At 66.8% G+C, this 113,738-nt stretch carries 105 protein-coding genes, 4 tRNA genes and 1 pseudogene (2 of these 110 cut by a window edge); 36 read left to right on the forward strand and 74 right to left on the reverse strand.

Features of this window, described 5'->3' with window-relative positions; translation table 11 throughout:
• On the reverse strand, positions 1–971 hold the 5' portion of the coding sequence (locus SROT_RS13165) for a DHA2 family efflux MFS transporter permease subunit (protein ID WP_013139513.1). It extends 502 nt beyond the left edge of the window; the window shows 971 of its 1,473 coding nt (coding positions 1–971); its start codon is at positions 969–971; its stop codon lies beyond the left edge, outside the window.
• A 53-nt stretch (positions 972–1,024) separates the two neighbouring features.
• Complete coding sequence (locus SROT_RS13170; protein WP_013139514.1) at positions 1,025–1,978, reverse strand: 2-hydroxyacid dehydrogenase; 954 nt, start codon at positions 1,976–1,978, stop codon at positions 1,025–1,027.
• A gap of 30 nt (positions 1,979–2,008) precedes the next feature.
• Here SROT_RS13170 and SROT_RS13175 point away from each other — a divergent pair, with 30 nt between their 5' ends.
• The gene (locus SROT_RS13175; RefSeq protein WP_013139515.1) at positions 2,009–2,776 is read left to right on the forward strand and encodes a hypothetical protein; all 768 of its coding nucleotides are present in this window, start codon (positions 2,009–2,011) and stop codon (positions 2,774–2,776) included.
• Here the strand turns inward: SROT_RS13175 and SROT_RS13180 are convergent.
• Positions 2,755–4,617 (reverse strand): ABC transporter ATP-binding protein/permease, encoded by a 1,863-nt coding sequence (locus SROT_RS13180; RefSeq protein WP_041408056.1) that lies wholly within the window; start codon positions 4,615–4,617, stop codon positions 2,755–2,757. The two genes, SROT_RS13175 and SROT_RS13180, sit on opposite strands and share 22 nt — an antisense overlap.
• Here SROT_RS13180 and SROT_RS13185 point away from each other — a divergent pair.
• The 5 genes from SROT_RS13185 to SROT_RS13205 all read left to right on the forward strand — a co-directional run bounded on the left by SROT_RS13185 (position 4,616) and on the right by SROT_RS13205 (position 9,950).
• On the forward strand, positions 4,616–4,927 hold the full coding sequence (locus SROT_RS13185) for a chorismate mutase (RefSeq protein WP_049773370.1): 312 nt from the start codon (positions 4,616–4,618) through the stop codon (positions 4,925–4,927). The genes SROT_RS13180 and SROT_RS13185 overlap by 2 nt on opposite strands.
• A 41-nt stretch (positions 4,928–4,968) precedes the next feature.
• The gene (gene pgi / locus SROT_RS13190) at positions 4,969–6,621 is read left to right on the forward strand and encodes a glucose-6-phosphate isomerase (protein WP_013139518.1); all 1,653 of its coding nucleotides are present in this window, start codon (positions 4,969–4,971) and stop codon (positions 6,619–6,621) included.
• Positions 6,618–8,153, forward strand: a complete 1,536-nt coding sequence (locus SROT_RS13195) for a carboxylesterase/lipase family protein (RefSeq protein WP_013139519.1) — start codon at positions 6,618–6,620, stop codon at positions 8,151–8,153. Before pgi ends, SROT_RS13195 begins: the two co-directional genes overlap by 4 nt.
• 112 nt (positions 8,154–8,265) lie before the next feature.
• Complete coding sequence (locus SROT_RS13200) at positions 8,266–9,000, forward strand: 3'(2'),5'-bisphosphate nucleotidase CysQ (protein ID WP_013139520.1); 735 nt, start codon at positions 8,266–8,268, stop codon at positions 8,998–9,000.
• Positions 9,001–9,032: 32 nt separating this feature from the next.
• Positions 9,033–9,950, forward strand: a complete 918-nt coding sequence (locus tag SROT_RS13205) for a cytochrome c oxidase assembly protein (RefSeq protein WP_013139521.1) — start codon at positions 9,033–9,035, stop codon at positions 9,948–9,950.
• On the opposite strand, the gene SROT_RS13210 is transcribed toward SROT_RS13205, so the two are convergent.
• From SROT_RS13210 to leuA, 5 genes are all read right to left on the reverse strand, one after another.
• Positions 9,947–10,849, reverse strand: a complete 903-nt coding sequence (locus SROT_RS13210) for a universal stress protein (protein ID WP_013139522.1) — start codon at positions 10,847–10,849, stop codon at positions 9,947–9,949. The two genes, SROT_RS13205 and SROT_RS13210, sit on opposite strands and share 4 nt — an antisense overlap.
• 223 nt (positions 10,850–11,072) lie before the next feature.
• A complete protein-coding gene (locus tag SROT_RS13215) occupies positions 11,073–11,819 on the reverse strand; it encodes a type 1 glutamine amidotransferase (RefSeq protein WP_013139523.1) in 747 nt (248 codons plus the stop codon).
• Between the two features lie 87 nt (positions 11,820–11,906).
• Positions 11,907–13,190, reverse strand: coding sequence for a Mur ligase family protein (locus tag SROT_RS13220; RefSeq protein ID WP_013139524.1), 1,284 nt, complete (start codon positions 13,188–13,190; stop codon positions 11,907–11,909).
• A 119-nt stretch (positions 13,191–13,309) separates the two neighbouring features.
• Positions 13,310–13,723 carry a PLD nuclease N-terminal domain-containing protein gene (locus tag SROT_RS13225; RefSeq protein ID WP_013139525.1) on the reverse strand — a complete coding sequence of 138 codons (414 nt, stop codon included), beginning with the start codon at positions 13,721–13,723 and terminating at the stop codon, positions 13,310–13,312.
• A gap of 142 nt (positions 13,724–13,865) precedes the next feature.
• Positions 13,866–15,674, reverse strand: a complete 1,809-nt coding sequence (leuA, locus tag SROT_RS13230; protein WP_013139526.1) for a 2-isopropylmalate synthase — start codon at positions 15,672–15,674, stop codon at positions 13,866–13,868.
• Positions 15,675–16,024: 350 nt separating this feature from the next.
• Here leuA and SROT_RS13235 point away from each other — a divergent pair, with 350 nt between their 5' ends.
• From SROT_RS13235 to SROT_RS13245, 3 genes are all read left to right on the forward strand, one after another.
• Positions 16,025–17,056 (forward strand): alpha/beta hydrolase, encoded by a 1,032-nt coding sequence (locus SROT_RS13235; RefSeq protein WP_013139527.1) that lies wholly within the window; start codon positions 16,025–16,027, stop codon positions 17,054–17,056.
• Positions 17,049–18,044, forward strand: a complete 996-nt coding sequence (locus SROT_RS13240; RefSeq protein WP_013139528.1) for an alpha/beta hydrolase — start codon at positions 17,049–17,051, stop codon at positions 18,042–18,044. Before SROT_RS13235 ends, SROT_RS13240 begins: the two co-directional genes overlap by 8 nt.
• A 114-nt stretch (positions 18,045–18,158) precedes the next feature.
• Complete coding sequence (locus tag SROT_RS13245) at positions 18,159–18,308, forward strand: hypothetical protein (RefSeq protein ID WP_013139529.1); 150 nt, start codon at positions 18,159–18,161, stop codon at positions 18,306–18,308.
• 9 nt (positions 18,309–18,317) lie between these two features.
• On the opposite strand, the gene SROT_RS13250 is transcribed toward SROT_RS13245, so the two are convergent.
• From SROT_RS13250 to ribD, 6 genes are read right to left on the reverse strand one after another with little or no spacing between them, the layout of a single operon-like run.
• Positions 18,318–18,920, reverse strand: a complete 603-nt coding sequence (locus SROT_RS13250) for a nitroreductase family protein (protein WP_013139530.1) — start codon at positions 18,918–18,920, stop codon at positions 18,318–18,320.
• A 22-nt stretch (positions 18,921–18,942) separates the two neighbouring features.
• Positions 18,943–19,401 (reverse strand): PH domain-containing protein, encoded by a 459-nt coding sequence (locus tag SROT_RS13255; RefSeq protein WP_013139531.1) that lies wholly within the window; start codon positions 19,399–19,401, stop codon positions 18,943–18,945.
• Positions 19,398–19,877, reverse strand: a complete 480-nt coding sequence (gene ribH / locus SROT_RS13260; protein ID WP_013139532.1) for a 6,7-dimethyl-8-ribityllumazine synthase — start codon at positions 19,875–19,877, stop codon at positions 19,398–19,400. The genes SROT_RS13255 and ribH overlap by 4 nt, the downstream gene beginning before the upstream one ends.
• Positions 19,874–21,118, reverse strand: coding sequence for a bifunctional 3,4-dihydroxy-2-butanone-4-phosphate synthase/GTP cyclohydrolase II (locus tag SROT_RS13265; RefSeq protein ID WP_013139533.1), 1,245 nt, complete (start codon positions 21,116–21,118; stop codon positions 19,874–19,876). The genes ribH and SROT_RS13265 overlap by 4 nt, the downstream gene beginning before the upstream one ends.
• Positions 21,115–21,750 (reverse strand): riboflavin synthase, encoded by a 636-nt coding sequence (locus SROT_RS13270; RefSeq protein WP_013139534.1) that lies wholly within the window; start codon positions 21,748–21,750, stop codon positions 21,115–21,117. The genes SROT_RS13265 and SROT_RS13270 overlap by 4 nt, the downstream gene beginning before the upstream one ends.
• A gap of 3 nt (positions 21,751–21,753) precedes the next feature.
• Positions 21,754–22,785, reverse strand: a complete 1,032-nt coding sequence (gene ribD / locus SROT_RS13275) for a bifunctional diaminohydroxyphosphoribosylaminopyrimidine deaminase/5-amino-6-(5-phosphoribosylamino)uracil reductase RibD (RefSeq protein WP_013139535.1) — start codon at positions 22,783–22,785, stop codon at positions 21,754–21,756.
• Between the two features lie 89 nt (positions 22,786–22,874).
• Between ribD and SROT_RS13280 the strand changes: the two genes are divergently transcribed.
• Entirely contained in the window at positions 22,875–23,237 is a 363-nt protein-coding gene (locus SROT_RS13280; RefSeq protein WP_013139536.1) for a DUF952 domain-containing protein, read from the forward strand.
• Positions 23,238–23,259: 22 nt separating this feature from the next.
• On the opposite strand, the gene rpe is transcribed toward SROT_RS13280, so the two are convergent.
• The gene (gene rpe, locus SROT_RS13285) at positions 23,260–23,910 is read right to left on the reverse strand and encodes a ribulose-phosphate 3-epimerase (RefSeq protein ID WP_013139537.1); all 651 of its coding nucleotides are present in this window, start codon (positions 23,908–23,910) and stop codon (positions 23,260–23,262) included.
• A gap of 93 nt (positions 23,911–24,003) precedes the next feature.
• Here rpe and SROT_RS13290 point away from each other — a divergent pair, with 93 nt between their 5' ends.
• The 3 genes from SROT_RS13290 to SROT_RS13300 all read left to right on the forward strand — a co-directional run bounded on the left by SROT_RS13290 (position 24,004) and on the right by SROT_RS13300 (position 26,595).
• Entirely contained in the window at positions 24,004–24,495 is a 492-nt protein-coding gene (locus SROT_RS13290) for a hypothetical protein (RefSeq protein ID WP_013139538.1), read from the forward strand.
• A gap of 64 nt (positions 24,496–24,559) precedes the next feature.
• Positions 24,560–25,012, forward strand: coding sequence for a hypothetical protein (locus SROT_RS13295; RefSeq protein ID WP_013139539.1), 453 nt, complete (start codon positions 24,560–24,562; stop codon positions 25,010–25,012).
• A 113-nt stretch (positions 25,013–25,125) separates the two neighbouring features.
• On the forward strand, positions 25,126–26,595 hold the full coding sequence (locus tag SROT_RS13300; protein WP_013139540.1) for a cytochrome P450: 1,470 nt from the start codon (positions 25,126–25,128) through the stop codon (positions 26,593–26,595).
• A 2-nt stretch (positions 26,596–26,597) separates the two neighbouring features.
• Here the strand turns inward: SROT_RS13300 and SROT_RS13305 are convergent, their stop codons facing one another.
• Positions 26,598–27,248 (reverse strand): rhomboid family intramembrane serine protease, encoded by a 651-nt coding sequence (locus SROT_RS13305; protein ID WP_041407351.1) that lies wholly within the window; start codon positions 27,246–27,248, stop codon positions 26,598–26,600.
• Positions 27,249–27,395: 147 nt separating this feature from the next.
• On the opposite strand from SROT_RS13305, the gene SROT_RS13310 reads away from it, so the two are divergent.
• The 3 genes from SROT_RS13310 (at position 27,396) to SROT_RS13320 (ending at position 29,084) form a co-directional block, all read left to right on the forward strand.
• Positions 27,396–27,935, forward strand: coding sequence for a hypothetical protein (locus SROT_RS13310; protein WP_148223447.1), 540 nt, complete (start codon positions 27,396–27,398; stop codon positions 27,933–27,935).
• An 87-nt stretch (positions 27,936–28,022) separates the two neighbouring features.
• Positions 28,023–28,550 carry a hypothetical protein gene (locus SROT_RS13315; RefSeq protein ID WP_013139543.1) on the forward strand — a complete coding sequence of 176 codons (528 nt, stop codon included), beginning with the start codon at positions 28,023–28,025 and terminating at the stop codon, positions 28,548–28,550.
• 75 nt (positions 28,551–28,625) lie between these two features.
• Positions 28,626–29,084 (forward strand): hypothetical protein, encoded by a 459-nt coding sequence (locus SROT_RS13320; RefSeq protein WP_148223448.1) that lies wholly within the window; start codon positions 28,626–28,628, stop codon positions 29,082–29,084.
• 4 nt (positions 29,085–29,088) lie between these two features.
• Here the strand turns inward: SROT_RS13320 and SROT_RS13325 are convergent, their stop codons facing one another.
• The 7 genes from SROT_RS13325 to SROT_RS13355 form a co-directional block, all read right to left on the reverse strand.
• Entirely contained in the window at positions 29,089–29,976 is an 888-nt protein-coding gene (locus tag SROT_RS13325; RefSeq protein WP_013139545.1) for a phosphatidate cytidylyltransferase, read from the reverse strand.
• Positions 29,977–30,013: 37 nt separating this feature from the next.
• Positions 30,014–30,571 (reverse strand): ribosome recycling factor, encoded by a 558-nt coding sequence (gene frr, locus SROT_RS13330; RefSeq protein WP_013139546.1) that lies wholly within the window; start codon positions 30,569–30,571, stop codon positions 30,014–30,016.
• A 54-nt stretch (positions 30,572–30,625) separates the two neighbouring features.
• Positions 30,626–31,375 (reverse strand): UMP kinase, encoded by a 750-nt coding sequence (gene pyrH / locus SROT_RS13335; protein WP_013139547.1) that lies wholly within the window; start codon positions 31,373–31,375, stop codon positions 30,626–30,628.
• Between the two features lie 7 nt (positions 31,376–31,382).
• Entirely contained in the window at positions 31,383–32,207 is an 825-nt protein-coding gene (tsf, locus tag SROT_RS13340; protein WP_013139548.1) for a translation elongation factor Ts, read from the reverse strand.
• 54 nt (positions 32,208–32,261) lie between these two features.
• Positions 32,262–33,125, reverse strand: coding sequence for a 30S ribosomal protein S2 (gene rpsB / locus SROT_RS13345; RefSeq protein WP_013139549.1), 864 nt, complete (start codon positions 33,123–33,125; stop codon positions 32,262–32,264).
• 216 nt (positions 33,126–33,341) lie between these two features.
• The gene (locus tag SROT_RS13350) at positions 33,342–35,018 is read right to left on the reverse strand and encodes a phospho-sugar mutase (RefSeq protein WP_013139550.1); all 1,677 of its coding nucleotides are present in this window, start codon (positions 35,016–35,018) and stop codon (positions 33,342–33,344) included.
• Between the two features lie 17 nt (positions 35,019–35,035).
• Positions 35,036–35,854 carry a purine-nucleoside phosphorylase gene (locus SROT_RS13355; protein WP_013139551.1) on the reverse strand — a complete coding sequence of 273 codons (819 nt, stop codon included), beginning with the start codon at positions 35,852–35,854 and terminating at the stop codon, positions 35,036–35,038.
• 56 nt (positions 35,855–35,910) lie between these two features.
• Between SROT_RS13355 and SROT_RS13360 the strand changes: the two genes are divergently transcribed.
• From SROT_RS13360 to SROT_RS13370, 3 genes are read left to right on the forward strand one after another with little or no spacing between them, the layout of a single operon-like run.
• Positions 35,911–37,161, forward strand: a complete 1,251-nt coding sequence (locus SROT_RS13360) for an amidohydrolase (protein WP_013139552.1) — start codon at positions 35,911–35,913, stop codon at positions 37,159–37,161.
• Complete coding sequence (cofD, locus tag SROT_RS13365; RefSeq protein WP_013139553.1) at positions 37,158–38,132, forward strand: 2-phospho-L-lactate transferase; 975 nt, start codon at positions 37,158–37,160, stop codon at positions 38,130–38,132. The genes SROT_RS13360 and cofD overlap by 4 nt, the downstream gene beginning before the upstream one ends.
• Positions 38,129–39,466, forward strand: coding sequence for a coenzyme F420-0:L-glutamate ligase (locus SROT_RS13370; protein WP_013139554.1), 1,338 nt, complete (start codon positions 38,129–38,131; stop codon positions 39,464–39,466). Before cofD ends, SROT_RS13370 begins: the two co-directional genes overlap by 4 nt.
• 73 nt (positions 39,467–39,539) lie before the next feature.
• Here SROT_RS13370 and SROT_RS17305 read toward each other — a convergent pair whose 3' ends face one another.
• The 5 genes from SROT_RS17305 to rfbD form a co-directional block, all read right to left on the reverse strand.
• Positions 39,540–39,674 (reverse strand): hypothetical protein, encoded by a 135-nt coding sequence (locus SROT_RS17305; protein ID WP_281042096.1) that lies wholly within the window; start codon positions 39,672–39,674, stop codon positions 39,540–39,542.
• Positions 39,675–39,796: 122 nt separating this feature from the next.
• A complete protein-coding gene (locus SROT_RS13375) occupies positions 39,797–39,979 on the reverse strand; it encodes a hypothetical protein (protein ID WP_013139555.1) in 183 nt (60 codons plus the stop codon).
• Positions 39,980–40,239: 260 nt separating this feature from the next.
• Positions 40,240–41,340, reverse strand: a complete 1,101-nt coding sequence (gene manB, locus SROT_RS13380; protein ID WP_013139556.1) for a mannose-1-phosphate guanylyltransferase — start codon at positions 41,338–41,340, stop codon at positions 40,240–40,242.
• Between the two features lie 27 nt (positions 41,341–41,367).
• Entirely contained in the window at positions 41,368–42,291 is a 924-nt protein-coding gene (locus SROT_RS13385; protein ID WP_013139557.1) for a glycosyltransferase family 2 protein, read from the reverse strand.
• Positions 42,288–43,175 (reverse strand): dTDP-4-dehydrorhamnose reductase, encoded by an 888-nt coding sequence (gene rfbD, locus SROT_RS13390; protein WP_483475655.1) that lies wholly within the window; start codon positions 43,173–43,175, stop codon positions 42,288–42,290. Before rfbD ends, SROT_RS13385 begins: the two co-directional genes overlap by 4 nt.
• Before the next feature lie 40 nt (positions 43,176–43,215).
• Between rfbD and SROT_RS13395 the strand changes: the two genes are divergently transcribed.
• Together SROT_RS13395 and SROT_RS13400 are read left to right on the forward strand one after the other, a co-directional pair.
• Entirely contained in the window at positions 43,216–44,748 is a 1,533-nt protein-coding gene (locus tag SROT_RS13395; RefSeq protein ID WP_245535306.1) for an LCP family protein, read from the forward strand.
• Between the two features lie 25 nt (positions 44,749–44,773).
• Positions 44,774–45,547 (forward strand): hypothetical protein, encoded by a 774-nt coding sequence (locus SROT_RS13400; protein WP_013139560.1) that lies wholly within the window; start codon positions 44,774–44,776, stop codon positions 45,545–45,547.
• A gap of 9 nt (positions 45,548–45,556) precedes the next feature.
• On the opposite strand, the gene SROT_RS13405 is transcribed toward SROT_RS13400, so the two are convergent.
• Positions 45,557–46,453 (reverse strand): TIGR01777 family oxidoreductase, encoded by an 897-nt coding sequence (locus SROT_RS13405; RefSeq protein ID WP_013139561.1) that lies wholly within the window; start codon positions 46,451–46,453, stop codon positions 45,557–45,559.
• Positions 46,454–46,672: 219 nt separating this feature from the next.
• Between SROT_RS13405 and SROT_RS13410 the strand changes: the two genes are divergently transcribed.
• Genes SROT_RS13410 through SROT_RS13420 form a run of 3 tightly spaced genes read left to right on the forward strand, consistent with a single transcriptional unit; the run spans position 46,673 to position 54,703 of the window.
• The gene (locus SROT_RS13410; protein WP_013139562.1) at positions 46,673–52,144 is read left to right on the forward strand and encodes a glutamate synthase-related protein; all 5,472 of its coding nucleotides are present in this window, start codon (positions 46,673–46,675) and stop codon (positions 52,142–52,144) included.
• Positions 52,141–53,874: a diflavin oxidoreductase gene (locus SROT_RS13415; RefSeq protein WP_013139563.1), complete on the forward strand. Its 1,734-nt coding sequence runs from the start codon at positions 52,141–52,143 to the stop codon at positions 53,872–53,874. The genes SROT_RS13410 and SROT_RS13415 overlap by 4 nt, the downstream gene beginning before the upstream one ends.
• Entirely contained in the window at positions 53,864–54,703 is an 840-nt protein-coding gene (locus SROT_RS13420) for a ChuX/HutX family heme-like substrate-binding protein (RefSeq protein WP_013139564.1), read from the forward strand. The genes SROT_RS13415 and SROT_RS13420 overlap by 11 nt, the downstream gene beginning before the upstream one ends.
• A gap of 81 nt (positions 54,704–54,784) precedes the next feature.
• Here SROT_RS13420 and ykgO read toward each other — a convergent pair whose 3' ends face one another.
• Positions 54,785–54,907, reverse strand: coding sequence for a type B 50S ribosomal protein L36 (gene ykgO / locus SROT_RS13425; protein WP_013139565.1), 123 nt, complete (start codon positions 54,905–54,907; stop codon positions 54,785–54,787).
• A gap of 119 nt (positions 54,908–55,026) precedes the next feature.
• Between ykgO and SROT_RS13430 the strand changes: the two genes are divergently transcribed.
• Positions 55,027–56,055 (forward strand): GTP-binding protein, encoded by a 1,029-nt coding sequence (locus tag SROT_RS13430; protein ID WP_013139566.1) that lies wholly within the window; start codon positions 55,027–55,029, stop codon positions 56,053–56,055.
• A gap of 21 nt (positions 56,056–56,076) precedes the next feature.
• Here the strand turns inward: SROT_RS13430 and SROT_RS13435 are convergent, their stop codons facing one another.
• The 6 genes and pseudogenes from SROT_RS13435 to SROT_RS17200 form a co-directional block, all read right to left on the reverse strand.
• Positions 56,077–57,714, reverse strand: a complete 1,638-nt coding sequence (locus SROT_RS13435) for a GTP-binding protein (RefSeq protein ID WP_013139567.1) — start codon at positions 57,712–57,714, stop codon at positions 56,077–56,079.
• 92 nt (positions 57,715–57,806) lie between these two features.
• Positions 57,807–58,703: a sulfate adenylyltransferase subunit CysD gene (gene cysD, locus SROT_RS13440; protein WP_013139568.1), complete on the reverse strand. Its 897-nt coding sequence runs from the start codon at positions 58,701–58,703 to the stop codon at positions 57,807–57,809.
• Position 58,704: 1 nt separating this feature from the next.
• The gene (locus SROT_RS13445) at positions 58,705–59,685 is read right to left on the reverse strand and encodes a ribose-phosphate diphosphokinase (protein ID WP_013139569.1); all 981 of its coding nucleotides are present in this window, start codon (positions 59,683–59,685) and stop codon (positions 58,705–58,707) included.
• Complete coding sequence (gene glmU / locus SROT_RS13450; RefSeq protein WP_013139570.1) at positions 59,682–61,160, reverse strand: bifunctional UDP-N-acetylglucosamine diphosphorylase/glucosamine-1-phosphate N-acetyltransferase GlmU; 1,479 nt, start codon at positions 61,158–61,160, stop codon at positions 59,682–59,684. The genes SROT_RS13445 and glmU overlap by 4 nt, the downstream gene beginning before the upstream one ends.
• 31 nt (positions 61,161–61,191) lie before the next feature.
• Positions 61,192–62,553 (reverse strand): phthiocerol/phthiodiolone dimycocerosyl transferase family protein, encoded by a 1,362-nt coding sequence (locus tag SROT_RS13455; protein ID WP_245535308.1) that lies wholly within the window; start codon positions 62,551–62,553, stop codon positions 61,192–61,194.
• 93 nt (positions 62,554–62,646) lie between these two features.
• A pseudogene (locus tag SROT_RS17200) lies at positions 62,647–62,727 on the reverse strand (hypothetical protein); the annotation flags it as partial.
• 225 nt (positions 62,728–62,952) lie between these two features.
• Here SROT_RS17200 and SROT_RS13460 point away from each other — a divergent pair.
• The 4 genes from SROT_RS13460 to SROT_RS13475 all read left to right on the forward strand — a co-directional run bounded on the left by SROT_RS13460 (position 62,953) and on the right by SROT_RS13475 (position 69,516).
• Positions 62,953–63,963 carry an enoyl-CoA hydratase/isomerase family protein gene (locus SROT_RS13460; protein WP_013139572.1) on the forward strand — a complete coding sequence of 337 codons (1,011 nt, stop codon included), beginning with the start codon at positions 62,953–62,955 and terminating at the stop codon, positions 63,961–63,963.
• A 108-nt stretch (positions 63,964–64,071) separates the two neighbouring features.
• Entirely contained in the window at positions 64,072–65,712 is a 1,641-nt protein-coding gene (locus SROT_RS13465) for a fatty acyl-AMP ligase (protein ID WP_013139573.1), read from the forward strand.
• A 362-nt stretch (positions 65,713–66,074) separates the two neighbouring features.
• Complete coding sequence (locus SROT_RS13470; RefSeq protein ID WP_049773457.1) at positions 66,075–66,488, forward strand: MmpS family transport accessory protein; 414 nt, start codon at positions 66,075–66,077, stop codon at positions 66,486–66,488.
• A 106-nt stretch (positions 66,489–66,594) separates the two neighbouring features.
• Positions 66,595–69,516 (forward strand): MMPL/RND family transporter, encoded by a 2,922-nt coding sequence (locus tag SROT_RS13475; protein ID WP_013139575.1) that lies wholly within the window; start codon positions 66,595–66,597, stop codon positions 69,514–69,516.
• 182 nt (positions 69,517–69,698) lie between these two features.
• Here the strand turns inward: SROT_RS13475 and SROT_RS13480 are convergent, their stop codons facing one another.
• A complete protein-coding gene (locus SROT_RS13480) occupies positions 69,699–70,889 on the reverse strand; it encodes an aminotransferase class V-fold PLP-dependent enzyme (protein WP_013139576.1) in 1,191 nt (396 codons plus the stop codon).
• A 131-nt stretch (positions 70,890–71,020) separates the two neighbouring features.
• On the reverse strand, positions 71,021–72,490 hold the full coding sequence (locus tag SROT_RS13485) for an MFS transporter (RefSeq protein ID WP_013139577.1): 1,470 nt from the start codon (positions 72,488–72,490) through the stop codon (positions 71,021–71,023).
• Between the two features lie 193 nt (positions 72,491–72,683).
• Between SROT_RS13485 and SROT_RS13490 the strand changes: the two genes are divergently transcribed.
• Complete coding sequence (locus SROT_RS13490; RefSeq protein WP_148223451.1) at positions 72,684–74,168, forward strand: AlkA N-terminal domain-containing protein; 1,485 nt, start codon at positions 72,684–72,686, stop codon at positions 74,166–74,168.
• Positions 74,169–74,235: 67 nt separating this feature from the next.
• Positions 74,236–74,652 carry a hypothetical protein gene (locus SROT_RS13495; RefSeq protein WP_041407355.1) on the forward strand — a complete coding sequence of 139 codons (417 nt, stop codon included), beginning with the start codon at positions 74,236–74,238 and terminating at the stop codon, positions 74,650–74,652.
• On the opposite strand, the gene SROT_RS13500 is transcribed toward SROT_RS13495, so the two are convergent.
• The 3 genes from SROT_RS13500 to SROT_RS13510 form a co-directional block, all read right to left on the reverse strand.
• On the reverse strand, positions 74,639–75,655 hold the full coding sequence (locus SROT_RS13500; RefSeq protein ID WP_013139580.1) for an alpha/beta hydrolase: 1,017 nt from the start codon (positions 75,653–75,655) through the stop codon (positions 74,639–74,641). The genes SROT_RS13495 and SROT_RS13500 overlap by 14 nt on opposite strands.
• Before the next feature lie 350 nt (positions 75,656–76,005).
• A complete protein-coding gene (locus SROT_RS13505) occupies positions 76,006–77,013 on the reverse strand; it encodes an alpha/beta hydrolase (RefSeq protein ID WP_013139581.1) in 1,008 nt (335 codons plus the stop codon).
• 252 nt (positions 77,014–77,265) lie between these two features.
• On the reverse strand, positions 77,266–78,246 hold the full coding sequence (locus tag SROT_RS13510; RefSeq protein ID WP_013139582.1) for an alpha/beta hydrolase: 981 nt from the start codon (positions 78,244–78,246) through the stop codon (positions 77,266–77,268).
• Between the two features lie 115 nt (positions 78,247–78,361).
• Between SROT_RS13510 and SROT_RS13515 the strand changes: the two genes are divergently transcribed.
• The gene (locus tag SROT_RS13515) at positions 78,362–79,138 is read left to right on the forward strand and encodes an acyl-[acyl-carrier-protein] thioesterase (protein WP_013139583.1); all 777 of its coding nucleotides are present in this window, start codon (positions 78,362–78,364) and stop codon (positions 79,136–79,138) included.
• 50 nt (positions 79,139–79,188) lie between these two features.
• On the opposite strand, the gene SROT_RS13520 is transcribed toward SROT_RS13515, so the two are convergent.
• From SROT_RS13520 to SROT_RS13580, 13 genes are all read right to left on the reverse strand, one after another.
• Complete coding sequence (locus SROT_RS13520) at positions 79,189–79,719, reverse strand: DUF3558 domain-containing protein (RefSeq protein WP_013139584.1); 531 nt, start codon at positions 79,717–79,719, stop codon at positions 79,189–79,191.
• Positions 79,716–80,285 (reverse strand): DUF3558 domain-containing protein, encoded by a 570-nt coding sequence (locus tag SROT_RS13525; protein ID WP_148223452.1) that lies wholly within the window; start codon positions 80,283–80,285, stop codon positions 79,716–79,718. The genes SROT_RS13520 and SROT_RS13525 overlap by 4 nt, the downstream gene beginning before the upstream one ends.
• A gap of 41 nt (positions 80,286–80,326) precedes the next feature.
• Entirely contained in the window at positions 80,327–80,851 is a 525-nt protein-coding gene (locus SROT_RS13530; protein WP_013139586.1) for a hypothetical protein, read from the reverse strand.
• 118 nt (positions 80,852–80,969) lie between these two features.
• Positions 80,970–84,947: a DNA-directed RNA polymerase subunit beta' gene (locus tag SROT_RS13535; RefSeq protein ID WP_013139587.1), complete on the reverse strand. Its 3,978-nt coding sequence runs from the start codon at positions 84,945–84,947 to the stop codon at positions 80,970–80,972.
• Between the two features lie 85 nt (positions 84,948–85,032).
• Positions 85,033–88,560 carry a DNA-directed RNA polymerase subunit beta gene (gene rpoB, locus SROT_RS13540; RefSeq protein WP_013139588.1) on the reverse strand — a complete coding sequence of 1,176 codons (3,528 nt, stop codon included), beginning with the start codon at positions 88,558–88,560 and terminating at the stop codon, positions 85,033–85,035.
• A gap of 472 nt (positions 88,561–89,032) precedes the next feature.
• On the reverse strand, positions 89,033–90,259 hold the full coding sequence (locus SROT_RS13545) for a hypothetical protein (RefSeq protein WP_013139589.1): 1,227 nt from the start codon (positions 90,257–90,259) through the stop codon (positions 89,033–89,035).
• A gap of 9 nt (positions 90,260–90,268) precedes the next feature.
• Positions 90,269–91,639, reverse strand: a complete 1,371-nt coding sequence (locus SROT_RS13550) for a WXG100 family type VII secretion target (RefSeq protein WP_013139590.1) — start codon at positions 91,637–91,639, stop codon at positions 90,269–90,271.
• A 10-nt stretch (positions 91,640–91,649) separates the two neighbouring features.
• Entirely contained in the window at positions 91,650–91,955 is a 306-nt protein-coding gene (locus SROT_RS15810; protein WP_013139591.1) for a DUF6317 family protein, read from the reverse strand.
• 3 nt (positions 91,956–91,958) lie between these two features.
• The gene (locus SROT_RS13560) at positions 91,959–92,435 is read right to left on the reverse strand and encodes an SAV_915 family protein (RefSeq protein WP_013139592.1); all 477 of its coding nucleotides are present in this window, start codon (positions 92,433–92,435) and stop codon (positions 91,959–91,961) included.
• 165 nt (positions 92,436–92,600) lie between these two features.
• A complete protein-coding gene (locus SROT_RS13565) occupies positions 92,601–94,640 on the reverse strand; it encodes a hypothetical protein (RefSeq protein WP_013139593.1) in 2,040 nt (679 codons plus the stop codon).
• Between the two features lie 459 nt (positions 94,641–95,099).
• Complete coding sequence (locus SROT_RS13570) at positions 95,100–96,041, reverse strand: hypothetical protein (RefSeq protein ID WP_013139594.1); 942 nt, start codon at positions 96,039–96,041, stop codon at positions 95,100–95,102.
• A 68-nt stretch (positions 96,042–96,109) separates the two neighbouring features.
• Positions 96,110–96,871 carry a hypothetical protein gene (locus SROT_RS13575; protein ID WP_245535309.1) on the reverse strand — a complete coding sequence of 254 codons (762 nt, stop codon included), beginning with the start codon at positions 96,869–96,871 and terminating at the stop codon, positions 96,110–96,112.
• A 352-nt stretch (positions 96,872–97,223) separates the two neighbouring features.
• A complete protein-coding gene (locus tag SROT_RS13580; RefSeq protein WP_425358202.1) occupies positions 97,224–98,078 on the reverse strand; it encodes a hypothetical protein in 855 nt (284 codons plus the stop codon).
• A gap of 161 nt (positions 98,079–98,239) precedes the next feature.
• Here SROT_RS13580 and SROT_RS16615 point away from each other — a divergent pair, with 161 nt between their 5' ends.
• A complete protein-coding gene (locus SROT_RS16615; RefSeq protein ID WP_148223453.1) occupies positions 98,240–98,734 on the forward strand; it encodes a hypothetical protein in 495 nt (164 codons plus the stop codon).
• Between the two features lie 128 nt (positions 98,735–98,862).
• Here SROT_RS16615 and SROT_RS13590 read toward each other — a convergent pair whose 3' ends face one another.
• The 7 genes from SROT_RS13590 to rplJ form a co-directional block, all read right to left on the reverse strand.
• A complete protein-coding gene (locus tag SROT_RS13590; RefSeq protein WP_013139598.1) occupies positions 98,863–99,354 on the reverse strand; it encodes a hypothetical protein in 492 nt (163 codons plus the stop codon).
• A gap of 82 nt (positions 99,355–99,436) precedes the next feature.
• A complete protein-coding gene (locus tag SROT_RS13595) occupies positions 99,437–100,567 on the reverse strand; it encodes a hypothetical protein (protein WP_013139599.1) in 1,131 nt (376 codons plus the stop codon).
• Positions 100,568–100,596: 29 nt separating this feature from the next.
• Positions 100,597–100,929, reverse strand: coding sequence for a hypothetical protein (locus SROT_RS13600; RefSeq protein ID WP_013139600.1), 333 nt, complete (start codon positions 100,927–100,929; stop codon positions 100,597–100,599).
• Between the two features lie 108 nt (positions 100,930–101,037).
• Positions 101,038–101,376 carry a hypothetical protein gene (locus SROT_RS13605; protein ID WP_148223454.1) on the reverse strand — a complete coding sequence of 113 codons (339 nt, stop codon included), beginning with the start codon at positions 101,374–101,376 and terminating at the stop codon, positions 101,038–101,040.
• 369 nt (positions 101,377–101,745) lie between these two features.
• Positions 101,746–102,804 carry an ABC transporter ATP-binding protein gene (locus SROT_RS13610; protein ID WP_013139602.1) on the reverse strand — a complete coding sequence of 353 codons (1,059 nt, stop codon included), beginning with the start codon at positions 102,802–102,804 and terminating at the stop codon, positions 101,746–101,748.
• 235 nt (positions 102,805–103,039) lie between these two features.
• Positions 103,040–103,435, reverse strand: a complete 396-nt coding sequence (rplL, locus tag SROT_RS13615; protein WP_013139603.1) for a 50S ribosomal protein L7/L12 — start codon at positions 103,433–103,435, stop codon at positions 103,040–103,042.
• Between the two features lie 69 nt (positions 103,436–103,504).
• On the reverse strand, positions 103,505–104,029 hold the full coding sequence (gene rplJ / locus SROT_RS13620) for a 50S ribosomal protein L10 (protein ID WP_013139604.1): 525 nt from the start codon (positions 104,027–104,029) through the stop codon (positions 103,505–103,507).
• Positions 104,030–104,457: 428 nt separating this feature from the next.
• Here rplJ and SROT_RS13625 point away from each other — a divergent pair, with 428 nt between their 5' ends.
• Both SROT_RS13625 and SROT_RS13630 read left to right on the forward strand, forming a co-directional pair.
• A complete protein-coding gene (locus SROT_RS13625; RefSeq protein ID WP_041408069.1) occupies positions 104,458–105,417 on the forward strand; it encodes an alpha/beta fold hydrolase in 960 nt (319 codons plus the stop codon).
• A 49-nt stretch (positions 105,418–105,466) separates the two neighbouring features.
• Positions 105,467–106,951, forward strand: coding sequence for an amidase (locus tag SROT_RS13630; RefSeq protein ID WP_013139606.1), 1,485 nt, complete (start codon positions 105,467–105,469; stop codon positions 106,949–106,951).
• Positions 106,952–107,059: 108 nt separating this feature from the next.
• On the opposite strand, the gene rplA is transcribed toward SROT_RS13630, so the two are convergent.
• The 12 genes from rplA to SROT_RS13690 all read right to left on the reverse strand — a co-directional run bounded on the left by rplA (position 107,060) and on the right by SROT_RS13690 (position 112,887).
• Positions 107,060–107,767 carry a 50S ribosomal protein L1 gene (rplA, locus tag SROT_RS13635; RefSeq protein ID WP_013139607.1) on the reverse strand — a complete coding sequence of 236 codons (708 nt, stop codon included), beginning with the start codon at positions 107,765–107,767 and terminating at the stop codon, positions 107,060–107,062.
• Between the two features lie 151 nt (positions 107,768–107,918).
• On the reverse strand, positions 107,919–108,380 hold the full coding sequence (gene rplK / locus SROT_RS13640) for a 50S ribosomal protein L11 (RefSeq protein ID WP_013139608.1): 462 nt from the start codon (positions 108,378–108,380) through the stop codon (positions 107,919–107,921).
• Positions 108,381–108,476: 96 nt separating this feature from the next.
• Positions 108,477–109,253 (reverse strand): transcription termination/antitermination protein NusG, encoded by a 777-nt coding sequence (nusG, locus tag SROT_RS13645; RefSeq protein ID WP_013139609.1) that lies wholly within the window; start codon positions 109,251–109,253, stop codon positions 108,477–108,479.
• A 35-nt stretch (positions 109,254–109,288) separates the two neighbouring features.
• A complete protein-coding gene (gene secE, locus SROT_RS13650; protein WP_013139610.1) occupies positions 109,289–109,780 on the reverse strand; it encodes a preprotein translocase subunit SecE in 492 nt (163 codons plus the stop codon).
• 66 nt (positions 109,781–109,846) lie between these two features.
• Positions 109,847–109,919, reverse strand: a tRNA-Trp gene (locus SROT_RS13655).
• 157 nt (positions 109,920–110,076) lie between these two features.
• Positions 110,077–110,502, reverse strand: a complete 426-nt coding sequence (locus tag SROT_RS13660) for a MaoC/PaaZ C-terminal domain-containing protein (RefSeq protein WP_013139611.1) — start codon at positions 110,500–110,502, stop codon at positions 110,077–110,079.
• Positions 110,483–111,034, reverse strand: a complete 552-nt coding sequence (gene hadA / locus SROT_RS13665; protein WP_013139612.1) for a (3R)-hydroxyacyl-ACP dehydratase subunit HadA — start codon at positions 111,032–111,034, stop codon at positions 110,483–110,485. The genes SROT_RS13660 and hadA (SROT_RS13665) overlap by 20 nt, the downstream gene beginning before the upstream one ends.
• A 245-nt stretch (positions 111,035–111,279) precedes the next feature.
• On the reverse strand, positions 111,280–111,708 hold the full coding sequence (locus tag SROT_RS13670) for a MaoC/PaaZ C-terminal domain-containing protein (protein ID WP_013139613.1): 429 nt from the start codon (positions 111,706–111,708) through the stop codon (positions 111,280–111,282).
• Positions 111,692–112,228 (reverse strand): (3R)-hydroxyacyl-ACP dehydratase subunit HadA, encoded by a 537-nt coding sequence (gene hadA / locus SROT_RS13675; RefSeq protein ID WP_041408070.1) that lies wholly within the window; start codon positions 112,226–112,228, stop codon positions 111,692–111,694. The genes SROT_RS13670 and hadA (SROT_RS13675) overlap by 17 nt, the downstream gene beginning before the upstream one ends.
• A gap of 251 nt (positions 112,229–112,479) precedes the next feature.
• Positions 112,480–112,552 (reverse strand) — tRNA-Met (locus SROT_RS13680).
• A gap of 121 nt (positions 112,553–112,673) precedes the next feature.
• Positions 112,674–112,745, reverse strand: a tRNA-Thr gene (locus tag SROT_RS13685).
• 61 nt (positions 112,746–112,806) lie between these two features.
• Positions 112,807–112,887: transfer RNA gene (locus tag SROT_RS13690), tRNA-Tyr, on the reverse strand.
• A gap of 117 nt (positions 112,888–113,004) precedes the next feature.
• On the opposite strand from SROT_RS13690, the gene SROT_RS13695 reads away from it, so the two are divergent.
• Positions 113,005–113,496 (forward strand): YajQ family cyclic di-GMP-binding protein, encoded by a 492-nt coding sequence (locus SROT_RS13695; protein WP_013139615.1) that lies wholly within the window; start codon positions 113,005–113,007, stop codon positions 113,494–113,496.
• Positions 113,497–113,554: 58 nt separating this feature from the next.
• Here the strand turns inward: SROT_RS13695 and SROT_RS13700 are convergent, their stop codons facing one another.
• A protein-coding gene (locus SROT_RS13700) for a DUF3052 domain-containing protein (protein ID WP_013139616.1) crosses the window boundary here: on the reverse strand, positions 113,555–113,738 show its 3' end. It continues 239 nt past the right edge of the window; the window shows 184 of its 423 coding nt (coding positions 240–423); its start codon lies beyond the right edge, outside the window; its stop codon occupies positions 113,555–113,557.

The following is a 113,738-nucleotide window of genomic DNA, read 5'->3' on the forward strand; positions in this document are numbered from 1 at the left end:
CGGTCCGCGAGCCTGCCCAAGGGCGGGGCGAGAAGACCAGAGACCAGCGCCATCGGCGTGGTCGCCAGAGCGGCGTGGACAGCCGAGAACCCCAGGACGAGCTGGAGGTACAACATGACAGGCAGCATGAACCCGCTCATGGTGAACGAGACTGCCGCCACCACTGCCGAGGACACCGTGAAATTCCGGTCGCGGAACAGCTCCAACGGCATCAGCGGGGCTTGCGGGCGCGCGCCCTCCCACATCACGAACCCGGCCAACAGGACGAGGCCGAGGAGGATCAGCGACCAGGGCCGCGCGTCCCAGTCCCAGCGCTCGCCTTCCTGCAAGCCGAGGACGAGGGAGAAAAGCCCGAGCCCCGACAGCACCACGCCGGCGGCGTCGAGCGGGCGGCGGTGGGGCGGCAGACGCGGCAGCAGCCGCGCCGCCAACACAAAGCCGACCAAGCCGACCGGGACGTTGATGAAGAAGATCCACTGCCAGCCGAGCCGGTCCACGATCACACCGCCCGCCAACGGGCCGACGAGCGTGGCGACGCCCGCCGTGGCCCCCCACGCCCCCATCGCCGAGCCGACCTTCGCGCTCGGGAAGACCCTCGTGATCAACGCCATGGTCTGCGGAGTCATGAGCGCGCTGCCAGCGCCCTGCGCCGCGCGCGCCGCGATGAGCTCGCCCACCGTGTGCGAGCACCCGCACCACGCGGAAGCCGCCGTGAAGACCACCAGTCCCACGAGATAGACCGGTCTGGGCCCGAACCGGTCGCCCAGCCTGCCGGAGACCAACAGGGGCACCGCCCCGGCGAGCAGGTACGCGCTGGTGACCCACACGACGGAGTTCAGGTCGGCGCGCAAGTCGATCATGATCGCTTTCTGTGCGACGGACACAATCGTGACGTCCACCAAAATCATGAAAAAGCCGACGCACAACGCGGCCAAAGCGAACCACGGGCTGCGGTCGCGGTCTTCGGGCATGCTCTCAGCATCGCATGGGGCGCGCGAGGCCCAGGCAACGGCCGACCGTCCCGTCAGATGATCCGATGCTCGAACGGCTCTCCTTCGCGCAGCCGCCGGCAATTCTCGACCGCCGCCTCGAGCATGCGCGAGTTGGTCTGCTCGGTCAACCATGTCAGATGGGGGGTGACCACGACATTGCTCAGCCCGAGCAGGGGGTTCTGCGGATCGACGGGCTCCTGCTCGAAGACGTCGAGGCCCGCTGCCGCGAGATGGCCGGACTCAAGAGCGGCGAGCAGGGCCTGCTCGTCGACGATCGAGCCCCGCGCGGTGTTGACCAGCACAGCGCCGGCGCGCATTTTGGCGAAGGCCTCCGCGCCGAAGAGCTTGCGGGTGGCAGCATTGCCTGGAACATGCAGCGAGACCACATCGGAAGCCGCGAGCAGATCGTCGAAACTGCGCCATTGCGGCGAGCCGTCCGGCTTCGTCGAGGTGTGCAGCACGCACGCGCCCATGGCGAGCAGCACCCGCTCGATCCGTTTGGCGATATCGCCGTAGCCGACCAACCCCACCGTGAGCCCCGCGACCTCGCGAGAGCGCTCCAAGTAGGAGATATCGCGCATCCACAGCCCGGCGCGAGTGCGCCGGTCCTGCTCGGGCAGGGCCCGGATCGCGGCGAGGATCAGCATCACCGCGCCCTCCGCGACCGCCGGGGCGTTCACTCCGGGCATGTTCGCCACGGCGACGCCGCGCGCCCGCGCGGCGTCGAGGTCGACTGTGTCGAAGCCGACGCCGAATTTCTGCACCAAGCGCAAGTTCGGCGCCTGGTCGAAATCGGCCGCTCCGAGCGGGCGCAGCCCATGCCAGATCACGTCGCACCGCGACAACGCCGCCGCGCGGCCTGCTTCCTCACTGCCCGGGAAAGCCACGTCGAGCCAAGGCCGCACGACGCTCGCTTCGGCCTGCAGCACCGACGAAGCGGCAAAATCTCCGAGCACCCTGATCGTCGCGCCTGCAGTTTCAGCCATAGCATTGCAGCGTAGACTCTGGCGGCAATCATGGTTGAACAAACGTCGCCCACCCCGTGGACGCGGCGCGCGTGGGTGTGGGCCGTCGCCCTGGCGCTCATCGCGGCCGCGGTCCTGGGCTGCCTTCGTTGGGCCAGCATGCGGCAAGCAGCTCCCACCCGGCCGCAGCTGCACGTCGGAAGCCTCTCGAAGCTTCCCGACGCGGACTATATGAAATTTCTGCCGGTGCGCGAGGACTTCCCGAAGGGGATGCAAAGCTTCCTGACGCTGAGCGCCGAGGAATTGCGCGAGCGCCCGGACCCGCCGTTGCCCACCAATCCCCCCGAATGCGACCCGACGGCTCCGTTGCGCAGCCCCGACCTGCTGGGCGAAGTGCGGACCAGCAGCATCGCGACAGGCAGGAGGAGCCAGCCCGGCTACACCGTCGGAGTGACTCGCGAGCCGAGGGACCAAAATTTCGTCGAATCGCTCGACTCCTGGCTGCAGTCCTGCCCGCAAGCCGCGCTGCCGTCCGCCGCCAATGACCGGGAGATCCGGAGCCGGAAGATGGCCTTGGCCAAACTGCCCGAGCCGAGCATCGGCGCGGACCGCTCGATCTCCTACTCGATCACGATCACCGACGAGGGGCCGGGCGGCGCGGACGACGTGCTCTATCCGACGCAGACACATGTCATGACGCTCGCCGTGGTGCGAGGGGTCGCCATGTACTGCCTGGCGCGCAACTCAGCGCCGCAAACCGACGCGCAAGAACGCGAGCAGATGCTTTCGAAATGGGTTCAGAGAATACGGTCGTACTGAACGGTTGGCAGGTCTGTGATCTGCCAGCGCCCCCGGCCGAGCAGCTCCAACACGCTCGTGTGCCCGAGGGCGGGGGCGGCGCGATGGCCGACGCTCACCAGCACCGCGCCGGGAAGCTCGGCGCGCAGCAGCTCGTACATCTTGCGTTCGAATTCCTCGTCCAACGCTGAAGTCGCCTCGTCCAGGAAGACCGCCCGCGGCCCGGCGAGCAGCGCCCGCGCGAGAGAAAGCCGTTGCTGCTCGCCCGGCGAGAGCACCGCCGACCAGTCCTGCGTTTCGTCCAGACATTTGCCGAGACAGGCGAGCCCGACTTTGTCCAACACTTCGCGCAGGCGGGAATCCGGCTCCGCGCTGTCCTGCGGATAACACAGCGCCCCGCGCACATCGCCGAGCGGCACATAGGGCACCTGCGGCAGGAACAACGACCCGCTCGGCCTCGCGCACACGCCCCGCGCGTGCGGCCACAGCCCGGCCAGGCTGCGCAACAACGTCGTCTTGCCGCACCCAGAGGGGCCTTTCACCAGCAGCGCGCCGCCGCGCCCGAGCCGCAGGTCCAGCTGCTCGACCAGCACCGCTCCATCGGCGCCGCGCACAGTCAGCCCCTCCACGGCAAGGCCCGCTTCGAGCTCCCTCGCGGCGGCCCTCGGCAAGGCCCGCGCCTGCTCGTTCGAGGCGAGCATTTCGTCCACCCGCAGCAGCGCGGCGCTGAGCTGCGTGAACTCTTTGTAGTTCCCCCGGAAATACTCCAGCGCGCCGCACAACGAGCCGAACGCCGTGTGGGTCTGGAAGAGCTCCCCGGTTCCCAACTGACCGGCGAACACCCTGGGAGCCTGCACGATGAACGTCAGCGTGCCGCTCGTCGAACTCCCCAAGGCGCTGTTCCATCCGGTCAGGCGCACCTCGGAGGCGATGATCCGCCGCTGGTTCGCGACGATCTCGGCGAACGCCCCGTCGAACCGGGCGCGCTCAGAACGCCCGCCCCGCAAGAACGCCACCTGCTCGGCCGCCTCCCGAAAGCGGACCAAAGCGTATCTGTAGCGGGCGTTGAGCCCCTCGCTCGCGAAGTTCAACCGCACCAGCGGAGAACCGATCCAGAACGCCGCAGCGGACACTGCCAGCGCGAACAGGTAGGCGATGACCACCATGGACGGCACCGCCACGCCGAACACCGAAACTTTCGGGGAAAGCTGCCAGAGGATTTTGGAGAACGAGACCGCCAAGAGCAACGCCTTGGCCGCTCCGACGGACAGCACCGTCGTTTTGGTGGTGATCGCCTCGACGTCCATCTGGATCCGCTGGTCGGGGTTGCGGACCGGATTTTCCAGGAACCTGTCCCGGTAGAACGCCGCACCGCCAAGCCAGTCCTCGAGCAGCCGATCGTTCAGCCACATCCGCCAACGCAACGCGAACGCGCGCTGCGCCCACACATCCACGACCGCCACCAAGACGATCAACACCGCCAGGACGGCGCTGATGGCGAACGAGAACCAAAACATGTGCTGCGCCTGGGCGAGTTTGCCCCCGTCGCGCAACGCCAGCGCTTCGGCTCCGCCCTGCACCGCGTTCAAAAGGTCGCGGAACTGGTAGGAGAACACGACCGAGACCCGTACCCCGGCCACCGTCTCGAACAACAACAACGCCATCAGGCCCCACGCCCGCGCACGGCATCCCCGGGCGGTGAAGAACCCGCCGCCCACCCGGGCCAGCCGCTTGCCCCACGCGGTGAACGCCACGACTGGAGTCAGGAAAAGAGCCAGAAGCACTGCGCAGAGCGCGGCGGCGGCCACGACCCACATCGTCGAGGCCAACGCCTCGTGCGACCAGTCCATCGATTGCGCCATGGGTCGAATATGGCACAATACGAACACCGTGACCAGTTCCTCTTCGCCCTCCCCCGCTCAAGAGATCGCCGCGCTGCGGGCCGAAATCGACGAGCTCGACGCGCAAATACTCGCAGCGATCCAACGCCGCACCGCGCTCTCGCGCCGCATCGGGCAGCTGCGCATGTCGCAAGGGCAGCCCCGCACCGTGCACTCCCGTGAAATCGAAGTGCTCTCCCGGTTCAACGATCTCGGCCCGGAAGAGGGCCAGCAGCTCGGCATGCTGCTGCTGCGCCTGGGCCGGGGCAAACCGGGAGTGCCCGTCCAGTAAGGCGGCGCACACCGCCGCAGGATCTCCAATAAGGTGGCCTCATGAGCATCACGCACAGCGCCGAATGGTCCCGCCTCGCCGAGCACGCGCAGCAGCTCGGGGAAACCCATCTTCGGGAGATTTTCGCCCAAGACCCGAACCGGGGCGAGGACCTTGTGGTGACCGTCGGCGACCTGCGCGTCGACTACAGCAAGCACCGCGCGACACGGGAAACCTTCGCGCTGCTCAACCGGCTCGCCGCCGCCGCGGGCGTCGAGCAGCGCCGCGACGCGATGTTCGCCGGGGACACCATCAACACCACCGAAGGCCGCGCCGTGCTGCACACGGCCCTGCGCGCGCCGAAAGGCGCTTCGGTCACCCTGGACGGCGCAAATGTGGTCGCCCAGGTCCATGACGTGCTGGACAAAATGGGGGCGTTCACCGACTCGCTGCGCAACGGGACCTGGCGCGGCGCGACCGGCGAGCGCATCACCACAGTGGTCAACATCGGCATCGGCGGCTCGGACCTCGGGCCAGCGATGGCAGATGTGGCGTTGCGCCACTACGCGGACGGCGGGATAGCCGCCCGGTTCGTCTCGAACATCGACCCCGCCGACCTCGTCGCGAACCTCGCCGACCTCGACCCCGCGACAACGCTGTTCATCGTCGCCTCCAAGACCTTCACCACCTTGGAGACGCTCACCAACGCGCGCGCCGCCCGCGCGTGGCTCCTGGAAAAGCTCGGGGCAGGCGAGGAGGCCGTGGCGAAACACTTCGTCGCCCTGTCCACGAACACCGAGGGCGTGAGCGAATTCGGCATCGACCCGAACAACATGTTCGAGTTCTGGGACTGGGTCGGCGGGCGCTACTCGGTCTGGTCCGCCATCGGCCTCTCGGTCATGGCGGTCATCGGCAAAGAGCGCTTCGCCGAATTCCTCGCGGGCGCGCGGGTGGTGGACGAGCACTTCCTGAACACCCCTGCGCAGCGGAACGCGCCGATCATCCTCGGCCTGCTCGGCGTCTGGTACTCGAACTTCCACGGCGCGCAGTCCCGCGCCGTCCTCCCCTACGCGCAAGACCTGCGGCGCTTCCCCGCGTATCTGCAGCAGCTCACGATGGAGTCCAACGGCAAATCCACGACGCTCTCGGGCCTTGCTGTCAGCGCAGACACCGGCGAGATCTTCTGGGGCGAGCCGGGGACGAACGGGCAGCACGCCTTCTACCAGTTGCTGCACCAAGGCACCCGGTTGATCCCCGCCGATTTCATCGCGTTCGCCCATCCCGCCGAAGACCTGCCCAGCGAGGAGAAAGCGGCCGACGGCAGCGCCGCGAGCATGCACGACCTGCTCATCTCGAATTTCTTGGCCCAGTCCAAAGTGCTCGCGTTCGGCAAGACGCTGGAGGAAATCCTCGCCGAAGGCGTCCCGGCTGCAATCGCCCCCCACAAAGTGATGCCCGGCAACCGGCCGAGCACGTCGATCTTCGCGCCGAAGCTCACCCCAGCCGTCCTCGGCCAACTGATCGCCCTCTACGAGCACCAGGTCTTCGTGGAAGGCGCCGTCTGGGGAGTCAACTCCTTCGACCAATGGGGCGTGGAACTGGGCAAGGCCCAAGCCAAAGCGCTCGTGGGGCCGCTGGTCGCGCAGAACCCGGAGCCGGTGGACGACTCTTCGACCCAAGCCCTCCTCGACTGGTACCGGGCGCAGCGCCGATGAGCGCCGCGGAGCCGATCCGGCGCACGGTCGCGCAGGGAGTCCTCCGGGGGTCGCGGGACGGCGGCCTCGTGCGCTTCCGCGGCGTGCCGTACGCGCAGCCCCCTGTGGACGAGTTGCGCTTTCGGGACCCACAGCCGCCGAAGCCGTGGCAAGGGGAGCGCGACGCGACCGCGTTCGGCCCGCGCTGCCCCCAGCCCTCGTTCGGAATCCTCTCCCCGCCGTCGAAAACCCCCGCCGACGAGGATTGCTTGTACCTCAACGTCACCGCGCGCGACGATGGCTCCGCGCGCAGGCCCGTGCTCGTGTTCTTCCACGGCGGGCTGAACCTCATCGGCGACTCGTTCTACCCGGAACGCGGCGGCGGGCACCTGCTGGACGGCTCGGACGCGGTGCTGGTGACGGTCGGGTTCCGGCTCGGCCCGTTCGGCTATGTGCATTTCGACGAGTTCAGCACGGGGAAACGGCCGTTCGACTCGAACCTGGGGACCAAGGACCAACTGGCGGCATTGCGCTGGGTCCAGGAGAACATCGGGTCGTTCGGCGGCGACCCCGGCAATGTGACCGTCTGGGGGCAGTCCTCCGGGGCCAACGCGGTCGCCACGCTCCTCGCCGTGCCTGAGGCGCGCGGCCTGTTCGCCAAAGCGATCCTGCACAGCCCGCCGGCAGGCGCTGTGCTGGACAAAGCGGACGGCGAATTGTACGCGCGGATGTTCCTCGAAGCGCTCGGGGCGCAGCCGGGCGAGGCGCAGCTCGCCCTGACCCGCGCGAGGCAGGAGGAGCTTGTGGGCGCTGTGGCCAAACTCGGCAAACTCGTCCCCGCGCGCAGGCCAGGCGCCCGGCACATCGCGCCCATGGTGGACGGGGCTTTCCTGCCCGAACGCGTCCTCGAAGCCTTCAGCGCAGGCCGGACGCATCCCGTTCCGGTGATCGTCGGCACGAACAAAGACGATGTGATCGTCCAGCTGAAATGGGGCGGCCTCGCCGCCGAGGCGACGGATCTGCGCACGGCCTTGGCCCGTTGCGACCCGACGCGGGCGGCGGGGGCCGACGAGCTCTACCCAGGACTGCCGAAGCGACGCTCGTCCGCCATCTCGCTGGGCGGGGATTTGCGCTATTGGATCCCCTCTGTCGCGCTCGCCGAAGGGCAGTCCCGTCTCGCCCCGACGTACATGTACCGCTACGAGTGGTCGAGCAGACTGACCCGCCTGCTGGGGTTCGGGGCAACGCACGGGATCGAGCTGCTCGCCTGCTTCGGGCCCGCCGAGGGGCCCGCGCCCGCCGTGCTGGCGCTCAGCGGACGCGAGGAGCGCGCCGAGCTGGCGCACGCCTCCGCGAACCTGCGGCGGCGCTGGCTCGCGTTCGCCCAAACAGGCACGCCCGGCGACGCATGGCCCGCGTATCGGGCTGAGGACCGGCAGACCCTGCTGCTCGGACCCCGCGAGACGGCCCAGTCCGACCCGCGCGCACAGCACCGGCGCTTCTGGTCGGGATTCGACATGGCCGGACTGAACCACGCGGCGAGCGCCCGGTGAGCGAACGCGGCAGCGCCCGCAGCCCGTTCTGCCCAGCCCACTCGGTTTTCTCCCGCTCTGCCAGCGATTGCACTACTATGCCGGAACAGAGGAACACGAGAGGACGCACCTGGTGACAAGCGATGCGGAGTTCGCGGCGCAGCTTGCCCGCGACACAGGCCAGATCCTCCTCGGAGTCCAACGCTCGGCCCTGCTCGAGGGGCACGACCTCGGCGACGCGGGCGATCTGCTCGCCCAAGAGTTCATCGCCCGTGTGCTGGGCGTGCGCAAGCCGTTGGACGCGGTCCTGTCCGAAGAGGCCAGGGACAGCGCCGCCCGGCTGAAAGCGCGCCGCGTGTGGATCATCGACCCCTTGGACGGGACCAGCGAGTTCCGCCGCCGAGGACAGGATTGGGCCGTGCACATCGCGTTGGTGGAGCACGGCGAGCCCACGGCGGCCGCCGTGTCGTTGCCGCCGCGCGGGAAAGTTTTCCAATCCGACACAGTGCCGAAGGCGACAGGTTTGCTCACGGGGCGGCTCATCGCGAGCCGGGGCCGCACGCCGTTCGAGGCGCTGCTCGTCGCGAAACGGTTGCACTTGCAACTCGTGCAGGCGAACTCGGCAGGCGTGAAGGCGATGGCCGTGGTCGAAGGCGAAGCCGACGCGTATGTCCACGCTGGCGGCCAGCACCAATGGGACTCCGCCGCCCCTGTGGGGGTGGCGCTCGCCGCCGGGCTCTGGTGTTCGCGCCTCTCCGGCGCGCCGTTGCGCTACAACGGGCCGGACACCTACCTGCCGGACCTGTTGATCTGCCGCATGGAGCTCAAAGACGAGATCCTCTCGGTGTTGCACGCGCAGCGCAACTGATCGTCTGCGCGGCGCGTTCGTACAGTGGTGTGATGCTCCCCGCGCGGATCGTCACCGCACCGCTCACCTCGGCGACGGCGCTCTCGTCATGGCTGTTGGACGCGCCGACGCTGATCGTCGTCGCCGCCCTGGGCTTGGGCTACTGGCGCTGCGCTCGGGGCAGCGCCGTCCCGCCTGCGCGGCGCATGAGTTTCTTCGCCGGACTTGCGCTGTGGGCGCTGACCGCGGTCAGTTTCCTCGGTGTCGACGCGGACACGCTCTTCTGGGTCCGGGCCTTGCAGTTTGTGCTGCTCCTGCTCGTCGTGCCCTTCCTGCTCGCTCTGGCAATGCCGTTCACCGCATTGCGCTCGGCGCTCGGCGAGGCCGGCCAAGCCCGGTTCGACCAGGCGCTCGCCTCTGGGGCGGCGCGGCTGCTCACCCATCCCCTGTGCGCCGCAGCCTCGATCCTCGCCCTTCCGTGGCTGGTCTACACCACCGCCTGGTATCCCGCGTTGCTCGAGCACGCCGCCGTGGACCAGGCGACCCGGCTGCTCGTCGTCGCGACCGGCTTCGGCTACTTTGACAGCAGACTGCAAAACGATCCGACGCCGAAGAAATATCCGCAGCTCATCACATTGCTGCTCACAGCGGCCGAAGTCATCGGGGATGGCGTTCTCGGACTGGTGCTCTGGCTCGGCCCCGTCCTCGCTCCAGCCCATTACGCCGCGCGCGCATGGGGCCCCTCGATGCGGTTGGACCAAGTGGTCGGGGCCGGGATCATCTGGATCCTCGGCGACGTGGTCGGCGTGCCGTTCCTGTTCGCGGTGCTGCAGTCGTTGCGTGGCGAGGAGCGCCAGGTCGAAAAGCAGACCGACACCGACCTCGACAGCCTCGAAACGACCGAGCCGCGCGCCGCTTCTGGCCTGTGGTGGGAGAACGACCCGCAGTTGCGGGATAGGTTCCGGCGTTAGGAGACCTTTCGGTCTTCCCGCGCGATCAACAGCGGGCAGGGCGAGTGGTACACCATGGCTTGGCTTGTGGAGCCGAGGAAGGTGGACGCGAGCTCGCCCCGGCCTCTGGTCCCCACGACCACGAGCTGCGCGCCTTTGGCCAGTTCGAGCAGCCAGCGCTTGGGGCGCGCGAACGAGAAGACCTTGCGCACTTTCACTGCTGGGTACCGCTCCTGCCAGAAGCCGATCTTCTCGGCGAGCATCTGCTCCTCGCCCTCCCCTGCCCTGTCCCAATCCATCGGCAACGCACACGCGGAGGCGCCCGCGGACACGGCCAGATGCTCGGTGCGCGCGTGCGCGGCGAGCACATCGGCCCCGCGCCACGCGGCCTCGTCGAAGGCCAATTTGACGGCGAGGTCGCTGGCCGCGGAGCCGTCCACGCCGACGAGCACCGGGCCGGGAACGGACGAGTCCGGCTCCTCGCCCCGTATCACAGCGACCGGGCAACGCGCCCGGTGCAGCACGCCCACCGCGTTCGATCCGACCAGCGCGCCCCGCAGCGCGCCTTTCCCGCTGGACCCCAGCACAACCATCCGCGCGCCGCAGGAGACCTGCGCGAGCCCGGCGACTGGGCTCAAGTTTTCCAGTCGCAGTTCAACAGGCAGGTCTGGGTACCGCTCTCGGACCTTGTCGCGAGCTTGTCGCAAAAGCCGCTCGCCGTCGGCCTGCACGCTCCACACCAGAGACCCGTCCAGGTCCACGCCAGCGCTGGAGCTGGAGGCGGGGAAATCGACCGAATGCATGACCAGCAGTGGCAGTTGGAGCCGTGAAGCCTCGTCCGCCGCCCACATCAGGGCGCGGTTCGCCGACCATGAACCATCGACGCCGACGACGATGGGGGTTGCCAAGGTGTCGTTCATGGTTTCCACACTCCTTTGTGCCGATTTGGAAATCGCAGAACTGTGATCGCAGGCAATACGCGAGTTATATGATGTGCGTCACTTTTTCAGTGTAACGGGCTGGCTCCTGGCCCACAAGGACCCGCTGAGACGAAGCAGGAACGAAACCGGGGCGCAAAGAGCCGCAGCCGGCCATCAGCGGCGCGCGCGACGTCACCGCGCTCCGGTTTCGCGCGCAACAAGCTCACCCCCGCCTGGGGGCGGCGAATCTCTCTTCTCGCAAAAGCCGGACGCTGGGCAAGTCCAGCGGCGCGAGCTCTTGCATCGGGACGCCCAGCGCGCGGGCCAAGAGCAGGTCCGCGAGCTGAGGGTTTCGCGCGAGCACTGGGCCGTGCAGGTAGGTCGAGACGACTGATCCTTGGACTGCGCCCTCGACCGGCTCGCCCGCGGCGTTGCCGTCGCCCGCCTTGACCGCGCCCAGAGGCTGGCACGCGGGGCCGAGCGAGCTCGCGCCGCCGTGGTTCTCAAATCCAGTGATCGGTTCGGACAGGCCTGCAAGGCGAGGTTCGAGCACCACTTCACCGATGCTGCGCGCCCCGGACCGCCCGCGCGTGGTGACGTCGAGCAGCCCGACTCCAGCGATCTTCGTGCCCTCCGCCAGCTCGTACCATTCGCCCAGGACCTGGAGCGCCGCGCAGATGGCCAGCACCGGCGCCCCTTTGGCGGCGGCGCGTTGCAGCCCTTGGTGCGCGAGCAAATGCTCGGTGGCGAGGCGCTGGGCGGCGTCTTCCGCCCCGCCGATCGTGTAAATGTCCAGGCTGTCCGGCACCGGATCGTCCAGGGTGATGGTCACGACCTCGGCGGGGATGCCGCGCAACGTCGCCCGTTGCTCCAGCACTGTCGCGTTGCCGCTATCGCCATATGTGCCCATCACGTCGGGCAGGACCAACCCGATGCGCAAGACTTCCTGACGGGGTTCGGCGGGGCTCATCGAGAAGCACCGCTCCTGGCGCGGGGCAATCCGCCGCCCCGGCCAATGCCGCTCAGACGCGTTCGGCGAGGGTCGCCGCCCGGATGCTCACACATGCGCGAGCATCCGTGCGTCCGCTTCGCCCGACCATTTCTCGTAATAACGCTTCAACTCCATAAAGGCCGTGTAGTTGGCGACCACATCCACCCGTCCGACCGGGGACGAGGTGAGCGCGTCGAACGGATTGCGGCAGAACTCATGCGCCACCCCGGCGTAGTCGAGCCGCACCGAGAGGTCGGCGGCCCGCTCGCCCGAGGCCACGACTTTCTTGCCGCGCAGCTTCTCGAACGGGACGTCCCACAACCAGGACAAGTCGCCGCCGTCGGCGACCCTGCCGTTCACCGCGATGACCACCGAGTCGGCTTCGACCATGCTCAGCGCCTCTTGCCAACCGGCGGGATTCTTGGCGAGCAGCGTGCGCACCGCCCGTCCGGCGACGTCGTGCACTCCATAGCGGCCGCCGACTTCTTTGAGCTCGGAGATCTCACGCAAGGCACGCGCCGGGTCCGCGCCCAACGCCACAGCCGCCGCCACCGCTTGGGCGGCATTGCCCCGGTTCACCGCGCCGGGCAATTGCAGGCGCATCGGCAATCGCAGGCCCGAGGGGCCGCGCAGATCGTCGCCGCGCAACAACCACTGGGGTTCTGGCTTTGCGAACGTCCCGGTCGAGCAGGCCCACTTTTCCCCGGTCCTGGCGATCCGAGTCCCTGTCCGAGGGCAGCTCACCGAGTCGCCTTGCCAGGTGCCGCCCGCAGCGACCCACACCACGTTCGGAGCGTCGTAGGCGACCGAGGTCACCAGCACGTCGTCGCAGTTCGCGATCACGACCGTCTCGGGAAGGCCGGCCAGTCCGACGCGCAGGCTCCGCTCGACTTTGCCGATCTCCCCCACCCGGTCGAGCTGGTCGCGGCTCAGGTTCAACAGCACCACCACGGCAGGTTGGACGGCTTTGGCGACTGCGGCGAGATGCAGCTCGTCGACTTCGAGCACCGCGTAGGGGGCTTTTCGGCCAGCCGCGAGGGCCGCGATCAACCCGGCGTCCATGTTGGAGCCTTGGGAGTTCGTGGACACCTCGCCGAGTTCGGCGAGCGCGGAAACAATCATCCGGGTCGTGGTGGACTTGCCATTCGTGCCGGTCACCAGCACTGTGCGCTTGCCGGCCGCGAGCTGGGAGAGGATCGAAGGAGCGATGCGGCCGGTGATGCGGCCGCCGATCACGGAGCCCTCGCCGCGTCCAGCCGTGCGCGAAGCCCACGCGGCAGCCGCGCCGAGGGCGAGAGCGGCACGGCCCCGGACGGTGAGACCTTTGCAAAGCTGCTGACCGCCAGTCACAGCCGTGACTTTACCAGCATTCCGCCGGTCCTTCGGTCAGTTGCGCGCGATCGCCGAGCATGCCTTGTGCAACAGGGCCAGGAGCCTGCTTGTTCCCGGCTCCGACGTTCACGCGCCGCTCACGGCCTTGTGCTCGAGCCGTCGTCGTCGGGCTGCGGCGAGTCGGGCTCGCCCGGCTTCGACGCGGCCCGCTGCTGTTCGGCCCGCTGCGCCCGCAGAATCTCTTTGCCGATCCGCCGCTGCTGCTCGGCGCGCTCTCGGCATCGGCGCAGGAACTCCTCTTCCTCAGCGGGGTCGCTGGGCGCGAATCTGCCGGGCCGCTCGTCTTCGGCGCAGTGGGTGGCGCGGGGCCGCAGCGGGGGGCGGCCGATGGCGAGCCAGAGAACCGAGCCGACCAGCGGCATGAGGACGATGAGGAAGATCCAAAGCAGCTTCGGCAGGTGGCGCACCTGCGAGTCGTCTCGCGTGATGGCGTCCGCAAGACAGAAAATCAGCAGCCCCAACAGAAGGAGGCTGAACAACCCGTACGGCATAACACCCCTCGCTTGGCGATTGTCAAGAAATCCTTTGTGGAGAAAAATTCTAGCCGCGCCGCTGCGGGCTCCCACAGCAGCGCCCCCAAGGATCGGGGCGGCCACAATCAGAGACACTGGGCCGAGGCCCCGCCGGGCGCTTTCAGCGCACAGCGCGGTTCACGGCGCTCACCACCGCCCGCAGCGAGGCCGTGGTGATCGAAGTGGCGACTCCGACCCCCCACACCGTCGTGCCGTCCACCCGGCACTCGACGTACGCGACGGCCTGCGCGTCCGTGCCCGAAGTCAGCGCGTGCTCGGAGTAATCCAGCACTGCCACTTCGACGCCGAGCCCGGCCAACGCGCTCGCGAAGGCGTCGAGCGGCCCATTGCCCTCACCCTTGATTTCCCGTTCGACGTCGTGGAATTTCACCACCGCGGTGACCTGGTCGACGCCGTCGTCGGTGGCGGCGGCGCGAATGTCCTGGCTGATGCGCTCGAGCGGACTGCGGAATTGGAAGTACTCCTCCACGAACAGGTCCCACAGCTCCTTGGAGGTCAGCTCGCCGCCTTCCGAGTCGGCGACGGACTGCACGGCCCGGGAGAATTCGATCTGCAACCGCCTCGGCAGCGCCATGCCGTGGTCGTGCTTGAGGATGTACGCCACGCCGCCCTTGCCGGATTGGGAGTTCACCCGGATCACCGCTTCGTAGTTGCGCCCGACGTCCTTGGGGTCGATCGGCAGGTAGGGCACCTCCCACAGGGCGTCCGAGATCGCGATCCCCTGCGCCTGCGCGGCGGCGGCCAGCGCGTCCATGCCTTTGTTGATCGCGTCTTGGTGACTGCCCGAGAACGCGGTGTACACCAGGTCGCCGCCATAGGGATGGCGCTCAGAGACAGGCATCTGGTTGCAGTACTCCACCGTGCGGCGGATCGCGTCGATGTCCGAGAAGTCGATCTGCGGGTCCACGCCCTGCGTGAGCAGGTTCAGCCCCAAAGTCACCAAGCACACGTTGCCGGTGCGTTCGCCGTTGCCGAAAAGGCAGCCCTCGACGCGGTCGGCCCCGGCGAGGTAGCCCAGCTCGGCCGCCGCCACGCCCTCGCCCCGGTCGTTGTGCGGATGCAGGGACAGGATGATCGAGTCGCGCCGCGCGAGATTGCGGTGCATCCACTCGATGGAGTCCGCGTAGACGTTCGGGGTGGCCATCTCCACGGTCGCGGGGAGATTCAGGATGATCGGCCGCTCGGGGGTCGGGTCGACCACGTCGACGACCGCCTCGCAGATCTCCTTCGCGAAGGACAGCTCCGTGCCGGTGTACGACTCGGGCGAGTATTGGAAGCGCCAGTCCGTGTCGGGGTATTTCGCCGACTCCTCGATCACCAGCCGCGCCGCGTCGGTGGCGATCTTGACGATCGCGGCCTTGTCGGCGTTGAACACAACCCTGCGCTGCAGGATGGAAGTCGAGTTGTAGAAGTGCACGATCACGCTCTTCGCGCCGGCGCACGCCTGGAAAGTGCGGGGGATCAGGTCTGCCCGGCACTGGACGAGCACCTGGATCGTCACATCGTCGGGGACCGCCCCGTCCTCGACGAGCTCGCGCACAAAGGTGTAGTCGGTTTGGCTCGCAGCGGGGAAACCGACCTCGATCTCCTTGTACCCCATGGCGACGAGCAGGTCGAACATCCTGCGCTTGCGGGCGGGGCTCATCGGGTCGACCAGAGCCTGGTTCCCGTCGCGCAGGTCCACCGCGCACCACAGCGGCGCGCGCTCGAAACTCTTGTCCGGCCACGTGCGGTCGGGCAGACTGACCCGCTCGACCTCGTTCGCGAAGCTGCGGTACCGGTGGACGGGCATGCCCGACCCGCGCTGCGGGTTGAAGGCGGGCTGTCCGGGCGCGGGCGGCCCGTCCGGGGCGGCCGAAGGCCGAGCGGGACGAGGAGCGCCTGTTGTCGCAGCAGGGGTGGTCGTCATAGCGGGTTCTCCAAAAACAGTCGGGAAGCGTCAAATTGTCTGAACGTGATCGGTGATTCGATCATTCGCGGAAAAGTTCAACGACCAGCGCGGCATCCCCGTGCCAGGCAGCTGGTCAGCTAGAACCCGGCACGGCGGGGAAGGAGAAGCGTGCGCAACATCTCCCGAACTATATCGGACCCCGCGCGACGGCCACCATCCGGCCCGGCGTCGCCGCGGCCGAACAACCCCCAGGGCACGCCTGCCACGCACCACCGAATAACATGGATATCGACAGAGAACACGCATACCGGATGATGACGAGGCGCCGCCCGGAACGGCGGAGCGGCCGAGCCCGAAAGGCTTCACACGTGAGCAGCGAGCCCTTTGCGAACGAACGATTTGGCCTGCCGAGCTGGCAGGCGAAAGCCGAGAACATGATCGCGCGCCTTGTGGTGAAACCGGTCATCTGGGCTGCGGCTTTCATCGCCGAAGCCCTGCACGAGTGGGCTCCGGCCCCGTTCGAAAAAATTTCCCCGTACCCGCTCTGGCGACGGGGCCTGGACGTGCTGCTGCGGGCGGCGGTCCCCATCCCCGGCTCCGTCTCGTGCAGCCGGGTGAAGATCCGAGGCGTCACCGCCGAGCATTACACGCCACACGGCGCGGCGGCGGCCACCGTGCTCTACTTCCACGGCGGCGGTTTCGTCATCGGCAGCCCGTCCTCGCACCGCCTGCTGGCCACGGCGCTGGTCCGCGAGTCCGGCGCGGCCGTGCTCTCGCTCGACTACCGCATGCCGCCGCAGATCCCCTTCACCCAGATCGTCGACGACGGCCTTGCCGTGTACCGGCAGCTTTTGGCGGACGGCGCGGATCCGAAGAGCATTGTCTTCGCGGGCGACTCCGCAGGCGGCTACCTCACTGTCGCCACCGCGCAAGCGGTGAACGCGGCGGGGCTGCCGTCGCCCGCGGGCCTCGTCGCGCTCGCGCCGGCGCTGGACCTGCGCACAGGGCTCGCGCCCACGGAGTGGCCCTCCACAGAACACCTGATCCCCCGGTTGTGGATATACAACATCGTCAGCCGCATCGTCGCCCCCTTGGGACCCGCCGCGCTGACCAGCCCCACCGACCGCGACCTCGCCGGGCTGCCGCCGACGCTCGTCCAAGTGAGCGCCGACGAAGTGCTCTATCCGCACGCAGTCCGTCTGGCCGAAGCCCTCGCCGACGCAGGCGTCCCGGTGAAACTCCAGGTCTGGGATGGTGTGATGCACGTCTTCCAGCTCGCAGGAAGCTTGGTCCCAGAATCGCGGCAGGCGCTCGCCAACATCGCCGAGTTCATCTGGTCGGCGACCGGCGCCCCGCCCGTGGAAAAGTCTGCACAGGCGAAAACCCACAGCCATGCGTGACACCGGCTCCAGCGTCGAACGCTTCAGCCCGCCGAGCACATCCGCGCAGCGGATCAACTTCGTGCTGCGATACGCGGTGCGGCCCTTGCTGGCACAACTCTTGTCGGGCTTGGCCTTGCTTGAGGAATGGGCCCCCGTCGGGCATCGGGCGCAGCTGTGGCATAGCGGCGCCCGCCGCGTCCTGCAGCTCGCCTCTGCGTGGATCCCCTCACCCCGAGGCGTCGCACGGAGCGCGCTCACCATCCGGGGCGTGCCCGTGGAGCAGAGCGTCCCGACGCGGCCGAGCGGCACGACCGTGCTGTACCTGCACGGCGGCGCGTTCGTGATCTGCGGCCCGAGCACGCATCGGCGGCTCGTCGGACAGCTCGCGCAGGACTGCGGGGCGACAGTCCTGGCTCCCGACTACCGGATGCTGCCGCAGATCCCCTTCACCGAGATCCTGGACGATTGCGTCAACGTGTACCGCCAAATGCTCGACGACGGCTTCGATCCGAAGAAGGTCGTCATCGCGGGCGACTCCGCGGGCGGCTATCTCACGCTCGCCACCGCTCAGGCGCTGCGCGACGCAGGACTGCCCTTGCCCGCGGGCCTGGTCGCCATCGCCCCGTGGCTCGACTTGCGCCGGTCGCTGCGCGGGGAAGACCGCTCGAGCGAAGTGCTCATCCCGTGGCGCCAAGCGCAACTGGTCGTGCAGAAGCTGATCGCCCCGCTTGGTCCGCTCGCGCTGGCGAATCCGGCGGACGGGGACCTCGCCGGACTGCCGCCGACGCTCGTCCAAGTGAGCGCGGCAGAGCTTTTGTTCCGGGACTCGACCTATCTCGCCGACCGTCTGGCCGAGGCGGGGGTGCGGACCCGGCTTGAGATCTGGCACGGCCAAATACATGTTTTCCAGGCTCTGCCGGACCTGAACCCCGACGCCCGTCGGGCCATCGGCAACATCGCCGGTTTCATCCGGCAGGTGACGGCGCAGACGCAGCCCTCGGCCTGAAAAATCCCTCTCGCGTTCCTGGAAGAAGGATCTTGGTCTGCGATATCAGCAGATATATACATATGCTAATATATGCATTGTCAGTATAAAGAACCCCAAGGGAAGGATGCGAGTATGACTGCTCCGCACGATATCCACACTGAGCACGACCACGAGCACGGCCCGGACTGCGGCCATGAGGCCGTCCAGCACGGCGACCACGTCGACTACCTGCACGACGGCCATCGGCACGCCAAGCACGGCGACCACTACGACGAGCACTAAACCGAAAAACTACAAAGGACAACCCCATTGCCCGGCGAACGCCACCTCCGAAAGGGGGCGGCGTTCGCGCGGGGCATTTTCTTTTGCGACAAGACCAGGGTCCGCCCCGGCGGACTCTGTGGCTGCCACCCCGACGGCGACCACCACGAGCGGCTCGAACTCGACCGGAATCCCGAACGCAGTTCGAGCCGCTTCTTTGTCGAATCCCGCCATCGGATGCGCCACCAACCCATCTGCGACAGCCTGGAGCACGAGCTGCCCGAGCGCCAAGCCAAGGTCCACGGGGGCGTACGCCACTTCGTCCGGCGCGCCAGTCGCAGCCGAGGCAAGCAGCACCAACGCCCCTGCCGCTGGAGCCCACGACTGATTTCCTCTGCTCAAGATCGCCTGCAGCTTCCCGAACGTCTCATCCGCGCCTTCTGCGTCGCGTAATCCGACGAGAAAACGCACTGGCTGGCGCCTGCCCCACGTGGGGGCCCACCGAGCAGCTTCGAGCAAGACGTTCACCTGCTCGCGAGACACATGCCCGGCGGGGTCGAGCAGGCGCGCGGAGCGCCGTGCCGCGATGATCGGATGCAATGGCGGCGCTGCCGGTGGCGAATCTTCGGCCATATGACGAGTGTAGTGCGCGGGACTAACGCGGCGCCGATCCGGCGTGCTCGTCCACCGCGGCGCGCAGCGAGCGAATGGAGTCAAGGGCGCGTTGCCCGTCCATCGCCGAAAGAGCCATCATCGGCACGTACTCGTCGTCCGGGACGTCGACCCGTGCCCACGACGACGTCTCCGGGAACGAGATGGCGAGCACGTGGTCCCACGGCACGAGCGTCTCGGCGAAAAGGTTGCGGACCCCGAGCCCGGCGTCGAGCACGCGGACTCTCGGCCGGATGAACAGCAGGGCGAGCCCTGCGAAAATCAACCCGAGCACCACCAGAGCCACTTGGTCCGAGATTCGGAAGTACACGCCGGTCTCGGAGATCCGCAGGAGCACGCCGACAGCCACATGCACCACGAGCAGCGCCACGGCGGCAACCCAGGCCAGCAAGCGCATCTTCCTTGGCCGAATGACCAGGCGGGGGCGTTCGGCTCCGCTCATGAGGATCGGATCGTGCGCAACTCGAGCGCCGCGTTGACAGCCGCCGCCGCCGCCTCGCCGCCCTTGTCCTCGGCGGAGCCTGGCAGTCCGGCGCGGTTCAGCGCTTGCTCGCGGGTCTCCGTGGTGAGGACCCCGTGCGTGATCGGCGTGCGGGAATCGAGGCTGGCCCGCAACAACCCCTGCGCGACCGTCTGCCACACGTAGTCGAAATGCGCGGTCTCGCCGCGCACCACGACGCCGAGGGCGACCACGGCGTCGTTGTCCTCCGCGAGCGCTTGCGCGAGGACCGGCAGCTCCAACGCCCCTGGGGCGCGGACGACTTCGGTTTTGACCCCGGCCCGCTCGGCGACCCGCAACGCGCCCGCAAGCAGCGCGTCCACGATGTCCAAGTGCCAGTTCGCAGCGACAATCCCCAGGGAAAGCCCGGTCGCGTCAGCGGCCAACGCCAATCCAGGGGCGTGCTCGCCAGCGCTCACGCGAGTTCCTCCCCGAACACAGACTCCTCCAAACCTTCCAGCTCATGGCCCATCCGGTCGCGTTTGGTCTGCAAATAGCGAAGATTCTCCGCATTCGCCCGCATGGGCATGGGCACCCGGTCGTGGATGGTGAGCCCATAACCGTCCAAGCCGACCCGTTTGGCGGGGTTGTTCGTGAGCAGCCGCATCGACCGAATCCCCAAATCAACGAGGATCTGCGCGCCCACGCCGTAGTCCCGGGAGTCGGCGGGCAGCCCGAGCTGCAGGTTCGCGTCCACCGTGTCCGCGCCCCCGTCTTGCAGCTCGTACGCGCGGAGTTTGTGGAGCAGCCCGATGCCCCGGCCCTCATGCCCGCGCATATAGAGCACGACGCCCCTGCCTTCTGCGGCGATGATCTCCATGGCCGCGTCCAGCTGCGGGCCGCAGTCGCAGCGCAGGCTGCCGAACACGTCGCCGGTCAAGCATTCCGAGTGCACGCGCACCAACACGTCCTCGCCGTCCCCGATGTCGCCGAAGACCATGGCCACATGCTCCGCGTCCTCGTACGCGCAGGAGTACCCGATCGACTGGAACACGCCGTGGCGGGTCGGCAGCCGCGCCTGCGCCTCGCGGCGCACATGCTTCTCGTAGCGCCTGCGGTAGCGGATGAGGTCCGCGATCGAGACGCGGGCGAGGTTGTGCTCCTCGGCGAAGACTCGCAGCTCGTCGCCTTTGGCCATATGCTCTTCGTCTTTGGTGCTCACGATCTCGCAGATGACGCCGACAGGGCGCAGCCCGGCGAGGCGGGCCAAGTCCACGGCCGCCTCGGTGTGCCCCGGCCTGCGCATCACGCCGCCCGGTTTCGCGCGCAGCGGCACCATGTGCCCTGGCCGGGTGAGATCGGCGGACTTCGTCCGGGGGTCGGCGAGCAGTCGGATGGTGTGGGCTCGGTCCTTGGCGGAGATGCCGGTCCCCACGCCGTCCTTCGCGTCCACGGTCACCGTGTAGGCCGTGCCTCGGCGGTCCTGGTTCACCGTGTACATCGGCGGGAGGTCGAGCCGGTCGCAGTCCTCTTCCTCCATCGGCACGCACAGGTAGCCGGAGGTGTGCCGGATCATGAACGCCACCAGCTCGGAGGTCGCCTTCTCCGCGGCGAACGTGAGGTCGCCCTCGTTCTCCCGCTCCTCGTCGTCCACCACCACGACGGCCTTGCCGTCGGCGATGTCTTTGATCGCTCGCTCGATGGAGTCGAAACCGCTCATCGGCCCACCCCCAGGGTCAGTCTCTCGACGTATTTCGCGATCACATCAACCTCCAAGTTCACCACGTCGCCCGTGGCGTGACGGCCAAGCGTCGTGGCCCGGATGGTCTCCGGGATGAGCGACACCTCAAACCACGTTATGCCTTCGTTGTCGGCGGACCCGTCCTGCTCCGGGCCGCCGATGGCGCTCACGGTGAGAGAAACCCCGTCCACAGTGATCGAACCCTTGTGGGCGACATATTTGCGCAGCTCCTCGGGCAGGCTGATCCGCACCACATCCCACTGTTCGCCCTTGGTGTGGCTGAGCACCCGGCCGGTGCCGTCGACGTGGCCCTGCACCAGGTGCCCGCCGAGCCTGTCGCCGAGGGCGAGCGCCCGCTCCAAATGCACGAGGGAGCCCGGCGCGAGCGCGCCGACACTGGTGTGGCGCAACGTCTCGCCCATCGCGTCCACCACGAACATTCCCGGCTCCGGCTGTTCGACCACGGTGAGGCACACGCCGTTCACCGCGATCGAGTCGCCATGGCCCAGGCCGTCGACCACGACCCGGGCTCGAATGGCGAGCTGCGCGGCGTCGCCGCTCGGATTGAGCCAGGCCACCTCGCCGAGCTCTTCAACGAGGCCAGTAAACATCTCTCAAGGATACCCTTGTCCCGGGGCGAGCTGGACCAGGACGTCGCGACCCACTTGCCGCACTTCCTCGACCGTGAATCTCAGCGCGTCCGCAAGAGTCGCGATCCCCAAGTCTCCCAGCGCCGCAGGGCCCGCCCCGAGCAGCACCGGGGCGATATGGGCCTGCACGAGGTCCACCAGCCCTGCTCGCAGGAACGCCGCCGCGAGGGTCGGGCCCCCTTCGAGCAACACATGCACCGCGTCGCCGAGCATCGCGAGCGCTTCGGCCGGGTCGCGGGTTTTGGCGAGGACCGTCGGCGCCGAGCCGTCCAGCACCCTGGCCCCTCGGGGAAGCTCGGTCATGCCGACCACGACACGGGTCGGCTGACGCGGGGCGAGCGAGCCGTCCGGCAGACGCGCGGTGAGCCAAGGATCGTCGGCGAGCGCGGTGCCGGTGCCGACGATGATCGCGTCGAGCTCCGCTCGGACCGCATGAACAGATTTTCGGATTTGCGGCCCGGTGATCCACTGGCTGGACCCGTCTCGCGCGGCCGACCTGCCGTCCAACGTCGCGGCGAACTTCCACGTCACATGCGGGCGGCCGGTGCGCTGCGCGTGCAGCCACTCGCGCAACGGGCCTGTGCGCGCTTCGTGCGCCAACACCCCGACGCGAACCCCGACGCCCGCCGCTTCGAGCGTCTTCGCGCCGCCCCCCGAACGCTGGTTCGGGTCCGGGACCGCGCACACGACCGCCGCCACCCCCGCGTCGACGAGCGCGCGGGCGCACGGCCCGGTGCGGCCCACATGGTTGCACGGCTCCAACGTGACGTACGCCGTCGCTCCCCGAGCCCGCTCCCCCGCCTGGGCGAGCGCGACGACCTCGGCGTGCTCCTGCCCTGGAGGCCTGGTCGCCCCCCGCCCGACGATCTGCCCGTCCGGGCTCACCAGAACGGCGCCGACCGGCGGGTTGGGGCTGGTGCGCCCGCGCGCCAGCCGGGAAACAGCGATGGCCTCGCGCATGAATGCCTCGTCCACGGGGAGGTCACGAACGGGCATGGGCACAGCATAGGGTCTTTTCCGCTCTGGTTGGCGCGCCGGTCGCCGCGCCGCGCGCGGCGGAGCCCGAGCGGTGGCATGCTCGAACCATGGCCGCACACCACTGCGAACTGCTCGCCCACATCTGCGGCGAAGCAGAATGGCTCGCCGCCCAAGCCAGCAGCGCCCACACGCCGCCCTCGCTCGAAGAAGTCGGCTTCATCCATCTTTCGGCGCCGCGCCAAGTCCACGTCCCGGCGAATCTTCTCTATGCCGGACGGGACGACTTGGTCCTGCTGCTCGTGGAACCTGGCCGAATCGAAGCCCCGATCCGATGGGAACAGGGCGTGCCGCCAGCGGCCGACGGCAGCCTCTTCCCGCATCTCTACGGGCCGTTGCCCTGCGCGGCGGTGCGGGGCGCGCGCCCCTACCGGCCCGGGCCGGACGGCGCGTTCGCGCCGCTCGAGCTGTGATCGGCATGCCGATGAGTCCGGCTCATGGGGTGAGCCTGGCCAGCTCGCGCAACGACTCGACCGCTTTTTCCGGGTCCTCGGCCCCGTAGACGGCAGAGCCGGCGACGAAGCAGTCCACCCCGGCCTCGGCCGCGGCCTGGATGGTCTGACGGTTGATCCCGCCGTCGATCTCGATGAGCACGGTGAGCTCGCCCTTGTCCTTGAGCGCGCGCAGACGGCGCACCTTGTCGAGCACGTCGGGGAGGAATTTTTGGCCGCCGAAGCCCGGCTCCACGCTCATGATGAGCACTGTGTCAAAACCGCTCAGCACGTCGAGGTAGGGGTCGAGCGCGGTGCCCGGTTTGATCGCGAGCCCCGCGCCAGCGCCTGCCGCGCGGATGTCTTTGGCGACAGCGAGCGGGTTGTCGGCGGCTTCCGCGTGGAAAGTGACGTTCTTCGCGCCGATCTCCGCGTACTGGGGAGCCCAACGGGCCGGGTCTTCGATCATGAGGTGGCAGTCCAGCGGGATGTCGGTGGCTTTTTTGATGCTCGCGACCACTGGGGCGCCCAGGGTGAGGTTCGGGACGAAATGGTTGTCCATCACGTCGACGTGCAACCAGTCCGCGCCGCGCACGGCGGCCACGTCGCGGGCGAGGTTCGCGAAATCGGCGGACAAGATGGACGGGGCGATCATCGGCTCTCTCTGCTGCGGCACCCGGCCAGTCTATAAACCGGCGCGATAATGCAGAATAGGAACGTCCCGCCCTCGCGTCTGAGAAGGATCTTGATGACACGCTTTGCCCTGGCCGCGGCGCTTGCCCCGGCCTTGTTCCCCCTCGTGGCCCCAGGAGCCGCGCACGCCGACCCGGAGCCGAACCCGGATTGCGTTGTTTTGCGCCAAGCCGCGGGCGGCTACTCCAAGATGGCCGACCATTTCTCCACCTTGCGCAAGGTGTCCGAGCGGCCAGCGAGCACACCGGACCAGCACGCCGACACCCTGCGCCAGCTGGCGCAGCAATCCCGCACGATGGGCGAGATGCTGCGCGATCTTTCCGCGCAGTTGACAAGCCAAGACCTCAAGACCCTGTACTGGGACGACGCGGAGTCCTTCGACGACTACGCCGACGCGCTCATCCGCAGCATCAATTCGGGCAACAGCTCCGAGCTCGATTCCGTGTACCGGCGCAACGTGCGGGCCGTCAACGCGGCGAATGACGCGTTCCACGCGGCATGCGGCCGACAGCGCCCCGCCGCACACAGGACGACGGCAGTTCGATAAAGAAAAGGGCTCCCTCGCTCGCCGTTCCTTTACGCGGGCCCGCGGCGCCCGTAGGCTGCCCGGCATGCATATTTCACGATTTTTCGTCCTCGCGTTGCCGCTGCTCGCCGTCTGCGTGCCCGTTGCGGCGGCCGCTCCGGAGGGTGACGACTGCGCCGTGTTCAAGGGCGCGGACGCCGATTTGACCACGCTGACGGGGGCGGTGCGGACCGTCAGCGACCTCGCCTCCGACGACGCGTCCGCAGAGGACAAGCGCGCGGCCGCGGAGACGACCGGGGAGACCCTGATCAAAGCGGGCGACCTCATCGCGAATGTGGCCGCGAGCGTGTCGGACTCGGGTTATCGCACCACCGCGTCCGACTACTCCGCCGCGATCAAGGAGCTCGGCACGCTCATCAGGTCCGTGGACGGCGACCCCGACGAGGCCACCACCCACAAAGCCCAAGAGCTCGCCAAACGCGTGGACAGCTTGTCCGGGGACTACGACAAGGCCCACACCGCCGCCTGCGCGGGCTGACACGCCTGAAGCGGCGCTCGGCCTGCTCGACAGCGCAGTCACCGCCGACACACGGGAAAGAGCAGTGTTAGCATAGTGATGCACACCATATTTTCTGCGCTGAGGAGGCAAAGATGCCGCTCAAATTCCCCGCGTCGCTCCGTCCGCGGATCAGCACCCTGCCAGGCCTTGGCGCAGTGGAGCGCCGACTGCTCGAGAAGTCCCGCCCGCCGAACGTCGTCCTCGCCGAGCCGCCGCCCGGCAGCGGGCTCAAGCCCGTGCTCGGCGACAACGGCCTGCCGCTGCTGGGCCACTCGATCGAATTCATGCGCGGCGGCTCAGCGTATATTGAGCATGTCTATCGGACCCGGGGCCCGGTGAGCTTCCAGACCAACTTCGGCATCACCATGGTCACCGCCCTCGGCCCGGACGCGACACAGGCGGTGTTCACGAACCGGGAGAAGGAATTCTCCCAACAAGGCTGGACGCCCATCATCGGGCCGTTCTTCCACCGCGGGCTCATGCTGCTCGACCACCCCGAACATCTCGCGCACCGCCACATCATGCAAGAGGCGTTCACCCGGAGCGCGTTGTCCGGCTATGTCGAGCACATCGACGAGGTGGCCACGGAAGTGGTGCGCGGCTGGCCCCGCAACGACCCCGCGTTCCAATTCCACGCCGCCGCCAAAGACCTCACCCTCGACATCGCGGCCGTGGTGTTCATGGGCGCGCAGCACGGCACGATCGACCACGCCGAGCTCTCGCGGGTGAACACCGCGTTCATCGACACCACGCGCGCGGGCGGGGCTTTCATCCGCCGCAAAGTGCCGGGCATGCCGTGGCTGAAGTGGAACAAAGGCCTCGCCGGGCGCACGCTCCTCGAGCGATTCTTCGCCGAACGGATCCAGGGCCGGCGGGGCTCGGAAGGCAAAGACATGCTCACCGTGCTGTGCAACGCCGTCACCAAAGAGGGCCAGTGCTTCACCGACGACGACATCGTCAGCCACATGATCTTCCTCATGATGGCCGCGCACGACACCTCGACCTCGACGTGCACCACCATGGCCTACTACCTCGCCGCGCATCCGGAATGGCAAGAACGGGCGCGGGACGAGTCCGCGCGCCTCGGCGACGGCCCCCTCGACATCGACGCCCTCGACAAGCTCGAAAGCCTCGACCTCATCATGAACGAATCGCTGCGCCTGGTCACCCCGCTCCCCTTCAACTTCCGCAGCACCGTTCGGGACATCGACCTCATGGGGCACCATGTGCCCGCCAATTCGATCATCATCACCCAGCCGGGAATGAACCACCGGCTGGCCGAGCTGTGGACCGAACCGGACACATTCGACCCGGAGCGTTTCGCCGAGCCGCGCAACGAGCACAAGCGGCACCGGTACGCGTTCTCGCCGTTCGGCGGCGGCGCGCACAAGTGCATCGGCATGGTCTTCGGGCAGTTGGAGATCAAAGCGATCATGCACCGGATCTTGCGGGAGTACCGGATCGAGCTGGCAAGCCCCGACTACCAACCTCGATGGGACCACGGCGGGATGCCCGTCCCGATCGACGGCATGCCGCTGGTGCTTCGGCCGCTGCGCGACTGAGGTCAGACCCGTGGCGGCACACCGCGCCCGTCCGGCCGGCCCCGCTTCGACAACATGAACGCCGCGAGCGCGCCAGCAAGAGCGCCGCAGAGGTGCCCCTGCCAGGACACGCCGGGCTGCCCCGGCAGCGCGCCCCACAGCACGGCTCCATAGAAAAAGAACACCACCAGGCCGAGCACGATCTGCCCCAGCCTGCGGCCGATCGGGGCCGACCCGAAGAAGCCCTGCAGAATCAGGAAGGCGATCCAGCCGAAAATGACGCCGGACGCGCCGATATGGTCCGTGGGCCAACGCGAACCGAGGCCGCCGATCAGCCAGGTCCCGAAGCCGCCGATTGCCCAAATCATGGCAGTCGCGGCGAGGAAGCGGCCAAGCCCCGCGAAAACACCGACCAGCCCGAGCACCAGGATCGCCCCCGCGTTCGCGTTCAAGTGCTGCCATCCGGCGTGCAAGAACGGGGCGAAGAGAATCCCCCACAACCCGTCCGCCTGCAACGGGCGGATGCCGTGCCGGTCGAGCCGGTGCTGGTCGAGTTGGTCGACGAACTCCACGGCGTAGAGCACCGCGAGGTAGCCGAAAACCAAGACCACCCCGAGCTGCCACTGCTCGAAACGTGACGGACGAGCGGGAACATCGGGCTGGCTCATGCTCATCGGTCCAGCCTGACAAGCGCGCCTCGCGATGTCAACGGACCTGGTTGCGCCCGTCATGATCGGCACGCATACTGAGGCGCGTCAAAAGTTTTTCGCAGCGCCGCGCGCGTGAGCATGCCGCGCACAACGAGGGAGACGCCCATGCCCATGCGCGCCACGTCCGTCCGGCCCCGTCGAAACCTGCGGGCGCGACGAGCAGCATCCCCCCGCACGCAGCAGCCGCCTCGCCCAAGGATTGCGTCGGGCTGGCTCGCCGTCGCGCTCGGCGCAGCCCCCATATTCGCCGCCGCGCCCATCGCGCGCGCGGACGACCCGCACGACTGCGAGCTGTTCAAGAACAACTCTGGCGAAGTCCTCGACAACACGGAAACAGCTGTGGACCATATGCAGCAGGCTTCGCGCGACCAAGGCCGGGAGGCGGCGCAGGACGCGGCGAGCGCCATCGTGTACTTCCGGCAGGCGGGCGACGCGGCGAAACTGCTCGCGACGAGCCTGCACGCCGCCTCGGCCAGGGCGGCTGCCACGAAGCTCGACGGGTCCCTGCACGCGCAGGCGGACGCGTTCGAAGGCACGATCAAAGGACAGGGAAGCCAGGCCTCGCAGGACAAACTCAAGGCCGCGACCAGCGATTTGAAGGTCGCGATCCACGACTACCAGCAGGCAGTGCGCAGCGCGTGCGGGAGCTGACACGCACACCCTGTGCGCCGCCGCGCCCCCATGGCCCTATGATGGACATATAGTTTGCTCTAGCGAATTTTTTGTGGAAGGTAACTGATGCTGTCTCTTCGTCTCGCCGGATCCCTCGTCGCCACGCTCGCCTGCGGGTTCGGCCCGTTCCTCGTCGCGCCTGACGCCCTCGCCGCCCCCGCGGGGCGCAACAACGACCACGACTGCGACGCGTTCGAGGCCAACGACGACGCGATCCAAGGCGACTTGGACACCATCGACAACGTCGTGGCCGGTTATTACACCTATTGGGTCGGCAACAGCTACTTCGGCAACGAGCAGTACCCCGACTTCGACCCGGACGACATGAACACGATCCTGGCCACGACGAGCAGCCTTTCCGCCCGCGCGGACAATCTGAAAAAGGGCATGCAGACCAACGGGGCCAAACTCGCCCTTGAGCGCCTGGCGAACGACTCCCGCATGGTCCACGACACGGCGCTGAAAGTGCAGAGCGGCGAATACCGCGACCGCCAGCTCGGTTTCGCGAAAGACGTGCTCGGCCGCTCCGAGAACAACTACCACAACGCGCACTCTTTGGCGTGCAACGGCGACATCGTCGACCCGCAGCACTAGGGCGTGTCGCTTCCCTGAACCGCGTGCTGCATACTGGTCGCACAGATGCATTGGTTCGTGGAAAAGGGAAGCTTCATGTCTGTTCGTTCTGTCCTCGCGACTGCCCTCGCCATCGCTCCGCTCGCTCTTCCCGCGCCCGCGCAGGCGGACGGCAACGACTGCGACACGTTCCAAAGTTCCATCGCCATCCTCAAGGACGAGCTCAACGCCATGCAGGATGTCGCGCAGGAACTTCAAGACACTGCGGAGGGCGGGGACACGTCCCGCGTCGTGTCCGAGACAAAAAGGTTGAACCCCTTCCTCCAAGAGATCGCCAGCAATGCCGGGAAAGACGCGAACCGATTCGAGGACTCCACGTACCGCAGATCTGCTTTGAACATACGGGAACACGCGTTGCGCACGCTCAACGCGGATCAGCGCCTCCTGCAGTCCCCCAGCGACAGCACCTTCGCGACATGGCGCGACGCGTATGTGGCTTTGATAGACAACGTCAACATCTACGCCGATCTCAGCAGTGAGCCCTGCGGCCTCTGACTGCTCAGCTGAGCACGTCGAGCACGATCCACGCCGCTGCCGCTGAGGGCAGCAAGGAGTCGAGGCGGTCCATGATGCCGCCGTGGCCGGGCAGGAGCGTCCCCATGTCTTTGATGCCGAGATCGCGCTTGACCTGAGACTCGACCAGATCGCCGCCGGTCGCGGTGAGCACCATCAGCGCGCCCAGCGCGACGCCCACCCAGTACGGCTGGCCGAGCAACTGCCGCACGACGAGGATCGAGCCGACTTGGCTGAGCAGAACGGCCCCGGCAAAGCCCTCCCAGGACTTCGCGGGGCTGATCGCCGGCGCCATCGGGTGACGGCCGAAGAACACACCGGTCGCGTAACCGCCCACATCCGAACAGGCCACCACGACGAACAAGCACGCGAGCTGCTTCCAGCCGTCCGCGCCGCTCTGCACGAGCAAGACGGAAAACGACGCGAAGAAAGGCACCCAGGTCACGACAAAGAGCGTGTGGGTCACTTCGGCGACGTATTGGTCCGGCTTGCCGCTGAGCCCTTTGCGCAGCAAACACCAGACCATGCAGACCACGACCGTGGCCGCGTAGGCGGCGAGCATCCCGTGGGCGCCCTTGAAAAAGCTCGCCCAAATGATGCTCTGACCGCCGATGATCGCTGGCGCGTACAACGTCGCCACACCGTGCTCGTTGAACCGTTTTGCCACTTCAATCGTGGCGATGACCATCGCAACGGCGATCACGGCGACCCACAGCTTGGGAGCCAGCGCGAGCACGGCGACGATCATCGCGCCGAGGGAGACGCCGACAATGATCGCGGCGGCGAGGTCTCGCCCCGCCTTGGGCTTCTTCTTGGATTCGCCGGATCTGTCTGTTCGACCCTTCTCCGGCGGCCCCCCGGCTTCTGCCGTCATAGCGCGCATCACTCCTGGCCTCACGACGACAGCTCGATCACACCTCGAGCAGCTCGGCTTCTTTCTTCTTCACAAGTTCGTCAATGACGCCGACGAACCTCGCGGTCAGCTTATCGAGTTCTTTCTCGGCGCGGGCCACGTCGTCCTCGCCCGTCTGCCCCTCTTTCGAGAGCTTGCCGAGCTGTTCGTTCGCCTTGCGCCGCACGTTGCGCACCGTCACCCTGGCCTCTTCCGCCTTGCCTCGGGCCTGTTTGGCGAACTCTTTGCGCCGTTCCTCGGTGAGCGCTGGAATCGCCACCCGCACGACCTGGCCGTCGTTGCTCGGGTTCAGACCCAGGTCGCTCTTTTGGATCGCCTCCTCGATAGCGCGCAACTGTCCCGCCTCATAGGGCTTGATGACCACGAGGCGCGGGTCCGGGGTCTGCACGCTGGAAATCTGCGGGATCGGGGTCGGGGTGCCGTAGTAGTCCACTACCACCTTGGCGAAAAGCGAGGCTGTGGCGCGGCCTGTGCGGATGGCCGCGAAATCGTCCTTGGCCACTTCCACGGCCAATTCCATGCGCTCCTCGGCCTCGAAGAGAATCTCGTCAATCATTGTGTGTCCATTCTTCCCGAGCGAACCGCCGTCGCTTGCACCATCGCGTCCCAATTACCAACGAACGAGGGTGCCGATCCGCTCGCCCGACACCGCGCGGGCGATGTTGCCGGAAACGAGCAGATTGAACACCAGCATCGGCATCTTGTTGTCCCGGCACACTGCGAACGCTGCGGCGTCTGCCACTTTCAAGCCGCGCTCCAATGCCTCTTGGAACGTCAGCTCGTCGTATTTGACCGCGTCGGGGTTTTTCTTCGGATCGTCCGAATAGACGCCGTCAACCCCCTTCGCGAGCAGCACCACTTCGGCTCCGACTTCCAACGCGCGCTGCGCGGCGGTGGTGTCGGTGGAGAAATACGGCAAGCCCATGCCGGCGCCGAAGATGACCACACGGCCCTTCTCCAAGTGGCGCTTGGCCCGCAGCGGGATGTACGGTTCGGCGACCTGCCCCATCGTGATGGCTGTTTGCACGCGGGTGTCGATGCCCTTCTTCTGCAAGAAGTCCTGCAGGGCCAAGCAGTTCATGACCGTGCCGAGCATGCCCATGTAATCCGCGCGCGAGCGCTCCAAGCCGCGTTGCTGCAACTCGGCGCCTCGGAAGAAGTTGCCGCCGCCGATCACCACCGCGACCTGGACGCCCTGGGCGACCACATCGGCGATCTGCTCGGCGACCGCGTCCACAACGTCTGGGTCCACCCCGACGCTCCCGCCGCCGAACATCTCGCCGCCCAGTTTGAGCAGCACCCGGCCATACCCCTGACGAGGAGGCCGGTTGACGGATTCAGCGGTGGGAGCTTCAGTCATGGCGCGATCAGCTCTGGCCGACCTCGAACCGGACGAACCGGGTGACTTCGGCGCCAGCGGATTTGAGCTGGTTCGCGACTGTCTGCTTCGGATCGGCGACGCTCGCCTGCTCCAGCAGCACAGCTTCCTTGAAGAAAGCGCCCACTCGGCCTTCGACGATCTTCGCGATGGCCTGCTCGGGCTTGCCCTCGGACCGGGTGATCTCCTCGGCGACGCGGCGCTCTTGCTCGACGACGTCCTCGGGCACGTCCTCGCGGGAGAGGTACTTGGCCTTGAGCGCGGCGATCTGCTTCGCGGCCCAGTTCGCGGCCTCGGCGGCCTTGTCGCCGTCGCCGGTGTACTCCACGAGCACGCCGATCGCGGGCGGCAGGTCGGAGCTGCGCTGGTGCAAGTAGGTCGCGACTGTGCCGTCGAAGGACGCGACCCGGCCAAGGGCAAGTTTCTCGCCGATCTTCGCGGAAAGCTCGTCCACGGCCTCTTTCACCGTCTTGCCGTCGAGGTCGACAGCCTCGAGTTCGGCGGTGGACTGCGGCCGGGCAGTGGCGGCGGCCTTCACGATGCGCTCGGCGAGCGACTGGAAGTCACTGCCCTTGGCGACGAAGTCCGTCTCGCAGTTGAACTCGACGAGCACGCCGTCCGCGCTGGCCACCAAGCCCTCGGCGGTGGTCCGCTCCGCGCGCTTGCCGACGTCCTTGGCGCCTTTGACCCGGAGGATCTCCACCGCCTTGTCGAATTCGCCGTCGCTCTCGGCAAGAGCGTTCTTGCAGTCCATCATGCCCGAGCCGGTGAGGTCGCGCAGGCGTTTCACATCGGCGGCGGTGTAGTTCGCCATCCTCGTTCTCCCTTTAGGTCGTTGTTGTGCCAATACGTTTCACGAAGAAGCGCGTCAGGCCGTGGAGGCCGCGCCTTCCACGGACACGGCTTCCGCGGCGGCGGGCTCAGCGGCGGCAGGCTCCGCAGCCTCTGCGGCAGCGGGCTCTGCGGCCTCGCCGCCCTGGGCGAGCAGCTCCTGCTCCCACTCGGCAAGCGGCTCCGCCTCGCCGCCCTTGCCGCCGCGCTGGCTCGCGCGCTGCTGCAAACCGTCGGCCACCGCGGTGGCGACCACACGGGTGAGCAGCGCGGCGGAACGGATCGCGTCGTCGTTGGCCGGGATCGGGTAGTCGACCAAGTCGGGGTCGCAGTTCGTGTCGAGGATCGCGACCACCGGGATGCCGAGTTTGCGGGCCTCGCCGACGGCGATGTGCTCCTTGTTGGTGTCGACGACCCACAGCGCGGACGGCAGCTTGGCCATGTCGCGCAGGCCGCCAAGGCTGCGGTCGAGCTTGTTCATCTCACGGGTGAGGCCGAGGATCTCTTTCTTGGTGCGCCCGGAGAAGCCCCCGGTCTGCTCCATGGACTCGAGCTCTTTCAGGCGCTGCAGCCGCTTGTGGACGGTCTGGAAGTTCGTGAGCATGCCGCCGAGCCAGCGCTGGTTGACGTACGGCATGCCGACGCGGGCCGCCTCGGTCGCGATGGGCTCCTGGGCCTGCTTCTTGGTGCCGACGAAGAGGATCGTGCCGCCGTGCGCGACGGTCTCCTTGACGAACTCGTAGGCGCGGTCGATCGCGGTCAGCGTCTGCTGCAAGTCGATGATGTAAATGCCGTTGCGGTCGGTGAAGATGAAACGCTTCATCTTCGGGTTCCAACGGCGGGTCTGATGCCCGAAATGTGCGCCGCTGTCGAGCAGCTGCCGCATAGTCACCACAGCCATGGTGCATGCACCCCTTCATACAGTGAGGAACAACGTTCCTCTGGTCGGTTCTGCCTGGACCGGTCGGCCCAAAGCCCTGGCGCCAGTCTCAGCGGCACGCCCGTCGTCCTCTGGGTCCGACGGGACCGTCCTGCCGTGAGCGCTTCCCCTCAAAAATTTGAAAGGCCCTCGTGAGAGGGGTTTCTGGCACGCGAAGTCACCGCCGAAGCGGTGCGCTCACGAGTTTAACAGGGAATGCGCCCAATCCGCCAATCCGTCCAACTGCCGCTCAGCGGCAGCCCGAGCCCCTGGCAGGGCGGCCGCGTCCGGGACCGGCTCGGTCGCTTCGAGGTAGATCTTCAGCTTCGGCTCCGTGCCGGAAGGGCGGACCACCACGCGCAGGCTGTCGCTGGTCATGACCACCGCGTCCGTGCTCGGCCCGCGCGCTGGCCGAGCGAGGTCTTCGAATCGGGCAGGCTCGCCCCGCAGCTCGGCCGGCGGTTCGGCGCGCAACTTCGCCATGGCCGCCGAAATGCCGCCGAGATGGGGGAACCGCAAGGAAACCTGCCTGGTCGCGTACACCCCGAGCTCCACGGCGTACTCGTCGAGGACCTGTTGGACGGTGCGCCCCCGCGCCTTGAGGTCCGCGACGAGGTCGGCCGCGAGCACCGCCGCGCTGATCCCGTCCTTGTCGCGCACCGCGTCAGGGTCCACACAATGCCCGATGGCCTCCTCGTACGCGTACACAAGGGTTCCCGGCAGCCCCTCACCCGCGCGGACCAGCCATTTGAACCCGGTCAAGGTGCGCACGTGCCGGGTGAGCCGCGCTTCGGCGAGGGCTTGCAGCTGGCGCGAGGAGACGACGGTGCTCGCGGTGATCGGGTCTTCCGTGGGCGAATTGTCCAGGACCCAGCCGCCGAGGAGGACGCCCGCCTCGTCCCCGGTGAGCATCCGCCAGCCGCCGTCTGAGGGCACGCCGAGCGCGAGGCGGTCCGCGTCCGGGTCCAACGCCACGGCCAGATCCGCGCCCACACGCGCGGCCAATGCCAGCAGGAGGTCCGTCGCGCCAGGCTCCTCCGGATTCGGGAAGGGCGCCGTCGGGAAGTCGGGGTCCGGCTCGAACTGCTCCGCGACCACATGCACGTCCTCGAACCCGGCCCTGCGCAGCGCTTCGACTGCGATGTTCCCGCCGACGCCGTGCATCGGCGTCAACGCGATCCGCGCGGCGCGGGCGCTGCTGTGCCCGACGGCGCCCACCCGGTCGAGATACGTCTGCACGGCGTCGTCGACATGCGGTTTCGGCACGAGGGCGCTGCGCGGAACCTGGTTGGCCGGAGCAGTCGCCGCAAGAGCCGCCTCGATCTCCCGGTCCAACGGCGGCAAAAGTTGCGCGCCGTCGCTCACATAGACTTTGTAGCCGTTGTCCTGCGGCGGATTGTGGCTCGCGGTGATCTGCACGCCTGCCGCCGCGCACCACCATTTCACAATGAAGGCGGTGACCGGGGTCGGCAGGCTGCTCGGCAGCGCGAGCACGTCGAAGCCCGCAGCGGCGAACACCTCCGCTGCCGCTTGGGCGAATTGCGCGGAACGGTGGCGCGCGTCGCAGCCCACCACGACCGTCTCCCCCTGCAACCCCTGCTCGACGAGCCAATCGGCGAGGCCCCGACTGGCTCGGACGACCACGGCGAGGTTCATCCCGTTCGGCCCGGCGCGCATCTGCCCGCGCAAACCCGCCGTGCCGAAGGCAAGCGGGGCGGCGAACCGGTCCGCCAGCTCGTCCCATGCCTGCGCGGCGAGCAACGCGCGCAGCTCGTCGCGGTCCCCCGGATCTGGGTCGGCTTCAATCCAAGCCTCGACCTGGGCGGCGAGCTCGCGGACAGCTCCGGCCAGCGGCGCTCCTCGCTGTTCGCCCATAGCCGCGCGATCCTGCGTCATAGCCTGGAGATAATCGTGCGCAGCAGGCCCCCGACCCTGGTCGCGGCCAGATGCCCCTCTTCGAGCACTTCGGCATGGTTCAACGACTTCCCCGCGAGCCCTGCGGCGATGTTGGTCACCAATGACACGCCAAGCACTTCCAAGCCCGCCGCCCGCGCGGCGATGGTCTCGTGGACCGTGGACATGCCCACAAGGTCGGCTCCCAGCACCTGCAGCGACCTGACCTCGGCGGGAGTCTCGTAATGCGGCCCAGGCAGGCCCGCGTACACGCCTTCGGCCAAGCTCGGGTCCACCTCGCGGGCGAGCGCCCGCAGCCTGGGCGAGTACGCGTCGGTGAGGTCGACGAACTTCGGGCCTCGCAACGGCGAGCGGGCAGTGAGGTTGAGATGGTCGCTGATGAGCACGGGTTGTCCCACCCGGTACTGCGGGCTCAGGCCGCCCGCCGCGTTCGTCAGGATCACGGTGCGCGCCCCCGCCGCCGCCGCGACCCGCACACCGTGGACGACATAGGCGAGGTCATGGCCCTCGTACGCGTGTGTGCGCCCCACCAGGGCGAGGACGCGTTGGGCTCCGACCGGGATGGACAAGGCGAGGCCCTGGTGGCCGGAGACCCCTGGTGCGAGAAAGCCCGGCAGCTCGGCCATCGGCGCCACCGAACTCGGCTCCCCGAGCCGGTCCACGGCCGGGGCCCAACCAGAACCGAGCACCACGGCGACCGAATGGCTCGCCACCCCCGTGCGTTTGGCGAGCTCGTCAGCCGCGATCTGCGCCGCCTGCTCGGGGTTCTCGAGGACGTGCGCCGTCTCCACAGTCATGCGAGGCAGCGTACCTTGCCCTGCAATAAGCGCGCCTGCTTGTTCCTCAGGGCGCCATGCCTCGTCGCAAATTCCAGTACAGTGTCCAGGTGACGTTGACCCAGCCCGCCATCGGAGGTTCTGCGCCGCTGTCGTGGCAGCTGGACTCGTGGCTGGCGGCGCGCGGCGAGGACTTGGTCCGGTGGCGGAGGCAATTGCACGAGCACCCGGAGCTCTCCCGCCATGAGCATGCGACCACCGCCTTCCTCGAAGGCCAACTGCGCGCGTTGGGGCTGGCCCCGAAGCGGTTGCCCGTCGGCGTCGGTTTGGTGTGCGACATCGGGCCGGAGTCCGCCAGGGGCCGCGTCGCGTTGCGCGCCGACCTGGACGCGCTGCCGGTCGCGGAGGCCACCGGCCTCGACTTCGCCTCGCGCGTCGACGGGGTCAGCCACGCGTGCGGCCACGACCTGCACGCTGCGATCCTGCTCGGAGTCGCGGCGTTCCTCGCCGCGCAGCCGGACCTGCCGATCGGAGTCCGGCTGATCTTCCAGCCCGCCGAGGAAGTCATGCCCGGCGGAGCGCTCGACGTCGTCGCGGCGGGCGGGCTTGCCGGGGTGGAGCGGATCTTCGCCGTGCATTGCGACCCGCATCTGCAAGTCGGCAAAATCGGCCTGAAAGAGGGCGCGATCACCTCTGCGGCGGACACTGTGCACCTCACGCTCGAATCCCCGGGCGGGCACACCTCCCGGCCGCATCTGACCGGCGACCTCGTCTACGCCTTGGGCGCAGTGGTCACCGGCTTGCCCGGCTTGCTGAGCAGGCGGGCAGATCCGCGCACCGGCACCGTCGTCACATTCGGCTCCGCGCACGCCGGATCGGCCCCCAACGCCATCCCGCAGACCGGGGAGCTCAAAGGCACCGCGCGAACCAGCGACTACCGGATGTGGCTGCACATGGAACCGCTGATCGCCGAGCTTGTCCGGGACCTGCTCGCGCCGCTCGGCGTGCGCCACCGCCTGCGCTACCAGCGGGGCGTGCCGCCGGTGGTGAACGACGCGGCCTGCACCGCGTTGTTCGCGGCGGCGGCCGGGCGGCTCGGCGACGACGCGCTCGCGGAGACGGCGCAATCCGGCGGCGGCGAAGACTTCTCCTGGTACCTGCAAGAAGCACCGGGCGCAATGGCAAGGCTCGGGGTCTGGTCGGGCGATGGGCCGCAATGCGACATCCACCAGCCCGACTTCGTCGCGGACGAGCGCGCGCTCGCCGTGGGCGTGCGGCTCTTCGCCGAGCTGGTCTGGGAAGCAGCGAAAGCCCTCGGGCCCGCATGACCGTCAAGGTGACTGTCCTCGCCGGCGGAGTCGGCGGCGCCAAATTCCTGCTCGGCCTGCGCCGCCTGTTGGAGCAGACAAGCCCTGGCGCGGAGATCGCCGCAGTGGTGAACATCGGCGACGACGCGTGGATGCACGGTTTGAAAATCTGCCCGGACCTCGACTCGTGCATGTACACGCTCGGCGGCGCGGTGGACGCCGAGCGGGGCTGGGGCCAGCGCGACGAGACGTACAGCGCGTGGGAAGAGCTGAAAGCCTACGGCGTGGAGCCGACTTGGTTCACGCTCGGCGACCGCGACATCGGCACGCATCTCGTGCGCTCCCAAATGCTCGCCGCCGGATACCCGCTCACCGACGTCACCGAGGCGCTCTGCGCACGCTGGCAGCCCCGAGTCCGCCTTCTGCCAGTCTCCGACGACCGCAGTGAAACGCATGTCGTCATCACTGACCCTGTTTCCGAGGAACGCACAGCGATCCACTTCCAAGAGTGGTGGGTCAAGCATCGCGCGAAAGCCCCAGCGCACAGTTTCGCTTTTCTCGGCTCCGAGAAAGCGAAACCGACCCCGCAGGCGCTCGCCGCCATCGCGGAGGCGGACGCGGTGCTCCTCGCCCCGTCGAACCCTGTGGTGTCGATCGGAGCCCTGCTCGCGATCCCTGGGATCCGCGCGGCACTGCGCGAGACCAAGGCGCGCGTCGTCGGCCTTTCGCCGATCATCGACGGCAAACCGTTGCGCGGCATGGCCGATGCGTGCCTCGCCGCCATCGGCGTGGAAAGCTCGGCCGAAGCGGTCGGCTCGTGGTACGGCGCGCGGTTGGACACCGGCATCTTGGACGGTTGGCTCGTGCACGAGAGCGACCAGGCGCTCATCCCCGGAGTGCGCTCGCTCGCCGTGCCGCTCTTGATGAACGGCCCCGACGCGACCGCCGCCATGGCCCGTCGCGCGCTGGAACTTGCCGGAGTGGCGCTATGACCACAGACCACGCCGCGCCGGGACTGTCCATTTTCCCTGTCGCCGGGTTGCCGGAATTCGCCGCCGGCGACGACGTCGCCGCGGCCATTGTGGACGCGGTCGCGCTGCGGGACGGCGACGTGCTCGTCGTGACGTCGAAAATCATCTCCAAAGCGGAGGGGAAAATCGTCCCGGCCCCGGAAGACCCGCAGGAGCGCGACGCGCTTCGCCGGGAGCTCGTCCTCCAAGAAGCCCGGCGCGTGATCGCGCAGCGCAACCGCACCCTCATCACGGAGAACCGGCTCGGGATCGTGGCAGCCGCCTCGGGCGTGGACAACTCGAACTTGCCGCGCAACGAGCTGGCCCTGCTGCCCGAAAACCCCGACAGCAGCGCTCAGCGGCTCCGCGAGCGGGTGCGAGAGCTCGCTGGGGCGCGGATCGCGGTCATCATCACCGACACGATGGGCAGGGCGTGGCGGATCGGGCAGACCGACGCGGCAATCGGGACGGCCGGGCTCACGGTCCTGCACCGGTACGGCGGGACGTTCGACGCGCACGGCAACGAGCTGCACGTCACCGAAGTCGCCATCGCCGACGAGCTCGCCGCCGCCGCCGACCTCGTCAAAGGCAAACTCGGCGGGGTGCCTGTCGCCGTGGTCCGGGGCTTGCAACCGCAAGACGACGGCTCCACGGCGCAAGATTTGCTCCGCCCAGTCGAAGAGGACCTGTTCAGTCTTGGCGTGGATGAGGCAGTGTCGCAGGGGCGGCGGGAGGCAGTGCCCGCGCGGCGCTCCGTGCGGCGCTTCTCGCCCGAACCGGTGGAACCGGAAGAGGTCCGCGCGGCAATCGGGGACGCGCTCACCGCCCCCGCCCCGCACCACACGCATCCGGTGCGGTTCGTGTGGCTGCGGGACAAGGTGGTCCGAGAGCGGCTTCTGGCCCGGATGCGGGCGGCCTGGCGGGCTGATCTGGAATCGGACCTTTTCACGCCCGAACAGGTCGAACGACGGCTCGCGAAGGGGGACATCCTCTTTGACGCCCCGGAAGTCGTCGTGCCCTTCCTCGTCCCCGAGGGCGCGCACACGTACCGCGACGAGCGGCGCAATGCGTGCGAGCGCACGATGTTCCTGGTCGCGGGCGGCGCGGCGGTGCAGGGCCTTCTCGTCGCGCTCGCCGCGCGGGATCTCGGCAGCTGCTGGATCGGATCGACCATTTTCAGCGCCGACATTGTGCGCGAGGAACTGGGCCTCGACGCGAGCTGGTCCCCCCTCGGCGCGGTGGCCATTGGCCGGCCTGCCCAGCCCCCGGAGCCGAGGCCGCCGTGGGACATGGAGCCGTATCTGCTGGAACGCTAAGAAAGGCCTTGGAGCTGTGCACAGCTCCAAGGCCTTTCTTAGCGTGACTTTCGCCGTCGGCGACGGCGGGCGGTCAGCGACGGCGCGGCAGCACCGAAATCGGCGACTGCAACGCCATGGACCACGCGCGTTCCCTCGGGGTCAGGTGGGTCGCGATCCGAGCCCAACGGCGCATGCCGCTCATACGATGAGACCGAACAACAGCCATAAGCGCTCCTTTCACACTGCTTTTCAGCGCTTGGACCACCATCATGCAAGAACAACGTTCAGGAATCAAGGGCCAAACAGAGGATGAATGAAAGATGAACGAAATCTTGACAAACGAAACCCTCAGTTTCGGCGCGGGGTCGCGTTCGTGGGCTTGACCACAGCGAGGGGCGTCTGCATGGCCCTGGCGAAGGCCCGCTCCTGCGCGCTCATGCCCGCGGCGGCGCGCAACCACCGTGCTGAGCGGCGGCAGCGGTCCGTGAAAGCGTGCTCGAAAAGAGTCGGCGTGTGGTGAAGAAAAGCCATGGCCTGCTCCTGAGAAGAGAGGCGGCATGCCCGCTGGGCGTAAGGGCTCTATCAGCTCAGCGCGAGCGGCGGACAGACCGGAGGTGGACGGATGTGATCGCTGTCGAGACCTGTCTATGACTCGAACTGCTCATCGTCACCACCTCCTTGGGCTCGGGCGCGTCGCGCACGGGGAACGTGTCCATAGTGAACCCGAAAGCCCAGCCTGTCAAGGCAATCGTGACGAGCCATACGCCGCCGGCGACGCCCGTCGAAAGGACTCAGACGTCGGAGGAGAACCGCAATCCCCCGTCGGGAAGCGCCACCCCCGGCCAAACCCGAGCGCCCGAAAGCAACTCGCACCGCGCGCCGATCTGCGCGCCGTCGCCGACCACAGCGTCACGGATCAGCGCACGAGGGCCGACATGCACGCCAAAGCCGAGGATCGAGCGCTCCACGACAGCCCCAGCCTCGACCTTCGCCCCGTCGAAGACCACCGCGCCGTCCAATCGCGCCCCGGCTCCGATCTCCACGCCGCGGCCAAGCGCCGTGCCGCCGATGACCAGCGCGCCCGGAGCGACCGACGTCCCCTCGGGGATGAGGGCCTCGCCCCGCTGGCCGCCGAGCACTGGGGAGGGCGCGATGCCGCGCACCAAGTCCGCCGAACCGCGCACAAAGTCCTCAGGCACCCCCATGTCGCGCCAGTAGCCGTTGTCGACGTGGCCGTACACCTTGCCCTTGGCGACAAGGCCAGGGAACACTTCGCGCTCGACCGACACCGCGCGCCCGGCGGGGATCGACTCGATCACCTCGCGTTTGAACACGTAACAGCCCGCGTTGATCTGGTCGGTCGGCGGCGCCTCGGTTTTCTCCAGGAACGCCTGCACTTTGCCGTCGCCGTCGGTGACCACACACCCGTAGGCCCTCGGATCGAGCACCCGGCTGAGCAGCAAGGTCACATCGGCGTCCGCCTCCTGGTGACGGTGCACCAGCGCCGTCAAATCCGCACCGGAGAGCACGTCCCCGTTGAAGACCAGCACCGTCGGCGCGTCGAGCGACTCGAAGGCGTTGCGCAGGCCGCCGCCCGTGCCAAGAGGCTCGGCCTCGCTCACGTAGGTGAGCTCAAGGCCCAGTTTGGAGCCATCGCCGAAGTGGTCGTGGAACGCGTCGGCCTTGTACGAGGTGCCGATGACCACCCGAGTCACGCCGATCTCGGCGATCCGGCTCAAAAGATGGCTCAAAAACGGGACGCCCGCCGTGTGCAGCATCGGCTTCGGCGATGTGAGCGTGAGCGGGCGCAACCGAGTGCCCATGCCTCCGGCCAAGACCACAGCCTGAACCTCGTCATGTCCCCATCGCCGATCGGCGCGCTGGTCGTTCATGCCTGCACCTTCTTCACTGTTTGTGCTTCACTGTTCTTGCGCCGCCGCGCGTCGGGCGATCACAACCTTGGCCCGCAACCCTAGACCAAAACGCACCGCGAACCGCACAGGAGCCTGCCACCAGGCCGCGTGCCGGTCGGCGAAAAACCGATAGGCGCTGTCGTGGTGCGCGCGCAGCATCCGCGCCGGATGCCGTTTCGTGGCGTGCCCTTGGGCGTGGACCACTCGCGCGCTCGGCACATACACGTTCGCCCACCCGGCCTTGGCCAGCCGGTCGCCGAGATCGACGTCCTCCAAGTACATGAAATACCGCTCGTCGAAGCCGCCGACCTCGTCGAACGCGGATTTGCGCAGCAGCAGGCACGCGCCGGAGAGCCACCCCGCCTCGCGTTCGGCCAACTCCTCGTCCCGGCGCAAATACCGCCTCGTCCACGGGTTGCGCGGCCACACGCCGACGAGAACCGCGTGCATCGCGCCAAGGAACAACGTCGGCACCGCCCGCGCCGAAGGGTAGGGCGAACCGTCCGGCTCGCGGATAAGCGGCCCGAAAGCCCCTGCTCGCGGCCATCGTCGCGCGGCGTCGACAAGCGCGTCGACGCTGCCTTGCCCCCAGACCACGTCCGGGTTCGCCACGAGGTAGAACTCCACCTCGCCCGCACGCTCGCGGGCCGTGGCCGCGCCGAGGTTCGCCCCCCTGCCAAAGCCCAAGTTCTCACCGGATTCGACGAGCACGACGTTCGGGTGTTTGGCGGCCGCGGCCTGCGGCGCCCCGTCCACAGAACCGTTGTCCACGACCACCACCAGCGGCTGCGCTTTCGTCGCCGACGCAAGGCTGGCCAGGAATTCCTCAAGGTGCTCGCCCGGCGAGTAGGTCACTGTGACAACCGCCAACGTTGTGCCGGCGAACTGCGGCGCTGCCGGAGCCTCGTCCACGCCCGCGCCCCCCGTCATCCGTGCCGCAGCGCGTCGCGCAACGCGTCTCGCCAAGCTCGGGGCGGACGCAGACCGCGCTGCATCCAGGACGCGACCGACAAGACCGAGTACGGCGGCCGCGCCGCCGGGCGCTCCAGCTCCCAGCTCATGCACGGGCGCACCAAGTCAGGGTCGGCCCCCAGCTCCTCGAACACGGCGCGCGCAAGATCGTGCCTGCTGCACCCGCCGGTGTTGCTGAACTGCAAAAGGCCGCCTTCACCGCCCTGCCACGCCAGCTCCAAAAGCCCGTAGGCGAGATCGACGCAGCGCGTCGGCGAGCCCACCTGGTCGGTCACCGCGCGCATCGCCGAGCCGCTCTCCGCCTGCTCGCGGGCCGTGGAGACAAAATCCCTGCCGTGGCGCTCGCCGGTGTAGACCCAGCTGGTGCGCACCACGACGCTGCGCGGGTTGTGCTGGAAGGCGAGACGTTCGCCCGCGAGTTTGCTCTCCCCGTACACCTGAATCGGCCGAGGCTCGTCGTCCGCCTCATAGGGCCGGGCGAGCCGCGCCGAGAACCAGCCCTCCTCTTGCCCGGCGAAGACATAGTCGGTCGAAACGTGGATGAACCTCGCGCCGACCCGCGCGCAGGCCCTGGCGAGGTTGCCCACCGCCTCGGCGTTGATCCGGTGCGCGCCCTCAGGGTCGGCCTCGGCGGCGTCCACCTGGGTCTGGGCCGCGCAGTTGACGACCACGTCCCCCGGCCGCAACGTTTCGGCCACCGCGCCCTCGTCGCAGATGTCGAGCTGCGCGCGCGAGAGGCCCACCACGTTGTACCTGTGCTCGGCGGCGATCTGAACGACTCTGGAACCGACCTGCCCGCCAGCGCCAGTGACCACCAAGCGTTCGACGCGCGCGTTCAATATCTCGTCCCTAGCTCCACAGCACGCTAGCCTAGTCCATGCAATGAGCGAGGTTACGAGGAAGTTGTCCAACACGCCCCCGGGGTCGCGGGCGGGCGCGCGCCCAGGCGGCGCCAGCGGCAAGGCTCCGGCGCGCGCGCGGCGCGACCCAGTCACCAGGCCGAAAGTGATCGCCACCGTCTGCTCGCTCATGGCGCTCACCCTCACCGGCGCCGCGTGGAACTACTACCAAAAAGCCGACTCCCTCACGAAGTTCGACCTCAGCGACAGCCTCGCCCAAGCCGACGACGGCGCGCAAGACATCCTGCTCGTCGGCGTCGACAGCCGCACCGACGCGGCGGGCAACCCGCTCACCCAGGAAATGCGCGACAAACTCCACGCGGGCGGCGAAGAAGAGAACGGGACGATCAACACCGACACGATCATCCTGGTGCGCATCCCCGACTCCGGCACGTCCGCGACGGCCGTCTCCATCCCCCGCGACTCGTTCGTCAAAGCACCCGGACTCGGCCAGGTGAAGATCAACTCGGTGTACGGCTCCACAAAAGAAGCCGCCCGCCTGCAACTCGTGCAGTCCGGGGTGAACGACGCGGAGGCCGACCGGCGTTCCACCCTCGCCGCGCGCAAAGCGCTCTTCCAGGCGGTCCAAGACCTCACTGGCGTCTCCATCGACCACATGGCGGAAATCGGCATCCTCGGCTTCGTCGAATTCACCGACGCCCTCGGCGGCGTCGACGTCTGCTTGAACAACCCGGTGGACGAGCCGCTGTCCGGGGCGAACTTCCCCGCCGGGCGCCAGACGCTCGACGGGGCGGGGGCGCTCGCCTTCGTCCGCCAACGCCACGACCTCCCCCGGGGCGACCTCGACCGGATCGTCCGCCAACAGGTGTTCATGGCCTCCTTGGCCCGCAAAGCCCTCTCGGGCAAATTCCTGCGCGACCCAGGCAAGATCAACCAGATCATCGCGGCTTTGAAAATGTCCGTCGCCATCGACGACAAATGGAACATCATGGACTTCGCTTCGAAGCTCAGCGACCTGACCGGCGGAAAAGTGCGCTTCGAGACCATGCCCGTGGTCGACCCCGACGGGCAGACCCCCGGCGGGCAGAGCGTGGTGATCGTCGATCCGAAGTCCGTGCAAGCGTACTTCCAAGGCTTGCTCAAAGAACCGCAACAAGAACCTCCGTCCGCCCAGCCGCAAGAGACTGTGGACGTGGAGAACGCGAGCAACATCCCCGGACTCGCGCAGAAAATAGCGGCGAGCCTCGGCGAAGCCGGCGTCAACACCGGCGATGTCGGCGAATACACCGGGCCCAAACCCGAGACCAGCGCGGTCTTCGCCCGTTCGACGGACGACGCGGCGCTCTCGCAGCTTTCCGGCGCAGTGGGCCAGCTGCCCGTGCAGGTGGACAGCTCATTGCCCGCCGGGCATGTGCGGCTCGTCCTCGCGGGCGATTCCGCGACCACGATCACGGTGCGAACCCCCGAACCGAATCCGCAGCCCGAGGACAGCGGCCCGCCCGACGCGAACCATCCCATCAACGCGTCGGCTGGGGACATCCGCTGTGTGAACTGAGCGAACTCCGCATTACCCTGATGGGATGTTCCTCACACCGAAGATCTCTGATCAGGCCCTGGCGCAGGCGCTCAGCTGGGTGGTCGCCGTGGCGGTCCCTTTGCTCGACGGAGTGGCCGAAACCGACCCTTTGCATCTGAAGCAGCGCGAACCCGGCGGCGAAGGCTCGTCGAGGGTGAGCGGCGCCATCGACCGGGCGGCGTCTTTCGTGCAGGCGCGAGAGCTGCCTGGCACGGCGGGCTGGGAGTCGAAGCCCGCGCATGAGCGCAGCCGGTGGTGGGCCAAGAAGATCGGACCGATCGGCTCCGCGGTGGCGAGCGCGCCCGGAGTGTTCGGCGCGCTGTCTGACCGGTTCCCCGTCCAGGACGCGTTCGGTTTCGCGACGCAGGCGGTGACGTTGTGCGCGGTGGCCCGCGAACACGGGGTGCGTGACCGCGAGGACCTTGTTCGGATGTTGGCCGAGGTGCTCTGCGGGCGCACGCTCGACACGGCGGCGCTCGCCGCGCCCGAGGAGCCTGCCCCTTTCCGGCACAAGGACGAGGGCACGTCGCTGCCGTCGTGGACGAGGCTGGTGCGCGGGCTGTGGCGGATCACGCAGATCGTCCGATCAGTCAGCTCCGAGCTGGAAAAACGACCTCGCGGCTCCTCGTTCTACCGGCTTTTGGGCAAGCTTCCCGTCGTGGGCGCGGTCGGCGACTTTCTGCACGAGACCGGCGGGGTGCGACGAGCCGTGGAGGAGGGCGAACGCTGGCTCCGACAGGGCGGGCAGCCCGCGCGGGGCGCTCGGCGCGGGCGCTGAGCGGCGGGGCTATCCGAGCAAGTCGTCGAGCGCTGGACCGAGCGTCGGGAATCGGAATGGGAATCCTGCTTGCGTCAGCCGTTCCGGCACGCCGCGCCTGCCGCTGAGCGCGAGCGCGGGGTCCGTCCGCAACAGAGGCGCGGCGAGCCGCACTGCGAAGGCGGGCGACGGCGGAGCCCAAGGGCGGTGCAGCGCGCGGCGCAGCTCTGCCATGAACTCCGCGTTGCGGACCGGGTTCGGGGCAGTGGCGTGGACGAGTCCTTGGACTTTGCCGTCGAGGGCGAAACGCGCGATCGCGAGCCAATCCGCGATGTGGACCCAACTGAACCATTGCTTGCCCGAGCCGACTTTGCCGCCGAGGCCGAACCGGGCGAGGGCGGCCAATTTGTCCAATGCGGGCGATCCGGCCGCGAGCACGATGCTGGTGCGCAGGATCGCTTTCGAGCCCGCGACCGCGCCTTCGGACGCCGCTTCCCACGGCAGCGCCACCCCGGTCATCTGCGGCAAGCCTTCCCGGACCGGGGTGTCTTCGGTGAGCTCGGCGTCGCCCGCGTCGCCGTAAATCGCGAGCGTTGAGCCTTGCAGCCACACTGAGATCGGTTGCTCGAGCTGCTGGGAGGCCGCCACGAGCGCCTGCGTGGGGCGCACCCGGGAGTCGGTGAGCAGTTGGATGTTTTTCTTCGTGGGCGGGCGGTCCACGATCTCTCCGGCGAGGTTCACCAGGGCGGCTCCGGAAAGCTCGGCCGCCCAGGGGCCGACGTTGCGCCCGTCCCACTGGACCTGCCGATGCGCGGCGGCGGGTTTCGGCGAGCGGGTGAGCACGACGACCTCGTGCCCTCTGCCGGCGAGGTCGTCGGCGAGCCGCGACCCGAGCGCTCCTGTTCCGCCTGCGATCACAACCTTCATAGAGGGCAGCGTAGTCCCCGTCGTTTGGCGACGACGAGATGAGATTGGTACACTTAGGCTAGCCTTGGCTAATGCCACGCGGCGGCCTGGGGACCAGGCTGCCGCGGGCTCTGGCTCGCGCGAAGCCGGACGGGCCGGATCGGGCCTGCTCGACGCACGGGAAGCCCGAGGTCACACACTGGGTTCGCCGCTTGCGGCGCTGGCTGAGGAGAACGCCGTCTGAACGGACTGTACAACCCGGACCATGAGAAGAACAGCTGCGGCGTCGGGTTTCTCACCCGCAAAGACGGCGCCGCATCGCACGACATCGTCCGCAAGCTCCACCAAGCGCTGTGCGCGGTGCCGCACCGAGGCGGCATGTCCTCCGAAGGAGTCGGGGACGGCGCCGGGGTGAACCTCGACCTCTCGTCGCACTTCTTCTGCGCGCTCACCGGCCGCTCGGACCTGCGGCTCGGCGAGTTCGGCGTGGGCAATTTCTTCTTGCCCACCGATCCGGCCCACCACGGGGAAGCCCAGTCTGTCATCGAGGAGGCCCTCGCCGCGCAAGGCTTTGAGATCCTGCTCGAACGCGCAGTGCCGGTGGACGACGCGGCGATCCGCCCGGCGGCGGCGAAATACCAGCTGCCCATCCGGCAGTGGGTTTTCCTGGCCCCTGCGCACTGCCGCGCAGAGCCGCGCGGCGCAAGCGAATTCGACCGCCGTATTTACGACGCGCTCATGGCGATCGAGGCGCGCGCGTACACGCGCCCCGAGCTGCTCGGGCTCTACCCGCTCTCGCTCAGCGCGCGCACCCAGGTCCTCAAAGGAAGGCTCAACTCCAACGAGGTGGTGCCGTACTTCCGCGACCTTTGCGACCCGAGGATGCAGGTCCACACGGTCTTCTTCCACACTCGCTTCTCCACGAACACCGCGCCGAACATGACGATGGCGCAGCCGTTCCGCCTGATGGCCCACAACGGCGAGCTGAACACGGACAAAAAGAACCGGCTCTCGGAGAACGCGATCGCCCGCGCCCACAACCGCGCGATCATCCGCCCGCTGGGACAGTCCGACAGCTGCAGGCTGGATCAGACGTTGCAGCACCGCGTCCTCGAAGACGGGCTCGACCTGGTGACCGCCGTGGTCGCCATGATGCCGCCCGCGTGGGAGAACGACACGACGCTGTCGCCGCAGGTCACCGCGATGCTGGAGTACTTCAGCCTCTATGAGGAGAAAAACGACGGCCCCGCCGCCCTGATCTTCGGCGACGGCACGATCATCGGGGCCCGCTTGGACCGGCTGGGGCTTCGGCCGCTGCGCACAGTCGAGACGGCCGAATACTTGGGCGTCATGTCCGAGGCGGGGCAGGTGCCCTTCGACCCGGAAACGGTGATCGAGCGCGGGCGGATCGAGGCTGGCGGCATGCTCTACTACAACCACGAGGAACGCCGCTCGTACAGCACGACAGAAGCGTTGGAAATGCTCGCGGCCCGCCGCGACTACCCGGCCCTGTTGGCGCAGGCGCGGGTGAACATCGCCGACGTGCCGCCGGTGCCGCCCGAGGGCCAAAGCTCTCCCGCGCGCTACAACGGCGACCTCAGCCGCCACCAACGCTACGTCGCCTACTCGCTCAACCAGGAGAGCTTCAAATTCCTGATGGACCCGATGCTCGCCACGGGCCAGGAAAAGATCTCCGCGATGGGCTACGGGGCCGCCATCAATGCGCTCTCCAACCAAGAGGGCGGGGTCGCGAAGTATTTCTCGCAGCGGTTCGCGCAGGTCACCAACCCCCCCTTGGACAGCATCCGTGAAGCGGGCAGCATGACGCTGCGGGTCGCGCTCGGCGCGAAGCCGAACAGCGGCGCGAAACCCGCCCCGCAGATCGTGGTGCCCTCGCCGATCCTCACCCATTTGGACATGTTGAAGATCCGAGAGCAGCGGCACACCCCGGTGGAGCGCTTCGGCATGCGCTACCGGATCGACTTGGACGACCCCGAGGCGAACGCGCAGGCGCTCGTGCGCGCCATCGACGCGCTGTGCGACGAAGTGGAGGCGTTCGCGCGCGACACGGGCGGTGTCGCGGTCATCACCGACCGGCACGTCTCCCGCGAACGCGCGGCGATGCCCCTGACCATAGTCATCTCCGCGCTCAACCAACGCCTGATCGAAGAGGGCCTGCGGTTGCGGGTCTCGCTGATCGCCGAGAGCGGCCAGCTGTGCTCATCGCACCATGTGGCGGCCGCGCTGGGCTTCGGGGCCTCGGCGGTGTACCCGCTCGCGGTGCAGATGCGCGCCGAGGAGAAGTACGGCGAGGACGCGGACAACGCGTTCCAGCGGTTCGCCAAGGCCTCCGAGAAATCCCTGATGAAGACCATGGGCCGGGTGGGGCTGTGCACTGTGGAGAGCTACATCGGCGGCGAATTCTTCGAGCCGAACTATCTCGACACCGCGGACCCGGTGCTGCGGCGGTACTTCCCCAATGTCGTCTCGCCGGTCGCGGGCGTCGGTTTCGAGACGCTCGCCGCAGCGGTCGTCGACTGGCATAAGCGGGCGCTCACCGTGGCCGGGGAGAAAGACATCCCCCTGTTGGGCTTGTTCAAGGAGCGCGCAGAGGGCGCAGGGCACTCGTACGGCACGACGGCGGTGCGCGGGTTCGTCGATATGACCGAGGAGGACATCGCGTTCGACGACGAGGCGCGGCCAGAGAACCCCGATATGGCCGACCCGGAATATCTGCGGCTGTTGCCCCTGCATCAGCTCGAAGGCGCCTTCGGCCTCGATGACGGCGCGTACCGGAGCACGAGCTTTGACGAGATGGCCCCGCGCGCCATCGACAGCTTCGACATCACCCCTGGCTACCGGAATTTCGTGCGGGCGATGCATGCCGAGCGCAGCAGGCGCCCCGCCGCGTTGCGCGACGTGCTGGCGCTGCCCGCCGACGTCAACTTCGTCCGCTCGGCCGAAGAGTTCTCGGGCGAGATGGGCCAGTTCGCCCGGCACGGCAACAACAGTTTCCAGGTGCGGGGCCTGTTCTGTTCGCGCACGGACGACGGCTTCGCGCTGCGGCTCGCGCACAGCCCCGACCGGCTGCCCGCGCTCGCGGCTTCGCTGCAGGAACGGTTCGGCGCGCAGATCGTCGGCGCCCGGATCGTCGGGGACGAGCTGCGGCTGCAAGCCCTCGGCCAAGCCGAGGAGTATCTCGCGAAAATCCAGACCGCCCCGGAGTCGATTCCGCTCGCCTCGGTGCAACCCGCGAGCGAGATCACTCCGACCCTGACCTCGGGGGCCATGAGCCACGGCGCGCTGGTCGCCCAGGCGCACGAGGCGGTGGCGCACGGCGTCAACATGGTCGGCGGCTTGTCGAATTGCGGCGAAGGCGGCGAGCACATCACCCGCTACGGCACCATCCGAGGCTCGCGGATCAAACAGTTCGCATCGGGCAGGTTCGGGGTGTGGGCCGGTTATCTCGCCGACCCGATGCTCCAAGAGCTGGAGATCAAAATCGGCCAAGGCGCGAAGCCGGGCGAAGGCGGCCAGCTCCCGGCGCCGAAGGTGACCGTGCAGATCGCGGCGGCCCGAGGCGGCACACCAGGGGTGGAGCTGGTGTCGCCGCCGCCCCACCACGACACGTACTCGATCGAGGACCTCGCCCAACTCATCCACGACTGCAAAGCCGCGCGCGTGCGGGTGATCGTCAAATTGGTCTCCTCGGAGGGCATCGGCACCATCGCGGTGGGGGTCGCGAAGGCCGGCGCGGATGTCATCAACGTCGCGGGCAACACGGGCGGCACGGGAGCAGCAGCGGTCACGAGCCTCAAGTACGCGGGCCGGTCCGCGGAAATCGGCGTGGCCGAAGTCCATCAGGCGCTCTGCGCCAGCGGCATCCGGCAGAAAGTCCTCTTGCGCTGCTCGGGCGCGCACCAGACGGCCAGCGACGTGGTGAAGTCCGCGCTCTTGGGCGCGGACAGCTTCGAGTTCGGCACGACGGCGCTCATGATGCTCAAGTGCGTCATGGCGAAGAACTGCAACATCAAGTGCCCGGCCGGGCTGACCACGAACGCCGAGGCGTTCGAGGGCGATCCGCGCGCGCTCGCGCAGTACCTGTTGAACATCGCGCACGAGGTGCGCGAGATCCTCGCGACGCTCGGCCTGAGGTCTTTGCGCGAGGCGCGCGGGCGCAGCGACCTGCTGCACCTGCACGACCATCCGTCCAGCATCGGCAGGCTCGACCTGCGCGCGATGCTCGCCACGGCGGACGAAAGAGTCGTGGCGGACCCGGTCTACATGGAGAAGGACTACTCGGTGGACGACGCGCTGCTGGCCCAGCTCGACCTGGCGGGCTTCGCGCCGGAGCCGGTGGCGTTGACCAACCAGAACAAGAGCGTCGGCGGGCAACTCGCGGTCGATATCGAGCGGCTGCTCAACCACGGGGGCGCGGACGGGCCCTCGGTCGCGACCGACGACCGGGGCCGCCGATACCTGCTCCCTGGGAGCGTCGTCGTCAACACAACGGGTTCGGCGGGCCAGAGCTACGGCGTGTTCTGCAACGACGGCATGGCGCTGACGCACACGGGAACCTGCAACGACGGGGTCGGCAAGAGCGCGTGCGGCGGCGTGATCGCCGTCCGTTCCCCCGGCGGCGGCTCGGACAAACCTGACGGCAACGTGCTGATCGGCAACTTCGCCTTGTTCGGGGCCTCCGGCGGCAGATTGTTCGTCGCAGGCCAAGCCGGCGACCGTTTCGCCGTCCGCAACTCCGGGGCGACCGCTGTCGTCGAGGGGGTCGGCGAATTCCTCTGCGAGTACATGACCAATGGGGCCGTGCTCAATATCGGCGGGTTCGGCAGGGGCGTCGCGAACGGCATGAGCGGCGGATTCCTCTACCAATACGACCCGAAAGGCGACATGCCGGACAAGGTGAGCGGCGATTCGGCGCTCGTCCTGCCCGTCACGCAGGCCCCGTTCCACGAGACAGCGGCGCGTGTCCTGCTCGAATGGCATGTCGAAGCCACCGGGTCCGCGAAAGGCCGGGCCTTGTTGCACGACTGGGAGCACACCCGCAGCTGCCTCGTCTACACGATGCCCCGCCCGCTGCTGCAGTACCAAGACTCCGACGCGATCCTGCAGAGCAAAACGCGCAAAGAGCTGCTCGACGAGCTCGCGACCGCGCTGGCGGGCTACCAAGTCCACAAGCTCAAGGCCTCGTACCGGCAGCAGCGGCCCGTTCTGGGCGGGTCGGCTCCCAGTTACGGCGACACGGACACGGAGGAAATGTTCCAGCTGCTCAACACCTACACAGTGTTGAACATGGCCCAGCAGCTCGCGCTCTCGCAGACGCCGGGGGCGACCGACACGGCGGACCCCGATGTCAGCAAAACCGTCCGAAACCTCATCCTCACCGAGGACTTCTTCCTCGTGCAGAAGTTGCAGAAGCACGCCCGCGAGGCAATCGAGGGGCACAGCGACGAAGAGCTCGCGGTCCTGATCGCCGACAAGCGGCTCACCGACTACAAGAACGCGTTGAGCCAGCGCAATGTTTTGTCCATGGACAGCCCCGGCACGTACGGGTGGATCCTGCACCAGAGCGCGAAGAACACCGCCAAAATCGGGCGGCTGCCCTCCTTCGAGGAGTTGTTCGCGCAGCAGGCGCTGCCCGTTGTCGCTATCTCCAGCCACACCAACGCCGCCCAGGACCCTGTGAAGAGCGCATGAAAATCGCATACATCCCCGAAGACGCCCCGTTCAACGAGGACCAACGCGCCTGGATAGCCGGATTTCTCGCCGGATTGCACTCCAAGCTCTCGTTGAACATCGCCGCCGTCCCCCCGGTCTCGGCCTCCTCGGCGTCGCGGCCGCCGCTGAGAATCCTGTACGGGACGCAGACCGGCAACGCGGAGTCGGTCGCGGGCGACGCCGCGGCGGCGGCGAAGGCGAAAGGCTTCGACGTGACCGTCAGCGGCCTGGACGAGATCGCGCTCGACCAGTTCGCGGGCTTGAAACACGTCCTCATCATCACTTCGACCTACGGCGAGGGCGAGATGCCCGACAACGCCGAACTGTTCTGGGAGGCGTTGTCAGGGGCGCTGGCCCCTCGGCTCGAGGGCCTCTCCTACGGTGTGCTCGCGCTCGGGGACACGAGCTATGACGGTTTCTGCCAAGCCGGCAAACTCATCGACACACGGTTGGAGCAGCTCGGCGCGAACCGCATTATCGCCCGCGCCGACTGCGACGTCGATTACGAGGCGCAGGCCGCCGAATGGGTGCAGAACGCGGTGGGCAGCCTGGTCCCCCTTTCCGGGGCGAGCGGCAGCGACGGCGCCCCGCCGCCGAGCACCGTCGCGCGCTCTGGGTGGACCCGCAAGCATCCGTTCTTCGCGCAGCTCGTCGTCAACCGGGTGCTTTCGGGCCCAGGATCGGGCAAAGAGATCCGCCATTACGAGTTCGCGCTCGCCGACAGCGGCATCGCGTACGAGGCGGGCGACGCCCTGGGCGTCATCGCGGAGAACGACCCCGCGCTGGTGGAGGCGATCGCGGAGCATTTCCGCGTCTCGGCGGACACCCTTGTCGACGGGGAGCCGCTCGGCGAACTGCTCGGGAGGCGCTACGAGATCAGCACCCCGTCGAAAGACCTGTTGAGCGAAGTGGAAAGCCGCGCGGAGAGCGAAGAGTTCTCCCATGTCCTTCGCGGCGGGGTCAAGGAGGCGCTCGAGCGGTGGTTGTACGGGAAAGACGTGCTCGACATTCTGCGGATCGGCGGGGACGCCCTGAGCCTTGAGGAGTTCGTCGGGCTGCTCAAACCATTGCAGCACCGGGCTTACTCGATCTCGTCCAGCCCGCTCGCCCATCCCGACCGCATCCATCTGACTGTGGCCAGCGTGCGGTATCTGAGCACGGGGCGCGAGCGGGGCGGCGTCTGCTCGACCTTCCTCGCCGACCGGGCGGCGTCGGGAAAGATCTTCCTGCAGCCCAACAAGTCGTTCCGCGTGCCCGACGACGACGCGCCGATGATCATGGTCGGCCCGGGCACCGGCGTGGCGCCGTTCCGGGCGTTCTTGCAAGAGCGCGAGCAGCGCGGGGCCCGGGGCCGCAACTGGCTGTTCTTCGGCGACCAGCGCCGCGAGCACGACTACATCTACGCGGACGAACTCGCAGATTGGCAGTCCAGCGGCCTGCTCACCCATCTCGACCTCGCGTTCTCCCGCGATCAGGCCGAGAAAGTCTATGTGCAGACGCGGATGCTCGAAAAAGGCGCGGAGCTTTTCGCGTGGCTGCAAGACGGCGGCCATTTCTACGTCTGCGGCGACGCGGCCCGCATGGCCAAAGACGTCGACGCCGCGCTCCATGTCGTCATCGCGCGGCACGGCGGGCTCGACGAAGCCGCGGCCACCGAATACGTCAACACCCTCAAACGAGAGAAACGGTACGTGCGCGATGTGTATTAACAACGGGGGCTGCGAGCATTGCCCGGCGCGGCGAATCCTCGCCGGGCCGCGAGCAATCGCCGAAACCCTTCCCACGCTCGGCCTTGTCGTCTCTGTGACTGCGAACGACGCCGCGCTGCTCAGCCACACCGGCGAATATCTGCCGATTGCGCTGCCCGACGACCCGCTGCTGTGCGGCGAGGACCAGATCGGGTTGCGGATGCACCCGCAATTCGTGCACGACGCGTATCTCACGCCACGCGCTTTGACGGTGTCCAATGAGTCGGGATACCACCGAGCCCATTTCACGCCGTTGTCCGAACGCGCGGGCGTCGGGGCGCTCGAATTCGCCCCGGCCGAGCAGGCGGAAGAGATCGAGCCGGTGGACTGGACCGACCTGAGCTGGCGCACAGCCGACCAGATCACGCATCTCGACGCGCTCACTGTGGACCGTTACAAAGTGCTTCCGTTCACCGGGGCGCGGCGGATCGACCCAGAGATCATTCCGTGCTTGTTCGAACATCTCAATGAGACGGACCTGCCGTTCACCGTCGGCGTCCCTGGTGGCGGATGCGTGCAGCTGCACCGAGGCCGCTCGGTGATGGTCGGACAAGAGGGAGATCATGTCGCGGTCGTGTTCAACGCGGCGAAGTATCTGATGGCGCCATATTTCGTGGCGGAGTGCTGGGTCACGCAAGCCCATGGGGCGGCGGGGGCGACCTCGTCCGTCGAATTGTACGACCACATGGGCCGGTGCGTCACGGTCCTGACCCAGACCGGGGCGCTCTGCCCCCACCTGCACGAGGCCTGGGAGGCGCTGGCCATGTCGCTGCCCGACGACGAACCCTGACGCGCGGTCCGCCGCCGGGCGGCGGTGGCCTGCCCTATCCCGGCGTTTTGGCCGCCGGTGAGCCCAGGCAGGGCCGGGCGCTCACCCCTGCCTGCCTTTGAAGCGGGGGTTCTGCTTGTTGATGACGTAGATCTTGCCGTGTCGGCGGACCACAATCGACCCCGGCTGGTTTTTCAAGGACCGCAAAGAAGCGCGGACTTTCATCTGGATGTTCCTCTCTCGGGCAGCGTTCTGCAACGGACAACTCTATGAAAACGAAAATCATTTTCGTATACACTGAGTATAGCGCCCGGCGAAGGGGCGGCGAAGACAAAGGACGGTGCATGGCGGCGGTGGATGTGATCGCGGTGGTGGGCGGCTGCGCCCCAGAGCGCGCGCGATACGCGCGGGGGCTCGCCGACGCGAGCAAACAGCGCTTCGTGCCAGCGACCCACCTGCGCGAGGCGGACCACCCGGCGGAGGAGGCGGCCAAGATCGCGTGCTGGTGCGCGACCCGGTTCGGCTCGGTCGTGGAATTCCCCACCGAAGCCGAGCCTGTCGACGTCGTCGCCGCGTTCGCCGATCCGGACGGCGCGGTCCGGCTCGCCGAAATCGTCTGCGTGGTCGACGCGCCCCATCTGCTGCACGATCTCGCCGACGAGTCGTTCCTCGCCCGACGGGACGGCTCCGGCGGCGTGGAACAAGTCGCGCGCGCCCTCCTCGCCGCCCATCAGATCGAATTCGCCTCCACTGTGGTCCTGCTGAACTGGAAGCTGCTCGCCGCGCCGAAAATCGCGCTCGTCACAGCCCTGATCTGCCACCTCAATCCGAGCGCCCAAGTGCAGCTGCACGACGGGTGGCGCAGCCTGGGAGCCCGCCCGGGCGCCGTCCGCGTCCCCGCGCACGAGCGGCCAGGCTGGATACGCGCTCTGTCCGACGAGTTCCAGCCCCGCATCACCCACCCCGAGGTGGGCGTCGTGCGCTACCAGCAAGTGCGACCGCTGCACCCCGCGCGGCTGCTGAGCTTTTTGGACGAGCGGCTCGGCACGGGCGAGTTCGGGACGGTCGTGCGCTCGGCGGGGTTCTGCAGGCTCGCCACCCGCCCGACCCGGCCCGCCGAATGGGACCAAACCGGCTCCGTCATCGCATTGCACCCGCTCGCCCCCGACGAGCAGGTCGCAGAGGAGGACGAGCTGCTGGCGGTCGGCCAGGAACTCGTCTTCATCGGCCTTGGCCTTGACCGGCGCGCGATCGCGCGCGCGCTCGACGAGGTCGCCTTGGACGACGAGGAACTGCTGGCCGGGCCGCAGGCCTGGGCCGAACTGTGCGATCCCTTCCCCGCCTGGCCGGGCGCCGAGGACCGGGCCGACTGACTGCGACCGGCAGCGGCCGGGCTACTCCGCGGCAAGCACGTCCAGGCGTTTGCCCGCAAGGCTCGCCAACCCTCGCAGCGGCTCAAGGTCGCGCTCCTGGCCGTCGGGGTCGGCGACCACTGGCACGACGCCCGCGTCCGCCAGGACGAGGGCCACGTACGCCACACGGCGGCGGTGCTCCGCGAGATCAGTCGCCGAGCCGGGCAAATCCGAGGAAAGCCCCTGCAGTTGGGCGCGCACGTCGAGCGCGTACGCGGGCTGCCCGGACGCGGCAAGCGTGTCCGCGGCCCGCGCCGCCGAAAGCGCCGCGTCCGCGCCGAAGGCCCACAGCACCCGCGCCGCAGGCGCGGCGGCCGGACGCACCGGCGGCGCCCACAGCGCGGGGGCGCGCGTCTGGGCGCCGCTGGCGGCCGGGCGGCCCTCGGTCACACAACCCGCGCCCACCGTTTCATTGCTGAGCTCGTCCACGAGAATGAACGAGCCCGTCTCCCGGTTCTGCTGGTACGGGTCCACGACCACATCGCCCGCAAGGCGCAGCACCACTTCGCCGATGTCGTTGAGCCGCAACTCGCCCGGATGCGGCTCCTGGACGAGTTCTTCGGCGTCCAGACGGTGCCGGATCTGCGCGACCTGGGCCAACACCCATCGCGCCGTGTGCTTCACAAGCAGCCTCGCCCCTTCGCGCAGCGGCTCCTCGCCCATCCAGCAGACCACCGCGACCAGCTCGCGCACCGCCAACGGCGCATTCGGCCCGCCTGCGATGAGGTCGCCCCGGCCCACGTCGAGGTCTTCGGACAGCTCGACCGCCAACGAACGCGGGGCGACCACGCGCTCGCTCGGCTCCCCCAGGACGTCGATGGCGCGGACCGTGGCGCAGGCTCCTTCGGGGAGCACCGTGACCACGTCGCCGACCTGCAGCGTCCCGCTCGCGAGCCTGCCCGCGTAACGCCGACCGCCGCCGGGCGGGCGGATCACTTGCTGGACCGGCAATCGGACGTCCGGGGAGCGCCCCGCCCCTTCGGACGGCTCGACCGATTCGAGCCGTTCCAACAGAATCGGGCCGTCGTACCACGGGGTCCGCTCGGAGCGGCGGACGATGTTGTCCCCGTCCTTCGCCACCACCGGGATGACCAACAGGTCGGGGATGCCGATCCGCTCAGCGAGGTCGTGCAGCTGATCGCGCACCTCGTCGAAGCGACGGGAGTCCAAACCGACCAGGTCCATCTTGTTCACCGCGGCAATGACGTGGCGCACCCCGAGCAAGTGCGCGATCACCGCGTGGCGGCGGGTCTGACGCACGACGCCGGCCCTCGCGTCCACCAGGATGACGGACACGTCGGCGGTGGAGGTGCCGGTGAACATGTTCCGGGTGTAGCGCTCATGCCCTGGGGTGTCGGCGAGGATGTAGTCGCGGTCCTCGGTGGAGAAATAGCGGTACGCCACGTCGATGGTGATGCCTTGCTCCGCCTCGGCGCGCAGGCCGTCGGTGACGGCGGCGAGGTCGATCTCGCCGGACTCCGCGGTCACGGCGGCGAGCTGGTCCTCGGGCAGGCTCCCTGTGTCATGCAGCAATCTGCCGATGAGCGTGGACTTGCCATCGTCCACAGATCCCGCGGTGGCGAGACGCAAGAGCTGACGAACTGGGGCTGTGGACTGCATGGATCTACAGTACCGGCGCCGGAGCCCGGTCCTGCGCACAAGCGCGGTGTCGGCCGGTCCGCCCACGAGCGGCGCCGAGGCGCGCCAGGCGGCTAGAAGTACCCGGCCCTTTTGCGGTCTTCCATCGCCGAAGCGGACACCTTGTCATCGGCACGGGTCTGTCCGCGCTCGGAAACGTTCGTCGCTTCGATCTCTGCGATCACTTCGGGGATCGTCGCCGCTGTCGAACGCACCGCGCCCGTGATGGTGAGATCGCCCACCGTGCGGTAGCGCACCGACGCCGTCTCGGACGGCTCGTCGGGGCCGGGCCGGAGCAGGTCCGACACTGCGAGCAGCATCCCGTCGCGCTCGAAGACCTCGCGCTGATGCGCGAAATACACCCCCGGCAGGTCCAACTGCTCCTCTTGGATGTATCGCCACACGTCCAGCTCGGTCCAGTTCGACAGCGGGAAGACGCGCACCGACTCGCCTCGCCGGATGCGGGTGTTGTAGAGGGACCACGGCTCTGGGCGCTGCGCCCTCGGCTCCCATTGCCCGTGCTCGTCGCGGAAGGACAGCACGCGCTCTTTCGCCCGCGCGCGCTCCTCGTCGCGGCGCGCGCCGCCGAAAGCGGCGTCGAATTTGCCCTCCGCCAAGGCGTCGAGCAGCGTTCTGGTCTGCAGTTGATTGCGCGAAGGGCCGTTCTCCACGACTCGGCCCCGGTCGATGGACTCCTGCACCGAAGCCACCAGGAGCTTGTGCCCCGCCTGCGCGACGCGGCGGTCCCGGAACTCGATCACTTCGGGGAAGTTGTGCCCGGTGTCCACATGCAGGACCGGGAACGGCAGCGGATTCGGCGCGAACGCTTTCTCCGCGAGCCGCAAGAGCACGATGGAGTCTTTGCCAGCCGAAAAGAGCAAAACCGGGCGCTCAAGCTCGGCGACCACTTCGCGGATGATGTGCACCGCTTCGGCTTCGAGCGCCGTCAATGCCGAAAGCTGGCTGGCCACACTAAGCGATCCCGTCGAAGAGCGAGGTCACCGAACCGTTCTCGAACACCTCTTGAATGGTGCGGGCGAGCAGCGGCGCGATGGACAAAACAGTGAGGCCGGGGAAGCGTTTCTCGGCCGGGATCGGCAGCGTGTTGGTGACGATGACCTCTTTCACCCCGCACGAAGAAAGCCGCTCGGCCGCGGGCGCGGAGAAAATGCCGTGCGTCGCGGCGACGACGACTTCTTTCGCGCCGCTCTCGTGCAGCAGGCGCACGGCCCCGGCGATCGTGCCGCCGGTGTCGATCATGTCGTCAAGGACCACGCAGGTGCGCCCCGCGACATCGCCGACCACGGTGTTCGAGGTGACTTGGTTCGGCACGAGCGGGTCGCGGGTCTTGTGGATGAAGGCCAGGGGCTTGCCGCCGAAGCCGTCCGCCCACTTCTCGGCCACCCGGACCCGCCCGGCGTCCGGGGACACCACGGCGAGGTCGTCCAGCGAGTAGTTCTGCTTGATGTACTCGCTCAAGGTGCCTCGTGCGTGCATGTGGTCGACCGGCCCGTTGAAAAAGCCCTGCACCTGGTCGGCGTGCAGGTCGACCGTGATGATCCGGTCGGCGCCCGCGGTCTTGAACAGGTCGGCGACCAGGCGCGCGGAGATGGGCTCGCGGCCTCGGTGCTTTTTGTCCTGGCGGGCATACGGGTAGAACGGCAGGATGGCGGTGATGCGTTTCGCCGAGCCGCGCTTGAGCGCGTCGATCATGAGCAGTTGTTCCATGAGCCACTCGTTCAGCGGCGCGGGGAAGCTTTGCAGGACGAAGGCGTCCGAGCCCCGGACCGAGTCCTCGAAGCGCACATAGCTCTCGCCGTTGGCGAAACTGCGGGCGACCTGCGTGCCGATCGGGACTTTCAGCTCCTTCGCGACCTCTTCGGCCAGCTCCGGGTGTGAGCGTCCGGAGAAGAACATGAGGCTCTTGCGATTGTCGATCCACTGCGCGGTCACGTCGTGCCTTCTCCTTCGTCTGCGCCGAGAGCTTCGGCCGCCGCTTCCGCGGACTTGGTCCCCGCTCGTTTTTCTATCGTCCATTGCGGGATATTGCGCTGTTTGCCGGCGGACACGGCGAGCGCTCCCGGCGGCACGTCCTCCTTGAGGACAGTGCCGGCTCCGATGTACGCCCCGTGTCCAACAGTCAACGGCGCGACGAACATCGTATCCGACCCGGCGCGCACATGGTCGCCGACGACGGTGGTGTGCTTGTTCACGCCGTCGTAGTTCACGAACACGCTGGAAGCCCCGATATTGCTGTGCTCCCCGATGACCGCGTCCCCGGCGTAGGTGAGATGGGGGATTTTGCTGCCGACGCCGATCTGCGCGTTTTTCGTCTCGACGAACGTCCCGATTTTGCTCTCCGCGCCGAGCACAGTGCCGGGGCGCAGGTACGCGAACGGGCCGACCTGCGCGTTGTCTCCGACAATCGCGCTGAGCGAATGCGTCCGGGAGACGATTGCCCCCGCTCCGACCAGGGTGTCTTCCAATGTGGTGTCCGGCCCGATCCACGCCCCCGCTTTGACCGAGGTCTCGCCCTTGAGCTGCGTGCCCGGTTCGATCCGGACGTCTGGTTCGAGCCGCACGCCGACGTCGATCCAGGTCGTCGCGGGGTCGACCACCGTGACTCCGGCGAGCATGTGCGCGCGCAGGATGCGCCGGTTGAACTCGGCGGCGAGGTCGGCGAGCTGCACGAGGTCGTTGCAGCCCTCCAGCGCCACGGGGTCCGGGGCCACGACGGCGATGACCGCGCGGCCTTGGCCGAGGGCGATCTCGACCACGTCGGTGAGGTAGCGCTCGCCTTGGGAGTTCGCCGAGCCGAGTTCCGGCAGCGCGGCCCGCAACAGCGAGGCCTGGACCGCGTACACCCCGGAGTTCACTTCGAGCACGCGGCGCTGCTCCTCCGTCGCGTCGCGCTCCTCGACGATGCCGGTGAGGGCGCCGCGGGGCGAGCGAAGGATCCGCCCGTACCCGTGCGGGTTCGCGACGACTCTGCTGAGGACCGAACCGTCCGCGCCGCTGTCGTGGTGGCTCCGCAAAAACTGGGCGAGCGTCGCGCCGTCGAGCATCGGGAAGTCGCTGTAGACCACGAGCACCGTGCCGTCGAACGGGGAGCCGTCGGGGTCGGGGGGGATCGCGGCGAGGCCGACGTCCGCGGCCCCGCCGGTGCCGTCGGGAACAGGCTGCACCGCGGTCGAAACCGGCGCGCCGACTATGCCGCCGACGCGCACCGCCTCATCGGCCACCGCCTGGCCCTGCGGGCCGACCACGACGACCAGATGCTCTGGGCGCAACTCCCCTGCGGCGCGCACAGCGTGCTCCAGCATGCTCCGACCGGCGATTTTGTGCAATGGCTTGGGGGTCTTGGACCGCATCCGTGTTCCTGAACCGGCAGCGAGAACAAGCACGGCGAGGCGGGGCCCAGAAGTCACCCCAGCAGAGTACCTTGTCAGCGCGAGCGCTTCAGGCCCTGGCGAGGATCGTGTCGAAGGCCCTTTCCAGGGCGTCGAGCAGCGGCGCGGCGCGGGCTTCGTCGGCGCCGAACCCGAACAGGTCGAGGTTCAGCCTGCCGTTGAACGTGGACACAAGATAGGAACGGTTTCGCGACGCGCCCTGCCCGGCTTTGCAGGCGAAAGCATCCGGCCCCGGGCTCGAATGGATGACGCCGTGCAGGTCTTCGAGCACGATGGAATCCGGAAGCTCGAACGGGGGCAGCACCCCCACATTGGTGATGAACACCGTGTCGGGCGCCGGCGCGCAAGCCGCGCCGGCGAGCTCGCGCACGGCGTCCATGGAACCGGACATTTGCAGAATGCTCTGCGCGACAAGGCCGCTTTCCAGGTCCGCGCCGATCTGGCTGAGCACTTGTTTGGCCCAGTCCAGCGGGTCGCCGCTGCGTTCGGCGAGGACCACGGCGGTCGAGCTCCCCGCGAAATTCGTCACCGCTGTGGGCTCAGTGATCGGCGGGACGACCCTGGCGCGCGCGTCCACCACGGAGCGCAGCTGGAAGACCAAGAAATCCGGAGCCCCTTCCAGGAGCAGCTCGGCGAGGACGGCGGCGGCGGACACGAGCCCGTGCATGGTCAGTTGCGCGCGCTTGCCGAGCCGGAGCAAGGCGGCGGTCTTCTCCTTGGAGAGGCGCAACCGCCCGCGCGCGACGGTCAACTCTCCCGGCGCGGCGGCCGCCACTGGTCCGGCGGGGCCTGGCGTTTGCGGCGGGCGGCGGGCGCTGTTGAAGAACTCGACGGCTTGCTCGCCGTAGCCGCGGCGGAGGAATTCCTCGAAGTCGAGCTTCTCGACGCCACGTTCGCAGAGCGCTTTCTCCGGGGAGAGCGGCACGGGCCGCGCCGGTCCCGCGAGGGCTTTCCCGGTTGCCGCGAGGCTGGTGTAGATCGAGAGCAAGCGGCGCAGGTGAGCGAGCATCGCGCGCCCGTCCGCGAGCGAATGGTGGCAGGAGAAGACCAGCCGGAACCGATCGCCGCGGGTGGTCACGCGCACGGCGAGGACCTCGCCCTCGCGCAGGAGCAACTCCTCGTCCTCGGGCCGCTGTTCGGGGTCTGCGGACACGAACCGCAGCACAGGCAGGTCTGGCTCGTCGAGGCGAAGAGCAAACCCGGCGCCGCCTGTTGCGCGCACCACCCTGCCGCCGAGCGCCGGATGGGCTTCGCGCAACAGGGCGAGCGCTTGGCGCAGCAGAGGCTCTTCGAGCCGGCCCCGGCCTCGGCCTCGGATGATCGCGTTCATCGTGACGGACATGCCGGCCATGAACGATTCCATGCCGGAAAGCTCCCTGGCGAATGGCGCTTGGAGCCGAGCACTGGTCACGGCGGCAGCATACCGCCCAACAGCAGCCGCGACAGGACCTGGCGGTCGCGCAGGCGCACGTCAAACGAGAATTCACCAGGCGTTCACCATCCCTGCGCGCAAGAGCGGCGAAAGATGCCCGGTGAGCGCGAAGTGGCCGAAGTGATTGCTGCCGAATTGCAGCTCAAAACCGTCGTCGCCCTTCTTTTGGTCGCGGACGGCCAGCAGGAGGGTCGCGCGGGGCTTGGGCTTGGGCCGTTTCGTTCGAATTCGGCCGCCATTGGTCTGACTGATAAAAGACCATTGGTTCTTTATGGAAAGACCGCCGGGCTTGGCAACGAGGGGGATGCCATGACACGAGGGCGATGGTGTCCGAAGAATGCGGTTTCCAGCGGCCCCGCAGCGGGTAACGTTCCCCGCATGACCACAGTGCGCGTTTCGCTCGACCAAGGGGTCGGGCGTCTTGTCCTCGACCGGCCCCACGCTCTCAACGCCCTCGACCTCGGCATGATCCGCGAACTCGCCGAGCCGCTTGCCGCGTGGGCCTCGGACGCGTCGGTGCGCCGGGTGGTTGTCACCAGCAGCTCCCCGAAGGCGTTCTGCGCGGGCGGCGACATCCGAGCGATCCGCGAGCACGCGGTCAACGGCGAAAGCGGCCTGGTCCGGCAGTACTTCGCCGAGGAGTACGCGTTGAACCAGCTCATCGCCGAGTACCCCAAGGAGTACGTCGCCGTGATCGACGGCTACGCCCTGGGCGGCGGGCTCGGCATCAGCGTCCACGGCTCGGAGCGGATCGTGACGGAGCACGCCGTCGCCGCCATGCCGGAGACCGCGATCGGATTCTTCCCGGACATCGGGGCCTCGTTCTTCCTGTCCCGCCTCCAAGGGGAGCTTGGGACCTACCTCGGGCTCACCGGAGCCCGCCTCAGCGGGTCGGACGTGGTGGCGGCAGGGCTCGCGACCCGGTTCGTGCCCCGCGCGCGCCTCGCGGACGCGACTTCCGCGCTGACCTCCGGGGTTGACTCGGACAGCGTGTGGGGCACCTACACCGAGGAGGTCCCCGCCCTGGCCCTGCCGTTGGAGCGGATCGACGCGGTGTTCTCGGGCCATGACGTGGTGGGGGTCTTGGGCCGGATCGAGGAAGAGCCCGGCGACTGGGCCGGGGCGGCCCGGACGGCGCTCGCCGCTTGTTCGCCCACATCGCTCGCCGTCACGCTGCGACTGCTGCGCGAGGGGGCGGGCAGCGACCTCGCGACATGTTTGGCGCGCGAGCTGGACCTCGCGACGAGGCTGACCGCGACGGCGGATTTCATCGAGGGCGTGCGCGCGGCGCTGGTGGACAAGGACCGCTCCCCCGCCTGGAAACCGCAGAACGCGGCGGATGTCGCCCAGGACACAATCGAGGCACTTTTCCGCCCTTGCGACACATGATCGGGCGCTTGCCACCCCCCAAACCCGCCACGACATGTCAGAATTGGTTGCTCTGTGAAGAGTCTAAGAGTACTCTAAGGCAATAGTTCGCGACCCGAGGAGCCGAGTTTGAGCAAGTTCACGACGGAGATGTTCGCCAACGCCGCCGCCTCCCCACGAGGCTTGATCACCGGCGACCCGGACGCCCCGCTGTTCCAAACATGGGGCGAAGTGCATTCCATCGCGCGGCGCATCGCGGGCGGCCTCGCCGAGGCCGGGGTCAAGCCCGGAGACTCGGTCGGCATCCTCGCGGGCATGCCCGTGGACATCGGCCCCCTGGTGCAGGGCGTGTGGATCCGAGGGGCCTCCCTCACCATGCTCCACCAGCCCACCCCTCGCACCGACCTCGCGCTCTGGGCCGAGGACACCCTGCGGGTCGTGCAGATGATCCACGCCGACGTGGTCGTCGTCGGCGATCCGTTCGGACCCGCCGTGGAGGTGCTGCGCCAGCACGGCATCCGCGTGGCGCTCATCGACGACCTGCGCAAAGGCCCGAGCATCAGCCCGGTCGACATGGGCGAGCGGGACGTGGCCTTGCAGCAGCTGACCTCAGGCTCCACCGGCATCCCCAAGGCCGTCGTCATCACGCACGAGAACCTGTACTACTGCGCGCACGCCCAGCACGACGGTTTGAGCTTCGACGTGGAGACCGACGTGACGATCTCCTGGCTGCCGCTCTTCCACGACATGGGCATGATCGGCTACCTCGCCACCCCGATGATCCTGGGCGGCCAAGCAGTGCATATCACCCCGATAGACTTTTTGCGCTCCCCGCTCCTGTGGGCCGAGCTCATCGGCAAGTACAAGGGCACGGTGACCGCCGCGCCGAATTTCGCGTACTCCCTGCTCGCCCGAAGGCTGAGCCAGGCCCCGGACGGCGCGGTCGACCTTTCCAGCATGAAATACATGATGAACGGGGCGGAGCCCGTCTCGCCGGACACCATGGAGGCCATCATTGAGGCGGGAGCCCGCTTCGGCCTCAAGCCGGAAGCGGTCGCGCCGTGCTACGGCATGGCCGAGACCACCCTCGCCGTCTCCCTCCCGACTCGAGGCACGGGGCTTCGGGAAGAGATCGTCGACGCCGACCTGCTCGAGCTCATGGGCCGCGCCGTGCCGACGACGAAAGGCAATGTGCGCCGTTTGGCGACCCTCGGCAAAGTGGTCGACCCGTTGGAGATCAAAGTGGTCGACAACGAGGGACGCGCCATCGGGCCCCGTCAGGTCGGGGTGATCAACTTGCGCGGCAAGGTCGTCTCCCCCGGCTATGTCACCGTCGAAGGCCCCGCGCCGATGACCGACGCGGAGGGCTGGCTCGACACCGGCGACCTCGGTTACCTCACCGAGGACGGCGAAGTCGTCGTGTGCGGCCGCGTGAAAGATGTGATCATCATGGGCGGGCGCAACATCTACCCCACCGACATCGAGCGCGCGGCGTGCGGCGTGTCCGGAGTCCGCGCGGGCAACGCGGTGGCCGTGCGGCTGGACGCGGGCGAACTGCGCGAATCCTTCGCAGTGGTGGTCGAGAGCAAGTTCCACGAAGATGAAGACGAGTGCGAGCGCATCAAACACGACATCGTGCACGCCGTCTTCTCCGAGGTCGGGGTCCGGCCCCGCAAGGTTGTCGTGCTCGGCCCCGGAACCTTGCCGAAGACCTCCTCCGGCAAGCTCAAGCGCGCCGGTTCGGCAGCATTGCTCACCTCGGCGGTCTGACGCGCCGCTCGGACGAAGGCAGCCGTCTGGGCATTCGCGCAGGGGGCCATACTGCGCGAAAAGACATGATTCCGATCACGGAAAGAATCTTTCGACAACCCAGAAAAGCGCGCAGACGAGCGAAAACCCCTTGTCTGCGCCGCTGGGGCCGAACCCAATCCGGCGCACGTCCGCAGCGTCGGACACAAAGATAGAAATTTACTTGATAGTATGCAACCATTGCTTGGGAAATACTGGACAACCCCCTGAGAGTCCCCTGAGAGTCAGTCAGAACGGAGTTCCTGAAATGTGCGCGGTGCAAGCGGCCGCCTGCCGAGTCGCAGGCGTGAACAAACAAAAGAGGTCGTGAAGCTGTGAAAATCATGGGAAAGATTTGGCTCCCGCTCATCATCGTGTCTGTCGTTATTTTGGCCAGTTTCGCGGTGTACCGCATCCACGGCATTTTCGGCTCGGAGAGCGTCCAGGCCAAGGAGATCAAAGACAACACCGACCCTGTGCTCCCCAAGGAAGTGACCTACACGATCACCGGACCGGCCGGGACCCACGGCGAAGTCAACTACGTCGACGACCGCACCACCCCGCACAAAGCGCAGTTCACCTCGTTGCCGTGGACGCTCACCGTCACCACCAAGCTCAACTCGATGTTCGCGCAAGTCGTCGCCCAGGGCGACAGCGACCATATCGGCTGCCAAATCGTCGTCAACGGCGAAGAACGCGACCACGAAACCGTGAGCGGCTACCATTCCAACGTCTTCTGCCTGGTGAAATCTGCATGAGCGCGACGATTCCCCCACTGGCGCGTATCTGTGGGAGCCGCGCCCAGCATCCGTCCACGAGCACAACGAAGCCCCGCAACGGCAGGGCGATGAGGAGCACCGCCGCATGAGCACCCCGAACGCCCCCCACGCGCCCGTCCAGCGTTCCCGCATCGCGCGAGCCCTGCGCCACTCGGCGCCCTTGGTGGTCATCCTCTGGCTGGTGGGCATCGTCCTGCTGAACATCTTCGTGCCGCAGCTCGAAGCGGTCGGCAAAGAGAACTCCGTCTCGCTGGCCTCGAAGAACGCGCCGTCCTACAAAGCCATCAAACGGCAAGGCGAGCTCTTCCACCAATTCGACTCGGACAGCATCGCCATGGTGCTTTTGGAGGACGAAAAGAAACCGCTCGGCGACGACGCGCGCCAGTACTACGCCAAGATGGTGCAACGCCTGCAAAAGGACACCAAGCACGTCGAGCACGTCCAAGACTTCTGGGGGGCCCGCACCACTGCGGGCGGCGTGCAAAGCACGGACGGGAAAGCCGCCTACGTCCAGGTGAACCTCGTCGGCGACCAGGGCACCAACGAAGGCAAAGAGTCCGTGCAGTCGGTGAGCAACATCGTCAACAACCTGGTCGACTGCAAACCTGAGGGAGTCGACTGCAAACACGGCCCCAAAGCGGACGACCCTCCGCCTGGGGTGAAAGTCTATGTCACCGGCCAAGCCCCGCTGACCATGGACATGAACGACGCCGGCGACAAGAGCATGATCAAGATGACGCTCATCACCCTCGGGGTCATCGTCGTCATGCTGCTCGCGATCTACCGCTCCATTTTCACGACGCTGCTCATCTTCTTGACGGTCATCATGGAGCTCAGCGCCGCGCGCGGTGTGGTCGCCTTCCTCGGCCACACCCATATCATCGGCCTGTCGACCTTCGCGACGAACCTGCTGGTCGCCCTCGCCATCGCTGCGGGCACCGACTACGCGATCTTCTTCGTCGGCCGCTACCACGAGGCACGGGGCGAAGGGGAAGACCGGATCAGCGCGTTCTTCACCACGTACCACAGCGTCTCGCATGTGGTCCTCGGGTCGGGCCTGACCATCGCGGGCGCGACATACTGCTTGAGCTTCACGAACCTCCCCTATTTCCAATCGCTCGCCGTGCCGTGCGCCATCGGCATGCTGGTCGTGGTCGCCGCCGCGATGACGCTCATGCCGGCCGTGCTCCTCATGGCCACCAAGATCGGGCTCATGGAGTCCAAGAGCAAGAACGCCGGGCAGTCTCGGACTTGGCGCCGGATCGGCACCGCCATCGCACGCTGGCCAGGGCCGATCCTGGTGGTCACGATTTTCGTCGCCCTCATCGGTCTGAGCATCCTGCCGTCCTACCGGGTGAACTACAACGACCGGGACTACATTCCCGCAACGCTGCCGTCCAAGATCGGCTTCCTCGCCTCCGACAAGCATTTCTCCAAGGCCCGGATGAACCCCGACATCATGCTCATCGAGACGGACCAAAACCTGGCCACGCCCGCGAACATGCTCGTGCTGGACCGCATCGCGAAGAACGTGATCCGCATCGACTCCATCGGCAAGGTGCAGAGCATCACCAGGCCGCTGGGGGCTCCTATCGACCACAGCTCCATCCCGTTCCAGGTCGGAGCCGGATCGACGCCGATGCGCCTGAACATGGACTACCTCAAGTCGAGCATGCGGGACATGAAGAAGATGGCGACCGAGGACCTCGGCACCATGATCTCCACCCTGGAGCAGATGTACGCCGTCACCAAAGAGCTCACCGAGGTCACGCACCACATGACCAGCGACACGGCGGAGATGGTCAAAGTCACCTCCCAAATGCGGGACAGCATGAGCTACCTGGACGACTACATGCGCCCGTTCCGCAACTACTTCTATTGGGAGACGAACTGCTGGGAGCTCCCCTGGTGCTGGGCGGGCCGGTCGCTGTTCGACGCGCTCGACGGCATCGACAGGCTCACCGACCAGATCGGCACGATGTACGGCGACATCCAGCACATGGACACGGTCATGCCGAAAATGCTGGCGCTGATCCCGCCGATGATCGACGTGTCCAAGAGCATGCAGCACACCATGCTGAGCATGTACAGCACCATGAACAGCATGATCGAACAGATGGACCGGAGCACGGACACCAGCTACATCATGGGCCAGGCCTTCGACCAGGCGAAGAACGACGACTTCTTCTACCTGCCCCCGGAGGCGTTCCAAAACGACGACTTCAAGACGGGCCTGCGGCTCATGCTCTCCCCGGACCAGAAGTCCGCGCAGATGATTGTCACCCATCAGGGCGACCCTGCGGGAGCCGAAGCGTTGGCCACCACCGCGACCGAGCTCAAGGCGGCGAAACAGGCCGTGAAAGGCACGCCGCTCGAAGACGCCAAAATTTACCTCGGCGGCACGGCCGCGACGTATCACGACATCGGCGAACAGGTCAAATACGACCTCATGATCGCTGTCATCTCCGCGATGAGCCTGATCTTCCTCATCATGCTCATCATCACGCGGAGCATCGTGGCAGCCTTCACCATCGTCGGCACCATCGCGATCTCGCTCGGCTCCTCCTTCGGGCTTTCCGTGCTCATCTGGCAGCACCTGCTGCACCTGCAGCTGCACTGGTTCGTGATGCCCTTCACCGTGATCATCCTGTTGGCAGTGGGGTCGGACTACAACCTGCTGCTCGTGTCCCGTATGAAAGAGGAGCTGCACGGCGGTTTGAAGACCGGCATGATCCGGGCCATCGGCGGTTCCGGCGGGGTCGTCACCTCCGCAGGCGTGGTGTTCGCGTTCACCATGGGCTCCATGATCACCAGCGACCTGATCGCCATCGGGCAATGCGGCACGTCGATCTGCCTGGGCCTGCTGTTCGACACCTTCATCGTCCGAGGGTTCATGACGCCGTCGATCGCGTCCCTGCTCGGCCGTTGGTTCTGGTGGCCGATGGTGGTTCGCAAGCACGCCACCCCGCTACCGCCCACGCACACACCCGCCGCGGCGGCGCACTAGCACCGCACGCGCAGAAACGTCTGTGGCGGGCCGAGACACTCGGCCCGCCACAGACGTTTCTCGCAACAGGCGTTCATGCGGACTTCGCGACATCCGCGACCAACCCCAGCACATATCGATCTCGCTGTGCGTGTTGCAGAGCCAGCCGGGACACTGCGCCCTCGTGCCTCGGGCTGCGCGTCCTACGACTTCAACCCGGAAGCGACGTCCGCGACCAACTCCAGCACATCATCGATCTCGCTGTCCGTGTTGAAGTAGTGCGGCGAAAGCCGCACCACCGCGGACAGGCCCTTGGCGGCCATGTCGTGCTGCGCGGAAGTGCGACGGGAGAAGTGGCAGGACACCGAATGCCCGGCGAGCTCGGCGACGACGCTGTCCACGGCCTTGTCCGCAAGGGTGAAGGTGACGATGCCGGACAACTCGTCCCCCAAGTCCCACACCTGCGCGCCAGGGATCTGCGCAAGGCCCGCCCGCAGCCGCCGCGCGTTCGCCCGCAGCGTCGCGCTGGCCTCTTCGACGCCGACGCCCAGGAGGTAGTCCACCGCCGCGCCGAGCCCGAGGAAACCGGCGATATTGCCCTCCCACTGCTCGAACCGGCTCGCGTCGTTCGCCACCTCGTAACCGTCGGGGCTGGTCCACGCTGTGGTGGATGTGCCGAGCACACGGGGCTCCAGACCCGCCGTCGTCTTCGGATTGACATACAGGAACCCTGTCCCGCGCGGGCCGCGCAACCATTTGCGCCCCGTGGAGGACAGCGCGTCGACACCGGACTCGGCGACGTTCACCGGCAGCTGGCCCACCGACTGACAGGCGTCGTGCAGGACCAAAGCGCCATGCTGGTGGGCCAGCTCCACCACGTCGCGCACCGGGTTGATGAGCCCGCTGTTCGTCGGAACCTCGACCAGCGAGACCAGGCGCACCCGGTCGTCCAACATCGCCGCCAACGCGTCGAGGTCCACCCTGCCGAACTCGTCGGACGGGATGACCTCGACGCTCACCCCATGTGTTTTGTGCGCTTTGAGCGCGTTGACGGCGTTGCTGGGGTAGTCGGCGCGACAGGTGAGGATGCGCTCCCCCGGTTGGAAAGGCACCGCGGAGAAGAACTCGTTCCACGCCCTGCCCGCAGAGTCCAGGAGCGCGATGTCGTTCGGGGCGCAACCGATCAATTCCGCAATCGACTGCTTCACGCCCGCGAACCGATCCCCTGCCATCTCCGCTGCGCGATACCCACCGACCTGGGCTTCGAGCCGCAAATGGCTGATCACGGCGTCGAGCACCGGCAACGGCGGCAACGAGGAGCCTGCGCTGTCGAAGAAGAGCGTGCCCATCACGCCAGGGGTGTCCGCGCGGATGCGATCGAGGTCGAAAGGCATACCGGCAGTCTAGCCCCGCGCGCAGTCCCGAGGTTGCCAGATCCTTGTCGAAACACGCCCTGTCGGAACACGGAAAAGCAATGCGCGGCGCGCCCGCTCAGGCGGGCATGCGCGGGGAAGCATCAGCGGGCTCAACGGGCAGGGTGCGCTGATCGGGCTTGGGAGGCCGCCGCGTCTTCGGAGTCCGCGTCGTGGGCCACAGGCTCCCAGCGGCCGATCACCAATGCGAGCGCCCCGATGGCCGGGGCAAGGGCGATGACCCAGAAGACGCGTGTGGACAACGCTGCCGCGAGGAGCGGGAAAAGGAACAGCGTCACTGCCGTGGCGGCGCTGTCCGCGCCACGGCTGAAGCCGACGCCAGTGCCCCGGATACGGGTCGGGTAGCTGAGCGCGGCGAAAGTCATGAGATTGGCTCCGGGTCCGCTCGCCTGGGCGAAAAGGTACAGCCCGAGCATCGCCAGGGCGAGCGCGATGGCGGCAGTCCCCTTGGGCGCGCCGAGCAACGCCAGCACGAGGAAAGCAACAAGCTGCAGGGCGAACCCGGCCAATGTCATCCGCCAGGCGCCGAACCGGCGCGACCAGCCGATGCCCAACATGCCGCCGGTGAAGGCGAAACCAAGGTTCAAAACCAACGCGAAAAGGATCGTCGTGAGCTCCCCCTGGGACAGGAAGGCCGCAAGGATCACTGGGAGCCCGAAAGCGACCGAGTTGTAACCGAAATTCTGCGCGGTGTTCGCGACGAGGTTCTGCAGCGTCCGGCGCCGGTAAGGCGGTTGGAACAACTCCCGGTAGCGTTGGCCGGCGCTGGCGTGCTGCCTGTCCTGACGGGCGTCGGGGGCCACCCGCGCGTCCACGCCGTAGCTGCGCCGCAGGATCGCCGCCGCCCCGGCAAGGTCGCCTTGGCCCGCGGCCCAAGTCGGGGACTCGTCGATATAGCGTTTGCGCACCGCGATGATGGCGAGCGCGGGGACCGCGCCGAACCCGACCACATACCGCCAGGTGTGCTGATGCCAACCAGCTGGCAGGAACAAGTAGATCGCCAGAATGACGGCATAGCAGGCAGTCGTGGCCGCGTACCAGGCCGGGCACCAGGCGGCGGTGCGGTCCGATTTGCCGCCCCGCCCTTTCAGTCGGGAGAACTCGGCGAGGAACGCCATCGCGACCGGCAAATCCATGCCGACGCCGACTCCCATGAGAAAACGGAAGCCGATGAGCATCGCCGCGTTCACAGAGAGCGCGGCCCCGATGGCGGCCACGACGAAAAAGACCATGTCTGCCATGAAGACCCGGTACCGGCCGATGCGGTCGACCAGCGCTCCGCCGAAGAACGACCCGACCAGCGCGCCGAGCGAGATCGCGCTGACCACCAAACCGAGCTGCGCCGATCCGATGTGGAACTGGTCGCGCACGGCCTCCTCGCCATAGGCGAGCGAGGTCAGATCATACGCGTCCAGGAAGACGCCGCCCAACGCGAGCAGAACGATCACCCGCGCGTTCGCCGCCCGCGCCGCCCCTCGGTTCACAATGTCCGAGACATCCGCCGCGGACCGTATCCACACGACGTCGTCGGACTGCTGAGACTTGTGCACTGCCGTTGTCACGGGTTCCCTTCTGACGGAAAACTTCTCGCTCTGACCGAGAATTCTTGGGCCACAAAAAGCGAAAGTGTAATGAAATGACTGCTCGGAGCACAGATCCATGCTCACCGTGCGTCGAATCCACGAATGGGCGCATGCGGACTGCGACGTCCGAAAACCGCTCGTCATCTCTGCGGCGCGATGGCAGAGTGGACGCATGGGCACAGCAGGAGGCCGCACAGGCCCCGGGATGGATTTCGCGGCTGCGTATCGGGCCATCACGTCCCGCGACGCCCGGTTCGACGGGCAGTTCTACACCGCGGTGCGCACCACGGGGATGTACTGCAGACCATCCTGTCCGGCGCGAACGCCGCGACCGCAGAACGTCGTCTTCTATCCCACGGCGGCAGCGGCGCATCTCGCGGGCTATCGGGCCTGCAAACGTTGCGCCCCGGACGCGAGCCCCGGATCGCCGCAGTGGAATCTGCGCTCCGACGCGGCCGCCAGAGCCATGCGGCTCATCGACGACGGCGTGGTCGACCACGAGGGGGTGGACGGGCTCGCCCGCCAGCTCGGCTATTCCAGCCGGCAGCTGAACCGTTTGCTTGTCGCGGAGCTCGGAGCCGGGGCTTTGGCGCTCGCCCGCGCCCGCCGAGCCGCCACGGCGCGCACGCTCATCCAAACCACCGGCATGGGCTTTGCCGACATCGCATTCGCCGCAGGGTTCTCCAGCGTCCGGCAGTGCAACGACACCATCCGAGCATTCTTCGCCGCCTCGCCGCGCGAGCTGCGCCGCAACACATTTCCAGCGGATGTCCGCGCAGGCGCGATCGCGCTGAGGATGCCCCTGCGAGGCGCGCTCGATACGCCTTGGATGCGCTGGTTCCTCACGGACCACGCCGCCCGAGGAGTCGAAGAGGTCCGCGGCGGCGACTACCGCCGGACCATGCGTTTGCCGCATGGCTCTGCTGTCGTCTCTGTGCGGGTCGAACCGGTCGGCACAACCGTGCGCGCCCGATTCCACCTGGCCGATGTGCGGGATCTGAGCACAGCGGTGAACCGCGTCCGCCGCCTGTTCGACCTGGACAGCGACCCGGAGACTGTCGACCAGGCGCTGGCCGAGGCCGAACCGAAGCTCGCCGCGCAGATCGCACAGACCCCTGGACTGCGTATTCCTGGAGTCGCGGACCCAGCGGAGCTGATCTTGCGGACGATGATCGGCCAGCAAATCTCCGTCGCCGCGGCCCGCACCCACATCAGCCGGCTCGCGCAGCTCCTCGGCGACCCTGTCGAGGACCCCGACGCGGCTGGCAGCCTCAACCGGTTGTTCCCGACGGCGCGGCAGCTGGCGGACGACCAAGGCGCCTCGCTGCGCGGACCCGCAAAACGGACACAGGCGATCCTCGCCGTCGCGCAGGCGCTCGCGAGCGGGAAGTTGCAGCCGCACACCGGCATGGACCCCGCCGACCTTCGCGAACAGCTGCTCGGCCTGCCCGGGATCGGGCCGTGGACGGCGAATTATGTTGTGCTGCGGCACCTGCTCGACCCGGACACGCTGCTCGACACCGATCTGGTGGTCCGCCAAGGGGCCAAAGACCTCGGGATCGACCTCAAAGACACCCGCCGAGCCGCGCCGTGGCGGTCGTATTTGGGCTTGCGCCTGTGGCAGCACGCGCTGCGAAAACGAGGCGTTCTCGTGTGAGCGGCCAGGGAGCAGCGCCCGCCCGCGCGGCCACACGCGCCGAGGCAGCTGCTGGTAGCGTGAGCGCATGCTCCGAGCGCTCGCAGTGGCGATGACCTGTTTCATGGGCCTGTGCCCAGCCGCGGCAGCGCCTGCGACACCGTCCGCAGCCAGGGCCTGCGCCCGGTTCATGGACATCGACCAGCTGTTGGAGCAGGTCATCAGCCCATACCAAGGGCAGCAGGAGCCGACCTCGGACCAGGCGAGGATCGCGATTCTGGCGCTGCGCAATGCCAGCACGAAAGCCAATGCGCAGCTCGGCGCAGCGAGCGAGGAGGTCGCGTCAGCGATCGGCGACTACGCCCAAGCGGCTTCGGACTATGCCGACGCGCTCAACACAGAGGCCAACGCCGGTTCGCAGAGCCAGGCCGAAGCCGCTTTCGACGCGGCGAGAGCCTCAGCGACGGCGGCGTGCTCGCTCAGGACGCCCCTCAGGCGCCAATAGACTGCTTCATGTAGTCGAGCGAGTCCCAGAAATGGTCCTGCCAATACGGCCAGTTGTGCGTGCCCGCCGCGTCAAAGACGAACCGGGCGTCAAGCCCGACTTGCTGGGCTTTCTCCTGGAAGCTCTTCGTCTGCGAGTATGCGATGGTCTCCAAACCGGTAGCGCTGACTTTGTCCACGCCGGAAAGGTCGTTGTCCTTCTCGGTCGCCCCGCCCCTGCCGGCTGAGATGTACAGCGGGATGCCTTTGAGATCGTTGATGCGCATCGTCGGGTCGTTCTGCGGCCAACGCGGGCTCCACGGCGGCCCCCACATGTTGTCGCTGTTGAAGCCCTGCTCCGACAGCATCGCGGCGCGAATAGCCTCGCGCATGCCGGGCGCGGTGATGTTGAGGAACCCCGACAGCGCCCCGGCGAAGGCGAACCTGTCACGGTGGTTCGCCGCGAGGATCAGCGCGGCCCCGCCACCCATGGAGAGCCCCATGAGAGCGTTGCCGGTGGAGGAGAGCCCTTGGGCTCCCAAGAAATTCGGCAGCGTCGTGCCGATGAAGGTCTCCCACATGTACCGGTAAGGCTGGTTGTTCAGGTTGCTGGGCGCATCCCAGTCGGTGTAGAAGCTGGCGTTGCCGCCGACCGGCATGACCACGGTGATGCCTTTTTTCGCCGCCTCGTACACATTGGTCATATGCTCCCAACCGGACACGTCCCAGGTGGCGCGCAGCCCGTCGAGCAGGATGACGCTCTTCTTCGAACCGTTCGTGGCCCGCCACAGCCGCACTTTCACGTCCGGCATCTCGGGCGTGGGCACCATGTGCTCCTCCACCCCGTCGTTGGGGTCGGAGCCAGCGTGATCGTCCGGGGGGGTCGCGAAGGCGCGGGGCATGTGGTCCGCGAGCACGAGTCCGGCGGCTCCAGCACTGGCGAGCAGGCCGAAGCGCCGCCGCGAAAATGAGCGGTTCGGCCCCGCGTCGGCGGCACGAGGGGCGCTCTGCGCAGAATTTTCCATGAGGGTCCTTTCGGAAACGACCTTTCGAGGGTCGCACATATCGCTGCGGGCACGCGAGTCCCACGCCGTCGCGGGGGGACATGCTCCATCATGGCCAGCCAGCCTGTGCGCACTCTGAGAGGAGGCCTTGCGCCCGCCCGGAATCGGGCTCGGAGTCTGTTTTCATCTGATCCGAGGCAAGCCGGTGGTTCTCTTCCCAGGACGGCCAACGGCGGGCGCCGCAGAGCTGGACGTCGCCCCAGGAAAGGCACGGCGAGGGGCGTGCCTTTCCTGGGGCGACCGGACCGCATGGAAAACGAGATCGGCCCCGCACCCTAGGGTGCGGGGCCGATCTCGTTTTGCGTGTCGGATCAAGCGCCGATGGCGGTCTTCATCTGGTCGAGGGAGTTCCAGAGGTTGTACTCCCAGTACGGCCACATGTGGGTGCCCCAGGGCTGGATGTTGTAGGTGACGTTCACGCCAGTGGCGTCCGCGGCCTGCTTGAACTTCTCGTCGTCGCCCTTGATGATGCCTTCGAGGAAGCCAGCCGAGAAGCTGTTGATGGGGCCGTAGTTCGCGTGCTTCGCGTAGTCGTCGTCCCAGGGGCCCTTGTCGCCGTTGCCCCAGGAGAGGTACAGCGAGGTGTTGCGGAGCTTGTCGAGCTGCGCGACCGGGTCGTTGGCTTTCCAGGTGTCGTTGTAGCCGGGTCCCCACATGCTGTCACAGCTGAAGCCCTGCTCCGACCACATCGAAATGCAGATCTGGCCTCGGCTGCCGTCGTCGAGGTTCATGTAGCCCGAGTACGCGGCGGCGAACTTGTACTTGTCCGGGTAGTTCGCGGCCAAGATGAACGCGGACGAGCCCGCCATGGACAGACCGGCGATCGCGTTGCCGTTGGGGTCCAGGCCCTGCGAGGCCATCCACGCCGGGAGGGTCTTGCCGATGAAGGTGGCCCACATGTACCGGTAGGGCTGGTTGTTGCCCTGGCTCGGCTGCTGCCAGTCGGTGTAGAAGCTGGCGTTGCCGCCGACCGGCTCGATCACGTTGACGCCGTGGTCCGCCAACAGGTGCGCGTTGGTCTCGTGCTCCCAACCGGAGACGTCGTTGGTGGCGCGCAGGCCGTCGAGCAGCACCACGGACTTCTTCGAACCGTTGGTCGCCCGCCACACGCGGAGCTTCACGTCCGGCATCTCGGGGGTCGGGACGTAGTACTCCTGCACATGGGCGAGGGGGCCGGGGTCGTCAGCCGAGGACTGGACCGCGGGAATGGGGCCCGGGTCCTCCATGGCGCTCGCCTGCGGCGCGCTGGCGAAGCTGAATCCAAGAGCAGCGGCCATCACCCCCGCCGATATTTTCAGCACACCTGTGCGACGTTGCATACTTTTCCTTTCAATGTTCTTCCGCCGCGTGACCCGTCATTGCGCGCAACAGCGGCAATATTGCCAACCGTGGCGGCAGAACGGCAAACCCAGCGAACCTCTTCGCCGTGTCTTCGGATCCGCATGGGCCGCGAGCACCTGTTGGGCTGCGGCACCGCTCTCACGCGGCGAGGTACACGATACAGAGTATAGCCGCAAAAACCGTGGACAAAATCCGCAATTCTCAGGAGAGTCACAGCGGATCGTGACGACTCAGACACCCAAGGCCGACCGAATCCCCGGCAAAGCCTTCCACAACTCCGCTTTCCAATACGGCCATGAATGCGTGCCCTGCGGGGTGAAATCGAATCTCGCATGGACGCCCAGCTCCGCGAATCGGCGTTGCAGGGCCTGCGCTTCGGAGTTGGCCATTCCTTCGAGCATGTGCGCGTTGAGCGCGTCCAGGCCCGCGCTGCCCGCGTCGAGCGAGGTCGTCCCGCCGCCGCCGGCCGAGACGAACATGGACACCCCGCGCAGATCGTCGGCGCGCATCGTCGCGTCGTTCTGGACCCAGCGCGGGCTCCACGGCGGGCCCCACATGCTGTCGCTGTTGTAGCCGCCGTCCCCGAGCATGATCGCGCGGATGGACTCGCGCGCTCCGGGCGCGCTCACGTTCACGAACCCGGAGAACGATCCGGCGAAGGAGAAAAGCTCCCGGTGGTTGGCGGCGAGGATGAGGGAGGCCCCGCCTCCCATCGACGCGCCAGCGATGGCGTTGTGCTGCGGGTCAAGGCCGATCGAAGCGAGGAACCTGGGCAGCGTGACCGCGAGGAACGTCTCCCACAAATAGCGGTACGGCTGGTTGTTGAGGTTGCTTTTGGAGTCCCAATCGGTGTAGAAGCTCGCCCGGCCGCCGACCGGCTCGACGATGTTGATCCCGCTGAGCGCGATGTTCTCCGCGTCGGTGTTCTCCTCCCAACCGCTGCGGTTCGCGGAGGCGCTGAGGCTGTCGAGGAGGATGAGGGATTTTTTGCCGCCGCCGGCCGCGCGCCAGACGCGGACTTTCACGTCGGGCATCTCCGGGGTGGGCACCATGTATTCCACCGCCTCGGCGTGGGCCGAGGACGCGAAGAATTGCGGGAGCGCCACCGCGCCCAGCGCCAACGCGGGCAACACGACCCAGACCGGACCAGTCCGCAGCCCGGACACGACGAAACGGCTCCACTGGAGCCACACACTGCCGAGCCGGGTCACAGCTGAGCATAGTACCGTTCACACACACATTTCATCGGCGTTGGCGACCGTGGACGCGGTATGCTTTCCACGTCGTGACCCCACCGAATCTTTTCTGTAAGGCGCAAGAAACACTATGAGCGAGCCGACGTTGACCGAGAAGAGCCTGATCGCACCGTTGGCTCCGCTGCCCGAAGACCCCGAGTTGTATTTCGAGGAGTCCTGGCAGGCCGGGCTGGGGGATTTGGACGCAAACCGCCGGCCCCGGCTCGACTCGGTGGCCCGCTACCTCCAAGACCTCGGGCTCGACCATCTGGTCGAAACAGGTTTTGACGACATCCACCCCTACTGGGTCGTGCAGCGCACGGTGATCGAGGCGCACGCCCCGGCCCCGGACGTCATCCGCGAACGGTTGACCTTGCGCCGCTGGTGCTCGGGCATCGGCAAATTCTGGTGCAATGTGCGCATCCAAGTCGTCGGAGACAAAGGGTCGCACTTCGAGACCGAGGCTTTCTGGATCAACTTCAACAAGGAGACCAAGGGCCCGGCGCGCATGTGCGACGACTTCGTGGAGAAGTTCGGGCGGGCGACCGAGAACCATCATCTGCGGTGGAAGCCCGTCCTGGGGCAGGAGCCCTCCGCGAGCGCCGTCTTGTCCCCTTGGCAGTTGCGCGCCACCGACATCGACCAATTCCGGCACGTCAACAACGCGGCCTACTGGGAGGCGGTGGAAGACCTGCTCAGCGGCTCTGAACTGCTCGCCGGGCGGTACCGCGCGATCATCGAGTACATCTCCCCCGTCCAACCCGCCGAGCAGATTGTTTTGAGCTCCGCGGTCACCGACGAGGAGGCAGACATCTGGTTCCTCGTGGAGGGCAAAGCGAAAGCGGTGGCGAAAGTCATCAAACTCTAATCAGCCCCGGCCACGGAACAGCGCCGCCGCGCACAAGCGCCTGAAGCCCGTCAGGCCCGGGTGTTGAGCGCCTTGATCATGAGCTTGGTCGCGCTGTCGCATGAGTCGCCGCCGGACCCGAAGACCGGTTGCACCCACCAGCCGATAATGCCCTCGGTCTGCGATTTCGCGACCGAACCGCAGATCGACGCGTCGCCAGCCGGGTGGGCGATGATGCCTTTGGAGCCGTCGAAGTCCCGCCACTGGTTGTCGTATTTGAGGAAATCCAAGGTTTCTTTCTCCCGGTCCAGAGTCCCCGTCTCGAACCAATAAAAAGTCACCTCCAACGCGGACGAGCCGCCCATGACGTTCCACCGGCACACCGCGCCGTTGAACGTCTGGAACCTGGCCTTCATGCCGAGCACGTCGAGCATCTCTTTCTCGTTGATCAGCTCGCACTCGTGCATGAGGTTCTCGTACGGGTCGGCCTCTTGCTCGCGCACCGTGGTGTTCGTGGGGCCCGCCCCGCCCGACCCGGGTCCGCAACCGGTGGCCGCCGCGGCCACCAGCGCCAAAGCGGCTGCCAGTGCTCGGCGGCTCATTGCTTCGCCCGATCTATGGTCAGTTCTGCGAGCTGGCGCGTCCCTTCGCAGTCGTTTTGGCCGGAGCCGCGCCTGCCGAGCTCCACGGACCACTCGATGAAATCGTTGCCGAAGTCCGCGCCGAGCTCGCAGAGGTTCTGGTCTTGCTGGTGGATCAAAAAGCCAGGGTAGCCGCGGATCGTGATGCGCTGGACGTCGTCCCTGGTCTTGCCCTCCCACGACTCCTCACGCCCGATCGGGCTGCCCCGGTACCAGGTGAACGAAGCCTGCATGGAACCGGCCACGGTCCATTGGCAGGTCACCGAATTGCGGAATTGCACCCTGGCGCTCGCCGCCCCGAGCTTTTGGGCGACCTCTTGCGGCGTGAGCCCGGCGCATTCGGCGAACATCGGCCCGTTCGGCTTCGCCGGACCCGCCTGCCTGTCGCCGCCGGCAGGGGTTTTCGCACCGCCGCCGGCGCAACCGGCGAGGACCCCTGCGCAACCGGCGAGGAAAACCACGCCCGTGAAAAATGTCGGGAGCGCGCGCCAGCGGCGCTGGTGGAGTTCGTGCTGCTCGGCAATCATGTCTTCAGCATCGTACCCGGCCAGCCTGAGAGAGCTGAAGCCTAACCGAGGCAAATGCGCGACAACTTGTCCTCGGCGGTGTTGATCTTCTCTTTGGCCCCGTTCATCTGGTCCGGGGTCGCCCTGCCGCTGAGGATCTGCGACAGACCGTCCAAAGCGTCGACGTATTCGCCCACCGCGCTGCCGATGTCCGAATCCGGGTCCGCGTCTGCCGAACGCATCTGCGACTCGGCGTCCTTGAGCTCCTTCTGCAGCGCTTTCGCCTGGTCTTGTCCCGGCTGGCCGGCGTTCAACGCGTCGACGAAATCGTTCCACGCGGCGATGACCCCGATGTATCCGAGGATATGCTGCGAGCACACGACCTGTCTCGCCGCGGCGGCCCTGCTCGAAGAAGCTGACGCCGAGCTGACGGAGCTGCTCGAACTCGACGACAGGTACGACGTGAGCGCGGGCTGGTCCACGCTCCCCTTGCCTGCCACGACCTGCGTGCAACTCGCCAGCAGCACACCGGCGGACAAACACAGCCCGGCGACGCGCTTGTTGCCCAAACCCAAGAACCCTGCCATGCATGCAGCGTAACGCACTGGCGCCCTAGAGGCCAGATCACCGGTCCCGGCGCCCTGCCGCACAACGCCCGCAGGCCCCCGGCGAACCGGGGGCCTGCGGGTCGCAGAACTCAGCAGATCACTGGTATTCGCTGAAATCGTAGTCGTCCAACGGCACAGCGGGGCCGGAGTGGCTGTAGCGCGCAGCGCTGTAGTCCACGCCGTAATCCGCGTCGGAACCGTAGTAGCCTTCCGCGAAACTCGGCAGCGAGTACGCCGCAGCGCGCGCGGCCTCCGTCGGCTGGACCTCGATCTGGCGGTAACGGGCGACACCCGTGCCAGCCGGGATCAGCTTGCCGATGATGACGTTCTCCTTCAAGCCGATGAGCTTGTCGGAGCGGGTGTTGATCGCAGCGTCCGTGAGCACGCGGGTGGTCTCCTGGAAGGAGGCCGCCGACAGCCACGAGTCGGTCGCGAGCGACGCCTTCGTGATGCCCATGAGCACCGGGCGGCCCGCCGCGGGCTCGCCGCCCTCGGCGACGATCCGACGGTTCTCGGCTTCGAACTCGCCGCGCTCGGTCAAGGAACCCGGCAGGAACTCCGAGGAGCCCGAGTCGATGATGGTGACCCTGCGCAGCATCTGCCGCACAATGACCTCGATGTGCTTGTCGTGGATGGACACGCCCTGGCTGCGGTACACCTCTTGGACCTCGTGGACCAAGTGGATCTGCACCTGGCGCGGGCCCATGACGCGCAGCACCTCGTGCGGGTCGGAGGACCCTTCGAGCAGCTGCTGGCCGACCTCGACGTGCGAGCCGTCCGCGAGGACGCTCTCCGAGCCGTCCTCGCCGCGCAGGACCTTCAACCGCTGCCGCTTGGAGAGCTTGTCGTACACAACCTCTTCGCCGCCGTCGTCGGGGATGATCGTGATCCGGTAGAACCGGTCGTCGTCCTCCAAGCGGATGCGGCCGGAGACCTCGGCGATCGGGGCCTTGGCCTTGGGCACACGCGCCTCGAACAGCTCCTGGACACGGGGCAGACCGCCGGTGATGTCCTCACCGACACCACCTTGGTGGATGGTGCGCATGGTCAGCTGCGTGCCCGGCTCGCCGATGGACTGGGCGGCGACGATGCCGACGGCCTCGCCGATGTCCACCAGTTTGCCGGTCGCCATCGAGCGGCCGTAGCACTTCGCGCACACGCCGTTGCTCGTGGTGCAGGTCAGGACCGAACGGACCTTGATCTGCGAGATCCCGGCGCCAATGAGCTCGTCGATGGTGGCGTCGCGGACGTCGGAGCCCCGGTCGACGATCACGTTGCCCTTCGCGTCGGTGACGTCCGAAGCCAAGGTCCGGGCGTAGGCGCTGGTCTCGACGTGCGGGTCGCGGATCAGCGAGCCGTCGGGGCCCTTGGTCGCGATAGCCACGTTGATGCCGCGCTCCGTGCCGCAGTCGGACTCGACCACGATCACGTCCTGCGACACGTCCACCAGGCGACGGGTCAGATAACCCGAGTCAGCGGTGCGCAGCGCGGTGTCCGCGAGGCCTTTGCGGGCGCCGTGGGTGTTGATGAAGTACTCCAACACCGTCAGGCCCTCTCGGAAGGAGGACTTGATCGGACGCGGGATGAACTCGCCCTTCGGGTTCGTCACCAGGCCCTTCATGCCTGCGAGGGTGCGGGTCTGGGTCATGTTGCCGGTCGCGCCGGACTTCACGATCATGATGATCGGGTTGTCGTCCGGGTAGTGCGACTCCAGCGCGGCCCCGACCTCTTCGGTGGCCTGCTTCCAGATCTCGACCAGACCGTCGCGACGCTCCTCCGAGGTGAGCGCGCCGCGCTGGAACTTGCGCTCCAGGCTGTCCGCGCGGCCCTCGTAGGTGTCGAGGATTTCGCGCTTGTTCGGCGGCACGAGCACGTCGGCCATCGACACGGTGACGCCGGAGCGGGTCGCCCAGTAGAAACCGGCGTCCTTGAGCTTGTCCACGGTCTGCGCGACCACGATCATCGGGTACCGCTCGGCGAGGTCGTTGATGATGACGGCCTGGCGCTTTTTGAGCATGACCTCGTCCACGAACGGGTAGTCCGAAGGCAGCAGCTCGTTGAACATGACCCGGCCGAGCGTCGTGTGCGCGGTCCACGCCTGGCCTCGGGTCCACCCCTCAGGGAACAGTTCGGCTTCGAGCTTGGCCGGCGGGCGTTGCTCGGTGAGCCGGATCTTGATCGGGGCCTGCACCGACAGCACGCCTCGGTCGAGGGCCATGATGGCCTCGGCCGGGCTCGTGTAGACGCCTTCCTCGTGGTGGTCCTTCTTCGCGGCGGTGAAGGCGCCCTTCGCGTCGTCCTTCTGCAAGGTCAGGGTGTACAGGCCCGTGACCATGTCCAGGCGGGGCATGGCGAGCGGGCGGCCCGAACCGGGGGAAAGGATGTTGTTCGAGGACAGCATGAGGATGCGGGCCTCGGCCTGCGCCTCCGCCGACAGCGGAAGGTGCACGGCCATCTGGTCGCCGTCGAAGTCGGCGTTGAAGGCCTCGCACACGAGCGGGTGCAGCTGGATGGCCTTGCCCTCCACGAGCTGCGGCTCGAAGGCCTGGATGCCGAGGCGGTGCAGCGTGGGCGCGCGGTTCAACAGGACCGGGTGGCCGGAGATGACCTCTTCGAGGACGTCCCACACCTGCGGGCGGTGCCGCTCGACCATGCGCTTGGCGGATTTCACGTTCTGCGCGTGGCTGAGGTCGACGAGCCGTTTCATCACGAACGGCTTGAACAGCTCCAGCGCCATCAGCTTCGGCAGACCGCACTGGTGCAGTTTGAGCTGCGGGCCGACCACGATGACCGAACGGCCGGAGTAGTCGACGCGCTTGCCGAGCAAGTTCTGGCGGAAACGGCCCTGCTTGCCCTTGAGGAGGTCGGACAGCGACTTGAGCGGACGGTTGCCCGGCCCGGTGACCGGACGGCCGCGGCGGCCGTTGTCGAAGAGCGCGTCCACAGACTCCTGCAACATGCGCTTCTCGTTGTTCACGATGATCTCCGGGGCGCCCAGCTCGATGAGCCGCTTGAGGCGGTTGTTCCGGTTGATCACGCGGCGGTACAGGTCGTTGAGGTCGCTGGTCGCGAAGCGGCCGCCGTCGAGCTGCACCATCGGGCGAAGCTCCGGCGGGATCACCGGCACGGCGTCGAGCACCATCCCGAGCGGGCTTTTGCCGGTGGCCTGGAACGCCGCGATGACCTTGAGCCGCTTGAGCGCGCGGAGCTTCTTCTGCCCCTTGCCCGAGCGGATGGTCTCGCGCAGGTTGTCGGCCTCCGCCTCGATGTCCAGGTTCTCGATCAGCGTCTTGATGGCCTCGGCGCCCATCGCGCCGGTGAAGTACTCGCCGTATCGGTCGGAGATCTCGTTGTACAGCATTTCGTCCACGATCATGTCGCGCGGGGAAAGCTTGACGAACGTGGTCCACACCTCGTCCAGGCGGTCGAGTTCGCGCTGCGCGCGCTCGCGGATGTGGCGCATCTCGCGCTCGCCCGCGTCGCGGACCTTCCGCTTGGCCTCGGCCTTCGCTCCCTCGCCCTCAAGCTCGGCGAGGTCGGCTTCGAGCTTCTGCGCGCGTTCTTCCAGGTCGACGTCGCGCTGGTCGGTGACGGACTTCTTCTCGACGGCCATCTCCGCCTCCAGAGTGGAGAGCTCGTTGTGGCGCATCTCGTTGTCCACGGAGGTGATGACGTACGCGGCGAAGTAGATGATCTTCTCAAGATCCTTCGGGGCGAGGTCGAGCAGGTAGCCGAGACGGCTCGGCACGCCCTTGAAGTACCAGATGTGGGTCACCGGCGCGGCGAGCTCGATGTGGCCCATGCGCTCGCGGCGCACTTTGGCCTTGGTGACCTCCACGCCGCAGCGCTCACAGATGATGCCTTTGAAGCGGACCCGCTTGTACTTGCCGCAGTAGCATTCCCAGTCCCTGGTCGGGCCGAAGATCTTCTCGCAGAAAAGGCCGTCCTTCTCGGGTTTGAGCGTGCGGTAGTTGATGGTCTCCGGCTTTTTCACCTCGCCGAAGGACCAACGGCGGATGTCCTCGGCCCCGGCGAGGCTGATCCGGAGCTCGTCGAAGTAGTTGACGTCGATCACGTTCCCTGTGCTTCCTGTCTAGTCAGTCTGACTGGTCTTGTCGTCTCGGAATATGCGCTGTGTTGATGTGACGGACTGATGCGGATCAACGGGCCAGGTCGTCGACAGTGGCCTGCTCGCGGCGGGAGAGGTTGATGCCGAGGGACGCGGCCGCGCGGTCCAATTCGTCGTCGTCGGTGTCGCGCATCTCGATCGCCGCGCCGTCCTTCGAGAGGACTTCGACGTTCAGGCAGAGCGACTGGAGCTCCTTGAGGAGGACCTTGAAGGACTCGGGGATGCCCGGCTCGGGGATGTTCTCGCCCTTGACGATGGCCTCGTACACCTTCACGCGGCCCACCACGTCGTCCGACTTGATGGTGAGCAGCTCCTGCAGGGTGTACGCGGCGCCGTAGGCCTGCATGGCCCAGCACTCCATCTCGCCGAACCGCTGGCCGCCGAACTGCGCCTTGCCGCCCAGCGGCTGCTGGGTGATCATCGAGTACGGGCCGGTGGAACGGGCGTGGATCTTGTCGTCCACCAAGTGGTGCAGCTTCAAGATGTACATGTAGCCCACCGCGACCGGATGCGGGAACGGCTCGCCGGAACGGCCGTCGAACAGGGTCGCTTTGCCGTCGGGGCCGACGAGCACTTCGCCGTCCCGGTTCGGGAGCGTCGACGCGAGGATGCCTTGCAGCTCCTCTTCTCGCGCCCCGTCGAAGACCGGTGTCGCGGCCCGCGAGTTCGGCGGGGCTTCCAGCGCGTCCTCCGGCAGGTTCTGCGCCCACTCGGGAAGCTCGCCCTTCTTGTCCGCTTCGACCTTCCAACCGGTCTTGGCGACCCAGCCGAGGTGCGCCTCGAGGATCTGGCCGATGTTCATACGACGCGGGACGCCGTGGCTGTTCAGGATGATGTCCACCGGGGTGCCGTCCGGCATGAACGGCATGTCCTCGATCGGGAGGATCTTGCCGATGACGCCCTTGTTGCCGTGCCGGCCGGCGAGCTTGTCGCCGTCCTGGATCTTGCGCTTCTGGGCGACGTAGACGCGGACCAGCTCGTTCACGCCCGGGGGCAGCTCGTCGTCGTCCTCGCGGCTGAACACGCGGATGCCGATGACCTTGCCGGACTCGCCGTGCGGGACCTTCAGGGACGTGTCGCGGACCTCGCGGGCCTTCTCGCCGAAGATGGCGCGCAGCAGGCGCTCCTCCGGGGTCAGCTCGGTCTCGCCCTTCGGGGTGACCTTGCCGACCAGCACGTCGCCGTCGCGGACCTCCGCGCCGATGCGGATGATGCCGCGCTCGTCAAGGTCGGCGAGGACCTCGTCGGAGACGTTCGGGATGTCCCTGGTGATCTCCTCGGCGCCCAGCTTGGTGTCGCGGGCGTCGATCTCGTACTCCTCGATGTGGATCGAGGTGAGCACGTCCTCTTCCACGAGGCGCTGCGACAGAATGATCGCGTCCTCGTAGTTGTGGCCTTCCCACGGCATGACCGCGACGAGCAGGTTCTTGCCCAGGGCCATTTCGCCGTTCTCGGTGCAGTGCCCGTCGGCGAGCACTTGGCCGGTCTCGACCCGCTGCCCCTCGTCCACGATCGGACGCTGGTTCGCGCAGGTGCCGTGGTTGGACCGGGCGAACTTGCGCAGGCGGTGGGTCTTGCGCGAGCCGTCGTCGGCGAGCACCGTGATGTAGTCGGCGGAGACTTCCTCGACCACGCCGGTCTTGTCCGTGACGATGACGTCGCCCGCGTCGATGGCGGCGCGCAGCTCCATGCCGGTGCCGACGAACGGGGACTCGCTGCGGATCAGCGGCACGGCCTGGCGCTGCATGTTCGCGCCCATGAGCGCGCGGTTCGCGTCGTCGTGCTCCAGGAACGGGATCATCGCGGTCGCGACCGAGACCATCTGCCGGGGCGAGACGTCCATGTAGTCGACCTGGTCGGAGCCGATGTACTCGACCTCGCCGCCCTTGCGGCGGACCAGGACGCGCTCCTCGAGGAACTTGCCGTTCTCGTCGAGCGGCGAGTTCGCCTGCGCCACGACGTAGCGGTCCTCCTCGTCGGCGGTGAGGTAGTGGATGTCGTCGGTGACCTTGCCGCCGACGACCTTGCGGTACGGGGTCTCGATGAAACCGAACGGGTTCACTCTTGCGAAGACCGAGAGCGAGCCGATGAGGCCGATGTTCGGGCCTTCCGGGGTCTCGATCGGGCACATGCGGCCGTAGTGGGACGGGTGCACGTCGCGGACTTCGAGGCCGGCGCGCTCGCGCGAGAGGCCGCCGGGGCCGAGCGCGGAGATACGGCGCTTGTGGGTCAGGCCCGACAACGGGTTGTTCTGGTCCATGAACTGCGAGAGCTGGCTGGTGCCGAAGAACTCTTTGATCGCGGCGACCACCGGGCGGATGTTGATCAGGGTCTGGGGCGTGATCGCCTCCACGTCCTGGGTGGTCATCCGCTCGCGGACCACGCGCTCCATGCGGGAGAGGCCCACGCGGATCTGGTTCTGGATCAGCTCGCCGACCGTGCGCAGGCGGCGGTTGCCGAAGTGGTCGATGTCGTCCACTTCGACCGGGACTTCCGTGCCGCCGGGCGGGGTCATCGTCTCCGGGATGCCCGGAGTGGCCTCGTGCAGGCGCACCAGGTATTCGATGGTGGCGGCGATGTCCTCGACGGTGAGCGTCGTGACGTGCGAGGGCACGACTTCCGACAGGCCGAGCTTCTTGCCCAGCTTGTACCGGCCGACTCGGGCGAGGTCGTAGCGCTTCTCCTGAAACAGGAGGTTGTCCAGCAACGCCTGCGCGCCTTCACGCGTGGGGGGCTCGCCGGGGCGCAGCTTGCGGAAGATGTCGAGCAGCGCCTCGTCCGTGCCCGCGATGTTGTCCTTCTCCAAGGTGGTCATCACGATCTCCGAGAAGCCGAACCGCTCCACGATCTGCTCGTTGGTCCACCCGAGGGCTTTGAGCAGCACGGTCACCGGCTGGCGGCGTTTGCGGTCCACGCGCACGCCGATGGTGTCGCGCTTGTCCACGTCGAACTCCAGCCACGCGCCCCTGCTGGGGATGACCTTCACCGAGTGGAGGGTCTTCTCCGTGGACTTGTCGATGCTGCTGTCGAAGTACACGCCGGGGCTGCGGACGACCTGGGACACCACGACGCGCTCGGTGCCGTTGATGATGAAGGTGCCTTTGTCGGTCATCATCGGGAAGTCGCCCATGAACACCGTCTGGCTCTTGATCTCGCCGGTGTTGTTGTTGATGAACTCGGCGGTGACGAACAGCGGGGCCGCGTACGTCATGTCCTTGTCCTTGCACTCCGCCTCGGAGGCCTTCACCTCGTCGAAGCGCGGCTCGGAGAAGGAGAGCGACATGGAGCCGGAGAAGTCCTCGATCGGGGAGATCTCGTTCAACACGTCCTCAAGGCCAGAGGTCGGCTTGCCTTGGCCGTTCAGATGCTGGCCGCGCTCCAGGGAACGTTCGCGCCACCACGGCGCGCCGATCAACCAAGCGAACGAGTCGGTCTGCACATCGAGCAGGCCTGGCACTTCAAGCGGTTCGCGGATCTTCGCGAACGAGACTCGACGTGGGGCTCCGGGGTGACCTGCCTTCGTTTGGCGCGAGACTGCCAAAATGAGTCCTTCCAGCACTATTGTGGCCTCGGGCCCCAAGCCCGACGCCGTTGCTTCATTCACTCAGCTTGCAACGCTGAATCAGTTTCCGGCGCGCTCCTCGTTGCCCCTGCCCATGCGACCGTGTTCCGGACCTGCCGAAGCCGCCATGCCGAAGTTCGGCATGGCCTGGGGACGACCCAACAGGGAAAACGGTTGATAGACGTGCATCATCGAGCGCAAGGCTTCAGAGTACCACAACACCGGGGCACTCCGCACCCCCCTCGGTGTGATTTGCGTCGTGGCGAAACAACCGCCCTGACGTTGGATCTAGCTTGCACCGTGATCGCCTCCGCGTCAAGCGACACGACTCATATCGTGCGTCACAATATTCGCGCCGTCTTGGACGGGGCCGCCGTACGGCTCGCTGTCCGCGGCCCCACCGAGTTGCCAACCCTGGATTGCGGACATGCGGTCACTGTGCGTGGCGACAGACCGCCCGCGTGGCGGATCAGTTTGGCGGTGGCGGTCGCCAAGCCTCGTTCAACTGGTACCTCAGCTGGGCCTCCGTCCGACGCGAGGACTCGTGGACCTCGTCGATGAACGCCTGGGTTCGCTCGGAAAACCGCACAGTCCGCACCGCGTCGTACTCCTCGGGGCCGAAGTACTTGCCGAAACAGGCAAACGCCCAGGCCAACACAATGCCGACGACGAAGAGCAGGAGGAATCTGGCGAAGGCGCGAGCCGAACCAGGCGCCGCGTGCATGAGGGCCATGCTCGGGGAATGGTAGAAGTACCAGAACACCAGCAACCCGCCCGCGCCGCCGACCGCGCGCTGCCGCAAACTCACCCATCCGACGTGCTTCCATTCCCCAGGACGGCTGTCCCGGCCCTCTCGGACAGTCCTCCAGAAGATGAGGAGCCCACGGGCCCCGACGAACACGCTCCCCGCCACCGGCACGAGCGCGAGGCCCACCGCGAGCGCCCGGTTCTGCAACCACTGGCCTTGCGCGCACAGCACGACGGCTTCAGCAGTGATCCGCACCGCGAGAGCGGCGATCCAGACGAAAAAGACTGTCCACACGACACGGCGGGTCCAATACCACGCTCCCCGCTTCGCCCAGCTGCGCCCAATCAGCGGCAGCTTCTCGGGTTTCTCCGTCCTCGCCCGTTGTGGCTCCTGAGCTGCGGGAGCCAACAGCGCCGTGTAATCCACCGGCGGCAGGCCTTGGGACCGCCGCACAGCGTCGTATTCCTCGGGCGCCGCGTATTTCTGCAAGAGCGCGAGTATCTCCCACACTTGTGTGCCCAAAACGTATCCCCCGCCGAAGCAGAACAAGAACAAAATGACCGGTATCCGTGCCGCAGAACCCATCACTGCTTTGTTCTTCTCCACGAACCAGCCATGCCAGCGGAAGTAACGACGATCTGTGTCTGTGATGCGGTCTCGTTTGCGAGCCATCGCGAACCGAAACCGGACATACCCCTCGCAGAGTCCTAGCAGAGTGAGGATGGCGTAGACACCGAGCACCGCAACACGCGCTCCAGGACTATTGCTCGTACCTCTGAGCACGCCCTTCAGCACAGCGAAGGACACGAACGCCACGACGAGAACGATAAGGAGGGCGACAAAGACGATCCAGCCTCGCCGCGCCCAGTAGGCCGCACCACGCTTGTGCCAGGTGGTGCCGAGGTACTTGACCCGTTCAAGCTGCGAGGATTCAGGCCCCTTTGCCATAGGTCGCTCCTATCCGAAGATGCTGTGCCAGACTTTTTTTCCGGCATCCTCAGTGGCGTGCCAGGCTTTTTTGCCGGCGTTTTCGACCGTGTCTTCGGTCTTGGAAAGCGTTTGATCGATGCTGTCGTAGGTCCTCTCCGCAGAGTTGGCGGCACCATGCCAGATGCCGCCAAGCACGCCATGGTCGTGGATGTCCTCGGACCAATGCTCGTGGAAGGCCTGGTGGGCGAACTCCCCGACACCAGCTGCAATGAAGACACCGCCGACGACCGCATCCACTGGTACCCCCGCCTCGGGTCCCGCCAACCAGGCCGCTGCTCCAATGCCGGCCAGCACACCGACGCCTGCCGCAGCCCCCTCTTTGGCGTACGAGGTCACGGGGTCGCCGCCCTTCTCGATGTCGTCCTTGCCTTGGAAATAGGCGATCCCCGCGGCTGCCGCGATGTCGAGCACCGGCACGTCGCCCAAGAATTTCAGCTCGGGCGCCAGCTTGCTCAATGTCTTCGAGACTGCGGGGAGGTCGTGCAGCTTCGTGTTGAGGATCTTGGCGAAAGGGAGGTCTTTTTGGTTTTTCAGCTCCCCGATTTCCGCATTCAGACTGCCTTCAATCCTTTGGAAATCGGCGAGGGCGCCGTCCTTCCCCTCCATCGCGGCGACGACCCGGTCGATGTCGTAGCCCTTGCCGGAGACAAGCTTCTGGATCTCCGTTTCTGCGTTCTTCAGAGGCGCTTCGAGCTTCTTGTGCTGCGCGTCGAGTTTCTTGTCGAGATCCTCGAGCCGCATGTTCTTGGCCTCAAGCTTCGCCGTGTACAGGCCCCGGAGCACCGCCCCCATGGTGATCGCCTGGTCGGGCGCGAGCGTGCTATCGCTCTTTTCCTCGAAAATCGGCTCCACCATCGCCTTGAGCTTGCCCAAGGTCTCCAGCCGGTAGGTCCGAGCCGCGTTCATCGCGTAGTCGTAGGCGGCCTGGTACTCCTTCTGCGCGTCAAGGGCCGACTGCACAGCGGGGGCTTCCGGGTTGCCGGTGACGGTGAGCGGGAGCGGCTTGCCCGAGCCCATGTCGATCTGCGCGCCCCGGCCTTTGCAGGAATCCGCCGCGTTGTACAGGGCGGATTCCACTTCTTGCAGTTTGTCCCCCAGATCGCCCACTGCCGCGCCGATCAGGCCGATGAACGTCCCCACGCTGCCGACGTTCGCGGAGTCCCCGGACCACCGTCCCCGCATCTCCTCCCCCGCCGTGCCGCTCCAACTCGCGTCCGAGCCCAATGTGGCAACCGTCGCGGACAGCTCGGAAACGACGCCGTTCACTTTCTCCGGGGCGGATCTCATCTTCGCCCCCATGGCCTGCAATCCCGGGATGTCCCCGCCGACCCAACTCATCGCGCCTCCCTCAGTGCTTGTACTCGAAGTCCATGTCCTCGAACAACTCCTCGTTGTCGATGTCATGGCGCTCGTACGAGTCATGGGCGTATTTCACCTTGCCCGCGTGCTCTTTGATGAGCTCGGCGGACTTGATGGTCAATTCTTCGATCCGGCCTGTGACGTACTGGAGGTAGTCATTGAGCGTCCCGTCGCCCGTGTCCACAGGCTCCGCCTTCACGGCTTCGACCGCCGCTTCAAAATCAGCGTGCCCCTGCTCGAACTGCTGCGACATCGCCGCGAGGTCGTCAAGGACGACTTTGGACCAATCGCCCATACTTCACCTTCCTTCGTTCATCGCCGCCAGCGCGGCGAGAGCCGCTTTGCTCCACCGAGTCGACACGACGCCGGGCTCCGGGTCCAGCAGCAAAGCCGTCACCTCGCCGTGCGACAACAAGCCTTGAAACTGCTTCGTGGACAACAGCGCCCACGGCTGGTTCGGGCCAAGCTGCTCCACAAGTTTCTGTTGCGACGAGAAGCCCACCGCCAAGGTCACGTCGTCGGGCTGCTCCCACAGCTCCACGAACATCCGCAACCCGTTGTCCGCCTCCAATGGGAACGCGGGCACGACCACCATGCCAGGCACGGCGGCAGGATCGACCACCGCGCTGACCGCCGGGGACTGCTCGTGCGCGAGCAACGCTTCTGCTTCTTCTGCTGTGAGCACACGGCCATCGGCCCGGACGACGCGCTCGACCGTCTCTTCTTCGTCCTCGTAGTGCCCCCAGCGCTTCGAGTCGCTGTCCCAATCCGACACGCATGGGGCTCCTTTCGGCTTTTTCGCTTTGCTCGTCCTCATAGGTGAGACGCGACACAGCCGCGTCTGGTTCCCAGAAGCGGCAACCTTCCCATCACGGTTTCCGCGCCGTGTCACCGCAGGATGCAAAGCCTGCCTGGTGCGCCCTGCCGCGCGGCGCTTCGCTCACACCAGGTTGGGCATTGGTTTCGGGTTGTACTGGTCGAAACTCTGCGCCCACGCCTCGAAACGCTCCAAAGCCCCGTTCGCGTCGTACTTGGCGGTCCGGCTGCACAGATCCGCGTTGTACATCTTGTGCATGAGGTAGCCGAGGTCGTAGAGCCACTGCATATTGCCGTCCGGGCCGCCCTCGCGCCAGATGTGGGCGGTGGCCAGGCGCGTGGCCTCCCACGCGAGCACCACGCGCCACGCGGAATCGAACGAGCCTGCCGCGAGGCTGCGCAACTGCTCGCCCCGCTGTTGCGGGTCCGCGAGCGAATCCCGCATCGCGAACAGCATGTTCTGGTCCTGCACATTGCTGAGGTCGCCAATCAGCCACGCCTTGGAGTCGCGCAACGTCATCACGGCGAAACTCTGCGCGGTGTGGTCGAACGCGGCGAGGTGCGAGGACAGGTCCGGATTCGGCGGGAACCATGGCTCGGTCGAGGACAGCGCCTCCCGGATCTCGGACATGACCGGCACCCAGCCGGACCGCTCGCCCGACCAGTTCCCCGACGCTTGCCCGAGCGCCATGAGCACCCAGTGCGAGGCGAGGTGCGCGAGCCCGGCCATCCGCCATCCTGGGATCGGCAGCCCCGCGGGCGCGATCTCGCCCCGGTCCGCCCAGAGGCTCGCGAGCCGTTCCAAACGCAGATACAGGCCCCGGTTCGCGCTCGCGAGCGGATGCGTCAGCCGCAGGGCCGACGCCACCGGCTTGCCGTCCGCGAATCCGGGCACTTGCTCGCGAGCTGTCCGCAGGTCCAACACGACCGTGTTGTCCAGATGGCCTTCGCCGGAAGCCGCCTGGGCGTGCGTGTTCACGCCCAATGCCCGGTCGCGCAGCTCCGAGCCCATCTCCTCCGTCGTCACGACGGCGCGGACCTGGGTCAACGCGCCGCCGTGCACCATGCCTTCGGCGAAGAGCACCGCGGCCTCGGCGGCGGTGCGCGCCCGTCCGAAGGCCCCGAGCCCGTGCAGGTAGTCGCCGGGCCAGGATTCCAGCGACCCTGCGGCCGCGCTCGGCACGCCTCGGCCGCGCAGCGGGGCCAGCATCGGGCCCTGGTTCGTGAACCAGAACCACCTGGGCCCCTCGGTGGCGTGCTCGCCGAACACGAACGCCCACTCCAGTGCGGGCATCCCTTCGGCGAGCTTGCGCAGCAGCTGGCCTTCCTGCGCGGGCTCCAGCAGTGGGGCGAACGCGAGCTTGCCTTGTTCGGACTCGTGACCGCGCAGCAGCCATCCAGTCAGGAAGTATTGCACCGCGTCGTTCCACCACGCCGCACCGGAATCCCGCGCGACCAAGTGCTTGTGTTGGCGGTCGCGGTCCTGCCACGGGAAGACCGGGGCGCGGGACGGCACCGGGTACGGGTTGTTGCCTTGCACTTGGGTGTTCGCGTACGAGCCCGTGACCGGGTCCACGCCCCTGGACACCTGCTGGTAGCCCGGTTGCACCGGCGGCGGGGCCGGGGCCTGCGGGGTGATCGACTGGTAGCCCGTGGTCGCGGGCTGCTGGTGCAGCGGGATCGTGCCCTCGCGAATGCCGGGGGACATGGGCGCGGTCGCGGACGAGGACGACTGCAACGTCTGCGCCGGTGGGGTTTGCGGCGGCGCGGCTGGCTGCGGCGGAGGCGGGGCGCTGTGCGTCTGCGCGGTCGGGGCGCCCTGCGGCGACTGTGCCTGGCTCAACCCGGCGCCCTGGTGCGGCTCGATGGTTGTCGGCTTCGCGGCTTCCGCGCCCCGCAGGGCGTCAACGCCTGCGGGCTGGTGCCCGATGGTGCTGCCTTGCGGCATCTGCCCCATCAGCGCGTTGTTCCCGCTTGCTTGCGCACTCGGCGCGGACGGAGCCGACGGCTTCCACCCCGCAGCAGCATTGCCCGAAGGAGGCGGCGCGAACCCCATCGCGGGAGCAGTCGTCGACCCGAACTGGTTGAAGGACGCGGATTGTTCTTGCGCATAGCTGAAGGGCTGTTCGGTGCCTCCCTGGGAGCCATAGATGCTCGAGTCCATTGAACGATCTGCTAGATTTGCAACGCCTTTCCACTGCTCAGGATTTGAACCGCCACCTGCACGGCCTGCAGTGCGCTCACTAGAAGCAATTGGAGCCGCAGAATCATCCCTACTTATTTCTGCTTCGCCCCCTGAGCCTCGGTGTTTAGACTCGCCCACTCCGTGTTGGTCGATTGACTTTTCACCGCTCTTGACAATCTGTTCTTCATCCTTATTGCCATGACGGCGTTTCGGTGAACCAGAATTAGCATCCGATCGCGGTTGTTGTATCAAGTTCTTCATGCCGAAGGGCTGCTGCGGAGGAGCCGGTATCTTCGGGAGATCGTCAACACCAGACCCTCGACCCATGACCCTACTCCTTTGGCGCGCGCCCCCAGTGCAGCCCAAGGGCAATCAGCAATACCGACGAACATCACGCTACCCGTCGGTCGCGTTCACGTCAAGGCAACCGATACGCGATCATTGAATACCACACGCTGCATCGATGGCATCCGCTGATGATGAGTAGTCCCCGTTGAAAACAGCGTTCCGCTCATCTGTACCAGCTTGCTCAATGTAGAGCTTGGAAAGCTTGCGCATCGCTGTCACAAGAGTCCTCCCCTTGTCCGCCACATCTGCGGACAGCTGCGGCGCGAGCTGCGCCTCGATGAGGTTCGCCGCGTACTTGAAGACAATGCCCGCGTCGGCCGCCTGGCCCGCCAACCACTGATCCGGGTCCTTCCACTGCGGGCGTGGACGACGGTCATCGCCCCGCGTCGCAGCCGCGAAACGCTCTTTCGCGTCATCCGCCTGCTGGATCTGCTTGGAGTACACCTCGCAGAAGCCCTGTTTTGCCGTATCCGGACTCGACGCGGGCACCGCAGCAAGCTTCGGCGGCACGGCATCAGACGACCCCGCCGGACACGCCTTGAGCAGATCGTTCGCCGCTGGGGTGTATTTGTCACCGTTCGGATCCAACTTGTCCGAACCCGCGTGCTGTGCATAGAGCCGCGCCCGCTCATGGAGGATCTGCACAAAATCTCCGAACTTGCTCGCCAAATCCTTCGGCACCTGCGGGGTCACCGCCCCATCAATCTGATCAGCCCCATACACAAAAATTACGGCAGCCGCGTTCGCAGCGTCAGTCATCGGTTTGTCGTAGTCTACTCCCCCGCGCAAGGGATCCTCTACTGCTTTAAAAAATGTCTGGTTTGCGGTGTTTGTGCTCTCCACCGCGTCACGGAAGGCCGCGCACGCCGCCTTCTGCGCCGCGACAGCCGGGTCAGCATTCGGCGCGGCCGAGGAGGAGCTCCCCGACGCAACCACGCCCGGAGCCGCACCCCCGCCCCGGTCGCACCCGGACACGAACACACCCGCCGCCAACAACGCCAACCCCGCGCCAAGAGAAGACCAAACGCTCATAGTGTCGAGCCTAACACGCCCAAAACCCGCCCCAACTGGCCAGCCCAGCGCTGACCAGCCTGCTCAGCTCACGCGATCCCGCACAGCGTGTCGATGCTGTCCGCGCTTGGGCCGTACCCATTCGGCTCATGCACAGCAGCCTTCATCGCATCCGTGCTCTTCCGTTCTGTATACAGACCGCCCAGCTTGCGCATCCCCGCCACCAACGACTTCGCCTTCTCCGCGATGTCCGGCGGCAGCTCGGGGCTGATGCTCGCCTCCAGCGTGTTCGCCGCATACTTGAAAATAATGCCCGAATCCTGCGCCTGCCCGGTGAGCCACTGATCCGGATCATCCCACTGCGGGTCGGGGTGATGCTCATCCCCCTTCGTGGCCGCGCCGAACCGTGTGATCGCGTCCTCGGTGTTCTGGATCTGCTTGGAGTAGACACCGCAAAAAGCCTGCTTCGCCGCATCCGGGCTCGACGCAGACGCCACAGGAAGCTTCGGCGGCGAGGCGTCAGAGGAGCCTGCCGGGCACGCCTTGAGCAGATCTTTCGCCGCAGGGGTGTATTTGTCACCGTTTGGATCTAACTTGTCCGTACCTGCGTGCTGTGCGTAGAGCCGCGCCCGCTCCTGCAAGATCTGGACAAAGTCTCCGAGCTTGTTTGCCAGATCCTTCGGCACCTGCGGCGTCACCGCCCCGTCGATCTGATCAGACGCATACATGAAAATCACCGCCGCAGCATTCGCCGCATCCGTGATCGGCTTGTCGTACTCCACAACACCGCCCCGTTTGGGATCTTCTATAGCCTTGAAAAAGGTTTGGTTCGCCGTGTTGGCGCTTGTCACCGCGTCACGGAAGGCCGCGCAGGCCGCCTTCTGCGCCGCGACAGCCGGGTCGACACTCGGCGCCGACGAAGCAGCGCTGGACGACGCGCCCCCGCCCGGAACCACAGCCCCGCCCCGATCACACCCAACAACCAAAAAACCCGCAGTGAACAGCGTCAACGCTACGCAAAAAGAAGATCGAGCGATCATCACCAGAGCCTAACACGCCACAGCTACATGCCAGCCGATCAGCCCAAGAAAAACCGGATTCAGCAGCTCGCAAAATACCGCACGCTGCATCAATGGCATCCGCCGCCGGAGCGTAGTCGCTTTTGAACACCGCAGTCCGGTCGGCGGTGCTGGACTGATCCGTTTAGAGCTTGGAAAGCTTGCGCATTGCCGCCACCAGAGTCTTCTCCTTGTCCGCCAGCTCTGCGGAAAGCTGGGGCATGAGCTGCGCCTCGATCAAATCCGCCGCGTATTTGAAGACGATGCCCGCGTCCGCCGCCTGACCCGCCAACCATTGATCCGGATCGTTCCATTGCGTGTCAGGATGGCGCTCATCGCCCCGCGTCGCAGCCGAGAAACGCTCTTTTGCGTCGTCTGCCTGTTGGATCTGCTTGGAGTACACGCCGCAGAAATTCTGCTTCGCCGCTTCCGAGCTTGATGCGGGAGCAACGGCAAGCTTCGGCGGTGAGGCGTCAGACGAGCCTGCCGGACACGTCTTGAGCAGATCGTTCGCCGCAGGCGTGTACTTTGCGATATTCGTATTTAGCTCTTTACCCCCCTTGTGCTGGGCGTACAGCTGTGCACGCTCGTGCAGGATCTGCACAAAATCTCCGAGATTGCTCGCCAAATCTTTCGGGACCTGCGGTGTGACCGCCCCATCGATCTGATCGGAGGCATACATGAAGATCACCGCCGCCGCGTTCGCGGCATCGGTCATTGGCTTGTCGTACTCACTCTCTCCGTCACGCTTCGGATCGTTGACCGCATTTAAGAACACCTGGTTCGCCGTGTTGGTGCTCGCCATCGCGTCGCGGAAGGCCGCGCAGGCCGCTTTCTGCGCCGCGACAACCGGGTCCACACTCGCCGCAGAAGAAGCAGCACTGGACGACGCGCCACTGCCCCCGCCCGGAGCCGCAGCCCCGCCCCGATCACACCCAACAACCACAAAAAACGCCGTGAACAGCGCCAAAACGGCACCAACAGAAAAACGACCCGTCATCACCCGAGCCTAACACGCCAAGCCCAGCCAACTCGCAAACGGGAACCCCCATGAATCAGACTGCCACCGGGCCTCCGCGCCCTTGCGGCGTACGATCAGCCGCATGCTCCAGGAGAAAACCCTCCGCACGGCGACGCGGCGGAGCCGCATCCAAACCCCGAATGAGCGGACCGCCCGATCCTGATGCTCTGCATCAGGCGGCGGGCGAGGCGGACGCAGCCGCCTTCGTTCCCCCGCCCCCAACGGCTCGGCCAAAGCCAGCACTGGCGCAGCGCGTCGGCCAGGCTCGAAGCCTTCTGCCTTGGACCGCGCCGGTCGACAGCGCCCTAGCGGGATTGTTCATGTTCCCCGTCGCGATCATCTCTGTGCTCGTGCCGTTGTTGACGCGCCAGGGAATACTGGACATCACCGCAGGCGTCGTCAGCGGCGCGCTGCTCGTCGCCACTGGAGCGCATCTGCTGTGGGAAGTCGTCGCATTTGGCAGGTTCCAGAACAGCGAATCCTGGAAGAGCGACCCGAAACAGCCCCTCGTGTACGGCACGCTTCCGCTCGGGGTGAAATTGCGTTGGCTCGCGGTCGACGCGACGCTTTTCGGGTTGGCTTTTATCGTGCCGTGGCTGATCCGGGCGGTCGGGCACTGGGCACAAGGGAAATGAGCCTCAGCCCTCACCCCGCAAGAGACCGCCCAGAGCGGGGGCCTCGCACGCCACCGCATACCCGCCAATGACGTTTTCCCCGGTCACCGCCATAGCCGCCGCGCGGCCCCGAAGCCCGCACGCACTGCTCACGCCGCGTCGTTTTCGACCATGCCTTCCCAGGCGCGGCGGGCCTCCTCCAACACCCCGTACGTGTCGGACATGAGCACCGCGTCAATGCTGCCCGGGTTGGGGCAGCCGAAGGACTGCGCCTGCTGCCAATAGATCATCACAATTTTGAAGAACCCGGCCCGACGCGACGCGAACCATTCCGCGCCCCTGTGGAGCGCGGAGGCGGTCTCGCTCCAGTCCGCGAGCGCCGCTTGGACGTCCTGAGCGGCCTCGGCGAACTCGTTGTGCATGCCCCGCTCCAACGCGCCGGCGGCGGCATGGGCGGTCTTGGCTTTCAGCGCCGCGAGGTCGCCGCTCAGCTCCTCGCATTCGGCCTGGATCTGTTGGGCGAGGCTCGCGAGTTCGACGAACTGGCCCTCGTCAAAGGTGGGGAAGTAGTGTTTCTGGTCGACCAGCTCGCCGGCTCCCCGGATATCGCCGGTGAGATAGTCCATCGTCAACCCCGCCATGAACTCCCTTTCCTTCCACCGTGCCGCGCGCCCGGCTTCGAACTACCAGTACCGACCATTATCGGCTAACTCCGCCGTCGCGTCAACCCTCGGGCGAATCCGGCACACGCTCCCGCGGCGGCGGGCGGTTATGGCCCAACAACAACGCTTTGGACTGCATGTACTCCTCGGCGATCGGACCCGCCCATTCCCGCAACGGATGCCTCGCGAGCAATTCCAGGACCGTCGGACGAGGAGGACGGGTCTCTTTCGTGTCCCTGCCCCACTGCGTCACCTGCGTGTACTGCTCGATGTAGCGCTCGTATGTGCCCGAGGTCCACTCGTCCTCGGAGCCGCGTTGGGTCAGCACGGCGTCGTCGTGCGCGGCCCACTGCCCGAACACAAGGTCCCGCTCGAAGGAGGCGGGGGCGCTGGACCCGACGATCAAAAGCGACCATGGGTCCACCTCGACCCACAGGCACATACCGAACTCTTCGTTCTCCATCTCGTACACGCACTCCACGCGCAACGCCCACGGCACGGGGCTCGCTCGGCCTTGGCGGCGCACAAGCTCCCGGTACCGGGCGACGGGGTCCTCGACCGACGCGGCGACCGCCTCGTACTCCTGGAGGCGGTCTTCGGCGTGCTCCTTGTTGCGCACGAGCGCCGACCTGTCCAGGGCGTACATCTCCACGAATTCCGGGGGAGACGCCGTCACCAGCTCCACGAGGTCGTTCGCGGGCTTCGGCGCGCCCCTGGCCTGGCCGCGGACCTTCCAGTCCTCCTCGAACAGCCGGTCCTGGACGGCCGACGCCCTGGCCTGCGCCGCTTTGGGGAGGTCCGGGCCGCCGCCAAAACCGAACCCCTTCGCCGCCAAGAACGCCGTGTTCCACGCGTGCAGCGCCGCTTGAGACGCGGCCGCTCCATGACCGAGCAACACCCCTGCGGGCCAAGAGCCCACGAGCATCTGCGCGACCTGCGCCGCGCCGCAGAACCCCTGGCCCACCCCGGAAAAAAGCCGTTCGGCTTGATCGGCGAGCGTTCCCCGCCGGCCAAAAATCCTCGCGTGCAACTCAGGGAAATCGGGGCCGAGCTCGGCGATGCCCTTGGCGTTCACGTCGAGCGGCGAAGCTTCCACCGCCGCAGGCAGCCCGCTCGGCGGATCATAGTGACCGGCGCGCCCCAACGCGTCGAAGGACACCCGTCCGGCGAACGGGTTGTAGAGCAAGCCCATTCCGCAAAGCCTACCCGGCCCGGCCAGGCTCAGATCTCGCGGGCGACTTCAGCGAGCCCTTCAGCCGAGGCGCCGTCCTGCTCACGTTGCACCCCGACTCCCGCGCGCGTCTTCGCGATCAACCCGTCCAACCGGGCCACGACGCTGTCCATCTGCCCCACCCGGTTCTCGGTGTGCGATTGCAGCACAGCGCGCGCGTTTTCGCCGCTCGCGTCGTCCGGGTAACGCACACCGGCGGCCGCCTCGTAGAACCGCTCAGCAAGGCCCAATGCCTTATGCGCGACATCGTCGACCCTGTTCAGAATGGATGCGACTTCATCGGCGACATGGCCGGCGTCCGCGTTCTCTATCCCAGTCCCCATCTCGGCCCTCTTTCAGGTCTTCACATATCGATTCCCGCCAGAATCGGCGACTTCGACCAGGCTACCCCGCTCTTCCACAGAGCGCAAGACGCCCGAGCACGCGGCACATCAGATTTTCGGTGGCGGTCGCCAAGCCTCGTTCAACTGGTACCTCAGCTGGGCCTCCGTCCGACGCGAGGACTCGTGGACCTCGTCGATGAACGCCTGGGTTCGCTCGGAAAACCGCACAGTCCGCACCGCGTCGTACTCCTCGGGGCCGAAGTACTTGCCGAAACAGGCAAACGCCCAGGCCAACACGACACTGACGACGAAGAGCAGGAGGAATCTGGCGAAGGCGCGAGCAGAACCAGGCGCCGCGTGCATGAGCGCCATGCTCGGGGAATGGTAGAAGTACCAGAACACCAGCAACCCGCCCGCGCCGCCGACCGCGCGCTGCCGCAAACTCACCCATCCGAAACCCATTGTCTGCCTCCAACGGGAACGCTGGCACGACCACTATGCCGGGCACGGCAGCAGGATCAACCACCTCGCTGACAGTCGAGAGCCGCTCTTGCGCGAGCAACGCTTCTGCCTCTTCAGCCGTGAGCGCACGACCATCGGCCCGGACAACGCGCTCAACAGTCTCTTCTTCGTCTTCGTAATGCCCCCATCGCTTCGAGTCGCTGTCCCCATCAGACACACGTGGGGACTCCTGTCGGCTTTGCCCATCCTCCAGGCGAGACGCGACACAACCGCGTCTGGTTCCTCGGCGCGCAAATCTCCCCGCGCGGCTTCAGCGCAGACTCGGACTCTTTGCCCCCGACGAATCGTGCCTGCTCAGGCGAGCGTTGAGTGCTGCTGCTGAGCCAGGCCCACGGGCCCGGTCGGATCCACAGGCGGCGGTCCGCTTGCCGCGTCCGCCTCGTCCCAGCTGCGCTGGATGGCGAGCTGCGCGCCCAGCGGCAACGAGGGGAGCATGGTCTTGAGCCGATTCCTACGGCGCGTGACGGCCTGACGGAACGGGAGGCCGGGCGTCGCGTGCATTTGGGGAATGATGCCGTCGATCTCTTCCGCGCCGCCATGGTGCATACCGGCGTCGACCAAGGCCCGTTCCTGGGCCATCTGCGCCTCGTCCTTCTCTTCGGACATGCCGATGGGGCCGATCATGCGGCCGTTGAGGAACTGTTTGACGGCAGGCTCCTCGCTGGTGAGCAGCACCTCGCGGGGCCCGAACATGACAAGGTTGCGCCGGTACAGCATCCCGATGTTGTCCGGCACCGTCCGCGCCAGGTTGATGTTGTGGGTGACGATGAGGATCGTCGCGTCGATCTCGGCGTTGATGTCGAGGAAAAGCTGGCTGATGTAGGTGGTTCGGACCGGGTCGAGCCCGGAGTCCGGCTCGTCGATCAAAATGATCTCCGGGTCGAGCACCAGCGCTCTGGCGAGCCCGGCGCGCTTGCGCATACCGCCGGAGATCTCGCCGGGGAGTTTGTTCTCGGCCCCGGAGAGGCCGACCAGCTCAAGCTTTTCGAGGACGATCCGCTTGATCTCGGATTCCTTCTTTTTCGTGTGCTCGCGCAACGGGAAGGCGGTGTTGTCGTAGATGTTCATCGAGCCGAACAGCGCGCCGTCTTGGAACAGGACGCCGAACATTTTGCGGATGTCGTAGAGCCGCTTGGTGCTGCACCGCATGATGTCGGTGCCGTCGATGATGATTTCGCCCTTCTCGGGGCGCAACAAGCCGATGAGGGACTTCAAGAACACGGATTTGCCGGTTCCGGAGGGGCCGAGCAGAACGCTCACTTCCCCCGGCGGCAAGGTCAATGTGACGTCTTGCCAGATATTTTGCGAGCCGAAGGACTTGGTCAAGTCCTTGACGATCACTTCGACGCCCAAACTTCAGCCTCGTGCTTTCTCTGTTGCCTCACCCGGACCGCAGGCCCGTCCTCGGGAGCGAACCGCCCCGATATGCGTTTATGCTATCAGACCGCGCCGATTTGTCCGCGGAGCCTCATTCGCCCACTGGTGTGCCTCGCGGCACATCACAGGGGCCAGGCGTGGGTCTTCCCGAAAAACGATATGGGGTCGGCCACCGCTCGGTGGCCGACCCCATATCGTTGGAGGACGATGCTCACTTGAGGGAGATCGTCGCACCAGCCTCTTCGAGCTTGGCCTTGGCGGCCTCGGCGGCCTCCTTGGAAACCTTTTCGAGAACCGGCTTGGGAGCGCCCTCGACGAGGTCCTTGGCCTCCTTGAGGCCCAGAGCCGGGACAACCTCGCGGACGACCTTGATGACCTGGATCTTCTTGTCGCCAGCGGCGTCGAGGATGACGTCGAACTCGTCCTGGTCGCCAGCGGCTTCGCCGCCAGCGGCGCCAGCGGCGGCGCCCGGAGCGGCGGCGACCGCGACCGGAGCCGCTGCGGTGACGCCGAAGACGTCTTCGAACTGCTTCACGAACTCGGACAGCTCGATGAGGGTGAGCTCTTTGAACGCGTCGATGAGCTCGTCAGTGCTGAGTTTGGCCATGATGGCCTTCCTTTCTCTCTACGGGGCACGAGCCCCTGGTCTTGCGGATTTCAGATGTGAACGATGCGGTTACTCGCCAGCTTGCTGCTTTTGGTCGGCAAGCGCCTGCGAAAGGCGGGCCACCTGCGACAACGGAGCGTTGAGCAGACCCAGGGCGGAGCCGAGCGCGCCCTTGATGGCACCTGCCACCTTGGCGAGCAGAACTTCGCGGCTCTCCAGATCGGCGAGCTTGATGACCTCTTTCTCGGTCAGCACCGCGCCGTCCAAGTAGCCGCCCTTGACCACAAGGGCCTGGTTCTCCTTGGCGAAGCCCTTGATCACCTTCGCGGCCTCGACGATGTCGCCGTTCACGAACGCCACAGCGGTGGGCCCTGCGAACAACTCGTCAGCGCCCTCGACCCCCGCATCGGCGGCGGCACGCTTGACCAGGGTGTTCTTCGCGACCAGATAGGTCGTGTCCCGGCCGAGATCGGTGCGCAGCTTGGTGAGCGAGCTCATCGTCAGGCCCCGGTACTCGGTGACGATGGCCGCGTTCGCCTCTTCGAACCGCTTGGCGATATCAGCGACCTTTTCGACTTTTTCAACTTTGACCAACGGGTCGCCTCCTTTCTCATGTCAAGCGGACAACCGCAGACATAACGCCATGCTGCGAGGAGGGCTTCGGAGAAGATGTCGTGCTGAAGCGCAGAGCGAGAGGCAGCCGTCAGCTCGCGGCGGACGAGAATGGCCCGCGAAAGAGGACGTCCGACGCTTGTTTTCCCTGCGCTGGCCAGCTCGTGGGCTTCGGGCCCGTGTTGTTTCGGCAACACGGGGAACCGAGAGCCCCATCAGCTCTTCAATCCCGAGACGAAGCTGTGATCCTGACCGTATTGACGGTGAACGGAATCTTAACTTAAGCTGTCTCGCAGATGACCTAGCGGTCTACGGTTGAACTTTTTCGGATGGCCGATCAGTTCACGCTGCTCAGCAACCGATCCAATCGACCTGCTCATGATAGTGAGGACTGGCTGATTATGCAAACCATGACGGAGAAGCCCCGCGCTCACGAAGTGCGCCACGGCTTCGCGGAGGCGCCCACGAACGACACCCGAGTCCGGCTCGCCTACGAAGACTGGGGCGACCCGTCCGGGGAGACGGTGCTGCTCATCATGGGGCTCGGCGCGCAATTGACCTTTTGGCCGGAGCTGTTCTGCGAGACGCTTGTGGACGCGGGCTACCGGGTCGTCCGGTTCGACAACCGCGATGTCGGCCTCTCCACGAAACTGCCGGGCTGCGAGGCGCCCGGCCCGAGGTGGATGCGCATACTGCGCTGCCAACTGGGTCTGTCCAGCCCCGCGCGTTACACCCTTGAAGACATGGCCAGCGATGCGGAAGGGGTCCTCGACGCGCTCGGAATCGACCGCGCGCACATCGTCGGCGCGTCCATGGGCGGGATGATCGCGCAGGTCTTCGCCGGAACCCGACCCGAGCGCACCCGCAGCCTCGGCCTGCTGTTCACCACCGCTGTGCAGCGGTTCTTCGCCCCGCCGACCCCCGCGACGCTCGCGAAACTCCGCGAGAACCCGCACCCGGACGCGACACTGGAGGAACGGATCGAGTTCAAGGTCCGGACCATGGCGCACTCGGCGGGCAACCGCTACCCGTACCCGGAAGACGAGCTGCGCGAGGCAATCGCGAGCTCATTCCGCCGCTGCGAGGACTCCACGGGACTGCTTCGCCAGCTCGACGCGATCTGCGGCAGCGGCGACCTGCGCCGGTACCACAGCGGCATCACCGCCCCGGTCGCGGTGATCCACGGCAGCGACGACCCGCTCATCCCCTGCCGCAACGGCCACGCGCTCGCGAAATGGATTCCCGGGGCAACCCTCACCGTTTTCGACGGCATGGGCCATTCCTTGCCCCCAGCGCTTTTGCCGAACATCGCGCAGGTCCTGCTTGCCAACTTCGAGCGGGCCGCCGCCGCGACGGCGGCGCCCGTCTAACCGCAGCGCCGCGCGCTCGGCCACGAATGGCGGTCAGTAGAGTGGCGCCATGGCGCTTTCCTTCGACGAGTACTCCTCCTACGACGCCCTAGGCCTCGCCGAGCTCGTCCGAACCGGCCAGAGCACAGCAGTCGAATTGCTCGACGCCGCGCTCGCCCGCCTCGAAGCGGTCGACGGCAAACTCAACGCTGTCGTCCATCGCCACGAGGCGTGGGCCCGCAAACGGGCAGCCGGGCCGCAAAGCGGACCGTTCGCGGGCGTGCCCTTCCTGACCAAAAACCTGGAACAACAGATCGCGGGGTGGCCGCACGATTCCGGCAGCCGCGCCTTGCGCAACCAGGTCTCGCCGTTCACTTCGCCAACGATCGCCCGCTGGCTGGCCGCAGGCCTGGTTCCGTTCGGCCAGACCAACAGCCCAGAATTCGGCTCCAAAGGCATCACCGAACCGGAACTGCACGGCCCCACGAGGAATCCGTGGGACACGGAGCGCTCCCCCGGCGGCTCCTCCGGCGGCTCCGCCTCGGCGGTCGCGGCGGGGGTTGTGCCCGCAGCGGGCGCGAGCGACGGCGGCGGTTCGATCCGCATCCCTGCTTCCTGGTCCGGGCTGTTCGGGCTCAAACCGGGCAGGGGCCTCCTGCCAGAAGCTCCCGCCTCTCCGGAACCGTTCCATGGCTACGCGACCCAAGGCGTGCTCTCGCGCAGCGTGCGCGACAGCGCAGCCCTGCTCGACGCCGCGATCGCCGCCGAGCCGTCAGGCTCGTATCTCTCCGCGCTGCCGCAGCGCCCCCTGCTGCAAGAAGTCGGGGCGGACCCCGGCACACTCCGCATCGGCTTCAGCGATTTCTCACCCTTGCGCCCGGACGGCGCGAGCACCGAGGCGGCCACCGCGATGACGACCGCCGCGCACCTGGCCGAGTCGCTGGGCCACGCCGTGGAAGAAGCCAAACCCCAGATCAACTGGACTGAGCTGACCGAAAGCTTTGTGACGCTCTGGACTGCGAAAGCGGCGTACAACCTCGCCGAACTCGCCCGGCTCGGCGTGGACGTCTCCGAAGTGGAAGTCGACAACCGAATCCTCGCCGCGATGGGCTCATCGGTCAGCGCGGCCGACCTGTTCCGGGCGCGGCAATGCTGGCACGAGCAGACGGTGGCGCTCACCAAGTTTTTCGAGAAATACGACCTTTTCCTCACGCCGACCACCGCCGAAGCCCCGCCGAAGATCGGCTCGCTGAACACCTCCGCGACCTTGAAGGCGCTCTCCAAGCTTGTCCTCGGACTTCGTGGCAGCCGGCTGTTCTCGATCAGCAACATCCCGCGCGAAGTCATCATGAAGAACTACCGGATAGTGCCGTACACCCAGCTCGCGAATGTGACCGGCCGTCCCGCGATGAGCGTGCCGCTGCATTGGACCGATACGGGCTTGCCCATCGGATCGCAGTTCATCGGTCCCCTTGGGTCGGAGCCGCGGCTCATCCGCCTCGCGGCGCAGTTCGAGGCGGCACAGCCGTGGAAGGACCGCAGACCAGCCCTCTGAGATGGGCGCTCCTGCCGGGGCCGCCCCAGGCGGCGGGCCCCGAAAACACGGAAAAGCCCCGGCCAACGGCCGGGGCTTTTCGCGGTGTCTTTTCCGAGGCGTTGCGGCTCAGGCCTCCAACAGCGCCCGAGTCTTGGTGGGGTCGACCAGGATAGACGGTCCCATCGTGGTGGCCACGGCGATCTTCTTGAGGTAGCGGCCCTTCGCGGCGGCAGGCTTGGAACGGGTCACCTCGTCAAGGACGGCGCCGTAATTCTCAACCAGCTGTTCTTTGGTGAAGGAAGCCTTGCCGACGACGACATGGAGGTTCGAGTGCTTGTCCACGCGGAAGGTGATCTTGCCGCCCTTGATGTCGGCGACCGCCTTGGAGACGTCAGCGGTCACAGTGCCGGTCTTCGGGTTCGGCATGAGGCCGCGGGGGCCGAGGACGCGGGCCACCCGGCCGACCTTCGCCATCTGGTCGGGGGTCGCGATGGCGGCGTCGAAGTCGACCCAGCCGCCCTGGATGCGCTCGATCAGATCGTCGGAGCCCACTGCGTCCGCGCCTGCCTGCTGCGCCTGCTCGGCTTTCTCACCGACGGCGAAGACGATGACGCGGGCGGTCTTGCCGGTGCCGTGCGGCAGGTTCACCGTGCCTCGGACCATCTGGTCGGCCTTGCGAGGGTCGACGCCGAGCCGGAAGGCGACCTCGACCGTGGCGTCGAACTTGACCTTGCTGGTCTGCTTCGCGAGGTCGAACGCCTCGAGCGGGCTGTAGAGCTCGTCTTTGGTGACGAGCTCCGCAGAGGCGCGGTAGGCCTTGGACTGTTTGCTCATTGTTGCACTTCTTCCTTGATTTTTCAGATTTCTCTGTGTTGAAGCATGTGGTCATACGAGCCGAAGCGGGCTCTCCCACGGGTTTTGGACGCGATGTTTCGTTGTCTGCTCCGCCATGAAGCAGCGGGGCGACGCCGCCCCTGTCAGCCTGTTACGCGGGCTGGTCGACCGTGATGCCCATGGAGCGGGCAGTCCCGGCGATGATGAGCGCGCCGTGCTCGACGTCGTAGGCGTTCAGATCGGGAAGCTTCACCTTGGCGATCTCCTTGACCTGGTCCCAGCTGAGGTGCCCGACCTTGGTGCGGTGCGGGACGCCCGAGCCCTTGGGGACGCCAGCGGCCTTGAGGATCAGCTTCGCGGCGGGCGGAGTCTTGAGGATGAAGTCGAAGGAGCGGTCCTCGTAGACGGTGATCTCCACCGGCACGACGGTGCCCTTCTGCGCTTCGGTCGCGGCGTTGTAGGCGCGGCAGAACTCCATGATGTTCACGCCGTGCTGGCCGAGGGCGGGGCCGATCGGCGGCTTGGGGTCGGCTTGGCCTGCCTGGATCTGCAGTTTGATGAGCCCGGCGACTTTCTTCTTCTTGCCGCCGGAGGCAGCGGGTGCGGGTGGCATGTTGGTGTCTCCTACTTGTTCTTTGTCCGCGCTTTGTTCTTGTGTGTGCGCTGTGGTTCTCGGGGCGCTGTGTTCTTGCGTCTGTTGTCTTTGTCTTTAGATCTTGGTGACCTGGTTGAAGGAGAGCTCCACGGGAGTCTCCCGACCGAAGATCGAGACCAAGACCTTAAGTTTCTGCTGTTCGGCGTTGATCTCGCTGATCGAAGCCGCCAGGTTGGCGAAGGGGCCGTCGTTGACCGTGACCGACTCGCCGACTTGGTAGTCCACCTCGGTGACCGACGCGATGGCGGCGGCGAATCCGTCGCCTTGCTTCGTCTTCGCGGCTGCCGCGGCTTTCTTGGGCTCCTGGCGGGGAAGCAGGAACTTCACCACGTCGTTGAGCGCGAGCGGGGTGGGGCGCGAGGTTCCGACGAAGCCAGTCACACCGGGGGTGTTGCGCACCGTGCTCCACGACTCGTCGTTGAGGTCCATCCGCACAAGGATGTATCCGGGGAGGATTTTGCGGTTCACAAGCTTGCGCTGGCCGTTCTTGACCTCGGTGACCTCTTCGGTCGGGACCTCGATCTGGAAGATGTAGTCCGCGACGTCCAGGTTGTGCACCCGGTTCTCCAGGTTGAGCTTCACCTTGTTCTCGTACCCGGCGTACGAATGCACCACGTACCACTTGCCAGGGGCACGGCGCAATTTGGCCTTCAAAGCCTCGGCCGGGTCCTCGTCGTCCGAGGAATCCGCGTCGTCGGCCTCGTCGGCTTGGGCGGCGTCAACAGCGACGGAGCCGTCAGCCGAGTCGACCAGCGCCTCGTGTTCGGGCGCGCTCTGGTCGGCCGCGGCCAGGGCTTCGTCCTGCTCCGCGTGCTCGTTCTGCTCAGTCACAAACTCTTCCTTTCCATGCTCTTCGTCGCCCTCCCCTACCCGAGCAGCCACAATGCCAGCTTCGCGAAGCCGATGTCGAGAAGGGCGACAAAGGAGACGACCACAGCGACGAAGACGATGACGATCAACGTGTAGGAGACCATCTGCCGACGCTGCGGCCAAATCACCTTCGAAAGTTCGCCGACGACCTCCCGCAGGAACTGCACAACCGCCGCGAAGGGGTTGCGCGAAGCCCCGGCCTGCGAACGCTTGGCTTTCTTGCCTTCCTTGGCTTCTTTCGCCCGGCGGCGCCCGTCCGCGTCCGCGGACGATTCGGCGGACGCCCTTCGGCGGCCCCGCTTGCCGGTGGGGCGGGCGGCTGCGGCCTCCTCGTCCAAGTCATCGCCGTCATCATCGGATTCGGACTGACGTGCCCGTCGGACGGGAACGCGAGAAGCGGCCTGCGTGTCGTCTTGCGACGAATCACCAGGCTCCGAAGCAGCATCGACCTCGTCGTCTTCGACGGAGGCTCCGCTTTTTTCGCTCACTTCTTCCTCTCGATCACGGTTCGGGCGCTTGCTCGGTCACCGGCGGACCGGCGAGGCGACCAGATGCAGGGGCGACAGGATTCGAACCTGCGACCTGCGGTTTTGGAGACCGCTGCTCTACCAACTGAGCTACACCCCTCTGAGCTGGCTTGCGCCAGCCGCAGGTAGTCGCCAGCGTCAAATCCGGGTCCGTGAGCCGACGTGCGCCCAGCATGGAACCATCCTCAACACCAAGGCATTGATTCTAGCGGAAATCGCGCGCCGACACCAATCGGCTTCGGCGGCGGCGGAACGGTTCAGGAAAACTGAACTGTGGCGAGCGACTTTCCGAAGACCTTCTTGCCAGCGCTGGTGGCGGCGATCTGGATCACGCCGCGCCGAGCCTGCGGGTCGAGGGATTTCACCTTGCCGGAGAACTCCAGTTCTGCGGGCCGGTTCGCGGGCACGAGCACCGGGCTCACGAACCGGACTTCGAATTCGAGCAGGCCCGCGCCGTCGCCCAGCCAGGACGTGACGAAGGTCGAGGCGTACCCCATGGTGAGCATGCCGTGGGCGATCACCGTTTCGAAACCGCCCGCGGCAGCGATCTCCTCGTGGAAGTGGATGGGATTGGCGTCGCCGACGACCCCGGCGTAGTTGACGAGGTCGCCTCGGGTGACCCGGAACAATTCGGCCGGAAGCTCATCCCCGACCTGGACATCGTCAAAAGATCGAGCGGCCATGCATCATCACATTCCTCACGAGTTCCTTCAAGGACTCTTCCATAACAGCCCCGGTGTAACCGGCGACCTTTGTGTACCCGATGAGCACAACCTCGTCGGTGCCCCAAATCTTGCCGACGTTCTCCGTCTCGACGATGTCGACGCCGACGGCCTGGCGCATGTTGAGCATCTTCACCGAGCACTCCAGCCGCTCGCCCGCGCAGATCGGCCGCACGAAGGAGAACCGCTGTTCCGCCTGCACGGTCTGGCTCAGATCATAGTCCTTGACGATGTGCTCGAACAAATGCTCTTGCACGAGCAAGCCGATGATCGAGGCGAACGTCGGCGGGCACACGAGGTTCGCGAAGCCGGCGTCGCGCGCGGCCTGCTCGTCATGGTGGATGGGGTCGTAATTGCGCACCGCCTTCGCGAAAGCACGGACCTGCTCCCGGCCTATCTCGTAGTAGTCCGGAAGCACATACGTCTTTCCCACGAAGTCTGGATACTGCGTTGCCTTTTTCTCGGCGTGCGGCTTCTCTGTGGTCTCAGGCACGACGGGGAATGTACCCCTATCCGCCCACGATTCACTAGTAAGGCTTGCCTAATTTTCTTGCGGGCGAGCGCTTCCGCACGCCCGCAACTGGGAAAATGTTGAGAAGACCTAACGAATCGGGCGAAGTGTTTCTTGTCACACCCTAAGCCGGGGGCGTCCCGGAAGCAAGAGCCGGAGGGGCCGACGACGCCGAAAACGGCGGAGCGCGCGCGAAAAGATGGCGCAGAACACACCGTTTTGCCGGCTCAGGCGAACTGAACGGTCGCCAATGCCTTGCCGAAAATCTTTTTCTCGTTCGAAAGAGCAGTCAACGTGATCACACCGGTTCGGGTCTGCGGGTCGAGAGATTTGATCTTCCCGGAGAACTCGATTTCGGCCGCGGTGTCGATGGGCACAAAGACAGGGCTCACGAACCGAACGTCGTACTCACGCACCGCTGAAGGATCGTTCGTCCAGCTCGAGAGGTAGGCCCCGGCATAAGCCATGGTCAGCATCCCGTGCGCGATGACAGTGTCGAAACCGGCCGCCGCGGCGACCCCGTCGTGCCAGTGGATCGGGTTCCGGTCGGCAGCCACTCCGGCGTAGTTGACGAGGTCGCCACGCCTGACCTGCACCACCTTCGTCGGCAGCTCGTCGCCGACTGCCAATCCATCGAAATTAGGCGTAGTTACCACGCATCATCACCTCGTCCACTAGTTTTGCGACATTCTCGTCCATCACCGCGCCCGTGCGCGCAGCGAGCTTCGTCCAACCGACGAGCACCGGCTCGCCGGTGTCCCACAGCGTCGCGGTGTTCTTCGTCTCTGAAATGTCCGCTCCCAAACTGGAGCGGAAGCTCGTGATCTCCACTTCGCAGCGCAACCGGTCGCCCGCGTAAATAGGGCGGCTGTACTGAAACTTCTGCTCCGACTGCACCATCGGCCCCGGCACATAGTTCAGCTCTCGGTACATGTGCTCGTGGATCCTGATGCCGTACGCGGAGGCGAACGTGATGGGAGCCATGATGGTGGGGTGCCCCGCCGCCCGAGCCGCCTCCTCGTCCCAGTGGAACGGATGGAAGTCTTGCGCAGCTCGCGCGAAGTCGCGAATCACCTCCCGGCTGATCTCGTAGTAGTCCGGGTGTGTGTAGACGTAGCCCACATGCCCGGAAAGATCGTGAATCGGGGCAGCGTCGCGCTCCAGGGTTCTTGACATCCGCATAATTTCTATCTACTCGGGGCCGTCGCAACGAGACGGACGGCCCATGACCATAGGACTTCTGCTGCTTGCCGCAGCCGTCGCTCCGATGCGCGGCCACTGGCTCCAACGGCCGCTCGGAATAGGGCCAGCCTACAGCACAAAAACGCCGCATCGGTCCACCTCGCCCTGCGCGAAGGCGCGTCGTGCCCGTCCTTGGGCTCCCGATCGTCGGCCGAACGAACCAGAACAGCTGCCCTCCCCCTGAGTAGCGATGGCCGGACTTGAACCGGCGACACAGCGATTATGAGCCGCTTGCTCTACCGACTGAGCTACATCGCCTCGGACCCTCGGAAGTTTCTGGGCCGCTCGACATTGTTGAGCGCAACAATACCTCTCGGCGTTCCAAGAACTTCGATCAGGAGCCCCGCCCTGCTGCAATCGTGTCCGATATTCACAGGAGAGCCCCCGAGCGGAATCGAACCGACGACCTCTTTCTTACCAAGAAAGTGCTCTACCACTGAGCTACGGGGGCATGTCTCTATGCAGTTACAGCTATGCAATGCAAACCCTCGCCATACAATGGCGAGGGTTTGTGGCAGATGTAGGATTCGAACCTACGTAGCTTTCGCGACGGATTTACAGTCCGCTCCCATTGGCCGCTCGGGCAATCTGCCGGACACGCGCCAGCTTCGCCGACGCGCTGTGCATAGTAGCAGGAGTACCGGGCCGAACGCCAGTTGCGGCGGGCATTAGTCTGTGACCTGCTAAAAATTTCACGCTAGGAGACACCCATGGCAGACTCATCCTTCGACATCGTCAGCAAGGTCGACCGCCAAGAGGCCGACAACGCCGTGAACCAAGCCGCGAAAGAGCTCGCGACGCGATTCGACTTCCGGGGCGTGGACGCGACCGTCGCGTGGACCGGGGACGAGACTCTGCTGCTGTCCGCGCAGACCGAGGAACGGGTCAAAGCGGCCGTCGAAGTGTTCAAGGAGAAGCTGATCAAGCGCGGTTTGTCCCTCAAAGCCGTCAAGTTCGACGACCCTGCCCCATCCGGCAAGATCTACCAGGTCAAAGCCGCGCTGAAGCAAGGGATCGACCAGGAGCACGCCAAGAAGATCAGCAAGAAGATCCGAGACGAGGGGCCGAAGGGCGTCCGGGTGCAGGTGCAGGGCGACGAGTTGCGCGTCTTCAGCAAGAAGCGCGACGATCTTCAGGCGGTCATCTCGCTCGTCAAAGGCGGCGACTTCGACGTCGCCCTCCAATTCACCAACTACCGCTAGCCGAGGAGCCCCCGCGGGGGCCGCGCCTGGACCGCCGGCCTCGCTGAGACCGCTGATCTCACTTTTTGTGGCCCTTGGCCTTCAACTGCACGATTCTCGTCCCGGACCAATCGCCAAGGCCGATGACTTTCGTCGTCGCGAGCCCGGCGGTCGGCGCGGCCTCCGAGATCTCGCTCTGCTCGATATAGCCCGGATGCCCGGTCTTCGGCGAGAGCACCCAGATGAAGCCGTCTTCCGCCAAC

The organism is Segniliparus rotundus DSM 44985 (genome assembly GCF_000092825.1).
In the GTDB taxonomy this organism is placed as follows: Bacteria; Actinomycetota; Actinomycetes; order Mycobacteriales; family Mycobacteriaceae; genus Segniliparus; species Segniliparus rotundus.

Bases quoted from the DNA above. Each gene is read 5' to 3' on its own strand.
- SROT_RS13290 (WP_013139538.1), top strand. From the start codon at position 24,004: ATGACACGCTTTGCCCTGGCCGCGGCGCTTGCCCCGGCCTTGTTCCCC.
- SROT_RS13505 (WP_013139581.1), bottom strand. From the start codon at position 77,013: ATGCAACGTCGCACAGGTGTGCTGAAAATATCGGCGGGGGTGATGGCC.
- SROT_RS13595 (WP_013139599.1), bottom strand. From the start codon at position 100,567: ATGGGCTTGCTCTACAACCCGTTCGCCGGACGGGTGTCCTTCGACGCG.
- frr (WP_013139546.1), bottom strand. From the start codon at position 30,571: ATGATTGACGAGATTCTCTTCGAGGCCGAGGAGCGCATGGAATTGGCC.
- SROT_RS13265 (WP_013139533.1), bottom strand. From the start codon at position 21,118: ATGAGCGGTTTCGACTCCATCGAGCGAGCGATCAAAGACATCGCCGAC.
- SROT_RS13185 (WP_049773370.1), top strand. From the start codon at position 4,616: ATGGGTCGAATATGGCACAATACGAACACCGTGACCAGTTCCTCTTCG.
- SROT_RS13240 (WP_013139528.1), top strand. From the start codon at position 17,049: ATGCGTGACACCGGCTCCAGCGTCGAACGCTTCAGCCCGCCGAGCACA.
- rplL (WP_013139603.1), bottom strand. From the start codon at position 103,435: ATGGCCAAACTCAGCACTGACGAGCTCATCGACGCGTTCAAAGAGCTC.
- SROT_RS13630 (WP_013139606.1), top strand. From the start codon at position 105,467: ATGGCGCTTTCCTTCGACGAGTACTCCTCCTACGACGCCCTAGGCCTC.
- ribD (WP_013139535.1), bottom strand. From the start codon at position 22,785: ATGCCCGTTCGTGACCTCCCCGTGGACGAGGCATTCATGCGCGAGGCC.
- SROT_RS13430 (WP_013139566.1), top strand. From the start codon at position 55,027: ATGGCGGCGGTGGATGTGATCGCGGTGGTGGGCGGCTGCGCCCCAGAG.
- SROT_RS13305 (WP_041407351.1), bottom strand. From the start codon at position 27,248: ATGAGCATGAGCCAGCCCGATGTTCCCGCTCGTCCGTCACGTTTCGAG.
- SROT_RS13270 (WP_013139534.1), bottom strand. From the start codon at position 21,750: ATGTTTACTGGCCTCGTTGAAGAGCTCGGCGAGGTGGCCTGGCTCAAT.
- SROT_RS13310 (WP_148223447.1), top strand. From the start codon at position 27,396: ATGCGCGCCACGTCCGTCCGGCCCCGTCGAAACCTGCGGGCGCGACGA.
- SROT_RS13205 (WP_013139521.1), top strand. From the start codon at position 9,033: ATGCTCCCCGCGCGGATCGTCACCGCACCGCTCACCTCGGCGACGGCG.
- SROT_RS13565 (WP_013139593.1), bottom strand. From the start codon at position 94,640: ATGGACTCGAGCATCTATGGCTCCCAGGGAGGCACCGAACAGCCCTTC.
- SROT_RS13550 (WP_013139590.1), bottom strand. From the start codon at position 91,639: ATGAGTTGGGTCGGCGGGGACATCCCGGGATTGCAGGCCATGGGGGCG.
- SROT_RS13175 (WP_013139515.1), top strand. From the start codon at position 2,009: ATGGTTGAACAAACGTCGCCCACCCCGTGGACGCGGCGCGCGTGGGTG.
- SROT_RS13180 (WP_041408056.1), bottom strand. From the start codon at position 4,617: ATGGCGCAATCGATGGACTGGTCGCACGAGGCGTTGGCCTCGACGATG.
- SROT_RS13570 (WP_013139594.1), bottom strand. From the start codon at position 96,041: ATGAGCGTTTGGTCTTCTCTTGGCGCGGGGTTGGCGTTGTTGGCGGCG.
- hadA (WP_041408070.1), bottom strand. From the start codon at position 112,228: ATGTCAAGAACCCTGGAGCGCGACGCTGCCCCGATTCACGATCTTTCC.
- rpsB (WP_013139549.1), bottom strand. From the start codon at position 33,125: ATGGCTGTGGTGACTATGCGGCAGCTGCTCGACAGCGGCGCACATTTC.
- SROT_RS13400 (WP_013139560.1), top strand. From the start codon at position 44,774: ATGTTCCTCACACCGAAGATCTCTGATCAGGCCCTGGCGCAGGCGCTC.
- SROT_RS13660 (WP_013139611.1), bottom strand. From the start codon at position 110,502: ATGGCCGCTCGATCTTTTGACGATGTCCAGGTCGGGGATGAGCTTCCG.
- SROT_RS13360 (WP_013139552.1), top strand. From the start codon at position 35,911: ATGCCTCGTCGCAAATTCCAGTACAGTGTCCAGGTGACGTTGACCCAG.
- rplK (WP_013139608.1), bottom strand. From the start codon at position 108,380: ATGCCACCCGCACCCGCTGCCTCCGGCGGCAAGAAGAAGAAAGTCGCC.
- ykgO (WP_013139565.1), bottom strand. From the start codon at position 54,907: ATGAAAGTCCGCGCTTCTTTGCGGTCCTTGAAAAACCAGCCGGGGTCG.
- SROT_RS16615 (WP_148223453.1), top strand. From the start codon at position 98,240: ATGAGCGGACCGCCCGATCCTGATGCTCTGCATCAGGCGGCGGGCGAG.
- SROT_RS13385 (WP_013139557.1), bottom strand. From the start codon at position 42,291: ATGACGGGGGGCGCGGGCGTGGACGAGGCTCCGGCAGCGCCGCAGTTC.
- SROT_RS13375 (WP_013139555.1), bottom strand. From the start codon at position 39,979: ATGGCTTTTCTTCACCACACGCCGACTCTTTTCGAGCACGCTTTCACG.
- SROT_RS13415 (WP_013139563.1), top strand. From the start codon at position 52,141: ATGAAAATCGCATACATCCCCGAAGACGCCCCGTTCAACGAGGACCAA.
- SROT_RS13545 (WP_013139589.1), bottom strand. From the start codon at position 90,259: ATGGCAAAGGGGCCTGAATCCTCGCAGCTTGAACGGGTCAAGTACCTC.
- SROT_RS13580 (WP_425358202.1), bottom strand. From the start codon at position 98,078: ATGACGGGTCGTTTTTCTGTTGGTGCCGTTTTGGCGCTGTTCACGGCG.
- SROT_RS13600 (WP_013139600.1), bottom strand. From the start codon at position 100,929: ATGGGGACTGGGATAGAGAACGCGGACGCCGGCCATGTCGCCGATGAA.
- SROT_RS13215 (WP_013139523.1), bottom strand. From the start codon at position 11,819: ATGAGCCCCGCCGAACCCCGTCAGGAAGTCTTGCGCATCGGGTTGGTC.
- SROT_RS13350 (WP_013139550.1), bottom strand. From the start codon at position 35,018: ATGGGCGAACAGCGAGGAGCGCCGCTGGCCGGAGCTGTCCGCGAGCTC.
- SROT_RS13460 (WP_013139572.1), top strand. From the start codon at position 62,953: ATGACCACAGTGCGCGTTTCGCTCGACCAAGGGGTCGGGCGTCTTGTC.
- SROT_RS13625 (WP_041408069.1), top strand. From the start codon at position 104,458: ATGACGGAGAAGCCCCGCGCTCACGAAGTGCGCCACGGCTTCGCGGAG.
- SROT_RS15810 (WP_013139591.1), bottom strand. From the start codon at position 91,955: ATGGGCGATTGGTCCAAAGTCGTCCTTGACGACCTCGCGGCGATGTCG.
- SROT_RS13520 (WP_013139584.1), bottom strand. From the start codon at position 79,719: ATGAGCCGCCGAGCACTGGCAGCCGCTTTGGCGCTGGTGGCCGCGGCG.
- SROT_RS13495 (WP_041407355.1), top strand. From the start codon at position 74,236: ATGCTCCGAGCGCTCGCAGTGGCGATGACCTGTTTCATGGGCCTGTGC.
- SROT_RS13480 (WP_013139576.1), bottom strand. From the start codon at position 70,889: ATGCCTTTCGACCTCGATCGCATCCGCGCGGACACCCCTGGCGTGATG.
- leuA (WP_013139526.1), bottom strand. From the start codon at position 15,674: ATGACGACCACCCCTGCTGCGACAACAGGCGCTCCTCGTCCCGCTCGG.
- SROT_RS13295 (WP_013139539.1), top strand. From the start codon at position 24,560: ATGCATATTTCACGATTTTTCGTCCTCGCGTTGCCGCTGCTCGCCGTC.
- SROT_RS13490 (WP_148223451.1), top strand. From the start codon at position 72,684: ATGGGCACAGCAGGAGGCCGCACAGGCCCCGGGATGGATTTCGCGGCT.
- manB (WP_013139556.1), bottom strand. From the start codon at position 41,340: ATGAACGACCAGCGCGCCGATCGGCGATGGGGACATGACGAGGTTCAG.
- SROT_RS13500 (WP_013139580.1), bottom strand. From the start codon at position 75,655: ATGGAAAATTCTGCGCAGAGCGCCCCTCGTGCCGCCGACGCGGGGCCG.
- SROT_RS13355 (WP_013139551.1), bottom strand. From the start codon at position 35,854: ATGACTGTGGAGACGGCGCACGTCCTCGAGAACCCCGAGCAGGCGGCG.
- SROT_RS17305 (WP_281042096.1), bottom strand. From the start codon at position 39,674: ATGGCTGTTGTTCGGTCTCATCGTATGAGCGGCATGCGCCGTTGGGCT.
- SROT_RS13515 (WP_013139583.1), top strand. From the start codon at position 78,362: ATGAGCGAGCCGACGTTGACCGAGAAGAGCCTGATCGCACCGTTGGCT.
- cofD (WP_013139553.1), top strand. From the start codon at position 37,158: ATGACCGTCAAGGTGACTGTCCTCGCCGGCGGAGTCGGCGGCGCCAAA.
- SROT_RS13210 (WP_013139522.1), bottom strand. From the start codon at position 10,849: ATGAACGACACCTTGGCAACCCCCATCGTCGTCGGCGTCGATGGTTCA.
- pyrH (WP_013139547.1), bottom strand. From the start codon at position 31,375: ATGACTGAAGCTCCCACCGCTGAATCCGTCAACCGGCCTCCTCGTCAG.
- SROT_RS13530 (WP_013139586.1), bottom strand. From the start codon at position 80,851: ATGGCAGGGTTCTTGGGTTTGGGCAACAAGCGCGTCGCCGGGCTGTGT.
- SROT_RS13435 (WP_013139567.1), bottom strand. From the start codon at position 57,714: ATGCAGTCCACAGCCCCAGTTCGTCAGCTCTTGCGTCTCGCCACCGCG.
- SROT_RS13370 (WP_013139554.1), top strand. From the start codon at position 38,129: ATGACCACAGACCACGCCGCGCCGGGACTGTCCATTTTCCCTGTCGCC.
- rpe (WP_013139537.1), bottom strand. From the start codon at position 23,910: ATGATCGCCCCGTCCATCTTGTCCGCCGATTTCGCGAACCTCGCCCGC.
- SROT_RS13420 (WP_013139564.1), top strand. From the start codon at position 53,864: ATGTGTATTAACAACGGGGGCTGCGAGCATTGCCCGGCGCGGCGAATC.
- SROT_RS13470 (WP_049773457.1), top strand. From the start codon at position 66,075: ATGGGAAAGATTTGGCTCCCGCTCATCATCGTGTCTGTCGTTATTTTG.
- SROT_RS13255 (WP_013139531.1), bottom strand. From the start codon at position 19,401: ATGAGCGGAGCCGAACGCCCCCGCCTGGTCATTCGGCCAAGGAAGATG.
- SROT_RS13170 (WP_013139514.1), bottom strand. From the start codon at position 1,978: ATGGCTGAAACTGCAGGCGCGACGATCAGGGTGCTCGGAGATTTTGCC.
- SROT_RS13225 (WP_013139525.1), bottom strand. From the start codon at position 13,723: ATGCCGTACGGGTTGTTCAGCCTCCTTCTGTTGGGGCTGCTGATTTTC.
- SROT_RS13475 (WP_013139575.1), top strand. From the start codon at position 66,595: ATGAGCACCCCGAACGCCCCCCACGCGCCCGTCCAGCGTTCCCGCATC.
- SROT_RS13325 (WP_013139545.1), bottom strand. From the start codon at position 29,976: ATGACGGCAGAAGCCGGGGGGCCGCCGGAGAAGGGTCGAACAGACAGA.
- SROT_RS13405 (WP_013139561.1), bottom strand. From the start codon at position 46,453: ATGAAGGTTGTGATCGCAGGCGGAACAGGAGCGCTCGGGTCGCGGCTC.
- SROT_RS13245 (WP_013139529.1), top strand. From the start codon at position 18,159: ATGACTGCTCCGCACGATATCCACACTGAGCACGACCACGAGCACGGC.
- SROT_RS13590 (WP_013139598.1), bottom strand. From the start codon at position 99,354: ATGGCGGGGTTGACGATGGACTATCTCACCGGCGATATCCGGGGAGCC.
- SROT_RS13525 (WP_148223452.1), bottom strand. From the start codon at position 80,285: ATGATTGCCGAGCAGCACGAACTCCACCAGCGCCGCTGGCGCGCGCTC.
- rplA (WP_013139607.1), bottom strand. From the start codon at position 107,767: ATGAGCAAACAGTCCAAGGCCTACCGCGCCTCTGCGGAGCTCGTCACC.
- pgi (WP_013139518.1), top strand. From the start codon at position 4,969: ATGAGCATCACGCACAGCGCCGAATGGTCCCGCCTCGCCGAGCACGCG.
- tsf (WP_013139548.1), bottom strand. From the start codon at position 32,207: ATGGCGAACTACACCGCCGCCGATGTGAAACGCCTGCGCGACCTCACC.
- SROT_RS13695 (WP_013139615.1), top strand. From the start codon at position 113,005: ATGGCAGACTCATCCTTCGACATCGTCAGCAAGGTCGACCGCCAAGAG.
- SROT_RS13320 (WP_148223448.1), top strand. From the start codon at position 28,626: ATGTCTGTTCGTTCTGTCCTCGCGACTGCCCTCGCCATCGCTCCGCTC.
- SROT_RS13315 (WP_013139543.1), top strand. From the start codon at position 28,023: ATGCTGTCTCTTCGTCTCGCCGGATCCCTCGTCGCCACGCTCGCCTGC.
- SROT_RS13300 (WP_013139540.1), top strand. From the start codon at position 25,126: ATGCCGCTCAAATTCCCCGCGTCGCTCCGTCCGCGGATCAGCACCCTG.
- SROT_RS13250 (WP_013139530.1), bottom strand. From the start codon at position 18,920: ATGGCCGAAGATTCGCCACCGGCAGCGCCGCCATTGCATCCGATCATC.
- SROT_RS13280 (WP_013139536.1), top strand. From the start codon at position 22,875: ATGGCCGCACACCACTGCGAACTGCTCGCCCACATCTGCGGCGAAGCA.
- SROT_RS13395 (WP_245535306.1), top strand. From the start codon at position 43,216: ATGAGCGAGGTTACGAGGAAGTTGTCCAACACGCCCCCGGGGTCGCGG.
- SROT_RS13195 (WP_013139519.1), top strand. From the start codon at position 6,618: ATGAGCGCCGCGGAGCCGATCCGGCGCACGGTCGCGCAGGGAGTCCTC.